At 72.4% G+C, this 111860-nt stretch carries 114 protein-coding genes and 1 riboswitch (2 of these 115 running past the window's edge); of the genes, 83 read left to right on the top strand and 31 right to left on the bottom strand.

Going from position 1 to position 111860, the window contains the following annotated elements; translation table 11 throughout:
* The 35 genes from fusA to truA form a co-directional block, all read left to right on the top strand.
* A protein-coding gene (fusA, locus tag ACQP1S_RS28080) for an elongation factor G (protein WP_091242039.1) crosses the window boundary here: on the top strand, positions 1-1734 show its 3' portion. It extends 363 nt beyond the left edge of the window; only the last 1734 of its 2097 coding nucleotides appear in the window; the start codon falls outside the window, past its left edge; its stop codon occupies positions 1732-1734.
* A 217-nt stretch (positions 1735-1951) separates the two neighbouring features.
* The gene (gene tuf / locus ACQP1S_RS28075) at positions 1952-3145 is read left to right on the top strand and encodes an elongation factor Tu (RefSeq protein WP_091242035.1); all 1194 of its coding nucleotides are present in this window, start codon (positions 1952-1954) and stop codon (positions 3143-3145) included.
* Positions 3146-3498: 353 nt separating this feature from the next.
* Entirely contained in the window at positions 3499-3807 is a 309-nt protein-coding gene (gene rpsJ, locus ACQP1S_RS28070; protein ID WP_007073037.1) for a 30S ribosomal protein S10, read from the top strand.
* Between the two features lie 11 nt (positions 3808-3818).
* A complete protein-coding gene (rplC, locus tag ACQP1S_RS28065) occupies positions 3819-4484 on the top strand; it encodes a 50S ribosomal protein L3 (RefSeq protein ID WP_091242032.1) in 666 nt (221 codons plus the stop codon).
* A complete protein-coding gene (gene rplD, locus ACQP1S_RS28060; RefSeq protein WP_432900687.1) occupies positions 4481-5161 on the top strand; it encodes a 50S ribosomal protein L4 in 681 nt (226 codons plus the stop codon). Before rplC ends, rplD begins: the two co-directional genes overlap by 4 nt.
* On the top strand, positions 5158-5460 hold the full coding sequence (gene rplW, locus ACQP1S_RS28055) for a 50S ribosomal protein L23 (protein ID WP_007465304.1): 303 nt from the start codon (positions 5158-5160) through the stop codon (positions 5458-5460). Before rplD ends, rplW begins: the two co-directional genes overlap by 4 nt.
* Before the next feature lie 12 nt (positions 5461-5472).
* Positions 5473-6312 (top strand): 50S ribosomal protein L2, encoded by an 840-nt coding sequence (gene rplB / locus ACQP1S_RS28050; protein ID WP_074314603.1) that lies wholly within the window; start codon positions 5473-5475, stop codon positions 6310-6312.
* 12 nt (positions 6313-6324) lie between these two features.
* On the top strand, positions 6325-6606 hold the full coding sequence (gene rpsS / locus ACQP1S_RS28045) for a 30S ribosomal protein S19 (protein WP_088647003.1): 282 nt from the start codon (positions 6325-6327) through the stop codon (positions 6604-6606).
* Between the two features lie 39 nt (positions 6607-6645).
* Complete coding sequence (rplV, locus tag ACQP1S_RS28040; protein WP_091242021.1) at positions 6646-7104, top strand: 50S ribosomal protein L22; 459 nt, start codon at positions 6646-6648, stop codon at positions 7102-7104.
* The gene (gene rpsC / locus ACQP1S_RS28035) at positions 7104-7976 is read left to right on the top strand and encodes a 30S ribosomal protein S3 (RefSeq protein ID WP_091242018.1); all 873 of its coding nucleotides are present in this window, start codon (positions 7104-7106) and stop codon (positions 7974-7976) included. The genes rplV and rpsC overlap by 1 nt, the downstream gene beginning before the upstream one ends.
* 3 nt (positions 7977-7979) lie before the next feature.
* Positions 7980-8405, top strand: a complete 426-nt coding sequence (gene rplP, locus ACQP1S_RS28030) for a 50S ribosomal protein L16 (protein WP_073834927.1) — start codon at positions 7980-7982, stop codon at positions 8403-8405.
* Complete coding sequence (rpmC, locus tag ACQP1S_RS28025; RefSeq protein ID WP_013288628.1) at positions 8405-8641, top strand: 50S ribosomal protein L29; 237 nt, start codon at positions 8405-8407, stop codon at positions 8639-8641. Before rplP ends, rpmC begins: the two co-directional genes overlap by 1 nt.
* Positions 8638-8919 (top strand): 30S ribosomal protein S17, encoded by a 282-nt coding sequence (gene rpsQ, locus ACQP1S_RS28020; RefSeq protein ID WP_091242012.1) that lies wholly within the window; start codon positions 8638-8640, stop codon positions 8917-8919. The genes rpmC and rpsQ overlap by 4 nt, the downstream gene beginning before the upstream one ends.
* 100 nt (positions 8920-9019) lie before the next feature.
* Entirely contained in the window at positions 9020-9388 is a 369-nt protein-coding gene (gene rplN / locus ACQP1S_RS28015) for a 50S ribosomal protein L14 (protein WP_007465279.1), read from the top strand.
* Entirely contained in the window at positions 9385-9705 is a 321-nt protein-coding gene (gene rplX / locus ACQP1S_RS28010) for a 50S ribosomal protein L24 (RefSeq protein WP_357778838.1), read from the top strand. Before rplN ends, rplX begins: the two co-directional genes overlap by 4 nt.
* Positions 9705-10274, top strand: a complete 570-nt coding sequence (gene rplE / locus ACQP1S_RS28005) for a 50S ribosomal protein L5 (RefSeq protein WP_091242008.1) — start codon at positions 9705-9707, stop codon at positions 10272-10274. Before rplX ends, rplE begins: the two co-directional genes overlap by 1 nt.
* A 1-nt stretch (position 10275) precedes the next feature.
* Positions 10276-10461: a type Z 30S ribosomal protein S14 gene (locus ACQP1S_RS28000; RefSeq protein WP_007465272.1), complete on the top strand. Its 186-nt coding sequence runs from the start codon at positions 10276-10278 to the stop codon at positions 10459-10461.
* 96 nt (positions 10462-10557) lie between these two features.
* Entirely contained in the window at positions 10558-10965 is a 408-nt protein-coding gene (gene rpsH / locus ACQP1S_RS27995; RefSeq protein WP_091242005.1) for a 30S ribosomal protein S8, read from the top strand.
* A 16-nt stretch (positions 10966-10981) separates the two neighbouring features.
* Positions 10982-11524 (top strand): 50S ribosomal protein L6, encoded by a 543-nt coding sequence (rplF, locus tag ACQP1S_RS27990; RefSeq protein WP_091242002.1) that lies wholly within the window; start codon positions 10982-10984, stop codon positions 11522-11524.
* Positions 11521-11910 carry a 50S ribosomal protein L18 gene (rplR, locus tag ACQP1S_RS27985; protein ID WP_091241997.1) on the top strand — a complete coding sequence of 130 codons (390 nt, stop codon included), beginning with the start codon at positions 11521-11523 and terminating at the stop codon, positions 11908-11910. Before rplF ends, rplR begins: the two co-directional genes overlap by 4 nt.
* A 33-nt stretch (positions 11911-11943) precedes the next feature.
* Positions 11944-12558, top strand: coding sequence for a 30S ribosomal protein S5 (gene rpsE, locus ACQP1S_RS27980; protein ID WP_088646996.1), 615 nt, complete (start codon positions 11944-11946; stop codon positions 12556-12558).
* Positions 12558-12740: a 50S ribosomal protein L30 gene (gene rpmD / locus ACQP1S_RS27975; protein WP_091241994.1), complete on the top strand. Its 183-nt coding sequence runs from the start codon at positions 12558-12560 to the stop codon at positions 12738-12740. Before rpsE ends, rpmD begins: the two co-directional genes overlap by 1 nt.
* Positions 12740-13183, top strand: coding sequence for a 50S ribosomal protein L15 (gene rplO, locus ACQP1S_RS27970; RefSeq protein WP_067301456.1), 444 nt, complete (start codon positions 12740-12742; stop codon positions 13181-13183). Before rpmD ends, rplO begins: the two co-directional genes overlap by 1 nt.
* Before the next feature lie 235 nt (positions 13184-13418).
* Complete coding sequence (gene secY / locus ACQP1S_RS27965; protein WP_091241990.1) at positions 13419-14747, top strand: preprotein translocase subunit SecY; 1329 nt, start codon at positions 13419-13421, stop codon at positions 14745-14747.
* A 1-nt stretch (position 14748) separates the two neighbouring features.
* Positions 14749-15402, top strand: coding sequence for an adenylate kinase (locus ACQP1S_RS27960; RefSeq protein ID WP_091241987.1), 654 nt, complete (start codon positions 14749-14751; stop codon positions 15400-15402).
* Positions 15403-15499: 97 nt separating this feature from the next.
* Positions 15500-16351 carry a type I methionyl aminopeptidase gene (map, locus tag ACQP1S_RS27955; RefSeq protein ID WP_091241984.1) on the top strand — a complete coding sequence of 284 codons (852 nt, stop codon included), beginning with the start codon at positions 15500-15502 and terminating at the stop codon, positions 16349-16351.
* Positions 16352-16599: 248 nt separating this feature from the next.
* Positions 16600-17235 (top strand): DUF1707 domain-containing protein, encoded by a 636-nt coding sequence (locus ACQP1S_RS27950; RefSeq protein WP_432900677.1) that lies wholly within the window; start codon positions 16600-16602, stop codon positions 17233-17235.
* Between the two features lie 350 nt (positions 17236-17585).
* On the top strand, positions 17586-17807 hold the full coding sequence (infA, locus tag ACQP1S_RS27945) for a translation initiation factor IF-1 (protein WP_007073013.1): 222 nt from the start codon (positions 17586-17588) through the stop codon (positions 17805-17807).
* 92 nt (positions 17808-17899) lie between these two features.
* Complete coding sequence (gene rpmJ, locus ACQP1S_RS27940; protein ID WP_012184307.1) at positions 17900-18013, top strand: 50S ribosomal protein L36; 114 nt, start codon at positions 17900-17902, stop codon at positions 18011-18013.
* A gap of 264 nt (positions 18014-18277) precedes the next feature.
* Positions 18278-18658 carry a 30S ribosomal protein S13 gene (gene rpsM, locus ACQP1S_RS27935; protein WP_091241981.1) on the top strand — a complete coding sequence of 127 codons (381 nt, stop codon included), beginning with the start codon at positions 18278-18280 and terminating at the stop codon, positions 18656-18658.
* Between the two features lie 128 nt (positions 18659-18786).
* Positions 18787-19194, top strand: a complete 408-nt coding sequence (gene rpsK, locus ACQP1S_RS27930; RefSeq protein ID WP_030329919.1) for a 30S ribosomal protein S11 — start codon at positions 18787-18789, stop codon at positions 19192-19194.
* Positions 19195-19208: 14 nt separating this feature from the next.
* Entirely contained in the window at positions 19209-19835 is a 627-nt protein-coding gene (gene rpsD / locus ACQP1S_RS27925) for a 30S ribosomal protein S4 (RefSeq protein WP_067301470.1), read from the top strand.
* Between the two features lie 95 nt (positions 19836-19930).
* Complete coding sequence (locus tag ACQP1S_RS27920; RefSeq protein ID WP_007073009.1) at positions 19931-20953, top strand: DNA-directed RNA polymerase subunit alpha; 1023 nt, start codon at positions 19931-19933, stop codon at positions 20951-20953.
* Positions 20954-20987: 34 nt separating this feature from the next.
* Positions 20988-21560, top strand: a complete 573-nt coding sequence (rplQ, locus tag ACQP1S_RS27915; protein ID WP_091241978.1) for a 50S ribosomal protein L17 — start codon at positions 20988-20990, stop codon at positions 21558-21560.
* Positions 21561-21634: 74 nt separating this feature from the next.
* Complete coding sequence (gene truA / locus ACQP1S_RS27910; protein WP_432900673.1) at positions 21635-22465, top strand: tRNA pseudouridine(38-40) synthase TruA; 831 nt, start codon at positions 21635-21637, stop codon at positions 22463-22465.
* A 101-nt stretch (positions 22466-22566) separates the two neighbouring features.
* On the opposite strand, the gene ACQP1S_RS27905 is transcribed toward truA, so the two are convergent.
* The gene (locus ACQP1S_RS27905; RefSeq protein WP_245722398.1) at positions 22567-23385 is read right to left on the bottom strand and encodes a TrmH family RNA methyltransferase; all 819 of its coding nucleotides are present in this window, start codon (positions 23383-23385) and stop codon (positions 22567-22569) included.
* Positions 23386-23387: 2 nt separating this feature from the next.
* Entirely contained in the window at positions 23388-24197 is an 810-nt protein-coding gene (locus tag ACQP1S_RS27900; protein WP_432900671.1) for a phytanoyl-CoA dioxygenase family protein, read from the bottom strand.
* Between the two features lie 154 nt (positions 24198-24351).
* Between ACQP1S_RS27900 and ACQP1S_RS27895 the strand changes: the two genes are divergently transcribed.
* Complete coding sequence (locus tag ACQP1S_RS27895; RefSeq protein WP_432900669.1) at positions 24352-24846, top strand: GyrI-like domain-containing protein; 495 nt, start codon at positions 24352-24354, stop codon at positions 24844-24846.
* 158 nt (positions 24847-25004) lie between these two features.
* Here ACQP1S_RS27895 and ACQP1S_RS27890 read toward each other — a convergent pair whose 3' ends face one another.
* Positions 25005-26126, bottom strand: a complete 1122-nt coding sequence (locus ACQP1S_RS27890) for a hypothetical protein (protein ID WP_432900667.1) — start codon at positions 26124-26126, stop codon at positions 25005-25007.
* Between the two features lie 123 nt (positions 26127-26249).
* Between ACQP1S_RS27890 and ACQP1S_RS27885 the strand changes: the two genes are divergently transcribed.
* The 3 genes from ACQP1S_RS27885 (at position 26250) to ACQP1S_RS27875 (ending at position 29628) form a co-directional block, all read left to right on the top strand.
* Positions 26250-26855, top strand: a complete 606-nt coding sequence (locus ACQP1S_RS27885; RefSeq protein WP_432900665.1) for a class I SAM-dependent methyltransferase — start codon at positions 26250-26252, stop codon at positions 26853-26855.
* 41 nt (positions 26856-26896) lie between these two features.
* Entirely contained in the window at positions 26897-28576 is a 1680-nt protein-coding gene (locus tag ACQP1S_RS27880) for an ABC-F family ATP-binding cassette domain-containing protein (protein ID WP_091241961.1), read from the top strand.
* A gap of 89 nt (positions 28577-28665) precedes the next feature.
* Complete coding sequence (locus ACQP1S_RS27875) at positions 28666-29628, top strand: aldo/keto reductase (RefSeq protein ID WP_432900663.1); 963 nt, start codon at positions 28666-28668, stop codon at positions 29626-29628.
* Positions 29629-29781: 153 nt separating this feature from the next.
* Here the strand turns inward: ACQP1S_RS27875 and ACQP1S_RS27870 are convergent, their stop codons facing one another.
* Together ACQP1S_RS27870 and ACQP1S_RS27865 are read right to left on the bottom strand one after the other, a co-directional pair.
* Positions 29782-30333, bottom strand: a complete 552-nt coding sequence (locus tag ACQP1S_RS27870) for a hypothetical protein (RefSeq protein WP_432900661.1) — start codon at positions 30331-30333, stop codon at positions 29782-29784.
* A 75-nt stretch (positions 30334-30408) separates the two neighbouring features.
* Complete coding sequence (locus ACQP1S_RS27865) at positions 30409-36237, bottom strand: ThuA domain-containing protein (protein WP_432900659.1); 5829 nt, start codon at positions 36235-36237, stop codon at positions 30409-30411.
* Positions 36238-36574: 337 nt separating this feature from the next.
* Positions 36575-36684: riboswitch (TPP riboswitch) on the top strand.
* On the opposite strand from ACQP1S_RS27865, the gene ACQP1S_RS27860 reads away from it, so the two are divergent.
* The 7 genes from ACQP1S_RS27860 (at position 36679) to thiC (ending at position 42566) form a co-directional block, all read left to right on the top strand.
* Positions 36679-37305, top strand: a complete 627-nt coding sequence (locus ACQP1S_RS27860; protein WP_432900657.1) for a thiamine phosphate synthase — start codon at positions 36679-36681, stop codon at positions 37303-37305. It overlaps the preceding riboswitch by 6 nt.
* The gene (gene thiO, locus ACQP1S_RS27855) at positions 37299-38369 is read left to right on the top strand and encodes a glycine oxidase ThiO (RefSeq protein WP_432900655.1); all 1071 of its coding nucleotides are present in this window, start codon (positions 37299-37301) and stop codon (positions 38367-38369) included. The genes ACQP1S_RS27860 and thiO overlap by 7 nt, the downstream gene beginning before the upstream one ends.
* Before the next feature lie 10 nt (positions 38370-38379).
* Positions 38380-38580 (top strand): sulfur carrier protein ThiS, encoded by a 201-nt coding sequence (gene thiS, locus ACQP1S_RS27850; protein ID WP_091241940.1) that lies wholly within the window; start codon positions 38380-38382, stop codon positions 38578-38580.
* A 5-nt stretch (positions 38581-38585) separates the two neighbouring features.
* Complete coding sequence (locus tag ACQP1S_RS27845; protein WP_091241936.1) at positions 38586-39356, top strand: thiazole synthase; 771 nt, start codon at positions 38586-38588, stop codon at positions 39354-39356.
* Complete coding sequence (locus ACQP1S_RS27840; RefSeq protein ID WP_432900652.1) at positions 39353-40171, top strand: thiamine phosphate synthase; 819 nt, start codon at positions 39353-39355, stop codon at positions 40169-40171. The genes ACQP1S_RS27845 and ACQP1S_RS27840 overlap by 4 nt, the downstream gene beginning before the upstream one ends.
* Entirely contained in the window at positions 40168-40956 is a 789-nt protein-coding gene (gene thiD, locus ACQP1S_RS27835; RefSeq protein WP_432900650.1) for a bifunctional hydroxymethylpyrimidine kinase/phosphomethylpyrimidine kinase, read from the top strand. The genes ACQP1S_RS27840 and thiD overlap by 4 nt, the downstream gene beginning before the upstream one ends.
* A 17-nt stretch (positions 40957-40973) precedes the next feature.
* Complete coding sequence (thiC, locus tag ACQP1S_RS27830) at positions 40974-42566, top strand: phosphomethylpyrimidine synthase ThiC (RefSeq protein ID WP_432900648.1); 1593 nt, start codon at positions 40974-40976, stop codon at positions 42564-42566.
* A gap of 181 nt (positions 42567-42747) precedes the next feature.
* Here thiC and ACQP1S_RS27825 read toward each other — a convergent pair whose 3' ends face one another.
* From ACQP1S_RS27825 to ACQP1S_RS27810, 4 genes are all read right to left on the bottom strand, one after another.
* Positions 42748-45039: a hypothetical protein gene (locus ACQP1S_RS27825; protein WP_432900646.1), complete on the bottom strand. Its 2292-nt coding sequence runs from the start codon at positions 45037-45039 to the stop codon at positions 42748-42750.
* Between the two features lie 86 nt (positions 45040-45125).
* Positions 45126-45434 (bottom strand): cupin, encoded by a 309-nt coding sequence (locus ACQP1S_RS27820; RefSeq protein ID WP_432900644.1) that lies wholly within the window; start codon positions 45432-45434, stop codon positions 45126-45128.
* Complete coding sequence (locus ACQP1S_RS27815) at positions 45431-46381, bottom strand: LLM class F420-dependent oxidoreductase (protein WP_432908391.1); 951 nt, start codon at positions 46379-46381, stop codon at positions 45431-45433. The genes ACQP1S_RS27820 and ACQP1S_RS27815 overlap by 4 nt, the downstream gene beginning before the upstream one ends.
* 2 nt (positions 46382-46383) lie before the next feature.
* Entirely contained in the window at positions 46384-47169 is a 786-nt protein-coding gene (locus ACQP1S_RS27810; RefSeq protein ID WP_091241911.1) for an ABC transporter ATP-binding protein, read from the bottom strand.
* A gap of 263 nt (positions 47170-47432) precedes the next feature.
* Here ACQP1S_RS27810 and ACQP1S_RS27805 point away from each other — a divergent pair, with 263 nt between their 5' ends.
* Positions 47433-48461, top strand: a complete 1029-nt coding sequence (locus ACQP1S_RS27805; protein ID WP_432900641.1) for an ABC transporter substrate-binding protein — start codon at positions 47433-47435, stop codon at positions 48459-48461.
* A gap of 169 nt (positions 48462-48630) precedes the next feature.
* On the top strand, positions 48631-49440 hold the full coding sequence (locus tag ACQP1S_RS27800; RefSeq protein WP_432908389.1) for an ABC transporter permease: 810 nt from the start codon (positions 48631-48633) through the stop codon (positions 49438-49440).
* Between the two features lie 76 nt (positions 49441-49516).
* Here ACQP1S_RS27800 and ACQP1S_RS27795 read toward each other — a convergent pair whose 3' ends face one another.
* The gene (locus tag ACQP1S_RS27795; RefSeq protein ID WP_432900639.1) at positions 49517-50698 is read right to left on the bottom strand and encodes an ABC transporter substrate-binding protein; all 1182 of its coding nucleotides are present in this window, start codon (positions 50696-50698) and stop codon (positions 49517-49519) included.
* A 280-nt stretch (positions 50699-50978) separates the two neighbouring features.
* On the opposite strand from ACQP1S_RS27795, the gene ACQP1S_RS27790 reads away from it, so the two are divergent.
* The 5 genes from ACQP1S_RS27790 (at position 50979) to ACQP1S_RS27770 (ending at position 55915) form a co-directional block, all read left to right on the top strand.
* Positions 50979-51140, top strand: a complete 162-nt coding sequence (locus ACQP1S_RS27790; protein WP_176738881.1) for a hypothetical protein — start codon at positions 50979-50981, stop codon at positions 51138-51140.
* Complete coding sequence (locus ACQP1S_RS27785; RefSeq protein WP_432900637.1) at positions 51137-54460, top strand: nitrate- and nitrite sensing domain-containing protein; 3324 nt, start codon at positions 51137-51139, stop codon at positions 54458-54460. Before ACQP1S_RS27790 ends, ACQP1S_RS27785 begins: the two co-directional genes overlap by 4 nt.
* Positions 54457-54864, top strand: coding sequence for a roadblock/LC7 domain-containing protein (locus ACQP1S_RS27780; RefSeq protein WP_067313320.1), 408 nt, complete (start codon positions 54457-54459; stop codon positions 54862-54864). Before ACQP1S_RS27785 ends, ACQP1S_RS27780 begins: the two co-directional genes overlap by 4 nt.
* Before the next feature lie 84 nt (positions 54865-54948).
* Positions 54949-55311, top strand: coding sequence for a DUF742 domain-containing protein (locus tag ACQP1S_RS27775; RefSeq protein ID WP_432900635.1), 363 nt, complete (start codon positions 54949-54951; stop codon positions 55309-55311).
* Complete coding sequence (locus tag ACQP1S_RS27770) at positions 55292-55915, top strand: GTP-binding protein (protein WP_091241891.1); 624 nt, start codon at positions 55292-55294, stop codon at positions 55913-55915. The genes ACQP1S_RS27775 and ACQP1S_RS27770 overlap by 20 nt, the downstream gene beginning before the upstream one ends.
* A gap of 78 nt (positions 55916-55993) precedes the next feature.
* Here the strand turns inward: ACQP1S_RS27770 and ACQP1S_RS27765 are convergent, their stop codons facing one another.
* The 5 genes from ACQP1S_RS27765 to ACQP1S_RS27745 are packed head-to-tail and all read right to left on the bottom strand — an operon-like array spanning position 55994 to position 63585.
* A complete protein-coding gene (locus ACQP1S_RS27765; RefSeq protein WP_432900633.1) occupies positions 55994-57082 on the bottom strand; it encodes a uroporphyrinogen-III synthase in 1089 nt (362 codons plus the stop codon).
* Entirely contained in the window at positions 57082-57429 is a 348-nt protein-coding gene (nirD, locus tag ACQP1S_RS27760; RefSeq protein WP_091241885.1) for a nitrite reductase small subunit NirD, read from the bottom strand. The genes ACQP1S_RS27765 and nirD overlap by 1 nt, the downstream gene beginning before the upstream one ends.
* Complete coding sequence (gene nirB / locus ACQP1S_RS27755) at positions 57426-59984, bottom strand: nitrite reductase large subunit NirB (RefSeq protein ID WP_432900631.1); 2559 nt, start codon at positions 59982-59984, stop codon at positions 57426-57428. Before nirB ends, nirD begins: the two co-directional genes overlap by 4 nt.
* Before the next feature lie 29 nt (positions 59985-60013).
* The gene (locus ACQP1S_RS27750; RefSeq protein WP_432900629.1) at positions 60014-61447 is read right to left on the bottom strand and encodes an FAD-dependent oxidoreductase; all 1434 of its coding nucleotides are present in this window, start codon (positions 61445-61447) and stop codon (positions 60014-60016) included.
* Positions 61444-63585 carry a molybdopterin oxidoreductase family protein gene (locus tag ACQP1S_RS27745; protein ID WP_432900627.1) on the bottom strand — a complete coding sequence of 714 codons (2142 nt, stop codon included), beginning with the start codon at positions 63583-63585 and terminating at the stop codon, positions 61444-61446. The genes ACQP1S_RS27750 and ACQP1S_RS27745 overlap by 4 nt, the downstream gene beginning before the upstream one ends.
* A 240-nt stretch (positions 63586-63825) precedes the next feature.
* On the opposite strand from ACQP1S_RS27745, the gene ACQP1S_RS27740 reads away from it, so the two are divergent.
* The 7 genes from ACQP1S_RS27740 (at position 63826) to glmM (ending at position 69319) form a co-directional block, all read left to right on the top strand.
* Positions 63826-64524, top strand: coding sequence for a class I SAM-dependent methyltransferase (locus tag ACQP1S_RS27740; RefSeq protein ID WP_432900625.1), 699 nt, complete (start codon positions 63826-63828; stop codon positions 64522-64524).
* 32 nt (positions 64525-64556) lie between these two features.
* Positions 64557-64814: a DUF6364 family protein gene (locus tag ACQP1S_RS27735; RefSeq protein WP_091241872.1), complete on the top strand. Its 258-nt coding sequence runs from the start codon at positions 64557-64559 to the stop codon at positions 64812-64814.
* Positions 64804-65097, top strand: a complete 294-nt coding sequence (locus ACQP1S_RS27730; RefSeq protein WP_091241869.1) for a type II toxin-antitoxin system PemK/MazF family toxin — start codon at positions 64804-64806, stop codon at positions 65095-65097. Before ACQP1S_RS27735 ends, ACQP1S_RS27730 begins: the two co-directional genes overlap by 11 nt.
* A gap of 290 nt (positions 65098-65387) precedes the next feature.
* Positions 65388-66701 carry an MFS transporter gene (locus ACQP1S_RS27725; protein WP_432908386.1) on the top strand — a complete coding sequence of 438 codons (1314 nt, stop codon included), beginning with the start codon at positions 65388-65390 and terminating at the stop codon, positions 66699-66701.
* Positions 66702-66912: 211 nt separating this feature from the next.
* Positions 66913-67356, top strand: coding sequence for a 50S ribosomal protein L13 (gene rplM, locus ACQP1S_RS27720; protein ID WP_030489638.1), 444 nt, complete (start codon positions 66913-66915; stop codon positions 67354-67356).
* A 20-nt stretch (positions 67357-67376) separates the two neighbouring features.
* Positions 67377-67850, top strand: coding sequence for a 30S ribosomal protein S9 (gene rpsI, locus ACQP1S_RS27715; protein WP_432900622.1), 474 nt, complete (start codon positions 67377-67379; stop codon positions 67848-67850).
* A 113-nt stretch (positions 67851-67963) separates the two neighbouring features.
* On the top strand, positions 67964-69319 hold the full coding sequence (gene glmM / locus ACQP1S_RS27710) for a phosphoglucosamine mutase (RefSeq protein ID WP_432900620.1): 1356 nt from the start codon (positions 67964-67966) through the stop codon (positions 69317-69319).
* Between the two features lie 84 nt (positions 69320-69403).
* Here the strand turns inward: glmM and ACQP1S_RS27705 are convergent, their stop codons facing one another.
* Together ACQP1S_RS27705 and ACQP1S_RS27700 are read right to left on the bottom strand one after the other, a co-directional pair.
* Positions 69404-70636: a pyridoxal phosphate-dependent aminotransferase gene (locus ACQP1S_RS27705; protein WP_432908384.1), complete on the bottom strand. Its 1233-nt coding sequence runs from the start codon at positions 70634-70636 to the stop codon at positions 69404-69406.
* A gap of 89 nt (positions 70637-70725) precedes the next feature.
* On the bottom strand, positions 70726-71208 hold the full coding sequence (locus tag ACQP1S_RS27700) for a hypothetical protein (RefSeq protein ID WP_432900618.1): 483 nt from the start codon (positions 71206-71208) through the stop codon (positions 70726-70728).
* Positions 71209-72078: 870 nt separating this feature from the next.
* On the opposite strand from ACQP1S_RS27700, the gene glmS reads away from it, so the two are divergent.
* Positions 72079-73992 carry a glutamine--fructose-6-phosphate transaminase (isomerizing) gene (glmS, locus tag ACQP1S_RS27695; RefSeq protein ID WP_432900616.1) on the top strand — a complete coding sequence of 638 codons (1914 nt, stop codon included), beginning with the start codon at positions 72079-72081 and terminating at the stop codon, positions 73990-73992.
* A gap of 29 nt (positions 73993-74021) precedes the next feature.
* Here the strand turns inward: glmS and ACQP1S_RS27690 are convergent, their stop codons facing one another.
* Positions 74022-75212, bottom strand: coding sequence for an alpha/beta hydrolase (locus ACQP1S_RS27690; protein WP_432900614.1), 1191 nt, complete (start codon positions 75210-75212; stop codon positions 74022-74024).
* A 171-nt stretch (positions 75213-75383) separates the two neighbouring features.
* On the opposite strand from ACQP1S_RS27690, the gene ACQP1S_RS27685 reads away from it, so the two are divergent.
* Positions 75384-75560, top strand: a complete 177-nt coding sequence (locus ACQP1S_RS27685) for a hypothetical protein (RefSeq protein ID WP_432900612.1) — start codon at positions 75384-75386, stop codon at positions 75558-75560.
* Positions 75561-75786: 226 nt separating this feature from the next.
* Here ACQP1S_RS27685 and ACQP1S_RS27680 read toward each other — a convergent pair whose 3' ends face one another.
* Positions 75787-76083, bottom strand: a complete 297-nt coding sequence (locus ACQP1S_RS27680) for a hypothetical protein (RefSeq protein ID WP_432900611.1) — start codon at positions 76081-76083, stop codon at positions 75787-75789.
* Between the two features lie 215 nt (positions 76084-76298).
* Between ACQP1S_RS27680 and ACQP1S_RS27675 the strand changes: the two genes are divergently transcribed.
* The 5 genes from ACQP1S_RS27675 (at position 76299) to ung (ending at position 81360) form a co-directional block, all read left to right on the top strand.
* Positions 76299-77768 carry an NAD(P)H-hydrate dehydratase gene (locus tag ACQP1S_RS27675; protein ID WP_432900609.1) on the top strand — a complete coding sequence of 490 codons (1470 nt, stop codon included), beginning with the start codon at positions 76299-76301 and terminating at the stop codon, positions 77766-77768.
* Between the two features lie 69 nt (positions 77769-77837).
* The gene (gene alr / locus ACQP1S_RS27670; RefSeq protein WP_432900607.1) at positions 77838-78956 is read left to right on the top strand and encodes an alanine racemase; all 1119 of its coding nucleotides are present in this window, start codon (positions 77838-77840) and stop codon (positions 78954-78956) included.
* Between the two features lie 74 nt (positions 78957-79030).
* Positions 79031-80050, top strand: a complete 1020-nt coding sequence (locus tag ACQP1S_RS27665; protein ID WP_432908381.1) for an alpha/beta fold hydrolase — start codon at positions 79031-79033, stop codon at positions 80048-80050.
* Between the two features lie 70 nt (positions 80051-80120).
* Positions 80121-80603, top strand: coding sequence for a tRNA (adenosine(37)-N6)-threonylcarbamoyltransferase complex ATPase subunit type 1 TsaE (tsaE, locus tag ACQP1S_RS27660; protein WP_432900605.1), 483 nt, complete (start codon positions 80121-80123; stop codon positions 80601-80603).
* A gap of 55 nt (positions 80604-80658) precedes the next feature.
* Entirely contained in the window at positions 80659-81360 is a 702-nt protein-coding gene (ung, locus tag ACQP1S_RS27655; RefSeq protein ID WP_432900603.1) for a uracil-DNA glycosylase, read from the top strand.
* Positions 81361-81486: 126 nt separating this feature from the next.
* On the opposite strand, the gene ACQP1S_RS27650 is transcribed toward ung, so the two are convergent.
* Positions 81487-82227: a helix-turn-helix domain-containing protein gene (locus tag ACQP1S_RS27650; RefSeq protein ID WP_432900601.1), complete on the bottom strand. Its 741-nt coding sequence runs from the start codon at positions 82225-82227 to the stop codon at positions 81487-81489.
* A gap of 337 nt (positions 82228-82564) precedes the next feature.
* On the opposite strand from ACQP1S_RS27650, the gene tsaB reads away from it, so the two are divergent.
* From tsaB to ACQP1S_RS27630, 4 genes are read left to right on the top strand one after another with little or no spacing between them, the layout of a single operon-like run.
* A complete protein-coding gene (gene tsaB, locus ACQP1S_RS27645; RefSeq protein WP_432900599.1) occupies positions 82565-83311 on the top strand; it encodes a tRNA (adenosine(37)-N6)-threonylcarbamoyltransferase complex dimerization subunit type 1 TsaB in 747 nt (248 codons plus the stop codon).
* Positions 83308-83784, top strand: a complete 477-nt coding sequence (gene rimI, locus ACQP1S_RS27640) for a ribosomal protein S18-alanine N-acetyltransferase (RefSeq protein ID WP_432900597.1) — start codon at positions 83308-83310, stop codon at positions 83782-83784. Before tsaB ends, rimI begins: the two co-directional genes overlap by 4 nt.
* On the top strand, positions 83777-84823 hold the full coding sequence (tsaD, locus tag ACQP1S_RS27635; RefSeq protein ID WP_091241820.1) for a tRNA (adenosine(37)-N6)-threonylcarbamoyltransferase complex transferase subunit TsaD: 1047 nt from the start codon (positions 83777-83779) through the stop codon (positions 84821-84823). Before rimI ends, tsaD begins: the two co-directional genes overlap by 8 nt.
* A 16-nt stretch (positions 84824-84839) precedes the next feature.
* Entirely contained in the window at positions 84840-85094 is a 255-nt protein-coding gene (locus tag ACQP1S_RS27630) for a hypothetical protein (protein ID WP_091241817.1), read from the top strand.
* 160 nt (positions 85095-85254) lie between these two features.
* Here the strand turns inward: ACQP1S_RS27630 and ACQP1S_RS27625 are convergent, their stop codons facing one another.
* The 7 genes from ACQP1S_RS27625 to ACQP1S_RS27595 form a co-directional block, all read right to left on the bottom strand.
* Entirely contained in the window at positions 85255-85992 is a 738-nt protein-coding gene (locus ACQP1S_RS27625) for a DUF4142 domain-containing protein (RefSeq protein WP_091241813.1), read from the bottom strand.
* A 229-nt stretch (positions 85993-86221) separates the two neighbouring features.
* Entirely contained in the window at positions 86222-87403 is a 1182-nt protein-coding gene (locus ACQP1S_RS27620) for an ROK family protein (RefSeq protein ID WP_091241810.1), read from the bottom strand.
* 40 nt (positions 87404-87443) lie between these two features.
* Positions 87444-88703 (bottom strand): sugar ABC transporter permease, encoded by a 1260-nt coding sequence (locus tag ACQP1S_RS27615; RefSeq protein ID WP_363665656.1) that lies wholly within the window; start codon positions 88701-88703, stop codon positions 87444-87446.
* The gene (locus tag ACQP1S_RS27610) at positions 88700-89524 is read right to left on the bottom strand and encodes an ATP-binding cassette domain-containing protein (protein ID WP_432900594.1); all 825 of its coding nucleotides are present in this window, start codon (positions 89522-89524) and stop codon (positions 88700-88702) included. The genes ACQP1S_RS27615 and ACQP1S_RS27610 overlap by 4 nt, the downstream gene beginning before the upstream one ends.
* A gap of 119 nt (positions 89525-89643) precedes the next feature.
* Positions 89644-90744: a sugar ABC transporter substrate-binding protein gene (locus tag ACQP1S_RS27605; protein WP_091241801.1), complete on the bottom strand. Its 1101-nt coding sequence runs from the start codon at positions 90742-90744 to the stop codon at positions 89644-89646.
* A 211-nt stretch (positions 90745-90955) separates the two neighbouring features.
* Positions 90956-91435: a Cys-tRNA(Pro) deacylase gene (gene ybaK, locus ACQP1S_RS27600; protein WP_432900592.1), complete on the bottom strand. Its 480-nt coding sequence runs from the start codon at positions 91433-91435 to the stop codon at positions 90956-90958.
* Positions 91436-91444: 9 nt separating this feature from the next.
* Positions 91445-92734, bottom strand: coding sequence for a THUMP-like domain-containing protein (locus ACQP1S_RS27595; protein WP_432900590.1), 1290 nt, complete (start codon positions 92732-92734; stop codon positions 91445-91447).
* A gap of 487 nt (positions 92735-93221) precedes the next feature.
* Between ACQP1S_RS27595 and groES the strand changes: the two genes are divergently transcribed.
* The 4 genes from groES (at position 93222) to ACQP1S_RS27575 (ending at position 98725) form a co-directional block, all read left to right on the top strand.
* On the top strand, positions 93222-93536 hold the full coding sequence (gene groES / locus ACQP1S_RS27590; RefSeq protein WP_084261531.1) for a co-chaperone GroES: 315 nt from the start codon (positions 93222-93224) through the stop codon (positions 93534-93536).
* 72 nt (positions 93537-93608) lie between these two features.
* Positions 93609-95249 (top strand): chaperonin GroEL, encoded by a 1641-nt coding sequence (gene groL / locus ACQP1S_RS27585; RefSeq protein ID WP_432900587.1) that lies wholly within the window; start codon positions 93609-93611, stop codon positions 95247-95249.
* Between the two features lie 128 nt (positions 95250-95377).
* Entirely contained in the window at positions 95378-97090 is a 1713-nt protein-coding gene (locus ACQP1S_RS27580; protein ID WP_432900585.1) for a molybdopterin-dependent oxidoreductase, read from the top strand.
* A gap of 180 nt (positions 97091-97270) precedes the next feature.
* Positions 97271-98725, top strand: a complete 1455-nt coding sequence (locus ACQP1S_RS27575) for a non-reducing end alpha-L-arabinofuranosidase family hydrolase (protein WP_432900583.1) — start codon at positions 97271-97273, stop codon at positions 98723-98725.
* Between the two features lie 246 nt (positions 98726-98971).
* Here the strand turns inward: ACQP1S_RS27575 and ACQP1S_RS27570 are convergent, their stop codons facing one another.
* Positions 98972-99355, bottom strand: a complete 384-nt coding sequence (locus tag ACQP1S_RS27570) for a WhiB family transcriptional regulator (RefSeq protein ID WP_091242671.1) — start codon at positions 99353-99355, stop codon at positions 98972-98974.
* A 255-nt stretch (positions 99356-99610) separates the two neighbouring features.
* Between ACQP1S_RS27570 and ACQP1S_RS27565 the strand changes: the two genes are divergently transcribed.
* Complete coding sequence (locus ACQP1S_RS27565) at positions 99611-100435, top strand: LuxR C-terminal-related transcriptional regulator (RefSeq protein WP_432900581.1); 825 nt, start codon at positions 99611-99613, stop codon at positions 100433-100435.
* Between the two features lie 12 nt (positions 100436-100447).
* Here ACQP1S_RS27565 and ACQP1S_RS27560 read toward each other — a convergent pair whose 3' ends face one another.
* A complete protein-coding gene (locus ACQP1S_RS27560) occupies positions 100448-100858 on the bottom strand; it encodes a DUF5319 domain-containing protein (RefSeq protein WP_091241784.1) in 411 nt (136 codons plus the stop codon).
* 195 nt (positions 100859-101053) lie between these two features.
* Between ACQP1S_RS27560 and guaB the strand changes: the two genes are divergently transcribed.
* The 3 genes from guaB to ACQP1S_RS27545 all read left to right on the top strand — a co-directional run bounded on the left by guaB (position 101054) and on the right by ACQP1S_RS27545 (position 105348).
* On the top strand, positions 101054-102616 hold the full coding sequence (guaB, locus tag ACQP1S_RS27555; protein WP_432900578.1) for an IMP dehydrogenase: 1563 nt from the start codon (positions 101054-101056) through the stop codon (positions 102614-102616).
* Between the two features lie 30 nt (positions 102617-102646).
* Positions 102647-103765: a GuaB3 family IMP dehydrogenase-related protein gene (locus tag ACQP1S_RS27550; RefSeq protein ID WP_432900576.1), complete on the top strand. Its 1119-nt coding sequence runs from the start codon at positions 102647-102649 to the stop codon at positions 103763-103765.
* A 122-nt stretch (positions 103766-103887) separates the two neighbouring features.
* Positions 103888-105348: a M1 family metallopeptidase gene (locus tag ACQP1S_RS27545; protein WP_432900574.1), complete on the top strand. Its 1461-nt coding sequence runs from the start codon at positions 103888-103890 to the stop codon at positions 105346-105348.
* A gap of 43 nt (positions 105349-105391) precedes the next feature.
* On the opposite strand, the gene ACQP1S_RS27540 is transcribed toward ACQP1S_RS27545, so the two are convergent.
* Positions 105392-106510 carry an LCP family protein gene (locus ACQP1S_RS27540; RefSeq protein ID WP_091241771.1) on the bottom strand — a complete coding sequence of 373 codons (1119 nt, stop codon included), beginning with the start codon at positions 106508-106510 and terminating at the stop codon, positions 105392-105394.
* A 130-nt stretch (positions 106511-106640) separates the two neighbouring features.
* On the opposite strand from ACQP1S_RS27540, the gene ACQP1S_RS27535 reads away from it, so the two are divergent.
* A complete protein-coding gene (locus ACQP1S_RS27535) occupies positions 106641-108350 on the top strand; it encodes an FAD-dependent oxidoreductase (RefSeq protein WP_432900572.1) in 1710 nt (569 codons plus the stop codon).
* A gap of 68 nt (positions 108351-108418) precedes the next feature.
* Positions 108419-109975 carry a glutamine-hydrolyzing GMP synthase gene (gene guaA, locus ACQP1S_RS27530; protein ID WP_432900570.1) on the top strand — a complete coding sequence of 519 codons (1557 nt, stop codon included), beginning with the start codon at positions 108419-108421 and terminating at the stop codon, positions 109973-109975.
* Positions 109976-109982: 7 nt separating this feature from the next.
* Here guaA and ACQP1S_RS27525 read toward each other — a convergent pair whose 3' ends face one another.
* On the bottom strand, positions 109983-110360 hold the full coding sequence (locus tag ACQP1S_RS27525; RefSeq protein WP_432900568.1) for a PspC domain-containing protein: 378 nt from the start codon (positions 110358-110360) through the stop codon (positions 109983-109985).
* 144 nt (positions 110361-110504) lie between these two features.
* On the opposite strand from ACQP1S_RS27525, the gene ACQP1S_RS27520 reads away from it, so the two are divergent.
* Both ACQP1S_RS27520 and ACQP1S_RS27515 read left to right on the top strand, forming a co-directional pair.
* Entirely contained in the window at positions 110505-111455 is a 951-nt protein-coding gene (locus ACQP1S_RS27520; RefSeq protein ID WP_363665627.1) for an NUDIX hydrolase, read from the top strand.
* Between the two features lie 134 nt (positions 111456-111589).
* A protein-coding gene (locus tag ACQP1S_RS27515; protein WP_432900566.1) for an NUDIX domain-containing protein crosses the window boundary here: on the top strand, positions 111590-111860 show its start. The gene runs 713 nt beyond the window's last position; only the first 271 of its 984 coding nucleotides appear in the window; the start codon lies at positions 111590-111592; its stop codon lies beyond the right edge, outside the window.

Genomic DNA, 111860 nt, shown 5'->3' with positions numbered 1-111860 from the left:
CAGGCCGACAAGTACCACGTCCCGCGGATGTGCTTCGTCAACAAGCTCGACCGCACGGGCGCGGACTTCTTCCGCTGCGTGCAGATGATGATCGACCGGCTCAACGCCACCCCGCTGGTGCTCCAGATCCCGATCGGGCTCGAGGGCGACCACATCGGTGTCGTCGACCTGATCGGCATGCGCGCCCTCACCTGGCGCGGGGAGACCCAGAAGGGTGAGGACTACGCGATCGAGGAGATCCCGGCCGACCTGGCCGACTCCGCGGCCGAGTGGCGCGAGAAGCTGATGGAGACCCTGGCCGACGTCGACGACGCGGTGATGGAGAAGTACCTGGAGGGCGAGGAGATCTCCGTCGAGGAGATCAAGGCCGCCATCCGGCGGGCCACCATCGCCAGCAAGGCCAACCCGGTGCTGTGCGGCTCGGCGTTCAAGAACAAGGGCGTGCAGCCCATGCTCGACGCCGTGGTCGACTTCCTGCCGTCGCCGCTGGACGTTCCCGCCATCGAGGGTACGGCCACCGACGGGGAGACCCCGCTGCTGCGCAAGCCGTCGAAGAACGAGCCGTTCTCGGGCCTCGCCTTCAAGATCCAGACGGACAAGCACCTCGGCAAGCTCACCTACGTCCGGGTCTACTCCGGCCTGCTCGAATCCGGTTCCCAGGTGGTCAACTCCACCAAGGACCGCAAGGAGCGGATCGGCAAGATCTACCAGATGCACGCCAACAAGCGGGAAGAGCGTCCATCGGCGCAGGCCGGCGACATCATCGCGGTGCAGGGTCTCAAGCAGACCACCACCGGCGACACGCTCTCCGACCCGGCGAACCCGGTGATCCTGGAGTCGATGACCTTCCCGGAGCCGGTCATCTCGGTGGCGATCGAGCCGAAGACCAAGTCCGACCAGGAGAAGCTCGGCACCGCGATCCAGCGGCTGGCCGAGGAGGACCCGACCTTCCGGGTCCGGCTCGACGAGGAGACCGGTCAGACGGTCATCTCCGGCATGGGCGAGCTGCACCTGGACATCCTGGTCGACCGGATGCGCCGCGAGTTCAACGTCGAGGCCAACGTCGGCAAGCCGCAGGTGGCGTACCGCGAGACCATCCGCCGCAAGGTGGACAAGGTCGAGTACACGCACAAGAAGCAGACCGGTGGCTCCGGCCAGTACGCCCGCGTCATCGTGAGCATCGAGCCGCTGCCGCTGGACAACGAGTCGCCGACCTACGAGTTCGTCAACGCGGTCAGCGGCGGTCGTATCCCGCGGGAGTTCATCCCGTCGGTCGACGCCGGCGCGCAGGACGCCATGCAGTACGGCATCCTGGCGGGCTTCCCGCTGGTCGGCGTCAAGCTGAGCCTGCTGGACGGTCAGTACCACGAGGTCGACTCGTCGGAAATGGCATTCAAGATCGCCGGCTCCATGGTGATGAAGGACGCGGCCCGCAAGGCCGACCCGGCATTGCTCGAGCCGATGATGGCCGTTGAGGTCACCACTCCTGAGGAGAACATGGGTGACGTCATCGGCGACCTCAACTCCCGCCGCGGCATCATCCAGGCGATGGAGGAGCGCAGCGGCGCCCGCATCGTGAGGGCTCTGGTGCCGTTGTCGGAGATGTTCGGCTACGTCGGCGACCTGCGGTCGAAGACCCAGGGCCGGGCTAGCTACAGCATGCAGTTCGACTCCTACGCCGAGGTTCCGCAGAGCGTGGCGAAGGAGATCATCGCCAAGGCGACGGGTGAGTGACGCTCACCCGCTGCTGATCCGGTGAGCCGGGGCAGGTCGCGGGCGGGAATCCCACCCGCGACCACCTCGGTCGGGTTGTATGAATCCGGGCCTGTAGGCTTCATCGCCGCAGAACCCACCAAGCTCTCCGGCCGAAGGCCGGAAAGGCTGTCGACAGAGTCCTAAGCGCCGTCCGGCGCGCCGGGGCGCGAACCAAGAAGTCCACAGGAGGACACCAGTGGCGAAGGCTAAGTTCGAGCGGACTAAGCCGCACGTCAACATCGGCACCATTGGTCACATTGACCACGGTAAGACGACGCTGACGGCGGCCATCACCAAGGTCCTGCACGACCAGTACCCGGACCTCAACCCGTACACGCCGTTCGACCAGATCGACAAGGCGCCGGAGGAGAAGGCCCGCGGCATCACGATCTCGATCGCACACGTCGAGTACCAGACCGAGTCGCGGCACTACGCGCACGTCGACTGCCCCGGGCACGCCGACTACATCAAGAACATGATCACCGGTGCCGCCCAGATGGACGGCGCGATCCTGGTGGTCGCGGCGACCGACGGTCCGATGCCGCAGACCCGCGAGCACGTGCTGCTGGCCCGTCAGGTCGGTGTGCCGTACATCGTCGTGGCGCTCAACAAGAGCGACATGGTCGACGACGAGGAGCTCCTGGAGCTCGTCGAGCTCGAGGTCCGTGAGCTGCTGTCGGCGCAGGAGTACCCGGGTGACGACCTGCCGGTCGTCCGGGTCTCGGCGCTGAAGGCCCTCGAGGGTGACCCCGAGTGGACCGGTCGCCTGCTGGAGCTGATGAACGCGGTCGACACCGCGATCCCGCAGCCCGAGCGCGAGACCGAGAAGCCGTTCCTGATGCCGATCGAGGACGTCTTCACGATCACCGGTCGTGGCACGGTCGTCACGGGTCGCGCCGAGCGCGGCATCCTCAAGCCGAACGAGGAGGTGGAGATCGTCGGCATCCGCGAGAAGTCGCAGAAGACGGTCTGCACCGGCATCGAGATGTTCCGCAAGCTGCTCGACGAGGCCCGCGCGGGCGAGAACGTCGGGCTGCTGCTGCGTGGCATCAAGCGCGAGGACGTCGAGCGCGGCATGGTGGTCGTCAAGCCGGGCACCAGCACCCCGCACACGGAGTTCGAGGCGACGGTCTACATCCTCTCCAAGGAGGAGGGCGGCCGGCACACCCCGTTCTTCCAGAACTACCGCCCGCAGTTCTACTTCCGGACCACGGACGTCACCGGTGTCGTCACCCTCCCCGAGGGCACCGAGATGGTCATGCCGGGCGACAACACCACGATGGCCGTGAAGCTCATCCAGCCCATCGCGATGGAGGACAACCTCAAGTTCGCGATCCGCGAGGGTGGTCGTACGGTCGGCGCTGGTCGCGTCACCAAGATCATCAAGTGAACTAGGTAACCCCGATTAGCGTTGCCGCCGGTCGTGCGGCATACTAGTCAGGTTGCGTAACGACGGTTAGTCGCCCGTGTCCGGCGTAAGTTGGACCTCCGGGACACTGACAATCGCGCGTAGGGTGGTTGATCGCCCCTGGCGGTCAACCACCCTCGCACGGCGTCCAGATCGCTGTGATGCGATCGGCGCCTTGACCCACCGTGTGGTCAGAGAGCCGCTCCGGAGACTCGGGGTGGAGTCTGGTCCGAGGGCGCGACACGCCCGACCGCGGGGGTCGGCGAAGCGGGCCTGTGCCAGCCGGTACAGGCGCCCGCAACACAGCGGCATCGAGAGAAGGAACAGAAGCCACCATGGCGGGACAGAAGATCCGCATCCGGCTCAAGGCCTATGACCACGAGGTCGTCGACTCCTCGGCGCGGAAGATCGTCGAGACGGTGACGCGCACCGGGGCGCAGGTCGCGGGCCCGGTGCCGCTGCCCACGGAGATCAACCGTTTCTGCGTCATCCGCTCGCCGCACAAGTACAAGGACTCGCGCGAGCACTTCGAGATGCGTACGCACAAGCGGCTGATCGACATCATCGACCCGACCCCGAAGACGGTCGACTCGCTCATGCGCCTCGACCTGCCGGCTGGCGTCGACATCGAGATCAAGCTGTAGGGACCGGACAAATGGACAGGCAAGTCAAGGGGATCCTGGGCGCCAAGCTCGGTATGACCCAGGTCTGGGACAACAACAAGGTTGTGCCCGTGACCGTGGTTCAGGCCGGCCCGTGCGTCGTCAGCCAGGTGCGTAGCGCCGAGAAGGACGGTTACTCCGCGGTCCAGCTCGCCTACGGCACGATCGACCCGCGCAAGGCCAAGAAGCCGCTCAGCGGGCACTACGCCAAGGCGGACGTGGCGCCGCGCCGGCACATCGTCGAGCTGCGCACCTCGAACGCCGCGGACTACTCGCTGGGGCAGGAGGTCACGGTCGAGGAGTTCCCGGTCGGCGTGACCATCGACGTCACCGGCAAGACCAAGGGCAAGGGCTACGCCGGCCCGATGAAGCGGCACGGCTTCCACGGCCTGCGCGCCAGCCACGGTGTCGAGCGCAAGCACCGCTCGCCGGGCTCCATCGGCGCCTGCGCGACCCCGGGTCGCGTCTTCAAGGGCACCCGGATGGCGGGCCGGATGGGTGGCGTGCGCTACACCGTCCAGAACCTGACCGTCCAGGCGGTCGACACCGAGAACAACCTCCTGCTCGTCCGTGGTGCCATCCCCGGCCCCAAGGGCGCGCTGGTCCTGGTCCGCACCGCGGCCAAGACGAAGGCGAAGAAGGGCGGTGTGGCCAAGTGACCACCGTTGACGTCCGCAACGCCGAAGGCGCCACGAGCGGCTCCGTCGAGCTGCCGGCCGACATCTTCGACGTCCAGGCCAACATCGCGCTGATGCACCAGGTCGTGGTGGCTCAGCTCGCGGCGGCCCGGCAGGGCACCCACAAGGTCAAGACCCGCGGCGAGGTCGCCGGTGGCGGCAAGAAGCCGTACAAGCAGAAGGGCACCGGTCGGGCCCGGCAGGGCTCGATCCGCGCGCCGCAGTTCGCCGGCGGTGGCGTGGTCCACGGCCCGGTGCCGCGCGACTACAGCCAGCGGACCCCGAAGAAGATGAAGGCCGCCGCCCTGCGTGGCGCCCTCTCCGACCGGGCCCGCGCCGGCCAGGTGCACGTCGTCGAGGCGTTCGTCTCGGGCGAGAAGCCGTCGACCAAGACGGCGCTGGCCACGCTGGGCAAGCTGACCGAGGCCCGTCGGGTCCTGGTCGTGCTGAGCAGCACCGACGAGCTGAACTGGGTGTCGCTGCGCAACGAGCCGCGGGTGCACCTGATCGAGTCCGGCCAGCTCAACACGTACGACGTGCTGGTGGCCGACGACGTGGTCTTCACCAAGGACGCCCTGGACGAGTTCCTGGGCGTGCCCGCGGAGGCCGGCCCTGCGGCCGAGTCCGCCGCCGAGACCACCGAGGAGGGTGGCAAGTGAGCACGATCGCCGACCCGCGGGACATCATCGTCGCGCCGGTCGTCTCGGAGAAGAGCTACAGCGAGCTGAACCGGAACTGGTACACCTTCCTGGTGCACCCGGACGCGAACAAGACCGAGATCAAGATCGCTATCCAGCAGATCTTCAACGTCCGCGTCCTGACGGTCAACACGCTCAACCGCCAGGGCAAGCGCAAGCGCACCAAGACCGGCTTCGGTCAGCGCAAGGCGACCAAGCGGGCGATCGTGAAGCTGGCTGACGGTGACCGTATCGAGGCCTTCGGCGGCCCGGTCAGCTGAGGGGTGTAGACAATGGCTATCCGTAAGTACAAGCCGACGACGCCGGGCCGACGCGGCTCCAGCGTCGCCGACTTCGCCGAGATCACCCGGTCCACGCCGGAGAAGTCCCTGCTGGCTCCGCTGCCCAAGAAGGGTGGTCGCAACGCCCACGGCCGGATCACCACCCGGCACCACGGCGGCGGCCACAAGCGGCAGTACCGCCTGATCGACTTCAAGCGGGTCGACAAGGACGGCGTGCCGGCGAAGGTCGCGCACATCGAGTACGACCCGAACCGCACCGCGCGCATCGCGCTGCTGCACTACGCCGACGGCGAGAAGCGCTACATCCTCGCGCCGAAGGACATGAAGCAGGGCGACCGGGTCGAGTCCGGTCCGGGCGCCGACATCAAGCCGGGCAACAACCTGCCGCTGCGCAACATCCCGGTAGGTACCACCATCCACAACGTGGAGCTGCGTCCGGGCGGCGGCGCCAAGCTGGCCCGTTCGGCCGGCGTCGGCATCCAGCTGCTCGGCCGGGAGGGCGTCTACGCGACCCTCCGGATGCCGTCCGGTGAGATCCGGCGGGTCGACGTGCGCTGCCGCGCCAGCGTCGGCGAGATCGGCAACGCCGACCAGTCGAACATCAACTGGGGCAAGGCCGGCCGGATGCGGTGGAAGGGCAAGCGCCCGACCGTCCGTGGTGTCGCGATGAACCCGGTCGACCACCCGCACGGTGGTGGTGAGGGTAAGACCTCCGGTGGTCGTCACCCGGTGAACCCGCAGGGTAAGCCCGAGGGCCGCACCCGTCGTAAGGGCCAGCCGAGCGACCGGCTGATCGTCCGCCGCCGCTACGCCACGCGTAAGCGCGGCTGAGGGAGATAGAGCATGCCTCGCAGCCTGAAGAAGGGCCCGTTCATCGACGACCACCTTCTCAAGAAGGTGGAGACGCAGAACGACAAGGGCTCCAAGAACGTCATCAAGACCTGGTCGCGCCGCTCGACGATCATCCCCGAGATGCTCGGGCACACGATCGCCGTGCACGACGGACGCAAGCACGTCCCGGTGTTCGTGACCGAGGCCATGGTCGGGCACAAGCTCGGCGAGTTCGCGCTGACCCGCACGTTCAAGGGTCACGAGAAGGACGACCGGAAGAGCCGCCGGCGCTGAGCCGCGGGCATACGGATAGAGGAACAAGGGGTTACAGCGATGCCAGGAAAGGGCGACGCTCCGGTGCTTCCGGGCGCGCGGGCGGTTGCGCGACACGTGCGCATCTCGCCGATGAAGGCGCGCCGGGTGGTCAACCTCGTCCGCGGCCTGCCCGCGAAGGAGGCGCTCACGGTGCTGCAGTTCGCGCCGCAGGCGGCGAGCGAGCAGGTGTACAAGGTGCTCGCGAGCGCGATTGCCAACGCGGAGAACAACGAGCGGCTGGACCCCGGCGCGCTGCTCGTCAGCGAGGCGTTCGTCGACGAGGGCCCGACCATGAAGCGGTTCCGGCCGCGGGCGCAGGGCCGGGCGTACCGGATCCGCAAGCGCACCTGCCACATCACCGTGGCGGTCGAGGCGGTCGCGCCGGCTGCGGCGAAGAAGTCCGCAGCGAAGAAGGCGGCGCCGGCGCAGCAGGCCGAGCCCGCGGCGACCGAGAGTAAGACGGAGGGTGCCGAGTAATGGGTCAGAAGGTTCACCCCACTGGATTCCGGCTCGGCATCTCGACCGACTGGAAGTCCCGCTGGTTCGCGGACAAGCTCTACAAGGACTACATCGGCGAGGACGTCAAGATCCGCCGGATGATGTCCAAGGGGCTCGAGCGCGCCGGCATCTCCAAGGTCGACATCGAGCGCACCCGGGACCGCGTCCGGGTCGACATCCACACCGCCCGGCCGGGCATCGTCATCGGCCGTAAGGGTGCGGAGGCCGACCGGATCCGCGGCGAGCTGGAGAAGCTCACCGGCAAGCAGGTGCAGCTGAACATCATCGAGGTGAAGAACCCCGAGTCGGACGCGCAGCTGGTCGCCCAGGGCGTCGCCGAGCAGCTCTCCAGCCGGGTCAGCTTCCGTCGGGCCATGCGCAAGTCCATGCAGTCGGCGATGAAGAACCCCGTCTGCAAGGGCATCCGGGTGCAGGTCTCGGGCCGTCTCGGCGGCGCCGAGATGAGCCGGACGGAGTTCTACCGCGAGGGTCGGGTCCCGCTGCACACGCTGCGGGCCAACATCGAGTACGGCTTCTTCGAGGCCCGTACCACCTTCGGCCGGATCGGCGTGAAGGTCTGGATCTACAAGGGCGACGCCGTCCCGGGCCGGGAGGCTCCGGCCGAGGCCGGTCCGTCCCGCCCGCGTCGTGGTGAGCGTGGCGACCGCCCCGAGCGGCCGCGTCGTGGCCGGTCGGGTTCGTCCGGTACGACCGCCGGCGGTACCGAGGCCGGCCGGGCTGCCGCGACCACCATCGCGCAGCAGGCCGAGACGCCGAGTGGTGAGCCGGTCGACAGCTCCGCTGTCGCCGCGGCCGTCACCCAGCCGGCAGAAACGCAGCAGGAGGGCTGACAGATGCTGATGCCGCGCAAGCCCCCGAAGGGCTTCCGCAAGCCGCACCACCCGGACCGCCACGGCGCGTCCAAGGGTGGTAACCGGGTGGTGTTCGGCGAGTTCGGGATCCAGGCTCTCGAGCCGGCGTACGTGACCAACCGGCAGATCGAGTCGGCTCGTATCGCCATGACCCGGCACATCAAGCGTGGTGGCAAGGTCTGGATCACGATCTTCCCGGACCAGGCCCTCACCAAGAAGCCGGCCGAAACCCGGATGGGTTCCGGTAAGGGCTCGCCCGAGTGGTGGGTCGCGAACGTCAAGCCGGGGCGGGTTCTCTTCGAGATGTCCTTCCCCAACGAGCAGATCGCGCGAGAGGCGATGCGTCGCGCGATCCACAAGCTCCCGATGAAGTGCCGCATTGTTACGCGCGAAGTGGGTGAATCCTGATGGCAGCGGGCGTCAAGCCTTCCGAGCTGCGTGAGCTCTCCGAGGAGGAGCTGGTCACGAAGCTGCGCGAGGCCAAGGCGGAGCTGTTCAACCTCCGCGTGCAGGCCGCGACCGGTCAGCTGGACAACAACCGGCGGTTGCAGGTCATCCGTCGGGAGATCGCCCGGATCTACACGATCATGCGTGAGCGCGAGCTGGGTCTCTCGGCCGCGCCGACTGAGGTGACTGCATCATGAGCGAGACCGAGAACACCACCGCTGCCGTGCGGGCCCGCCGTAAGGTTCGTGAGGGCCTGGTGGTCAGCGACAAGATGGACAAGACCGTCGTGGTCGAGGTCGAGGACCGGGTCAAGCACGCGTTGTACGGCAAGATCATGCGCCGTACCCGCAAGCTGAAGGTGCACGACGAGCCGAACGCCGCCGGCATCGGCGACCGGGTCCTCATCATGGAGACCCGGCCGCTGTCCGCCACCAAGCGTTGGCGGATCGTGGAGATCCTCGAGAAGGCCAAGTAGCGAAGGCTCGAGCTCGGCCGGTTTCGGTCGGGCGCAGGTTCCGCCAGGCTCCGGCCGCCCGTGAGGGCGGCCGGAGAACCGGCAGACATAGGAGATAGACGTGATTCAGCAGGAGTCGCGACTGCGCGTCGCCGACAACACGGGTGCCCGGGAGATCCTGTGCATCCGGGTTCTCGGTGGCTCCGGTCGGCGCTACGCGAGCATCGGCGACGTCATCGTGGCCACCGTCAAGGACGCGATCCCGGGTGCCGGGGTGAAGAAGGGCGACGTCGTCAAGGCGGTCGTCGTCCGCACCGCCAAGGAGCGGCGGCGGCCGGACGGCTCGTACATCCGTTTCGACGAGAACGCCGCCGTCATCATCAAGGACGGCGGGGACCCGCGCGGTACCCGCATCTTCGGCCCGGTGGGCCGGGAGCTGCGGGACAAGCGGTTCATGAAGATCATTTCCCTCGCGCCGGAGGTGTTGTGACCGTGAAGGTCAAGAAGGGCGACACGGTCATCGTCATCGCCGGCAAGGACAAGGGTGCCAAGGGTAAGGTCATCGCGTCCTACCCGCGGCAGGACAAGGTCCTCGTCGAAGGCGTGAACCGGGTCAAGAAGCACACCCGTATCAGCACCACCCAGCGTGGCGCCAAGACCGGTGGCATCGTCACCCAGGAGGCCCCGATCCACGTCTCGAACGTGCAGGTCCTGGACTCCGACGGGAACCCGACCCGGGTCGGTTACCGGTTCGACGACAACGGCCAGAAGGTCCGCATCGCGCGTAGCACCGGTAAGGACCTGTGATGACCACGGCTACCGAAACCAAGACCCTGCCGCGCCTCAAGGAGCGGTACCGCAACGAGATCGTGGCCAAGCTGCAGGAGCAGCACAGCTTCGGCAACCCCATGCAGGTGCCGCGGCTGGTCAAGATCGTCGTCAACATGGGCGTCGGCGAGGCCGCTCGCGACGCCAAGCTGATCGACGGCGCCGTCCGCGATCTGGCCACGATCACCGGCCAGAAGCCGCAGGTGCGGCGGGCCACCAAGTCGATCGCGCAGTTCAAGCTGCGTGAGGGCATGCCGATCGGCGCGAAGGTGACCCTGCGCGGCGACCGGATGTGGGAGTTCCTGGACCGGCTGCTGTCGATCGCGCTGCCGCGTATCCGTGACTTCCGCGGCCTGGACGGGCGCAAGCTCGACGGGCACGGCAACTACACGTTCGGCCTGACCGAGCAGTCGGTGTTCCACGAGATCGACCAGGACCGGATCGATCGCCAGCGGGGCATGGACATCACGGTGGTCACGACCGCCACGACCGACGACGAGGGCCGGGCGCTGCTCAAGCTCCTGGGCTTCCCGTTCAAGGAGAACTGAGATGGCCAAGAAGGCGCTGATCATCAAGGCGGCTGCGAAGCCGAAGTTCTCGGTTCGCGCGTACACCCGCTGCCAGCGGTGCGGGCGTCCGAAGGCGGTCTACCGCAAGTTCGGTCTCTGCCGGGTGTGCATCCGGGAGATGGCCCACCGCGGTGAGCTGCCCGGCGTGTCCAAGGCTTCCTGGTAATAGCCCGGCGCGCTTCGGCGTGTCAGCTGAACTGTCTCTTCGCCGTAGGCCCCGGGCCGTGCCCGGGGAACCCCGGCGAGAAAGGTTGACGAATTCATGACGATGACCGACCCGATCGCAGACATGCTCACGCGTCTGCGTAACGCCAACCAGGCGTACCACGACCGGGTGACGATGCCCTACTCGAAGATCAAGGCGAACATCGCCGAGGTCCTCAAGGCCGAGGGTTACATCGCCACCTGGTCGGTCGAGGAGCCCGAAGAGGGTGCCGTCGGCAAGCGACTGGTCGTCGAGCTGAAGTACGGCCAGAGCCGCGAGCGTAGCCTGGCCGGCATCAAGCGAGTGTCCAAGCCCGGTCTCCGGGTGTACGCCAAGTCGGACGGGCTCCCGCGGGTGCTCGGCGGGCTGGGCGTGGCGATCATTTCGACGTCCCAGGGGCTGCTCACCGACCGGCAGGCCCGCAAGCGGAGCGTTGGCGGGGAAGTCCTCGCCTTCGTCTGGTAACGGGAGACAGGTAGAAATGTCGCGTATTGGACGTAAGTCGATCCCGGTGCCTTCCGGCGTCGACATCAAGATCGAGGGCCAGACCGTCAAGGTCAAGGGCCCGAAGGGCGAGCTGTCGCACACGCTCGCCGAGCCGATCAAGGCGGAGCGGGGCGAGGACGGCCAGTTGCACGTCAACCGGCCGAACGACGAGCGCAAGGCCAAGGAACTGCACGGCCTGAGCCGTACCCTGGTCGCCAACATGATCGTCGGGGTGACCGAGGGCTACCGCAAGAGCCTGGAGATCGCCGGCACCGGTTACCGGGTCACGGCCAAGGGCAAGGACCTGGAGTTCGCGCTCGGGTTCTCGCACCCGGTGCTGGTCCCCGCGCCGGACGGCATCACCTTCACGGTGGAGCGGCCGACCCTGTTCCACGTGGCCGGCATCGACAAGCAGCAGGTCGGTGAGGTCGCCGCCAACATCCGGAAGATCCGCCCGCCGGAGCCCTACAAGGGCAAGGGCGTCAAGTACCAGGGCGAGGTCATCCGCCGCAAGGCCGGAAAGGCAGGTAAGAAGTGAGCGCCACGCTGCTCAAGCGCCGCCGCGGCGTCGCCGCCAAGCGCGCCGTCGGCCGTGCGCGTCGACACTTCCGGGTCCGCAAGAACGTCAGCGGCACCGCCGAGCGTCCCCGCCTGGTGGTCACCCGCTCCCTGCGGCACATCGTCGCCCAGATCGTCGACGACACCAAGGGTCACACCCTGGCGTCGGCCTCGACCCTGGACGCGTCGCTGCGCGGTGCGGAGGGCGACAAGAGCGCCCTCGCCGGCAAGGTCGGCGGCCTGCTCGCCGAGCGGGCCAAGGCCGCCGGTGTGTCCAAGGTCGTCTTCGACCGCGGTGGCAACCGGTACGCGGGGCGGGTCGCCGCGCTTGCCGATGCCGCCCGCGAAGCCGGGCTCGAGTTCTAGAAACCCCGTCACGAGAGATAAGGAAGGCTGCTGATGCCAGGTCAACAGCGCCGTGGCGGCGGGTCCGGTGGCAACGAGGGTGGTCGCCGCGACAACCGCCGTGAGGGCGGCCGCGGAAACGCGCCCGTCGAGAAGACCCCGCACCTTGAGCGGGTCGTCGCGATCAACCGCGTCGCCAAGGTCGTGAAGGGCGGTCGTCGCTTCAGCTTCACCGCCCTGGTGATCGTGGGCGACGGCGACGGCACGGTCGGCGTGGGCTACGGAAAGGCCAAGGAGGTGCCCGCGGCGATCGCCAAGGGCGTCGAGGAGGCCAAGAAGCACTTCTTCAAGGTGCCGCGGATCGGTCAGTCGATCCCGCACCCGATCCAGGGTGAGGCCGCTGCCGGCGTCGTGCTGCTCAAGCCGGCGTCCGCCGGTACCGGCGTCATCGCCGGTGGCCCGGTGCGTGCCGTCCTGGAGTGCGCGGGCATTCACGACGTGCTCTCCAAGAGCCTCGGCTCGTCCAACCCCATCAACATCGTGCACGCCACGGTGGCGGCGCTGAAGGGGCTGGAGTCCCCGGAGGCTGTCGCGGCCCGTCGTGGCCTGCCGGTCGAGGACGTCGCGCCGGCCGCCATGCTGGCGTCGCGGGCGGGGGTGGCGTCCTGATGGCACGCCTGAAGGTCACCCAGCTCCGGTCCGCGATCGGGAAGAAGCAGAACCAGCGGCACTCGCTGCGTTCGCTCGGCCTGAAGCGGATCAATGACGTGGTGGTCAAGGAGGACCGTCCCGAGATTCGGGGCATGATCTTCACGGTCAGCCACCTCGTGAAGGTCGAGGAGGTCGAGTAATGACGATCAAGGTTCACCACCTGCGTCCGGCCCCGGGCGCCAAGACCGCGAAGACCCGGGTGGGTCGCGGTGAGGGCTCCAAGGGCAAGACCGCCGGTCGCGGCACCAAGGGCTCCAAGGCCCGCAAGAACATCTCGGCGGCGTTCGAGGGTGGGCAGATGCCCATCCACATGCGCCTGCCGAAGATGAAGGGCTTCAAGAACAAGTTCAAGGTCGTCTTCCAGGTGGTCAACCTGGACCGGCTCGCCGAACTGTTCCCCAACGGCGGCCAGGTCGGCCCGCTGGAGCTGGTCGAGGCCGGTGCGGTCCGTAAGGGCCACCCGGTCAAGGTCCTCGGCACCGGCGATCTCGGCGGGGTGACCCTCCAGGTGTCGGCGCAGGCGTTCAGCGCGTCGGCCAAGGAGAAGATCACCGCCGCCGGCGGCTCGGTCACCGAGCTGTAGGTCAGGCAAACCACGGCGCCCGCTCAGTTCTCCGTAACTGGGCGGGCGCCGTGGTCTCCCCGGAGCGTGTGCGCCGGGTAACATCGGATTTGGTTTATGTAGCCGGGCACACCTGCCCGGAGCGGGATCGGACTGTTAGAGTCCCTTCCCAGCCATGGATATCGGGCACTCGCCCGGCACCCACCCCGACCCGCCAGGGACCACCACCGGGCGGCCCGCGCGCAGGAGGAAGAAGTTGCTGTCCGCCTTTCTCAGTGCGTTCCGTACGCCTGACCTGCGCAAGAAGCTGCTGTTCACAGTAGGCATCATCGCGGTCTACCGGCTCGGCGCCACTCTGCCCAGCCCCGGCGTCTCGTACGGCAACGTGCAGAAGTGTCTCGACAGTCTGCAGGGCCAGAACACGGGCGTGCTCAACCTGCTCGACCTGTTCTCCGGCGGCGCGCTGTTGCAGCTCTCGGTCTTCGCGCTGGGCATCATGCCCTACATCACCGCGTCGATCATCCTGCAGCTGCTGACAGTGGTCATCCCCCGGCTGGAGCAGCTCCGCAAGGAGGGCCAGGCCGGCCAGGCGAAGATCACCCAGTACACCCGCTACCTGACCCTCGGCCTGGGCATCCTCCAGTCGTCGGCCTTCGTGGCGCTGGCCCGTTCCGGCCAGCTCTTCCAGAACCGCTGCGACCAGTTCCCGATCGTGCCCGAGGGCACCGGCATCCCGAACTGGCTGACGCTCGGCATCCTGGTCATGACGATGACCGCCGGCACCGGCATGGTGATGTGGCTCGGTGAGCTGATCACCGACCGCGGCGTCGGCAACGGCATGTCCGTGCTGATCTTCACCTCGATCGCGGCCCGGCTCCCCAGCGAGGGCTGGAAGATCAAGACCAACGAGGGCTGGGGCAAGTTCGCCCTGGTGCTCGCCCTGGTCCTGGTGGTCATCACCGCGGTCTGCTTCATCGAGCAGGCGCAGCGCCGCATCCCGGTGCAGTACGCCAAGCGGATGATCGGCCGGCGGATGTACGGCGGCACCTCCACCTACATCCCGCTGAAGGTGAACCAGGCCGGTGTCATCCCGGTCATCTTCGCCTCGTCGCTGCTCTACCTGCCGCAGCTGGCGCTCCAGTTCTTCGACCAGACCGACCCGGGCAAGACCCAGGCCTGGATCCAGAACAACATCGTGCAGGCCGACGCGCCGCTGCACATCGTGATCTACTTCCTGTTGATCATCTTCTTCACGTACTTCTACGTGTCGATCACGTTCAACCCGACCGAGGTCGCGGACAACATGAAGAAGTACGGCGGCTTCGTGCCGGGCATCCGCCCCGGCAAGCCGACCGCCGACTACCTCGACTTCATCCTCAGCCGGATCACCCTGCCGGGCGCGCTCTACCTGGGCATCGTGGCGGTCCTGCCGAACTTCTTCTTCATCTGGCTGAACAGCCAGCAGTTCCAGAACTTCCCGTTCGGCGGCACCGCTGTGCTCATCATGGTCGGCGTCGGTCTGGAGACCGTGAAGCAGATCGAGAGCCAACTCATGCAGCGGAACTACGAAGGGTTCCTGCGGTAGGATGCGACTCGTTCTGGTTGGCCCGCCGGGCGCGGGCAAGGGCACACAGGCGGAGTTCATCGCCGCACACCTCTCGGTGCCGAAGATCTCCACCGGTGACATCTTCCGGGCCAACGTCTCCCAGGGGACGCCCCTGGGGGTCGAGGCGAAGCGGTACATGGACGCGGGCAAGCTGGTTCCGGACGAGGTGACCATCAACATGGTCCGGGACCGGCTCGCCGAGCCGGACGCCTCCGAGGGCTTCCTGCTCGACGGCTTCCCGCGGACCACGCCGCAGGCCGCCGCGCTGGACAAGCTCCTCGCCGATCTGGGCACCGCCCTGGATCTGGTGCTGGAGCTGGTGGTCGACGACGACGAGGTGATCCGGCGGCTCTCCGGCCGGCGTACCTGCCGGGGCTGCGGCAAGATCTGGCACGTCGAGTTCGACGCCACCACCAAGGACGGCATCTGCGACCGGTGTGGCGCCGAACTGTTCCAGCGCGACGACGACAAGCCGGAGACCATCGCGGCCCGCCTCCGGGAGTACGCCGACAAGACCGCGCCGCTGGTCGACTACTACGGCGCCCAGAACAAGCTGGTCGGGATCGACGCCACCGGTCCGGTGGAGGACGTCACCGTCCGCGCCATCGACGCGCTGCGCTCGTACGGCGGCTGACCTCCCGCCGGAGCCCGGCGGATAGAGTGCGAAACAGCGGGGTGCGCGACGTGCCCCGCTGTTTCGCTGTGCATCGGCAACGAAAGGTGAATGCTCCATGCGCCGTGCCCAGCTGGACATCCAGCTGAAGACCCCTGACCAGATCCAGAAGATGCGCGCCGCCGGCCTGGTGGTCGCCGAGGCCCTGCGTCGGATGAGCGCGGCGGTCGCCCCCGGGGTCAGTACGGCCGACCTCGACGCGATCGCTGAGGCGACCATCCGGGAGGCCGGCGCGGTGCCGTCGTTCAAGGGCTACCACGGCTTCCCCGCCTCGATCTGCTCGTCGGTCAACGAGCAGGTGGTGCACGCGATCCCGGCGGCCGACCAGGTGCTCCGGGACGGCGACGTGATCTCGATCGACTGCGGCGCGGTGCTGGACGGCTGGCACGGCGACGCGGCGGTCACCGTCGGGGTGGGCGAGGTCGACCCGGCGCTGCTGAAGATGGCCTCGGTCGCCGAGGACGCCATGTGGGCCGGGATCGCCGCCGCCGCCCGGGGCGCCGCGAGTGGGCGGGGCCGGCTCACCGACATCTCCCACGCGGTCGAGACGGCAGTGCGCAGGGGTGGCCGGTACGGCATCGTCGACGGCTACGGTGGCCACGGCATCGGCACCGAGATGCACCAGGACCCGCACGTGCTCAACCACGGCCGTCCCGGCAAGGGCCCCCGGCTGGTGCCGGGTATGGCGCTGGCGATCGAGCCGATGATCACGATGGGTTCTCCGCGTACCGTCGAACTGTCCGACGGGTGGACCGTGGTCACCCGGGACCGGTCGATGGCGGTGCACGTCGAGCACTCGATGGCGTTGCTGGCGGACGGGGTCTGGGTGCTGACGGCCTTCGACGGTGGTCGGGCCCGGCTCGGCGATCTGGTGACCGCCCGGCAGCCGGCCGTCTCTCCGGCCGGCTGACCCCACCTCTCCGGCCGCCTGCCTCCCCGGCAGCCACCGCGCACAGCAGACGCCGCCGGCCCCCACCACACCTCTTCGCCGGCTGCTGCCCACAGGGACAGGGGACAGGGCGGACCACAGGGGCAGGGCGGACGACAGGGCGGGGGAGGCGGAGCCGGCCGGCACGGACGTGACCACGGAGCGACCGGGTGGCGGGCGGCGGTGGTGGGGGTCGGCGGGGGTGGACCGGCGGTGTCATGCTTGCCGGCATGGAGGGGCGGGACGGGATGAGGGCGGCGGACACCGACCGGGAGGCGACGGCGGAGCGGCTCCGGGTCGCCCTGGAGGAGGGCCGCCTGGACCTGCACGAGTACGACGAGCGCCTGCAGCAGACGTACGGGGCGAAGACCTACGCGGAGCTGGACACGGTGCTGGCGGATCTGCCGGGACCGGCGTCCGTGCAGCGGTCCGCCCTCGCGCCGGTCGGCACCGACACGGCCCCGTCGCCGCCGGCACCGGTCGGCCCGGACGCCGCGACGGTGCCCGGACGGGAGCCGATGCCGGGGCAGCCGGGGACCGGCGTGCCCGTGGGCGGGGAGCCGGTGGCCGGGGTGCCGACCGGTGCCGTCTCCGGTCGCTGGCTGGCCGAGGTGTGGGGACCCTGGCTGCGGGCGGCGGCGGTCCTCACCGCGATCTGGGCGATCTCCTCGGTCGGCAGCCGGGACCTGCTGTTCTACTGGCCGGTGTGGGCCCTCGGCCCGTGGGGGGCGCTGTTGCTCTTCCGCTCCGCGAGCGGGTTTGCGAGCGGCGCGCCCAGGCGGGACGTCGACCACGGGGACCGGCGGCGGGCGGCCCGCGCGGTCCGTCGCGGGGAACGCCGGGAGCAGCGCCGGCGCGATCGCTGACGCTGATCCGACCGGCTGCCGGCGAGGCGTGCCGAAGCCCGGACCACACGGGTCCGGTGGGCACGGCCGGTGGGTTCGGGCCTCGGTCGGCCCGGCGTCGCCGAGTGGGACTGGTGGGTTCGGTGCCCCTTTTTGTCCGGATGGGTGACACTCCGGGTGGCCGGTTTGGCGGCCGCCCGGGGGCGGGCGTACACTTTCAGATCGGCGCACAGCGTCCACTCCGGCATGCCCACCCCGCGCTTCGGTGGGAGCCGGAGCCGCGGCTGGCGCGGGTCCCCGATGACCATCGGAAGGCCCGTGTAAGGCGTTGTGGGCCGTCCGGAGCAACCGACGTCAGGACAGCGGAGTACATGCCGAAAAAAGACGGAGCCATCGAGATCGAGGGTCGGGTCATCGAGCCTCTGCCGAACGCAATGTTCCGGGTGGAGCTCGCGAACGGCCATAAGGTGCTGGCTCACATCAGCGGCAAGATGCGGCAGCACTACATCCGCATCCTGCCGGAGGACCGGGTCGTCGTCGAACTCTCGCCGTACGACCTGACCCGCGGGCGCATCGTCTACCGCTACAAGTAAGCCTGACGGCGGCCGGGAAGTCCCCGTGTCCGTCTTCGACGTCCGGAGTCGTGGTCATCGCGTCGCCGGGCCAGATGGGAAGTAAGGCAACCGTGAAGGTCAAGCCGAGCGTCAAGAGGATCTGCAACAAGTGCCGGGTTATCCGCCGGCACGGCCGGGTCATGGTGATCTGCACCGACCCGCGCCACAAGCAGCGCCAGGGCTGATCCGATCCCGCCTTCCGTGACGAACGGAGGGCGGCGGACCGGTCCGGGTCGCGCAGATCCGACGACAACACGTCACCAGCTCGTCCCAGCCGCGGAACGTACGCATGCGTACCTTCTCGTGGCCAACCCCCGGTCGGAGGCCGGGGCCCGCTCGGGCAGCGGCCGTTCGGTCGCCGACGCACACCGCGTCGGAGACGGACAGGTCGGTAGCGGGATGGGACGGGTCCACACCTCCGCCACACATCACGAGGAGTACGCCCGCACATGGCACGTCTAGTCGGCGTGGATCTCCCCCGCGAGAAGCGGATGGAGATCGCGCTCACCTACATCTTCGGGGTCGGTCGCACCCGTGCCCAGGAGACGCTCGCCGCTACCGGCATCTCGCCGGACAAGCGCGCTCGGGACCTCACGGACGAGGAGCTGGTCCAGCTCCGCGACCACATCGAGTCGAACTACAAGGTTGAAGGCGACCTGCGCCGCGAGGTCGCCGCTGACATCCGCCGCAAGGTCGAGATCGGCTGCTACGCCGGCATCCGGCACCGCCGGGGTCTGCCCGTGCGCGGCCAGCGGACGCGGACCAACGCCCGCACCCGCAAGGGCCCGAAGCGGACCGTCGCCGGCAAGAAGAAGCCCGGCAAGAAGTAATTCTTCCACCGGAATTCTGGCCGTCCCCCGTCGAGTAGGCCCGGCTCCCACCGGAACCGGTGTCCACGTGATCGACGGGCGAAGAGCCAACAGCCGATCGAGAACCCATACAGGAGCGCAGAAGACTTATGCCACCGAAGGCTCGTGCCGGAGCCGCTGTCAAGAAGGTCCGGCGCAAGGAACGCAAGAACGTCGCCCACGGGCAGGCGCACATCAAGAGCACGTTCAACAACACCATCGTGTCCATCACGGACCCGACCGGTGCGGTCATCTCCTGGGCCTCCGCGGGCCAGGTGGGCTTCAAGGGCTCCCGCAAGTCGACCCCGTTCGCCGCGCAGCTGGCCGCCGAGGCCGCCGCACGTCGGGCGATGGAGCACGGCATGCGCAAGGTCGACGTGTTCGTCAAGGGTCCCGGCTCCGGCCGGGAAACCGCCATCCGTTCGCTGCAGGCCGTCGGGCTGGAGGTCGGCCAGATCGCCGACGTCACCCCGCAGCCGCACAACGGGTGCCGTCCGCCGAAGCGTCGCCGGGTCTGAGAGGTTAGAGAGAGATGGCTCGTTACACCGGTGCTGACTGCCGCCGTTGCCGGCGGGAGAAGATGAAGCTGTTCCTCAAGGGCAGCAAGTGCGATGGCCCGAAGTGCCCGTTCGAGTCCCGGCCGTTCCCGCCCGGGCAGCACGGTCGTGGCCGCACGAAGGAGACGGAGTACCTGCTCCAGCTCCGCGAGAAGCAGAAGGCGCGTCGGGTCTACGGCGTGCTGGAGAAGCAGTTCCGCGGTTACTACGAGGAGGCCGTGGCCAAGCAGGCCAAGACCGGTGAGGTCCTCCTGCAGATCCTCGAGTCGCGGCTGGACAACGTCGTTTACCGGGCCGGCTATGCGCACTCGCGGGACATGGCCCGCCAGCTTGTCAAGCACGGTCACTTCACCGTGAACGGCAAGAAGGTCGACATCCCGTCGTACCGCGTCAAGGAGCACGACATCATCGAGGTCCGGGGCAAGAGCAAGGAACTCACCCCGTTCATCGTGGCGCAGGCCCAGGCCGGCTCGAAGACCGTTCCGGCGTGGCTGGAGGCGATCCCGAGCCAGATGAAGGTCCTGGTGCACTCGCTCCCGGCCCGTCAGGTGATCGACACCCAGGTCCAGGAGCAGCTGATCGTCGAGCTTTACTCCAAGTAGGGCCCGTTGCGGTGGCCCGTCCTGCGGGGCGGGCCACCGGAACAGTTTGTGTCGTGGACGTCATATAGCGGGCGTCCCGGAAGAGAAGAGAAGAAATGCTCATCAGCCAGCGACCGTCTCTCTCCGAAGAGTCGATCAACGAGACCCGCTCCCGGTTCACCATCGAGCCGCTGGAGCCCGGCTTCGGCTACACCCTGGGCAACTCGCTGCGGCGTACGCTGCTGTCGTCCATCCCGGGTGCCGCGGTCACCTCGATCAAGATCGACGGTGTGCTGCACGAGTTCACCACGATCCCCGGGGTCAAGGAGGACGTGGTCGAGCTCGTCATGAACATCAAGGAGCTCTGCGTCAGCTCCGAGCACGACGAGCCGGTCAGTATGTACCTGCGCAAGCAGGGTCCGGGCGACGTCACCGCGGGCGACATCCAGCCCCCGGCCGGCGTCTCGGTGCACAACCCCGACCTCAAGCTCGCCACCCTCAACGGCAAGGGCCGGCTCGACATGGAGCTGACCGTCGAGCGGGGTCGCGGCTACGTGACGGCGGCGCAGAACAAGCAGGCCGGCGCCGAGATCGGCCGGATCCCGGTCGACTCGATCTACTCGCCGGTGCTGAAGGTGACGTACCGCGTCGAGGCGACCCGCGTCGAGCAGCGGACCGACTTCGACCGGCTGATCATCGACGTCGAGACCAAGCCGTCGATGGGCCCGCGCACCGCGCTGGCCTCCGCCGGTTCGACGCTGGTGGAGCTCTTCGGGCTGGCCCGGGAGCTGGACGAGACCGCCGAGGGCATCGACATCGGGCCGTCCCCGCAGGACGCCCAGCTGGCGGCGGATCTGGCCCTGCCGATCGAGGAGCTGGACCTCACCGTCCGCTCCTACAACTGCCTCAAGCGCGAGGGCATCAACTCCGTTGGTGAGCTGATCGGGCGTACCGAGGCCGACCTCCTCGACATCCGGAACTTCGGTCAGAAGTCGATCGACGAGGTCAAGATGAAGCTCGCCGGGATGGGTCTGGGGCTGAAGGACTCGGCCCCGAACTTCGACCCGGCACACGTCGTGGACGCCTTCGGTGAGGCCGACTACGACACCGACGACTATCGCGAGACCGAGCAGCTCTAGTCCGCGCTGCCGCCACACCTGAGGAGCACCAAGCATGCCCACGCCCACCAAGGGCCCCCGCCTCGGCGGCAGCCCCGCGCACGAGCGGCTGATGCTGGCCAACCTGGCCACCGCGCTGTTCCAGCACGGCAAGATCAAGACCACCGAGACGAAGGCCCGGCGGCTGCGTCCGCTGGCCGAGCAGCTCATCACCAAGGCCAAGCGGGGCGACCTCTCCGCGCGGCGTCGGGTGCTGGGCGTCGTCAAGGACAAGGACGTGGTCTACGCCCTGTTCGACCAGATCGCGCCCCGGTACGCCAACCGCAACGGTGGCTACACCCGGATCGTGAAGACCGGTCCGCGTAAGGGTGACGCCGCTCCGATGGCGATCATCGAGCTGGTCGAGGAGCTTCAGGTCGCCGAGCCCAAGGCGAACAAGAAGACCGCTGCCCGCAAGAGCGCCCAGCAGGACAAGGTCGAGGCGCTCGCCCCGGCCGAGGAGACCCCGGCGGCCTCGGCCGACCAGGACTCCGAGGCGCCGGTCTCGGCGTCCGGGGACACCGCCGCCGCCCGTGAGGACAGCGACGAGGCCACCGAGACCGACGAGGCCACCGAGAAGAAGGCCTGAGCACCAGCAGCATCGTCGGGCCCGGCACCCCTTCCTGGGGTGCCGGGCCCGACGCCGTGAACGGGAGGTACGAGGTGGACGAGCGGATCCGGCTGCGGCTGGACGTCTCGTACGACGGCACGGATTTCTCCGGCTGGGCGGTCCAGCCGACCCGGCGCACCGTGGCCGGGGTGCTGGTCGAGACGCTGGACCTGGTGCTCGGGGCGGGTGCGGTGACCGGGTTGACCGTGGCCGGTCGGACCGATGCCGGGGTGCACGCCACCGGTCAGGTCTGTCACCTCGACCTGCCCACCCTCGCCTGGCGGGAGCACCAGGGGCGGCTGCTGCGCCGGGTGGCCCGGCTGCTCCCCGGGGACGTACGGGTCCGGGCGATGACCGAGGTGCCCGCCGACTTCGACGCCCGCTTCTCGGCGACCTTCCGCCGGTACGAGTACCGGGTGACCGACGCGCCGTGGGGTGCCGAGCCGTTGCGGCGGCGGGACATCCTCGCCTGGTCCCGACCGCTGGACCTGGCCGCCCTGAACGTCGCGGCGGCCGGCCTGGTGGGGGAGCACGACTTCGCCGCGTACTGCCGGCGCAAGGAGAACGCCACCACGGTGCGCGAGGTGACCCGGTTGGACTGGCGGCGGGACCCGGACGGCATCCTGGTCGCCACCGTGCAGGCCGACGCGTTCTGCCAGGCGATGGTGCGCAGCCTGGTGGGGGCGATGCTGACCGCCGGGGACGGTCGACGCCCGGCGGCCTGGCCGTCCGGGTTGCTCGCCCGGCGGGAACGGTCCAGCGAGGTGACCGTCGCCCCGGCGCACGGGTTGACCCTGGTGGCCGTCGGCTATCCGGACGACCCGGCCGAGTACGCCCACCGCGCCGACCGCACCCGCCGGCTGCGGCTCCCGGTGGAGTCCTAGTGTTCTGAGTCGTCGGTTCATCGTCAGGTTGCCGGGTATGGGTGATGCCGCCAGCAGATCCGTGCCGGCAGGTGATCAGCCCCACCCGGGTGGCCAGTGCGCTACCGGCGGGCGGCGGCGCTGCGCTGGCGTGCCGATTCGTAGAGCACGACGGTCCCGGCGGCCGCCGCGTTCAGGGAGCTGGCGGCCCCGGACATCGGGACCCGGACGAGTTGGTCGCAGGCCGCACGCCAGCCGACGCTGAGCCCGGTGGTCTCGTTGCCGATCAGGGTCAGCGTGGGTTGCGTGAAGTCGTACTCGGCGGCGTCGAGTGCGCCGTGCTCGTCGGCACCCACGATGCCGATGCCGACGCCGTCGGCGCGCACGTCGGCGACCCAGGACAGCACGGCCTGGTGTGCGGGTGCCCGGACCACGGGCAGCGCGAACAGCGAGCCGGTGCTCGCCCGCACCGCCTTCGGGTCGTACACATCGGCAGCATGGCCGGTGACGATGACGCCGGACGCGCCGAAGGCGTCTGCGGACCGGATGAGTGTCCCGATGTTGCCAGGGCTGGTGGGCCGGTCGAACACGACGGTGAGCATGGTCGGCCCGGCCGGAATGCGGCACAGGTCGTCCTCCGGTAGCGCGACCACGGCCAGCAGCTCCGGAACCGTGTCCGCCTTACCTCCCAGCTCGTGCATCAGCTCACGGGATACGGCGAACTTCTCGGCCCGGACCGTGTCCAGGGCCTCGCGTGCCCAACCGGACAGCGGACCGTCGGCGTCGTGGAGCAGCTCTCGGACCTGCCAGCCGTGTGCGATGGCCATGGCGATCGGGCGCACGCCCTGCACGAGGAATTCGCCGCGACGCTGCCGCTTGGTCCGATTGCGGAGCAGCGCCTCCCACTGTTGGAACCGCGCGTTGCGGCCACTCACCCGCACCTTCACCCTCGTCCCCGCGTCCCTCGCCCGTCGGGGCCGGGGGTGTCCTGCCCGAGGCCCCGGCGAATCGCGATCTCCACGGGCGAGTACGCACCGTCGGCCCGATCCAGTTCGTACGGCGCGGCCGGCATCAGTGGCGGCTGGGCCATGAAGCGCGGCCGCGTCCCGTGGTGTGGTTGCGCAGTGTGCACGAGGAACGGATGGCAGAGGAAGACATCACCCGGGGACCCGGTGGCGAGGGCGACCGGCCGGTGGTCGGACGCCGCCACCAACTCGGGCGCGAGGTCCAGCCCGCTCGCCCCGTCCTCCCCGTACTTCTCCAACACCTTCGGCACGTCGAGGTGTGAGCCGACCCGGATCCGGGTCGGGGCGTCCTCCGCACCGACCTCGCTGAACAGGAACAGCATCAGCAGCGCGCGCCCCTGGGAGCGAACATTCGTGAAGTACCAGCTCGCACCCTCCGGCAGGTAGCTGCCCTCGATGTGCCAGCCCGCGTCGTTCGGCTCATCCTCGTGCGGGAAGCGCAACGGGAACGTGCCCAGTGAGTAGCGCGGCTCCCAGCGTCCCGCGCCGACGAGCAGGTCGTACGCGTGATGGAGGAACGGCGAATTGGGTGCGGCGGCGAACGGCCCCTGCGCCATGCCGGGCACCCAGTGCACGGGCTGCGTCCAGGTGGCGGGGTCGTCCGGGTCACAGCCGGTCTCCCGCCACAGCAGCCGCGCGCAGTCCGCGGCCACGCGCGGTGCGACGGCGCCCGCCAACTTCACGAAGCCGTCGCGAAGGAACCGGGATACCAGTGTCGTGTCGTCCATGACCCCATCGTGTGGCGGCACCGATCCCGATCGCCCGACACTTTCCGCTCCGCATCCGTCGGGTGTGCCCGCCACAGCGCCGGTCACGCTACGGAGACCCTGTCGCACCACAGCACAGCTCAGACTCCGCCCAACCGTCGAAGGGAGCGAACGCATGCTGACCCGCATCGTCGACCGTCCCGCGTTCCGGCTCGTGGGGCACGCTGCCCGGGTTCCACTGATCCACCGAGGCGTCAACCCGTACATCGAGCAGCACGTCGCCGCGCTGCCGGCAGAGGAGCATCTGCGCTTGAAGACGCTCGGCGACGTTGAGCCGGGTGGCCTGCTCGCGGTCTGCGACGATCTCGACGCGGACTACGACGAGGGCAGCGAGCTGACCTACCTGCACGGGGTCGCCGTGTCCCCGAGCACGCCGGTCCCGGGCGACCTCGACGTCATCGAGGTCCCGGCGGGCCACTGGGTGGTCATCCGGGCCGTGGGGCCGTCTCCGCAGGCCCTGCGGAAGACCTGGGCCACGGCCGCAACCGAGTGGTTTCCCTTCAACCCGTGGCGGCTGCGGCCGGGCCCGGAGATCGTCGCGGTGCCCGAGCCGACGGTCGACCTCAGCACCGCGACCCGCGAGCTCTGGCTGCCCGTCGAGCCGGCGTAGCGACCGGGTGGAACATCCGGTGCCCGGCTCCGACGGCGGCAGGCCGCGTACCCGTGCGGATCGGAAGGCCTACGGCTCGCGCCGGGACCGGCCCTGACGGCGGGCCCACCGGCCCCGACGGAGGCCGGCCGGGACGACCGAGCCCCGGTCTGTGGTCGTCAGTCGCCGGGCAGTTCGCCGGTGTCCGGGTCGTCGCGGTTCGCAGTGGCGGACGGGGTGGGGGTCTTCCGGTCCCCGGCGCGCGGGGTGGCCGAGGGGCTGGTGGCCTTCACGGTGGGCTGGTCCACGCTGACGCCGGCCGCCCGGCGGTCCAGCACCCCCTTGTCGAGGTGCAGTTCGATCAGGTCGTAGATGATCTCGCGGACGGTCTTGTCGCCGGCCGGCACGGCACCGGCGTCGTCCCTGGTCACCAGGCAGTAGGCGACATAGTGGCCGCGTACCTGCCAGGCGACGCGGGCGGCGGCGGTGGCGACCGACTCGGTGTCGTCCCCCGCGGGCATGCCCCGGAACCGGCCGCGCCGGTCGTCGAGCAGCGGTCGGATCCGCTCCCGCACCCGTTGCGCGGTGGCCAGGTCGGTCAGGTTGAACAGGCCGACGGTGACCAGGTGGTCGTCGTCGGGGGAGCGCAGGGTGGCCCGGACCACCTGGCTGCACCCGAGGGTGACCAGCAGGTCGGCGATCTCGCCGGTGGCCGCGACGGCGCAACTGCTGCCGGACTGGGTCTTGAGCACCTGGTACTCGTGCCGGTCGACGCCGACGACCAGCTTCTTGCCGGGGAAGACCTCCTTGACGGTCAACGGCTGCCGGTCGACGTCCCGGGAGTCCAGTGGGCCGCCGGCGGCCTGCTCGTCCGGGGCGGTGGCACCCGGCGCCGTCGGTGCGGCCTGTCCGTTCGGCGACGAGTCGTCGGTCGGGGTGCGGTCGATGAGCAGGACGGCCCCGCCGAGCCCGCAGAGGCCGAGCAGCATCAGCACGGCGGCCCCACCGACGACGATCTGCCAGCCCCGGCCACCCCGGCTGCTCCGGCCGTCGCCGGAGCGGCGGGACCGGGACCGGTCCGGTGCGGACGTCGGGGCGGGCACCTGGACGGCGGAGCGGATCGGGACGGGGTCGGCCGCCGGTGGGACCGGCTGGCTGACCCGGGGCAGTGAAGGGGCCGGGAAGCGGGACGGGGAGGGCCCGGCCGCCGTGGTCGGCACGGGCTGGAACAGCGGCAGGTCCGTGCCGGGCTGCGGGTTCTCCTCAAACGCGTCCTCAGCGGACTCGTACCGATATACCATGTCGCCCAGAGTAGGGTCCATTGCCCCTTTAGGGGCTAATAACGGGAAATACTGCCTGCGGCGCGTCGGGCAACGACGCCGGCCGACGACGCACCCGGTGCGGGCCGATGGAAGAATGCCCCGGTGACCGGCGACCACTACTTCACCGCGGAGCCCAGCGCCCCGGCCCGTCCCCGCGAGGTGGAGTTCCACGTCGCCGGGCGCGACTACGCGCTCGCCTCCGCCAGCGGGGTCTTCTCCGCCACCCGACTCGACCCCGGCACCGCCGTCCTGCTGCGCAAGGCCGACCTGCCGACCGCCGCCACCGGTGGCCACCTGCTCGACATCGGCTCCGGGTTCGGCCCGATCAGCTGCGTGCTGGCCGACCTCGCGCCGACCGCCACCGTCTGGGCGGTCGACGTCAACGAGCGGGCCCGCGCGCTGACCGCCGCGAACGCCGCCCGGATCGACACCGGCGACCGGGTCCACGCGGTCGCCCCCGACGAGGTGCCGGCCGACGTCACCTTCACCCAGATCTGGTCCAACCCGCCGATCCACATCGGCAAGCCCGAACTGCACGGGCTGCTGCGCCGCTGGTTGCCCCGGCTCACCCCGGACGGCGTCGGCTGGCTGGTGGTGGCCCGGCACCTCGGCGGCGACTCGCTGCACCGCTGGCTGCTCGACGAGGGCTTCACGGTGACCCGGCACGCCAGCCAGAAGGGCTACCGGGTGCTGCGGGTCACCCGGTAATCCGGTGTCGCCCGGCCCCGCGCCTCGGGCAGGATGCCGGCGTGGGATACGTGGACGTGGCAGCGGTAGGGCACATCCTCCCGGACGGTCGGGAGCTCTTCGCCGACGTGTCGTTCCGGGTCGGTGAGGGGGCCAAGGTCGCCCTGGTCGGGCCGAACGGCGCCGGCAAGACGACGCTGCTGAGGATGGTCGCCGGTGACCTGCCGGTGCGCACCGGCGCGGTCGCGCGGGCCGGTGGGCTCGGCGTGATGCGGCAGTTCATCGGCATGATCGGCGACGAGTCGACGCTGGCCGACCTGGCCCTGTCACTGGCCCCACCGGCGTTGCGTGACGCCGGCCGCCGGCTCGTCGACACCGAACAGGCCATGCGCGCCGCCGAACTGCGCGGCAAGTACAGCACCGCCGCCGGCAAGGCCCAGCTGGCGTACGCGGACGCGCTGGCCGCCTGGGGCGAGGCCGGCGGGTACGACGCCGAGGTGCTCTTCGACACCGTCACCACCACCGTGCTCGACCTGCCCTGGGACGCGTCCCGGGACCGACCGGTGCGGACCCTGTCCGGGGGGCAGCAGAAGCGCTTCGCCCTGGAGCTGCTGTTGCGTGGCACCGACGAGGTGCTGCTGCTGGACGAGCCGGACAACTTCCTCGACGTGCCCGGCAAACGCTGGCTGGAGCAGCGGCTGCGCGAGTCCACCAAGTCGGTGCTGTACGTCTCGCACGACCGGGAGCTGCTGGCCCGTACCGCCGACCGGGTGGTCGCCGTCGAGGGCGGCAGCGCCTGGGTGCACCCGGGCGGCTTCGCCAGCTGGCACGAGGCGCGCACGGCCCGGCACGCCCGGCTCGACGAACTGCGCCGCCGCTGGGACGAGGAGCACCAGAAGCTGCGGGAGCTGATGCTGATGTACAAGCAGAAGGCCGCGTACAACGACGGGCTCGCCTCCCGCTACCAGGCGGCGCAGACCCGGCTGCGCAAGTTCGAGGAGGCCGGGCCGCCGCCCGTACCGCCGAAGGACCAGGACATCCGGATGCAGCTCGCCGGCGGGCGGACCGGCAAGCGCGCGGTGATCTGCGAGCAGGTGGAGCTGGACGGCCTGACCTACCCCTTCGACCTGGAGCTGTGGTACGGCGACCGGGTGGCGGTGCTCGGTGCCAACGGCACCGGCAAGTCGCACTTCCTGCGCCTGCTGGCCCGGGGCGGCACCGATCCCGACCCGGCCAACGGCCCGGTCGACGGGGCCGCCGCGCTGGCCCCGGTGGCGCACGGCGGGGTGGTCCGGTTGGGCGCCCGGGTCCGCCCGGGGCACTTCTCGCAGACCCACGACCGGCCGGAGCTGATGGCGAAGACCCTGGTCGAGGCGCTGTGGCGGGGTGACGAGCACCGGGCCGGGATGGACCGGCACGCGGCGATGGCGGCGCTGAGCCGCTACGAGCTGGCCGGCCAGGGTGACCAACGCTTCGGCACCCTGTCCGGCGGTCAGCAGGCCCGGTTCCTGGTGCTGCTGCTGGAGCTGTCGGGGGCCACCCTGCTGCTGCTCGACGAGCCGACCGACAACCTCGACCTGGCCTCGGCCGAGGCGTTGGAGGCGGGGCTGACCGCGTTCGCCGGGACGGTGGTCGCCGTCACCCACGACCGCTGGTTCACCCGCTCGTTCGACCGGTTCGTGCTGTTCCGGGGCGACGGGGACGTGGTGGAGACCCCGGAGCCGGTCTGGGACGTGGGCTGACCGCCGACCTGCGCGAGCCGTGAGGTGCCGACCCCGCTCGGTCATCGGGCGGGGTCGTCGCCGGTCGGGGCCGGTCCGGGCGGCATAGGGTGGATCTCGTGACTGAGATGACCTACCGCCGGCTGGGCGACTCCGGGCTCGTGGTGTCCGTGGTCGGTGTCGGCTGCAACAACTTCGGCCGCAAGCTCGACATCGACGGCACCCGGGCGGTGGTCGACGCCGCGCTCGACGCCGGGATCACCTTCTTCGACACCGCCGACATCTACGGCGAACCCCCGGGCGGCTCCGAGGAACTGCTCGGGCAGGCCCTCAAGGGCCGCCGGGACGACGTGGTGCTGGCCACCAAGTTCGGCATGTCGATGGGCGGGCGCAACGGCCGCGACTTCGGGGTGCGCGGGTCCCGGCGGTACGTGATGCGGGCCGTCGAGGCGTCGCTGCGTCGGCTCGGCACCGACCACATCGACCTGTACCAGTTGCACGAACCCGACCCGGACACCCCGATCGACGAGACGCTCGCCGCGCTGGACGACCTGGTCCGCGCCGGCAAGGTGCGCTACCTGGGCAATTCCAACTTCTCGGGCTGGCAGATCGCCGACGCCGACTGGGCGGCGAAGACCCGGGGGCTGGCCCGGTTCGTCAGCGCGCAGAACCACTACAACCTGCTCCACCGGGACGCCGAGGTCGAGATCATTCCGGCCTGCGAGCGCTTCGGCCTGGGTCTGCTGCCGTTCTTCCCGCTGGCCAACGGGCTGCTCACCGGCAAGTACCAGCGGGACACCGCCCCGCCCGCCGGCAGCCGCCTCTCCGGCGGCGGCCGGTACGCCGAGCGGCTGGCCGCCGCCCGCTGGGACACCATCGAGGCGCTGGAGGGGTACGCGGCGCAGCGGGGCCTGACCCTGCTCCAGGTCGCCATCGGTGGGCTGGCCGCCCGACCGGCGGTGGCCTCCGTCATCGCCGGTGCCACCACGCCCGAGCAGGTACGCGCGAACGCCGTCGCCGGCACCTGGCAGCCCACCGACGACGACCTGGACGCCCTGGACGCCCTGCTCTGACCGGTCGGTCCGGCCCGACCTCACCCCGTCCGGGGCGGCGCAGACCCCGCCCCACCCGGGCGGACCCCGCGGCTACGTGATCGGGCCCGGCCACCGCAGAGGTGTCCGGGCCCGATTCGGTGACCCCCGGGGCGGGTGCCCCGGCCTGACCCGTCAGCCGCCCAGGCCGGCCGGGGGGTCCCCGGGTCCGCGGTGGGCCCGGCGGCGACGCCACCACAGCAGCGCCACCCCTGCGGCGGCGACCACCGCCAGCCCGCCGGCCAGCCACGACCACCGTCCGACCCCGGCCGCCTCCGCCCCGGTCTCAGTGCGGACGGCGGCAGCCGGTGGCGGCGACTGGGCCACCCGGGCCTGCACCTGCGCCGTCGCCGTGCTCTGGTACGGGGCGGGGGCGCTGACCGTCACCCGCCAGTCGCCGGGGGAGAGCAGCGGGCCACTGCTGTAGAAGCCCTGTCCCTCCCCGGCCGGGGCGATCTGCACCGGCCCGGCCGTCCGGCCACCCTCGCCCTCGGCGGTCAGGGTGAGCCGTACCGGTTGGTCCAGCCGGTGTCCGTCGGCGTACACGGCCATCACGGTGACCCCGCCGGCACCGTCACCGGCCACCGTCAGCTTGACCTTCCCGCCGTGCGCTGCCGCCGGGCTCGCCGGCAGCGCCACCAGGCCCGCCACGACCAGCGCGGCGGCGAGAACTCTGCAGGTACGCATCGACCTCTCCCTCCCTATGTGGAGGGGCCGCTCCCACCGTCGGTGTCGACGGTGGGAGCGGCCCCGGTGGTGGTGTTACAGCGAACCGCCCTCGGCGATCCGGGTGGGATCGGCACCGAGCCGGCCGGCCCCGTCGACCGACTTGTTGTTGTTCGCCTTGACGCCGGCCTTGGTGGCCGCGCCACCGAGTCGGACGATCATGGCGTCGGCGTCGCGGACCAGCACGTCCCGGACGTCGGTGTCAGTCACCAGTGCGGCATCGTTGGCCAACGCCTTGAAGGCGGTCAACTGCTGCACCGCCCGCTTGTCGTTGCCCGCCGCCTCGGACTCCCGCACCGCGTCCAGCTTGTTGGACAGCTGACGGTGCGCCTTGGTGGAGAGTCGTCCGGTCGCCTTGAACCGGTCCAGCAGGTTCTGCATGTCCCGGAACGAGGTGGTGACGAAGAACCGGACCGTCGAGGTGGTGGAGTTGCCCGCCTTGTCGGTCGCGGTCACCGTCAGCTCGTGCAGGCCGAGCGGCAGCTCGTACAGCGCCTGGAGGGTGCCGCTGGCGTACGCCCGACCGTCCAGCACGCCGGAGGTCGTCTTGATGCCGGAGGTCGGGTCGACCGCCTGCCACGAGATCCGGACGTCCTGGCTGTCACCGTAGAGCTGGCCGTCGGCGATGCCGGAGACCAGCAGCGTCGGCTTGGTGCCGTCGATCTTCACGACCGCCGACTTCAGCGACTCGACGTTGCCGGCGGCGTCGGTGGCCCGGTACAGCAGCTCGTGCGTGCCGTCCCCGGTCACCTCGACCGGCGTGGTGTACGCCGTCCAGGCGCCACCGTCGAGCGACCACTCCAGCTTCTTCACCCCGGAACCGGCGTCGGTGGAGGTGATCACCACCGGGACGGTGCCGTTGTGCCAGCCGTCGTCGTTCGCCGGGGCGAACGCCGCCGAGCTGACCGGCGCGGTGGCGTCGATCTTCACGGCGACCTTCTTCGTCGCCTCCACGTTGCCGGCCGCGTCCGTCGACCGGAACCGCACCTCGTGCGTGCCATCCCCGGTGACCTGCACCGGCTCGGTGTACGCGGTCCACGTGGTGGCCCCGTCGAGCTGGTACTCGGTGCTCGCCACCCCGCTACCGCCGGCCTCGTCGGCAGCCGCCAGCGTCACGGTGACCGGGCCGGTGTGCCAACCCTCGGTCGGGGTGCCGGAGACGGTGGCCGTGGTCACCGGGGCGGTCGTGTCGGCCGCCTTGGTGGAGAGCCGGAAGTAGTCGAACGAGGCCGTCTTCGAGGTGGCCGCGTTCGCACCGAGGGTGAACAGACCGATCTTCGGGGTGGCCCCGACGGCGGCGTTGGTCACCGTCTCGAACGTCGTCCACTCCTGCCCGTCGGCCGAGTAGGACGCGGTGAAGGTGTCACCGGCCCGGGCCAGCCGCAGGTGCCACACCCCCGAGGTCAGGTTCGAGACCTGGGGCTGCGGGTTCTGCGTCACCCCGGCGAGTTCGCCACGGAACTCGATCCGCCGGGAGGGCGTCTGCCCGGCCTGGTTGTCCACGATGAAGTCCAACTTGACGTAGTTGTCGTCGTCGGCGTGGACGATCAGACCGGCCTGCTGGTACTGCTCGGCCAGGGCACTGCCGTCGACCTTCGTCTCCAGGGTCCAGTCGCCGCTCGGCGCGGTCTGGAGGATGAAGTTCGTCGGCCCGGTGTTGCCGGTGCCGTAGATGTCACCCTTCGGCACGTCGATCTTCAGCGCGCCGTCGGTCACCCGGTAGGCGGCCGGGTCCTCCCGCAGCACCGCGTTCCACCGGCACTTGTCGAGCGTGGTGCCGGTGAACTCGTCCGACGGGCTGACCGGGCCGGCCGGAGCGTCCGGCGAGACCAGGAACGAGTCGAACACCGCGTCCACCACCGGTGCGGTGGTGCCGCCGTTGAGGGCGAGCAGGCCGATCCGCGGGTTGGTGATGCCGGCCAGCGCGGCGGACCGGCCGACCGGGGTGAACGTCGCACCGTCGGTGGAGAACTGTGCGGTCAGGTTGGTGCCGTCGCTGATCAGCCGCAGCCAGATGGTGTCACCGGCGGGTGCGGCCACGGCGTCGGCCGCGTCGTTGCGGGGCGTCGCCGCGGTCTCCCGGATGAACTCCACCTTGCGGGAACCGCCGTAGAGCAGATCCACCTTGGCGTAGTTGTCGTCGTCGCCGTAGATCAGCAGGCCGGCCTGCTGGTAGTCGGCGGTGACGGGCACGGTGACCTTGGTGGTGGCCTGCCAGGCCCCGCTGGGTGCGGGCTGGAGCACCAGGTTGGTCGCGTCGTTACGGGTGCCGTACAGGTCACCCGAGGCGGTGGGCAGTCGCAGCGCCCCGCCGGAGACCGAGTAGAGCTGGTTCTCCCGGACCACCGACCAGCGGTCCTTGTCGAGACTGTTGCCGAGGAACTCGTCCGACCGCGCGCCGAGGCACGAGTTGGTCGGCGCGTCCACCTTGACCGGAACGGTCGCGTAGGACTTGGCGCCCCGCTTGTCCGTCACCGTCAGGGTGGCGGTGAAGGTGCCCGGGGTGGTGTAGGTGTGGGTGGCGTTCAGGGTGGTCGCCGTCCCGCCGTCACCGAAGTCCCAGGCGTACGTCAGCGGGGTGTCGCCCTCGGTGTCGGTGGCCGTGCCGGTGAAGGCGACGGTGACCGGCGCGGTGCCGGTCGCCGGGGTGGCGGTGGCCGTCACCTGCGGCGGAGCGTTGTCGGTGACGCCCCGACCGATGAAGTCCATCCAGTTGACGTTGAACAGCGAACCGGTGCCACCGGCCGGGTCCTTGGCGACGAAGTACAGCACGCCCTCGGCCGCGGCGGTCACCGGTGCGGTCACGTCGACGAACTGCTGCCAGCCGCCCGTGGTGGGCACGGTGGCCGTGGCGACCACTGGGCCGTCGACGGCACCGGCGTGCACGTCGATCCGTCCACCCTGCACCTCGGAGGCCACCCGGAAGCGGATCTGCTCGATCCCGGTCAGGTTGGCCGGGTCGAGCGACCACCAGTCGCCGTCCTCGATGAAGCCGATGCTCTGGCCGCCCCCGGCGGGGTCGGTGGTGGTCTCCTTCTGCACGCCCGGGTCACCGCCGCCGGTGCTGCCCGGGGCACGACCGGTGGCCGTGAAGTACTCGGCCTGCTTGCGCTTGGGCTGGAGGATCTCGATCGCCCGACCGGTCAGCGGGCCGGCACCGCCGGTGCCGCCGTCGTCGGTGTAGGTGGCCTCGAAGACCGCGAAGACGTTCGCCTCCGCGCCGTGGCCGGACGCCAGCGAGGTCTGCACGGTGCCGGTGCAGCCGGTGTGCTGCTCCAGCGGGTGGGCGTGCTCGTCGTGGCCGAGCAGCACCTGCAGCTGCACCCGGTCACAGTCGACGGTGCCGTCCTCCGGGTCGGTCACCTTGATCGTGTACTTGACCTGGTCGCCCCACTCGAAGAAGCCGCCGCTGGGCGGGAACTCGATGGTCACCGTCGGGGCGGTGTTGCCGACCGTCACCGGCACGTTCGCCACCGCGGAACGACCCTTGGGGTTGGTCACGGTGAGCTGCGCGGTGTAGTCGCCGGCCGCGGTGTAGGTGTGGGTGGGGTTCGCCTCGGTGGAGGTCTGCCCGTCGCCGAACTTCCACGCGTAGGTCAGCGTGCCACCGTCCGGGTCACGGGAGCCGGCGCTGGAGAAGTTCACGGTCAGCGGTGCGGCCCCGGAGGTGGGGTCGGCGCTGGCCTCGGCGATCGGCGCGCGGTCACCGGCGGTGTAGTCGATCCGGTAGACCCCGGAGTCGTCGTTGTTACCGCCGAAGCCGGTGCCCCACTCGATCAGGTAGAGCGCGCCGTCCGGACCGAACTCGAAGTCCATCGGGCGGACCATGGACATGCCGGTGAGCAGCTGGTTGATGTCGATCAGCGACTTGCCGTCCGCGCTGACCTGCATCGTGTACATCTTCGACTGGTTCCACTCGCCGAGGAGCGCCTTGCCGTCGTAGTACGCCGGCCACTTGCGGCTCGACGTGCTGTCGGCGTCGTAGCGGTAGACCGGGCCGCCCATCGGGGCGCCGCCGCCGCCGATCTCGGGGAAGCGCGGGTCGCCCGCGTAGCCGTAGTCCACGGTCGCCGCGATGGCCGGCGGCAGGGTGGTCAGGCCGGTGTTGTTGGGCGAGTCGTTCACCGGCGCGGCGCAGTCGAACTTCGCCCCGCTCGGCCCGGACGGGAAGGTGTAGTCGTTGTACGCCTTGTTGTTGCCGGTGCAGTACGGCCAGCCGTAGTTGCCGGCGGTGGCGACGATGTTCCACTCCACCAGGCCCTCGGGGCCGCGGTTCGGGTTGGCCGCCGAGGCGTCCGGCCCGTAGTCCGCGACGTAGAGGGTGTCGGTCTTCTGGTCGACGCCGATCCGGAACGGGTTACGGAAGCCCATGCCGAAGATCTCGGGACGGGTCTTCGCGGTGCCCGGGGCGAACAGGTTCCCCGCCGGGACCGTGTAGGTGCCGTCGTCCTCGGGGTGGATCCGGATCACCTTGCCGCGCAGGTCGTTGGTGTTGCCGGCGCTGCGCTGCGCGTCGTAGTCCTGCCGGCCGGCCCGCTCGTCGATCGGGGTGAACGCGCTCGACTCGAACGGGTTGGTGTTGTCGCCGGTGGCCAGGTAGAGGTTGCCCTGCGAGTCGAAGGTCATGCTGCCGCCGGCGTGGCAACAGGTGTTGCGCTGGGTGTCGACCTGGAGGACGACCTTCTCGGTGGCCTTGTCGATGGTGTCACCGTTGACGGTGAACCGGGACAGGTAGTTGCGGGGGCCACCACCGGCCGGCGCGTAGTACAGGTAGATCCACTTGTTGGTGGCGAAGTCCGGGTCGAGGCGGAGACCGAGCAGGCCGTCCTCGTTGCCGGTGAAGACGTCCAGCCGGACGGCGGTGGCCGTGTTGCCGGTGTCCGGCTTCACGATCTGCACCCGGCCGTCCCGCTCGGCGTAGAACACCCGGCCGTCCGGAGCGATGTCCAGCTCCATCGGGTTGTTGGTGTTGCTGTCGAGGGTGACCTTCTCGAAGTTCGCGGTCTTCGAGGCGCCGCAGTCGGCGTTCTCGACCCCGGCCGCGGTACGGATGCCGCCGAGCAGGTGGGAGAGGAACTCCGGCTCGGTGTACGACGCCTGGGTGTGGCCGCCGCCGGTGTACCAGGACCGGCCGCCGTCGTAGTCCTGGCACCAGGCGGTGGGGTGGTCGGCGCCCATCGCGCCGGCGCCCGGGCTGTAGGACTTCTCGTCCAGGCTGGCCAGCACGTGCACCTTGGCGCGCGGGTTGGTGCGGAAGTTGTACCACTCGTCGAACCGGGACCACTTGTCCGGCAGGTCGGCGGTCGACGGGTGCGCGTGGTCCTCGACCTTGACGGTGGCCTGCTGGTTGGCCGGGTGGCCGGAGAAGTACGCGCCGACCAGGTTGCCGTACCAGGCCCAGTCGTATTCGGTGTCCGAGGCGGCGTGCACGCCGGCGTAGCCGCCGCCGGCCTTGATGTAACGCTCGAACGCGGCCTGTTGGGTGCTGTCGAGCACGTCACCGGTGGTGGAGAGCCAGATCACCGCCTGGTACTTGGCCAGGTTGGTGTCGTTGAAGGCGGCCCCGTCCTCGGTGGTGTCGACGGTGAACCCGTTGTCGGTGCCGAGCTTCTGGATCGCGGTGATGCCGGCCGGGATGGCGTCGTGCCGGAACCCGGCGGTCTTGGAGAAGACCAGGACCGAGAACGGTTCGGCGGCGGCAGCCGCCGCCGGTGCGGGTGCCGGTGCGGCCTGTGGCAGGGCTGCCGCCGCGGGAGCGGCCTGGGCGGCGGTGCCGCCGATCAGGCCGCTGGCGAGTAGGGAGAGGGCCAGTAGACCGGCACCCAGTGGGCCGCGACGGGCGCGGCGATGGCGGGATGGAGACACTCCATGCTCCTTTTGTCCGAGCTGGACAGTGGTGGGGGCATGGGGACGACTCGCCGCAGACCGTCCCCGGTCGGATGGGTGCGGGCCCGCCGAGGTCCGCATCGGTGGCGATCAGGTGTCGACCTCGTCGAGGCCGCGCACCGGAATAATGTCGATCGGTTGAACAAATTAGCGCCGCTGGATTGGTTTCCGGCAAGGCATGAGCATGTAACGATTCGGTATCGTCGACTCGCTTTTCCGGCTTATGTGGAGAGAGGGGGCAAAGGGCAGGGATTGACATGCTTGGATCAAGGTAACACCCCTTGGCGGATCAGCGGATCTGTCGTACGGTCACAGGCACGTGACCCACGGGAGCCCGGTACACCGGGCTGAGAGGGGGGCTGAGAGCCCCCGACCGTCGAACCTGATCCGGATAATGCCGGCGCAGGGAGGAGAGTTGACGTGCCGTCCCTCGGCCGACTGCATCTGATCACCGACACCCGACCCGGGTGCGACCCGCTCGCCGTCCTGCGGGCCGCCCTCCCGGTGGCCCGCGCCGAGCTGGTCGTCCAGGTCCGGGTCACCGACGGGACCACCGACCGGCAGGCGTACGACCTGGCCCGGCGGGTGCGCGCGCTCTGTGCGCCGTACGGGGCGACCTGCCTGGTCAACGACCGGCTGCACGTCGCCCTCGCGGTGCACGCCGACGGCGGCCACGTCGGCGCGGACGACCTGCCCGTCGCGGCGGCCCGTCGGGTCCTCGGCGTCGACGCCGTGCTCGGCGCGACCGCCCGGGAACCCGGGGCCGCCGGCAGGGCGGTCGCCGCCGGGGCCAGCTACCTGGGCGTCGGCCCGTGCCACCGCACCACCACCAAGGCCGGCCTGCCCGACCCGATCGGCCCGGCCGGGATCCGCGCCGTCGCCGAGGCCGTCGCCGTGCCGGTGATCGCCATCGGCGGGGTCACCGTCGCGACGGTGCCGGCGCTGCGGGCCGCCGGGGCGTACGGGGTGGCGGTGGTCGGGGCGCTCTCCACCGCCGCCGACCTGGGCCGGGCCACCGCCGAGCTGATCGCGGCGCTGACGTGCTGACCCGGCCCGACGTCGCCATCGTGGGCGCGGGGCCGGTCGGGTTGGCGATCGCCTGGCGCTGCGCCACCCGGGGCCTGCGGGTGGCCGTGCACGATCCGGCCCCCGGCTCCGGCGCGTCCCGGGTCGCCGCCGGGATGCTCGCCCCGGTCGCCGAGGCGTACTTCGGGGAGCGGGAGCTGACCGGGCTGCTCACCGCATCCGCCGCCCGCTGGCCGGGTTTCGCCGCCGCGCTGGCCGCCGCCACCGGCAGGGAGTTCGGCTACCGCACCGACGGCACCCTCGTCGTCGGGCTGACCGGGGACGACCTGGCCGAGGCGCGTCGGCTCTGGTCGTACCAGCAGGGGTTGGGGCTGCCGATCAGCGCGTTGCGCCCGTCGCAGTTGCGGGACCGCGAACCGGCGCTGACCCCCCGGCTGCGCGGCGGCGCGGTCGCCCCCGGCGACCACCAGGTCGACCCGCGCCGGCTGGTCGACGCGCTGCGGACCGCCGCCGAACGGGCCGGCGCGACCCTGGTCCCCGGCCCGGTGACCCGGCTGGCCGAGCTGGCCACGCCGGTCGTCGTGGTCGCCGCCGGCTGCGGCGCCGCCGCGCTGACCGGGCTGCCGGTCCGCCCGGTCAAGGGCCAGGTGCTGCGGCTGCGCGCGCCCGACCACGGCCCGCCCGGCTTCCGCCACGTCATCCGGGGCTACGCCGACGGCGAGTCGGTCTATCTGGTCCCCCGCGACAGCGGCGAGGTGGTGGTCGGGGCGACCGTCGAGGAGCGCGCCGACACCGAGGTGACCGCCGGGGCGGTGCTGCGCCTGCTCCGCGCCGCCGTCGACCTGGTCCCCGAACTCGCCGAGTACGCGCTGGTGGAGGCGACCGCCGGGCTGCGCCCCGGCACCCCGGACAACGCGCCGATCCTCGGGCCGCTGCCCGGCCGCCCCGGCGTGCTCGCCGCCACCGGCCACCACCGGCACGGCATCGTGCTCACCCCGGTCACCGCCGACCTGATCACCGACCTGATCGTCACCGGCGAGCCGGACCCGCTGCTCACCCCCTTCACCGCCGACCGGTTCCACTGAGGAGGAAGACGTGCGACTGATCGTCAACGGCGTCGGACGCGAGCTGGCCGGCGGCACGACCGTCGCGGACCTCGTCGCCGCGGTCACCGAGCAGCGGCGCGGCCTCGCGGTCGCGGTCAACGGCGAGGTGGTCCCCCGGGGCGGCTGGCCGGCCACCGTGCTGTGCGACGGCGACCGGGTCGAGGTGCTCAGCGCCGCCCAGGGCGGGTGACGGGCATGTCCCTCACCATCGCCGACCGGACCTTCACCTCCCGGCTCGTCCTCGGCACCGGCGGCGCGGCCAACCTGCACGTGCTGGAGCAGGCGATCCGGGCCTCCGGCACCGAACTGGTCACCCTCGCCCTGCGCCGGGTCGACACCGCCCCCGGCACCGCCGGGGGACTGCTCGACCTGCTCGACCGGTGCGCGGTGCGGCTGCTGCCCAACACCGCCGGCTGCTACACCGCCGGGGAGGCGGTCAAGGTGGCCCGGCTGGCCCGGGAGGCGTTCGACACCGACTGGGTCAAGCTGGAGGTGATCGGTGACGAACGCACCCTGCTCCCCGACGGGGTGGAGCTGCTGCGGGCGGCCGAGGAACTCGTCGCCGACGGCTTCGTCGTGCTGCCGTACACCTCGGACGACCCGGTGCTGGCCCGCCGGCTGGCCGACGTCGGCTGCGCGGCGGTGATGCCGGCCGGCGCGCCGATCGGCTCCGGCCTGGGTGTGAGCAACCCGCACCACATCCGGTTGATCCGGCAGAGCGTCGACGTGCCGGTGATCCTCGACGCCGGGATCGGCACCGCCTCCGACGCGGCGCTCGCCATGGAGCTGGGCTGCGACGGGGTGCTGCTGGCCAGCGCCGTCACCCGGGCCGCCGATCCGACGGCGATGGCCACCGCCATGCGGTACGGCGTGCAGGCCGGGCGGCTCGCGTACACCGCCGGTCGGATTCCCCGCCGCTTCCACGCCCTCGCCTCCACCCCCGACGACGGAAGACCCGAGCTGTGACCCGCCCCGCCGCCCCACCCCTCCTCCGGCCGGACGGGGTGGTGCTGCTGACGGACCGACGGGCGACGCGGGGGGAACTCGTCGACGTCGTCGCCGGGGCGGCCCGCGGTGGCGTGCGGTGGGTGGTGCTGCGGGAGAAGGACCTGCCCCGCGCCGAGCGGGCCGCACTCGCCGTCGCGCTGCGGGCCGCCCTGGCCGACACCGGCGGCAGCCTGATCGTCGCCGGCCCCGACCCGCTCGACGGGGACGCCGTCCACCTGCCCGCCGCCGGGCCGTACCCGCCGCCGGCCGTCGGGCTGGTCGGCCGGTCCTGCCACGACGCGGCGGAGCTGGCCCGACTGACCACCGAGGACTACGTGACGCTCTCGCCGGTCTGGCCCACCCGCAGCAAACCCGGCTACGGCCCACCCCTGCGCCCGGACGGGCTGCGCGACCTGATCCGGCGCAGCCCGGTGCCCGTGCTCGCCCTGGGCGGCGTCGAGACCCCCGACCAGGTGACGGCGTGTGCCGAGGCGGGCGCGGTCGGGGTGGCGGTGCTCGGCGCGATCATGCGGGCCGCCGACCCGACCGCCGTCGCGGCGGCCCTCACCAGCGCCTTCCCCCCACGCCGACCGGCCGGCCCGCCACCGACCGTCCCTGCCCCGGCAACCCCACCCGCCGGTACGGACGTCGCCGGCACGGAGCCGTGGCCGACCGTGCCCACGCAGGGATCAGGCCTGACCGCCCCGAGTGGGCGCGGTCGGCCGCAGCCTTCGACCCCCCGCACGACGGACCGCATCCCGGTCGGCGGGGCGTGGCCCGAGGAGACGACATGACGCCCACGACGGTGCTCACCATCGCCGGTTCCGACTCCGGCGGCGGCGCCGGCATCCAGGCCGACCTGAAGGTCTTCGCCGCCCTCGGCGCGTACGGCACGAGTGTGCTCACCGCCGTCACCGCGCAGAACACCCGGGGCGTGGACGCCGTGCTGCCGCTGCCCCCGCGCACCGTCACCGAACAGCTCGACAGCGTGCTCACCGACTTCGCGGTCCGCGCGGTGAAGACCGGGATGCTCGGCACCCCGGCGGTCGCCGACGCGGTGGCCGAGGCGGCGAAGGCGGGTCGACTGCCGCACCTCGTCGTCGACCCGGTGCTCGTCGCCACCAGCGGACACCGGCTCGGGGTGGTGGCGGCGGTCGAGCGGCTGCTGCCGTACGCCCGGGTGGCGACGCCGAACTGCGCGGAGGCCGCCGCCCTCACCGGACGCCCGGTGACCACGGTCGAGGAGATGGTCGCCGCGGCGCAGGCGCTGGCGGCCGGCGGCCCGGAGTTCGTGGTGGTCACCGGCGGCGACGTCGACGCGGCCGGCGAGTCGGTCGACGTGCTGGCCGGCGGCACGACGACCACCCTGCTCCGCGCGCCCCGGGTGGACACCCGGCACAGCCACGGCACCGGCTGCTCGTTCTCGGCGGCGATCGCCGTGCGGCTGGCGGCCGGCGACCCGGTGCCCGTCGCGGTCGCCGCCGCCAAGGAGTACGTGACCCGCGCGCTGACCGGCGCGCGGGGTTGGGAACTGGGCGCGGGACGCGGCCCGCTGGACCACTTCGGCTGGTCCCGTTGACCATCAGGGAGGCTGTCATGCAGGCACGTCGCAAGGTCTACGTCGAGGGGTCCCGGCCGGACGTCCGGGTGCCGTTCGCCGAGGTGGAGTTGAGCGGGGACAATCCGCCGGTCCGCCTCTACGACACGTCCGGCCCCGGCTCGGACCCGGAGGTGGGACTGCCGCCGCTACGCGGACCGTGGATCGCCGAGCGGGGCGACGTCGCTCCGGTCCGGGGCGCCGGCACCCCCCTGGCCGGCGTCGACTCCCAACGCCCCACCCAGCTCTGGTACGCCCGCGCCGGGGTGGTCACCCCGGAGATGGAGTTCGTGGCGATCCGGGAGGGCCTGCCGCCGGAGGTCGTCCGCGACGAGATCGCCGCCGGGCGCGCGGTGCTGCCGCTCAACGTCAACCACCCCGAGTGTGAGCCGGCGATCATCGGCAAGGCGTTCCTGGTGAAGGTGAACGCCAACATCGGCACCTCGGCGGTGACCTCGTCCGTCGCCGAGGAGGTGGAGAAGCTGACCTGGGCCACCCGGTGGGGCGCGGACACCGTGATGGACCTGTCGACCGGCAAGCGCATCCACGAGACCCGGGAGGCGATCGTGCGCAACTCGCCGGTGCCGATCGGCACCGTGCCGATCTACCAGGCGCTGGAGAAGGTGGGCGGCGACCCGGTGAAGCTGAGCTGGGAGGTGTTCCGGGAGACCGTCATCGAGCAGGCCGAGCAGGGCGTCGACTACATGACGGTGCACGCGGGGGTGCTGCTGCCGTACGTGCCGCTGGCGGTGGACCGGGTCACCGGGATCGTCTCCCGGGGCGGCTCGATCATGGCGGCCTGGTGCCTGGCGCACCACGAGGAGAACTTCCTCTACACCAACTTCCGCGAGCTGTGCGCGATCCTCGCCCGCTACGACGTGACGTTCTCCCTCGGCGACGGGCTGCGCCCCGGCTCGATCGCCGACGCCAACGACGAGGCGCAGTTCGCCGAGCTACGCACCCTCGGTGAACTGACCCGGATCGCCTGGGAGTACGACGTACAGGTGATGATCGAGGGCCCCGGCCACGTGCCGATGCACAAGATCAAGGAGAACGTGGACCTCCAGCAGGAGTGGTGCCACGAGGCCCCGTTCTACACCCTCGGCCCGCTGACCACCGACATCGCGCCCGCGTACGACCACATCACCTCGGCGATCGGGGCCGCGATGATCGGCATGTTCGGCACCGCGATGCTGTGTTACGTCACCCCGAAGGAGCACCTCGGGCTGCCCGACCGGGACGACGTGAAGGCCGGCGTGATCGCGTACAAGATCGCGGCGCACGCGGCCGACCTGGCCAAGGGGCACCCCGGTGCGCAGGCGTGGGACGACGCGCTGTCGAAGGCGCGGTTCGAGTTCCGCTGGGAGGATCAGTTCCACCTGTCGCTGGACCCGGAGACCGCCCGCGCCTACCACGACGCGACGCTCCCGGCGGAGCCGGCGAAGACCGCCCACTTCTGCTCCATGTGCGGCCCGAAGTTCTGCTCCATGAAGATCACCCAGGAACTCAAGGAGTACGCCGCCCAGGGCATGCAGAACAAGTCAGCCGAATTCCGCTCCACCGGCAACCGCGTCTACCTCCCCCTAGCCTGACCCCGCCCCCGCCCCGCTCCACTCCCGCTCCGGCTCTGCTCCACTCCCGCTCCGCCCCGGTGATCAAGAGGTTTGCGTCACGGGACGGCCGGAATCTGACGTGGACCTCTTGATCACCGGGGCGGACGACGGGTGGGGGACGGGCGGGGGTGGGAGGGGAGGGGTGGGGGAGGGGTGGGGGTTAGTCGCGGTGGTGGCGGCCGCTGGTGCGTAGGGAACGTCGGCCGCTCTCCTGTTCCGGTTCGTTGTCGGCCAGGGGCTTGCCCAGGCCGGCGACCCAGTCGACGTACTCGTCGTCGGCCGTCGCCGGCTCTGCGGTGGGAGCGGCTGCCGACTCACCCTCCGGCGGTCGGTTACGCCGGAACAACCCCCGCCGGCCCTTGGCCTTCCCGGACGGCTGCTGACCGTCGGCACCGGTCGACGCGGGGTCAGCGGAAGCAGGATCGGTGGAAGCCGGTTCGGCGGAAGCGCCGTCCACCGGTGCGGTGGTGGGGGAGTCATCCGCCTCCCAGCGGAGGCTGACTGCTCCCAGGGGTTCCGTTCGCTCGGCGGTGTCCGGTTCGGGAAACGGCAGGGAGGCCCGGGCCGGTACGGGACGGGGAGTGTCGGCCGGGACACCCGTACCGCTCAGGTCCGGCAGTTGGTGGCGAGGGCGTGGTGTGCGCTCGACACCGTCCGGCGAGACGTGCCGCAACCCGGCCACCGGTGGCAGCGCCCCGGCGGCCGCCGCATCGGGACGGGCAGTTCCCGGCCCGGTGGTGCCCGGACGGGTGGACTCGGTGGTGCCCGGTCCGGTGGTGACGGTCGGGGCGGGTTCGGTGACGGCCGGTTCGTTCCCCTCCGTGCTACCCACCCCGGTCGCTGGATCGGGCTCGGGTCGCCCGGTGTCGGCGACCGGAACGCCGGTGGCGGGACGGGTCCGGGTGGTCCGCTTCGCTCGCGGCTTGGGTGCGGCTACGGGGTCATCCCCCGGGGGCGGTGTGGCCGCCTTCCGCTGCTTCGCACCGATCGGTGCGCTCTCGGCCCGCGCCGACCTGGCCGGACTCGGTCCGCTCCGGCCCGGCCCGGTCGGAGCCGGGTCGGCCGAAGCCGGTTCATCCTGGGCCGGCCCGGCCAGATTCGGCCCGGCCAGATTCGGCCCGGCCAGATTCGGCCCGGCCAGATTCGGCCCGGCCAGATTCGGCCCGGCCAGATTCGGCCCGGCCAGATTCGGCCCGGCCAGATTCGGCCCGGTCGGGATCGGCCCGGTCGGGGCGGGCCAGGCGGGAGTGGGGTCGGTCGAGGTCGACCCGGTCCGGGACGGTCCGCTCGGGGGCGGGGTGACGGGGCGGGTCGTCGGCCGGTCGGTGACCGTGGCGGCGGGATCCGGCCAGTCCCAGTGGGCCGGGGTGCGCCCGGCGCCCGGCGGGTCGGGGTCGACGGTCCGGGCGGCAACGCTCAGCTCCACGGTGGCCGGCTCGTCCGAGGCGGTTCCGGTGGAGGCGGTTCCGGCGGAGACGGCTTCGGCGGAGACGGCTTCGGTCGGGTCGGGTCGGGTCGAGGCGGGCACGGTGGGCAGCGGCGCGAGGATGTCGGTCGGCTCGATCGCCGTGTCGTCGTCGCCCGCACCGGCGGTGGTGGGGCGGGCGGGCAGCAGCGGCCACCGCAGCAGGGTGGCGGCGACCGAGCCGAGCGCGCCGGTGGCGACCGCGATCAGCGCGCCGTAGTAGGGGGCGAGCTGGTAACGGTCCACCGGGTCGCCCGGTCCGGCGGTGAGATAGGCGAAGGCGAGCAGCACCGGGCCGGCCGCCCCGGCGGCCCCGCCGATCAGTGGGACGTGCCCCCGCCGCCGGGCCAGCCCACCGGTCACCGCGCCGGCCACCAGCGCGACCACGGGCAGCAGCAGCATCGCCAGCTGCTGTGCCCGGTCCGCGCCGAGCCAGGCCGGCTCCAGCACGCCCAGGCGTACGGTGCGCAGCGGCCCGGTGGAGAGCACCCCCGGCGCGGCCGAGACGAGCGCGACCAGCCAGACCGCCCCGCCCAGCAGGGCGACGTTCCAGCCCAGCGGGGGGCGCAGCAGGACGGCCGACGCGGCAGCCGCGCCGACCACCGCCCCGGCGACCGCGCAGATGCCGACCGCCCAGACCGGGTCGACGGCGCTCAGCTCGACAGCCCGCGCGGGCTGCATGCACAGCGGGGCGACGACCAGCGCGCCGAGCGCGGCGGCCCCGGAGATCGCCAGTTGCACGGGGGTGTCCTGCGGCAACCCCTCGCGGCGGACGAGCCGGCCGGTGAGGACCGCGCCGACCACCGCGGCCGTCACCGCGAACCAACCGACCCAGGCGAGCTGGGCCGGCCACCGGTTGACGTCGGGGAAATCGCCGGTCAGTCGGACGATGCCGAAGCCGTACGCGATGCCCAGCTGGCCGGCCCCGGCCAACATGCTCACCCCGAGTGCGGTGAGCAGCAGTCTGCCCCACGTCCGAAAGGCCATGTCGCGCACGTTACGGCCCGGTGCGCCCGATCGCCACTGTGGCGCGGCGCGGCCGGGACCAGCTGTTACCCAAGCGCGACCAGCGACTACTTGAGTTCCACCAGGCGGGCCAGATAGTTCGTGTCCCCGACATTGGTGAGCATGTGGACGGCACCCGGGTCCCGGTAGACCACCCCGCCGGCGGGCTCGTCGGCGTCGATCCGGGTCCCGTCGATCGTCTGCACCACGTTCTTGGCACCCTCGATCGCCACCACCAGGTACGGGTGGTCGTGCCGGTGCAGCGGCTGCCGCTCGCCCGGGGCCAGTCGGATGTGCCAGACCCGGACCCGGTCGTTCTCGTAGACGATCTCCTGGCCGACCGGGCCGAGTTCGAGGTCGTGGGTCACGTCGGTCATCGGGTTCCGTCCAGTTGGGGGAGCACCTCGGCGGCGATGAGCTCCAGGTGGTCGAGGTCGTCGAGGTCGATCAGCCGCAGGTGGACCCGGGTGGCCCCGATCGCCGCGAATTCGCCGATCCGGTCGACCAGTTGGGCGGGGGAGCCGACCACCGGGTCCTCCGGCGGCAGGGCGCTCTTGACGTGCAACGGCGCGGCCCGGAGCTGCGCCTGCGCGTCGGTACGCCCGATCGCCACCACGATCCCGGCGGAGAGCACCAGTGGCGCCCGCCCCGCCTCGGCCCGGCCGGCCCGCTCGCACGCCTCCCGTACCCGGTCGTACGCCTCGGCGGTCTCCTCGACGGACTTGAACGGCATGTTGAACTCGTCGGCGTACCGGGCGGCGAGGTCGGGGGTGCGCTTCGGGCCCCGGCCGCCGACGATCACCGGCGGGCCGGGCTGCTGGACCGGCTTGGGCAGGGCCGGGGCGTCGACGAGCTGGTAGTGCTCCCCGGCCCAGCTGTAGGTCTCGCCCACCGGGGTACGCCACAGGCCGGTGACGATCTCCAACTGCTCGGCGAGCCGGTCGAAGCGCTCACCGACCGGCGGGAACGGGATGCCGTACGCGGTGTGCTCCCGCTCGTACCAGCCGGCGCCGATGCCCAGCTCGACCCGGCCGCCGCTCATCTGGTCGACCTGGGCGACCATCACGGCCAGCGGGCCGGGCAGCCGGAAGGTGGCCGAGGTGACCAGGGTTCCGAGCCGGATGCGGGAGGTCTCCCGGGCGAGCGCGGCCAGGGTCAGCCAGGCGTCGGTGGGGCCGGGCAGCCCGGGTTCGTCGCCCATCGCCCGGTAGTGGTCGGCCCGGAGGAACCCGTCGAAGCCGCCGGCCTCGCACAGTTGGGCGAACCGGAGCTGGTCGTCGTAGCTCGCGCCGCGGTGCGGCTCGGTGAAGATCGCCACCCGCATGGTCATCGTCCTTCCACCCCGGCCGCCGCCGGTGTCTCCCGCTCCATCAGCAGTTCGTGCAGGTCGGCGCTGACCCGGGCGACGTCCGCGAGGTGGGCGTTGCGGCCGAGGGTGCGGGGTCGGGGGATGTTCACCTCGACGATCTTGCGGATCCGCCCCGGGCGGGGGCTGAGCACGACCACCCGGTCGGCGAGCAGCACCGCCTCGTCGATGGAGTGGGTGACGAAGACGACGGTCGCCCCGGTCTCCATGTGCACCCGTTGCAGCTCGCCGGAGAGTTCCTCCCGGGTGAGCGCGTCCAGGGCGGAGAAGGGCTCGTCCATCAGCATCACCCGGGGCTCGCCGATCAGCGACCGGCACAGCGACACCCGCTGCTGCATGCCGCCGGAGAGTTCGTGGGGCAGGCGCTTCTCGAAGCCGCCCAGGCCGGAGAGTTCCAGCAGTTGGCGGGCCCGCTGGCGGTGCTTGGCGCGGCTCCAGCCGAAGATCTCGGCCGGCAGCAGTACGTTGTCGAGCACGGTGCGCCAGGGGAGCAGGGCGGGCTTCTGGAAGAGCATCGCGACGTCCCGGCGCGGCCGGGTGATCGGGCTGCCGGCTACGGTGATCTCGCCGCCGCTGACCGGCAGCAGCCCGGCGATCATCCGGAGCAGGGTCGACTTGCCACAGCCGGAGCGGCCGAGCACGGCGACGAACTCGCCTTCGGTCACGTCGAGGTTGATCCCGCGCAGCGCCTCGACCCGCCCGGAACGGCCGTCGAACGTGCGCGACACATCGGACAGTCGGATCATCGCCGTCGGTCTCCCCTGAGTCGGCGGTCAGGAATCCGACAAGGGTATCCCCAGCGTGTCGGCTGCTCACCGTCCGGGGTGGAGTGGAGTTGTTTCCGTTCCGCAACCCGATCCGCCTGGTGTGGTGACGGTCAGTGTCTCGTACTCTGTGCCAGCGAAGAGTCCCTTCACGACGGCGGCGTCGGTGCCCCCTCACGCCGGTGCCGCCGGACCGACAACCCCCTCCGGGTACACCGCCCGGTCGGAAAGGACATGGTGCACTGATGACAAGGCTGACCCGCACGGTCGCCGCGGCCACCCTGGCCACCGCCCTCGCCCTGGTCTCCGCCTGTAGTGGCGGTTCCGACTCGGCAGATGCAAAGACCGGCGACGGCAAGTCGCTGGAGAAGGTGACCTACCTCACCTCGTTCGGCAACTTCGGCCGCGACTCGTACGCCTGGGTGGCGAAGGACAAGGGCTTCTTCAAGGAGGCCGGCTTCGACGTGGAGATCAAGCCCGGCCAGGGTACCGGCGCGGTCATCCAGACCATCGTCGGCGGCCAGGCCGACTTCGGCCCGATCGACCTGACCGGTGGCCTGCTCCAGGTCGGCAACGGTCAGGCCAAGGACTTCGTGGCGGTTGCCGCGATCCAGCAGCGCACCATGGCCGCCATCGTCTCGGTCGAGGGCAAGAACATCGCCACGCCGAAGGACCTGGAAGGCAAGAAGCTCGCGGACACCCCCGGCTCCGTCGTGCGCAACCTCTTCCCGACGTACGCCCGGATGGCCGGGGTGGACTACAACAAGGTGACCTGGGTCAACGGTGAGGCGCAGACCCTGATGGGCACGCTGGCCTCCGGCCAGGTGGACGGCATCGGCCAGTTCGTCGTCGGTCAGCCGACCGTCGAGGCGGTCACCAAGAAGAAGCCCGTCGTGCTGCCGTACAGCAACGTGATGCAGGACCTCTACGGCAACGCGCTGATCACCTCCAGCAAGATCGCCAAGGAAAAGCCGGAGATGGTGAAGAAGTTCACCGCCGCGCTGCTCAAGGGGCTTGAGTACGCCCTGGCCAACCCGCAGGAGGCGGCCGAGATCCTGAAGAAGAACGTGGACACCACCAACCCGGCGGCTGCCGCCGCCGAGTTGCAGCTGATGGCCGGCTACGTGCGCTCCAGCAACTCCGGGACCGCCATCGGCACCCTGGACAGCGACCGGGTCGCCAAGAGCATCGCGATCCTCCAGGGCGCCGGCGCGCTCAAGTCGAACATCACCCCGGACCAGATCATCGACTTCAGTCTCGTGCCGAAGGCCTGACCGACGCCGTAGGTGCCACGGGGGTGCGACCCAGCGGGACGACCGGTGGGCGCACCCCCGTCGCGTGCCGGCCAGCGTGCCGGCAGGAGAGGAGGACCCTGTGACGGACTCGATCCGGACCCGTCCCGTACCCGGCTCGGCCGGCCCACCAGCGCCCACGGGTCAGACCGTGCCGACCGTCCCCCCGCCGCCCGGCCGGTCAGCCTGGTCCCGGGTACGCCCCGCAGCGGCCGGCCTGCCGCTGCTCGGCCTGCTGGTCGCGGTGGCGGTCTGGTGGTCGGTCACCTCCGGGCTGCACCTGGTGCACCCGGCGTCCCTGCCGCCGCCCCAGGCGGTCTGGACGTCGCTGACCGCGTCGGCGGACGTGCTCTTCCCGGCGCTGGGCGCCACCACCCTGATGACGTTGCTCGGCTTCCTGCTGTCGACGGTCGCCGGGGTGCTGATCGGGATGACGCTGGCCGCCTCCCGGCGGGCCGAGCGGATGTTCGCCCCGCTGCTGGTGGCGATCAACGCGGTGCCGAAGATCGCGCTGGGGCCGCTGCTGGTGGTCTCGGTCGGCTGGGGTGCGAAGCCGATCCTGACCATGGTGTTCCTGCTCTGCTTCTTTCCGATCGTGCTCTCCACCGCCACCGGCCTCACCACCACCCCGGCGGACCTGGCCGAGCTGGCCCGGTCGCTGAACGCCTCCTGGTGGCAGTCGTTCCGCAAGGTGCGGTTCCCGGCCGCGCTGCCGCAGATCTTCGTCGGGCTGAAGGTGGCGATGCCGCTGGCCGCGATCGGCGCGGTGATCGGGGAGTTCTATTCCGACAAGCCGGGTCTGGGTTACCAGATCCTCCAGTACAACGGGGTCGGCGACACCGCCACCGCGTGGGCGGCGATCGTGCTGATCGCGGCGATGAGCATCCTGCTCTACTCGGCGTTGTCGCTGGTCGAGCGGCTGGCCCTCCCCTGGGTCCGGGCCACCACCTCAGCCCGCTGACCCGTCCCGCTGCGCCCCTCGACGCCACCGACGGGCCGATCCCACCTGGGGATCGGCCCGTCGGTCCAGGGTCGCGTCAGCCCGCCAACCGCCACCGTCCGCCCCGGGCCACCAGCGTGGTCAGCGCCTGCGGCATCAGGCCGGAGTGGTTGTCCGGGGTCATCCGGATCGGCCCGGAGAGGCCGTCCAGCTGGGACGTCTCCAGCACGTCCCGCAGGCCGTCCCGGTTGACCCGGCCGGCCGGACCGCCGGCCCGTACCGCCGAGTCGGCGATCAGTTGCACGGCGTCGGCGGCGAACGACGAGAGGCCGTTGTAGCCGCCGAACCGGGCGGTGTAGTCCTGGAACCACTGCCGGCGGGCCGCCTTGGCCGGGGTGGTGGCGATGACGTCGTCGATCACCATGGTCTGGGTGAAGATCAGGGTGGCCCGCTCGGTGGCCCGGCCGGAGCTGCCCAGGAAGAGGTCGCCGGCTGCGGCGGCGTCGAGGAAGAGCGATCCGGTGTAACCGGACTGGTCGGCGGCGGTGGCGGCGAGAACGGCCTGCTCCGGCGGGGTCCAGATGACCAGGCCGGTGGGGTCGCGGTCGGTCAGCCGGCCGATCGGCGCGGCGAGTTCGGTGTCGGTGGTACGCACCGCCTCGGCGCGGACCCGCTTGATCTTGGCCTTGCCGAACTCGTTCTCCAGTGCGGTCAGACCCTCGCGGCCGTAGTCGTCGTCGCTGTGCAGGATGCTGACCTCGGTGATCCCGCGTCGACGCAGTTCGGCGGTGAGGGCGGCGGCACTGTCGGCGGCGTTCGGCGCGAGCTTGAACACGTACCGGCGTTCGGGGGCCGGGCTGGCGACCGCGCTGGACGGCGCGAGCGCGATCGTCGGGATCTTCCGTTCATTGATGGTGCGTACGGCACCGACGGCGCATTCGTTGCAGCCGCCCATGATGATGGCGTTGACCGTGGAGTCGTTGCTGAAGTCGCCGATGTTGCGCAGCGACTCGTTGGCGTCGGAGCGGTTGTCCTTGACCACCAGCTTGATCTTCCGGGCGCCCAGGGCGCCGGAGGCGTTCAACTGCTCGACCTTCAGATCCAGGGCGCGCTGGTACGCCTTGCCGACCGGCGCGGCGGCGCCGGAGAGTTCGAGATCGGCGCCGATGGTGATCGGGCTGCTGTCCTCCTCTGTCGCGCCGAACGAGCAGCCGGTGAGCGTGGTGGCCAGCACGGCCGATGCGAGCGCCACGATGGTCGCGGAGCGGATGGGGCTCAACTCAGTCCTCCAGGTGCGGCGCGGGACAGGCCCGGTCACCGCCGCTAGTCCGTCCTCAGTGGAGAAACGGGATTGTGTGCCGTACGGTGTGCGCGAAAGCCTGCAAAACCTTGCCAATGCCGGGGCGTGCGGTCAAGCGCGGATGCTGTCGGCGGTTTCGGGACGCGAATCTCACATTGTGGGGACATCAGATATTTACCCATGCTCACTCATCAGAGGCGTACGAACACTCTGGAGTGACATGCCCTGTTCAGGGGTGGCCTGCTAACCAGGGAAAACGGTGACCAGCGTGCTGGTCGACCGATTCCTGTCCGACTGCGGCTTCCCAAACAGGATCTTCTCTGATGAAATCGCGGCCGTGCCGCGCATGGCGCTGTCCGTCGCACCAGGCGCGGGTCGGCGGGTCAGGCGTGTGGAAGATACGACGGAGGCGATGTCGTGAGCACCGGACCGACGACCCTGCCCGAGCCAGGCGAAAGCGCCGGACACGAACGGGAGCGCCGCCTGCCCCGGCTGCGGGATGCGCGCATTCGTTCCAAACTCGCCCTCATTCTGGTCGTACCGGTTGCGGCGGTCATCGCGTTGGCAACAATCCGACTCGTCTCCACTACCGAGGGTGCGGTCGACGCCACCCAGATCCGGTCGCTGACCGCGCTCTCCATCGACGTTTCGGCGCTCGCGCAGGATCTGCACAAGGAGCGGATGGCGGCGGCCGGCTACCTGGCCAACCCGCAGCTGCGCCCGGACGACTACAACCTGCGGGTCCGGGCCACCGGCGAGCGGATCAACTCCTACCGGGCCGACCGGGCCGACCTCGGTGAGGTCCCGGCCGCCGTGCGGGACCGGCTCAAGGTGATCGACGACCACCTGCGGACGCTCGACGCGACCCGGCAGGAGGTGCTCGACCGCCGGCAGATGCCGGTCGCCGAGGCCACCCTGCGGTACGGGGTGATCCTCACCGACCTGGTCTCGTACGGCGACACCCTGGCCCAGCTGCCCGGCCAGGAGAGCCTGGCGGACGCCCGCCGCGCGGTGGCCGCGTTCGGCCGGGCCAAGTCCGCCGTCGCCGAGGAGGAGGCGGTCGCCTACACCGCGCTGGTCGGCGGACGCCTCGACGAGGAGCAGTTCTCCTCCTTCGTGGCGACTCTGACCAGCCAGCAGGAGGCGTTGCTCGGGTTCTCCCTCGCCGCCGATCCCACCCAGCGCGCGCTGGTCGACCGCGCGGTCTCCGGTGACGCCGTCGGGCTCGCCGACCGGGTGGCCGCCGACATCACCCGCTCGGTCGGTCAGCGCAGCCCGGTCAGCGCCAGCGACGCCAGCGCCGCGATCGGCGCGGTCAACGACCTGATGCGGTGGACCGAGATCCAGCTCCAGGACACCCTGCTCGCCCGCACCGAGCAGGCCCGCAGCGACGTCATCCAGCAGGCCGTCATCGAGACGGTGCTGGTGCTGCTGACCCTGATCATCGCGATCACCCTCGCCGTGGTGCTGGCCCGCTCGCTCAACCACTCGCTGCGCCGGCTGCGTGAGGGCGCCCTCTCGGTGGCCAACCACGACCTGCCGGACGCGGTCAAGCGGTTGCAGAACATGGGCAGCGTCGGCGACGGCGGGGTGGAGGAGATCGTCCGCCAGGTGCGCGACCCGATCAGGTTGACCAACCGGGACGAGGTCGGCCAGGTGGCCCTGGCCTTCAACGTGGTCCACCGGGAGGCCGTCCGGGTCGCCGCCGAGCAGGCGGCGCTGCGGACCAGCGTCTCGGCGATGTTCCTCAACCTGGCCCGGCGCAGTCAGACCCTGGTCGACCGGATGATCGGCGAGCTGGACGCGATCGAGCGCGGCGAGGAGGACCCGAAGCGGCTCGCCCAGCTCTTCGAGCTGGACCACCTCGCCACCCGGATGCGCCGCAACGACGAGAACCTGCTGGTCCTGGCCGGTGCCGACTCGGCCGTGCCGCGTCGCGACGACGCGCTGCTGGTCGACGTGCTGCGTGCCGCCCAGTCCGAGGTGGAGCTCTACAACCGGATCGAGTTCGGCACCGTCGACACCGACATCTCGGTCGCCGCCCACGCGGTCAACGACGTGGTACGCCTCGTCGCCGAGCTGCTGGACAACGCCACCCGCTTCTCGCCGCCGACCACCACCGTGGTCGCCGACGGCCGACGCATCCGCGACTACGTGCTGATCCAGATCGAGGACCGGGGACTCGGCCTCACCGACGAGCAGTTGGACTCGCTCAACCGCCGGCTCGCCGCGCCGCCGACCGTGGACGTGGCCGCCTTCCGGCTGATGGGTCTGGCCGTGGTCAGCCGGCTCGCCAGCCGGTACGGCGTCCGGGTGGAGCTGCGCCGCAACGTCGAGGGCGGCACCGTCGCCCAGGTGACGCTGCCCAACGCCACCGTGGTGCTGCCCGCCCACCGGGGCCGGGACCAGGCGATCAGCCGCCCGCGCCAGCCGCTCGCGGTCGAGCAGCCGCCGCCCGCGTCGGCCGGTATCGGCGGGGCCTTCAGCGGTGCCCGCAGCGCGGCGGCGACGCTGACCGACCAGTGGCGGACCACCCCGCCGGCGCCCGCGCCCTGGCACCCGCCGGTGGACGCCCGGGAGACCGCCCCCGCCGTGCAGTTCGGCGGCCCGGTCTCCGCCCCGCCGTTCGCGCCGCTCTCCGCCCCCTCGACCGACTCCGGATTCGCTGCCTTCTCGGCCGGCAGCCCGACGGTGGCGAACCCGACCATCGACCCGCTGCCGCGCCGGGCCATGCCGGGCGAGTCCGCCCCGGTGCTCCCGGCCGGTCCGGTCGCCGGTGCCGCCCCCGGCACGACGGAGTCGTACGGCGGTCCGGCCATGCCGTTCGCCGGTGCGCCCGCCGCGACCCCGTACGCCGGTGCCCAGGCGGCCACCCCGTACGCCGGTGCTCCGGCGGCGGCCCCGTACGCCGGTGCTCCGGCGGCCACCCCGTTCGCCCCGGCCGCGGCGGGGGCGTTCGCCCAGGCCGCTCCGCCAGCCGCGTACAGCGCCCCGGCAGCCCAGCCGTACGCCGCACCGGCCGCGTCGTACACCCCGCCGGCCCCGGCCGCGCCCGTGGTGGCCCGGCCGGACCGGCCGGCCGACTCGCCGATCTTCCGGGAGATGGAGGCGGTGTGGTTCCGGTCCCACGGGGACGACGCCACCGCGATCTTCACCCGGCCCCGCTTCGACGAGGAACCGCCCGCCGCACCACCCCGGTCGAACGGCACCACCAAGACGTCCCGCCCGCCGCTACCCACCCGGGTGCCGACCGCACCCACCGCCGCCGGTACGCCGACCGTCACGTCCGCCCCGACCGCGCCGGAGATGCCCGCCGCGACCGGCCCCGTCCCACCCGCCGCGACCGGCCCCGTCCCGCCGGCTGCGACGGGCCCCGTCCCGCCGGCAGCCACCGCGTCGCCGACCTACGACACACCCCCGCCGGTTGCCCCCGAGGCCCCGGCGGGCCCGCCGGCCGGCGACGCCGACGCCTGGCGGACGGCGGCCGACGAGGGCTGGTCCCGGGCCACCCAGGCGGCCGATCCGGCCAACGCCGGCACCACCCGTTCCGGTCTGCCGAAGCGGGTGCCGCAGGCCCAGCTCGTCCCCGGCGGGATCGAGCCGAAGGGAGGCCGGGACCGCAGCCGTCGCACCCCCGACGAAGTACGCGGCCTGCTCTCGGCCTACCACCGCGGCGTGCAGCGCGGTCGCACCGCAGGCGCGGACCTCAACAGCACCTCGACCAAGGAGACGAACCGATGAACAGGCCAGCTGCCATGCAGGACATGGGTTGGCTGCTCACCAACTTCGCCGACAGCGTGGCGGGCATCGCCCACGTGGTGGCGGTGTCCGCGGACGGGCTGCTGCTCGCCTCCTCGCGGGACCTGCCCACCGACCGGGCCGACCAGCTCGCCGCGATCACCTCCGGCGTGGTGAGTCTGACCGAGGGTGCCGCCAGGATGTTCAGCGCGGGCGGGGTGCTGCAGACAGTGATCGAGATGGACAGCGGATACCTGTTCCTCATGTCGATCAGTGACGGCTCGTCGATGGCGGTGCTCGCCGCCCGTAGTTGCGACGTGGGTCAGGTCGGCTACGAGATGGCGTTGCTGGTCGAGCGGGTGGGCGCGGCGTTGGTGCCGCTGCCCCGGGACGCGGTGCGCTCGTAGCGGGGACGGGGCCGGGCGCGACCGCGTCCGGCCAGAGGGACGACGCATCCGGGCCGGACCCGGGCGGGAGGAGGTGATCGCGGCATGGACCCCCGGCGGGACCCACGTGGGGCGCTGGTGCGTCCGTACGCGGTCACCCGAGGCCGTACCGAACCGAGCCGGGACATCGCGCTGGAGGCGGTGCTCACCTCCAGCGCGACCCAGGTGGCCGAGTCCCGCTTCGCCGGGCACGACAAGTATCGAATCGCCACCATCTGCGAGGGTCGGGCGCAGTCGCTGGCGGAGATCGCCGCGTACACCCGGATGCCTTTGGGCGTCGCCCGGGTGCTGGTCGCCGACCTGGTCGCCGACGGTCTGCTCACGCTACACACTGCCGCTCCCGCCGAGGGGTTCGAGGAGCGAATGGAAATCCTTGGAAGGGTGCTAAGTGGACTTCGCAGGCTATGACCCCGCCGGGTCGCGCCAGAGCCGGGGAATCGTCTCCGCGAAGATCGTGGTCGCGGGCGGCTTCGGCGTGGGCAAGACGACCCTGGTCGGAGCGATCTCCGAGATCACTCCGCTGACCACAGAGGCGCTGATGACCGCCGCCGGCGTCGGCATCGACGACCCGTCGAAGGTGCCGGGCAAGGAGACCACCACGGTCGCCATGGACTTCGGCCGGATCACCATGGCGCAGGACCTGATCCTGTACCTGTTCGGCACCCCCGGGCAGACCCGGTTCTGGTTCATGTGGGACGAGATCATCCGGGGTGCGGTGGGTGCCGCCGTCCTGGTGGACACCCGACGGATCACCGACGCCTTCGCCCCCCTGGACTACTTCGAGAACCGCAAACTGCCGTACGTGGTCGCGCTGAACCGGTTCGACGGCGCGGACCTGTACGAGCCGGACGAGATCCGCGAGGCGTTGGCCATCTCGGCGGACGTGCCGCTGGTGATGTGCGACGCCCGGGACCGGGAGTCGGTCAAGCAGGTGCTGGTGACGGTGGTCGAGCACGCCATGATCCGGCTGCAGGCCGAGCACGGCCGGGGCTTCCCGGCCCCGGTGGGCTGAGCGCGCACGGGTCACCGGTGGCGACGACGCAGCCCTCGGGCCGGGTCGTCGCCACCGGTGACCCGGCCCGCTGCCGGCTCACTCCACCCGGAGCCGGTAGCCGCGTTTGACGACGGTCTGTACCACCCGGGGTGCCCGCAGTCCCACCCGCAGCCGGGCCACCGCCATCTCCACCGCGTGCTCGTCGGCCCCCCGGGGCAGCGTGCGCAGCAGTTCGGTCCGGGACAGCACCCGACCGGGCCGGGCGGCGAGCGCCCGCAGCACCGCCATCGGCGCGGGCGCCAGGGGCCGCAGCTCCCCGTCGATGACGGCGGCGTGCCCGCGCAGGGTCAGCAGATGCCCGGCCGCCTTGACCGTGACGGTACGGCGGGGAAGTTCGTCCACGATGGTGCGGACCAGCGCGCCGAGCCGGGCCCGGGTCGGCGCGCTGACCGGCACCCCCCGCCGCACCAGCGGTTCGGCGGTGACCGCGCCGACGCAGCTGACCAGCACGTCCCCCCGCAACGCGGCCAGCACCGCCTCGGTACGGTCGCCGGCGGCGCGCAGCAGCGCCTCCGCCGCCGGGGCGGAGGTGAAGGTGACGGCGTCGACCAGTCGGCCGGCCACCAGGTCGATCAGCCGGTGCAGCGGGGCCGGGTCGGTCGGTGGGGCCCACCGGTAGACGGGCACCTCGATCACGGTGGCCCCGGCGGCCTCCAAAGCCTCGGTGCACTCCGGCTGCCGGTCGCCGTGCAGTTGCATGGCGATCACCTGCCCGGCCACCCCGCGCCGGCACAGGTGCTCGACCACCTCCTCGCAACTCTCCGAGGCGGGTGACCACTGGTCGTGCAGGCCGGCGGCCCGGATCGCGCCGCGCGCCTTGGGACCCCGGGCCACCACGTAGGCCCGGGACAGCATGCCCTTCAGCGGCTCGGCCAGCCCCCAGCCCTCGGCCGCCTCCAACCAGCCACGCATCCCGATGCCGGTGTTGGCCATCAGCACGTCCGGTGGCCGGTCCAGGCAGGCCCGGGTGGCGTCCCGCAGGTCGGTGTCGTCGGCCAGCGGCACGATCCGCAGGGCCGGGGCGAGCACCACCCGGGCGCCGCGCCGTTCCAGCAACGCGGCCAACTCGTCGCGTCGCCGGTCGGCGGTCACCCCGATGGTGAAGCCGGCCAGTTCGTCCCGCATCACTCCTCCTGTCGCAGCCGCACCTCGACCAGGCCGTCCCGGCAGCGGACGTCGTACCGGGGCAGGGTCACCCCGGGCAGGTCCAGGCAGAGCCCGGTTCGCAGGTCGTACACCTGCTTGTGCAGGGGTGAGGCGATGGTGGGCGCCCCGCCCCGGCTGCCGACGATGCCCCGCGACATCACGTACGCGCCGCTGAGCGGGTCGAGGTTGTCGACCGCGAACAGTTCGTCGTCGGTGCGGAAGATGGCCACCTGGACGCCGTCGACCAGGGCGGCGACGCCCCGCTCGGGCTCCAGCCGGTCCAGCGGGCAGACCGGGGTCCAGGTGAGGGTGACGGTGTCGCTCATCGCCGTACCTCCGGCAGTCCGAGGGCGACCGGCTGGCGGCGCCGGGTGGGGGCGTCGGCTCCGGTGGGTGGCGCGGCCCCGGTCGCGGTGAGGGGTTCCCGCGTCGGCACCGGCTGGCCGCGTTCCACCGCGAAGGTGATCGACGGGTCCGGCACGTCGGGGGCGTTGACGAACGAGGTGAACCGGCGCAGCCGTTCCGGGTCTTCGAGCACGTCGCGCCACTCGTCGGAGTAGGACGTGACGTGCCGGGCCATCGCCGCGTCGAGTTCGGCGCAGAGCCCGAGCGAGTCGTCGACGATCACCGACCGGAGGTGGTCCAGGCCGCCGTCCATCGCCTCGATCCAGGCGGCGGTGCGCTGCAACCGGTCGGCGGTGCGGACGTAGAACATCAGGAACCGGTCGATCAGCGTGATCAGCTCGTCGGTGGACAGGTCGGTGGCGAACAGGTCGGCGTGCCGGGGCCGGAAGCCGCCGTTGCCGCCGAGGTAGAGGTTCCATCCGGTGTCGGTGGCGATGATGCCGAAGTCCTTGCTGCGGGCCTCGGCGCACTCCCGGGCGCAACCGGAGACGGCGGACTTGAGCTTGTGCGGGGCGCGCAGCCCCCGATAGCGCAGCTCCAGGGCGACGGCCAGGCCGACCGAGTCCTGCACCCCGTACCGGCACCAGGTCTCGCCGACGCATGACTTCACCGTCCGCAGCGCCTTGCCGTACGCGTGGCCGGACTCGAAGCCGGCGTCGACCAGCCGACGCCAGATCTGCGGCAACTGCTCGACCCGTGCGCCGAACAGGTCGATCCGCTGCCCTCCGGTGATCTTGGTGTAGAGCTGGAAGTCGCGGGCCACCTCCCCGATCACGATCAGCTTGTCCGGGGTGATCTCGCCGCCCGGAATCCGGGGCACCACCGAGTAGCTGCCGTCGCGTTGCAGGTTGGCCAGGAAGTGGTCGTTGGTGTCCTGCAACGACGCCTGCTCGCCGTCGAGCACGTGCCCGGTGCCCAGCGAGGCGAGGATCGAGGCCACCACCGGCTTGCAGACGTCGCAGCCCCGGCCCCGGCCGTGCTCGGCGACGAGCTGCGAGAACGTCCGGATGCCGCGCACCCGGACGATGTCGAACAACTCCTGGCGGCTGACGTCGAAGTGCTCGCACAGGGCGGTGGACTGCTGCACCCCGGCCGCGTCCAGCAGTTGCTTGAGCATCGGCACGCAGGAGCCGCAGCTCGTCCCGGCCCGGGTGCACGCCTTCAGCGCCGGCACGTCGGTGGCCCCACCGGCGATCGCCGTGTCGATGTCGTCCCGGGTCACCGCGTTGCAGGAGCAGACCTGCGCCGCCCCGGGCAGCGTCGTCACCCCGGCTCCCGGCTCGCCCGCCGGGGCCAGCAGCGCCAGCGGGGGAGCGGGCAGCGGCCCGCCGACGCTGGCCCGCAGCGTCGGGTAGGCGGTCGCGTCCCCGACCAGCACCCCACCGAGCAGCGTCCGCGCGTCGTCGGAGAGGACCAGCTTCGCGTACGAGCGGGTGACCGGGTCGGTGAACGTGACGTCCAGGCAGCCCGGGGTGGTGCCGTGGGCGTCGCCGAACGAGGCCACGTCGACGCCGAGCAGCTTGAGCTTGGTGGCGCTGTCCGCGCCGGGGAAGGTGGCCGCGCCGCCGAGCAGCCGGTCGGCCACCACCTCGGCCATCGCGTACCCGGGGGCGACCAGGCCGTGGCAGGTGCCGTCGACGGCCGCGCACTCGCCGACCGCCCAGATCCGCGCGTCGTCGCTGCGGCAGCTCCCGTCGACCAGCACCCCGCCGCGCGGGCCGAGCCGCAGCCCGGCGGTGCGGGCCAGCTCGTCGCGGGGCCGGATGCCGGCGGCCACCACCACCAGGTCGGCGTCGACCGTGCCGCCGTCGGAGAGGTCCAACGCGGCGACCGCGCCGTCCGGGCCGGGCCGCAGCGCGGTGGTGCCCACCCCCAGGTGGGTGGTGACCCCCAACTCCTCCACGTAGCGCCGCAGCATCGCGCCGCCCGCCTCGTCGACCTGCACCGGCATCAGCCGGGGCGCGAACTCCACCACGTGGGTACGCAGCCCGAGCAGCCGCAGCGCGTTGGCGGCCTCCAGACCGAGCAGGCCGCCACCGATCACCGCCCCGGTCACCCGACCCCGGGCGTGTGCCCGGATCGCCTCCAGGTCGTCCAGGGTGCGGTAGACGAAGACGCCGGGCAGGTCCGTGCCGGCCACCGGCGGGACGAACGGGTACGACCCGGTGGCCAGCACCAGCGCGTCGTACGGGTGCTCGCCGGTCGCGGTGGTCACCACCCGCCGGTCCCGGTCGATCCCGGTGACCGGGTCGGCGAGGCGCAACTGCACCCCGTCGTCCGGGGTGTGCAGGTTCAGCTCCCCGGCGGACACGCCGTCGAAGAACGCGGACAGCCGCACCCGGTCGTACGCCGGGCGGGGTTCCTCGGCGAGCACCGTCACCTGCCAGCGCCGGTCGTGGTCGCGGGCGCGCAGCGCCTCGACGAACCGTTGACCGACCATGCCGTTGCCGACGACGACCAATCGTCCACCGGTCATCGGGTCACCTCCTCGTGGTGTCATCACGGTCATCGGGTCGTCCCCACCGAGTCCACCTCGGACAGCCAGTCGACGATGCCGCCGACGGCCTGCCGGCAGCCACCGCAGCCGGTCCCGGCCCGGGTGGCGGCGACCACCTCGTCGACCGTCCGGGCGCCCGAGCGCCAGCAGCGGACCAGGGTGCCCTTGTCGACGTCGTTGCACTGGCAGACGGTCGCCGTGTCCGGCATCAGCGCCGGGGACGCGGCGGGTGTCGCGGGGGCGTTGCCGAGCGACCGGCCGAGCAGCAGTGCCCGCCGGTCGGTGGGGACCGGGGCACCCCGGTCGAAGAGCTGCACGACCGTGCCGACCGCCGGGTTGTCACCGAGCAGGATCGCCCCGGTCAGCCGGTCGTCGTGGATCCGCAGTCGGGCGTACGTCCCCCGGGCCGGGTCGGCGAAGGTCAGCTCCTCGCCGGGGCCGCCGGTCGGGTCGCCCATCGCGGCCAGGTCGATCCCGGCGGCCTTGAGCCGGGTCACCACCGGCCGGGGCCGGTAGCGGGCCGTCGGCTCCTCGCCGGTGAGCAGCCGGGCCACCACCCGGGCCTGTGCCCAGGCGGGCGCGACCAGCCCGGTCGGGCCGCCGGTGCGGGCGCAGTCGCCGATCGCCGAGATCGCCTCGTCGTCGGTGCGCAGCCGGTCGTCGACCAGCACCCCCCGGTCGACGGCCAGTCCGGCGGCGGCGGCGAGGTCGGTGTCGGGGCGTACCCCGCAGGAGAGCACCAGCAGGTCGGCGGTCAACCGGGTGCCGTCGGCCAGCGCGAGGCGGACCCCGTCGGCGTCGGCGGCCAGCCCGGCCGCCGGCACCCCCAGCCGGGTGGCGACGCCGAGCCCGGCCAGCGTGCCGGCGAGCATCTCCCCGGCGGCCGGGTCGAGCTGCCGTTCCATCAGGTGCGGGTGGGGGTGGACGACGGTGACCGAGAGCCCCCGGGCGGCCAGGCCGCGCGCCGCCTCCAGGCCGAGCAGCCCGCCGCCGAGCACCAGCGCGGTACGGGCGGTGCGGGCGGCGGCGAGGATGCGGCGGCAGTCGGCCAGGGTGCGGAAGACGGCCACCCGGGGCGGCAGGGCGGCCGGGTCGAGGCCGGGTAGCGGAGGCACCACGGCCCGGCTGCCGGTGGCGAGGACCAGGTGGTCGTAGTCGATCCGGTCGCCGTCGGTGGTGCGCACCGTCCGGGCCGCCCGGTCGATCGCGGCGGCCACCACGCCGGTACGCACGTCGGTGCCCTGCCCGGCGACCTCGGCCAGCTCCACGTCGGGCTCGTCGACCTTGCCGGCCAGCAGCGTGCTGAGCATGATCCGGTTGTACGCCCGGTGCGGTTCCGCCCCGAGCACGGTGACCTTCCGGTCGCCGTTGCGGCTGTGCAGTTCGGTGGCGAGCCGGGCGCCGGCCATCCCGTACCCGACGATCACGATCTGCCCGGTCATGCCCGCTCCACCCGGACCGCGCAGATCTTGAACTCGGGCATCCCGGAGACCGGGTCGAGGGCGTCGTTGGTGACCGAGTTGGCGCGGGCCGCCCCGGGCCAGTGGAACGGGGCGAAGACGGTGTCCGGCCGGATGGTCGGGCTGAGCCGGGCCGGTGCCCGCAGCTCACCCCGGCGGGAGGCGACCCGGACCTCGTCGCCCTCGGTGATCCCCAGCCGGGCGGCCAGGTCGGGGTGCAGCTCGACGAAGCCGTGCGGGGCGGCCCGGTGCAGCGCGGCGACCCGCCGGGTCTGCGCGCCGGACTGGTACTGGGCCAGCACCCGCCCGGTGGTGAAGTGCAGCGGGTAGTCGGCGCAGACCTCCTCGGCCGCCGGCCGGTGCTGCACGGCGTGGAACCGGGCCCGGCCGCTGGGGGTGGGGAAGGTGTCGGCGAAGAGCCGGGGGGAGTCCGGCCCGTCCGGGTCGGGGCACGGCCAGAAGACGCCGTCGGTCGACTCGATCCGGTCCCAGGTGACCCCGGCGTAGTCGGCGACGCCACCGGCGGAGGCCCGCCGTAGCTCGGCGAAGACGGTCCTCGGATCGGTCGGGAAGCGGTCCGGAGCGGTGCGTGGGGCCGGGAAGTGGTCCGGGGCGGTGCGCGGGGCCGGGACGACGGTCCGGGCGGTCGTCGGGGTCGTCGGGGCCGGACCGTCCGACGTGGCCGCCGGGACCGGTGCGCCGGGGGTGTCGGCGAGGCGGTCGGCGAGGCCGGCGAGGACGGCCAGGTCGGTGCGGACGCCGGGGGGTGGTTCGCGCAGTGCCCGGCGGCGCAGCACCCGACCCTCCAGGTTGGTCATCGTGCCGTCCTCCTCGGCCCACTGGGCGACCGGCAGCACCACGTCGGCCAGCTCGGCGGTCTCGGAACGCAGGAAGTCGGCCACCACCAGCAGGTCCAGGTCGCGCAGCCGGGACTCGACCCGGGCCGCCCGGGGCGCGGAGACGACCGGGTTGGAGCCGAAGACCAGCAGCGCGCGGGGGCCGTCGGGGGTGCCGAGCGAGTCGAGCAGCTGGTAGGCCGGTACCCCGGGGCCGGGCAGCTCGGCGGGGTCGATCCCCCACACCCCGGCGACGTGGGCGCGGGCCACCGGATCGTCGATCTTCCGGTAGCCGGGGAGCTGGTCGGCCTTCTGGCCGTGCTCGCGGCCACCCTGGCCGTTGCCCTGGCCGGTGAGGCAGCCGTACCCGGAGTGTGGGCGGCCGGGCAGGCCGAGGGCGAGGGCGAGGTTGACGTACGCGCTGACCGTGTCGACGCCCTTGGCGTGCTGTTCGGCGCCCCGGGCGGTGAGGATGACGGCCGAGTCGGCGGTGCCGAGCGCGCGGGCGGTCTCCTCCAGGTCGGCCACCGGCACCCCGGAGAGCCGCTCCACCTCGGCCGGCCAGTACCCGGCGACGGTACGGCGTACCGCGTCGAAGCCCTCGGTGCGGGTGGCGACGTACTCCCGGTCGATCAGCCCCTCGGTGAGCGCGATGTGCAGCAGCGCATTGGCGACCGCCAGATCGGTGCCGGGCAGCGGTTGCAGGTGCAGATCGGCCTGGCGGGCGGTGGCGGTGAGCCGGGGGTCGACCACGATCAGCCGGCCGCCCCGGGCCCGCTGGTCGGTCAGGTGCCGCATCAGCGGTGGCATGGTCTCGGCCGGGTTCGCGCCGACCAGCAGCAGGGTCCCGGTCCGGCCCAGGTCGGTCAGCGGGAAGGGCAGCCCCCGGTCGATGCCGAAGGCGCGCAGGCCGGCCGCTGCGGCCGAGGACATGCACCACCGGCCGTTGTAGTCGATGTGCCGGGTCCGCAGCGCCACCCGGGCGAACTTGCCGAGCGCGTACGCCTTCTCGTTGGTGAGGCCGCCACCGCCGAAGACCGCGACCGCGTCCCGACCGTGGGCGCGTTGCACGGTGCGCAGTCCGTCGGCGATCCGGTCCAGGGCGACGTCCCAGCTGGCCGGGCGCAGCTCGCCCGCCGGGTCGCGGACCAGCGGGGTGGTCAACCGGTCGGGGTGGTCGAGCAGTTCGGCGGCGGTCCAGCCCTTCTGGCACAGCCCGCCCCGGTTGGTGGGGAAGTCCCGCGGCCGGACCTCGATCCGGCCGCCGGTGTCCCGCAGCACCATGCCGCACTGGAGTGCGCAGTACGGGCAGTGCGTTTCCGCCTCCGGGGGTGGGGGCCCCGTTCGTGTTGCGGCGCGTGCACCGTCTGTCATGTCCGCAAAGCGTGCCGCCGGGCGGTTTCCGACCGGGGTCCCTTCTGTTTCGGTCCTGTCAAGAGCGGTTCACACCGCACGGGGGCAGAGAAGCGGTCGGTGGGGTCTATAATATGAGACAACTTTCTTAGTATGTGAGAGGAGTGGATCGTGGACGTGACGGCGGCCTTCGATGCGGTGGCAGGTTCCTACGACGGGGCCCGCCGCCGGCTCATCCCCTGCTTCGACGACTTCTACGGCACCGCCGTCGAGGTGGCCGCCCCGCCGCTGCGGGCCGCCCTCGCCGCCGGTCGCACCCCGGAGGTGCTCGATCTCGGCGCCGGCACCGGGCTGCTGTCGCTGCTGCTCGGTGCGGCACTGCCCGAGGTCAGGGTGACCCTGGTCGACGGTGCGGCCCGGATGCTCGCGGTGGCCGCCGACGGGCTGGCCGCGCGGGGGGTGGCGCACCGGACCGTCGTCGCCGACCTGGCCGACCCGCTCCCCGCCGGCCGGTACGACGCGGTGGTCTCCGCCCTGGCCGTGCACCACCTCGACGACGACGGCAAGCGCGCGCTCTACCGCCGGGCGGCCGAGGTGCTCGTCCCCGGTGGGGTGTTCGTCAACGCCGAGCAGGTGGCCGGTCCCACCCCGACCCTGGACCGCCGGTACGACGACGTCTGGCTGGCGCAGACCGCCGCGCGCGGCGCGGACGCCGACGAGATCGCCGCCGCCCGCGAGCGGATGCGGCACGACCGTCCGGCGTCGGTGGCCGACCAGTGCCGCTGGCTGGCCGACGCCGGCCTGGTCGACGTGGACTGTTTCTACAAGGCGTGGCGGTTCGCCGTCTTCGGCGGCCGGCGGGCCGGATGACCCGGGGTCATACCGGGAGTAGGATCGACGGCATGACTGCCAAGGTGACCCTCTCGTTCTCCGACGAGACGATCGAGGAGGCCCGCCGGTTCGCCAAGCGGGAAGGGCTCTCCCTCTCCGCCTGGATGGACCAGGCCGCCCGGGAGAAGGCGCTGCGCGAGGTCTTCACCGCCCACGCCGAGGCGGTCGGCCGGGCCGGGCTCGACCTGGAGTCTGCCGCCCTCGCCGACGCCCGCGAGGTGGGGATGGTCGCCGACGTGCTCTTCGGCGGTCGCCCACGTGCTGCGTAGGGGAGAGGTCTGGCGCATCGAGGGCGCCCGGGAACGGCTCGGCCTGGTGATCAGCTCCGACGTCTACAACTCCACCGACGTGCCGATCGTGATCGTCGCCGAGGTGGTCGAGACCGCCCTGCTGCGCGACTCCCCGCTCGCCGTGCCGATGGGTGGCAACGTGGTGATGCCCGACCGGCTGTCGGCGCCGATGAAGAAGTGGTTCACCGAGTGCGTGGACGTCGCCGACACCGAGACCATGCAGCGGGTGGCCCGCGCGCTGCGCATCCTCCAGGAGCTCTGACCCTCACCGCTGCTCCCCGGTCGACGTGCGATCTCCGTTTCCGGAACGACCCACGTGGGGCACCGCCGGGAAACCGGCCCTGCCTAGCCTCCTGCTCACATCGATGAGGAGGAGTCGCCGTGAGCACGCCCGCCAGCAGCACCGCCGCCGATCCGTCGGCCGCCGCCACCACCACCGATCCGTCGGCCACCACCGCCGTCGGTCCGCCGGGCGACACCGCCGTCCCGCCGACCGCCGACGCGCAGGTCGCCGCCCCCGGACCCACCCGCCCCGCCGGACGTCGGCACCGGATCGACGACTGGCGGCCCGAGGACCCCACCTTCTGGCGGACGACCGGAGCGCCGATCGCCCGCCGCAACCTCTGGGTGTCGATCTTCGCCGAGCACGTGGGCTTCTCGGTGTGGAGCCTCTGGTCGGTCACCGTGCTCTTCCTCGGCCCGGCCTACGGCATCGACCCGGCGGGGAAGTTCCTGCTCACCGCCGTACCGGCCGCGCTGGGGGCGGTGCTGCGGCTGCCGTACACCCTGGCCGTGGCCCGGTTCGGCGGGCGGAACTGGACCATCGTCAGCGCGCTGCTGCTGCTGGTGCCGGCGGTGCCGATGGCGCTGCTGCTGGAGCCGGGGGTGTCGTACACCACGCTGATGGTGCTGGCCTGCCTGACCGGGGTCGGTGGCGGCAACTTCGCCTCGTCGATGGCGAACATCAACCTGTTCTTCCCGGACCGGCTCAAGGGCCGGGCGCTCGGGCTCAACGCCGGCGGCGGCAACCTCGGCGTGCCGGCGGTGCAGTTGGTCGGGCTGGCGGTGCTGGCCACCGCCGGGGCCGCGTACCCCCGGTTGGTGCCGGCGGTCTACCTGCCGCTGATCGTGCTGGCCGCGCTCGCCGCCGCCCGCTGGCTGGACAACATCCCGGACGCCCACAACGAGCCCGGCGCGCTGCGGGAGGCCGCCCGCGACCGGCACACCTGGGTGATGTCCCTGCTCTACGTGGGCACCTTCGGCTCCTTCATCGGTTTCGGCTTCGCCTTCGGCCAGGTGCTCCAGCTCCAGTTCGCCGAGCGGTTCCCCACCCCGGTCGACGCGGCCTGGCTGACCTTCCTCGGGCCGCTGATCGGCTCGTTGATCCGGCCGGTCGGCGGCCAGCTCGCCGACCGGCTGGGCGGGGCCCGGGTGACGTTCTGGAACTTCGTCGCGATGGCCGCCGGCGCCGGCCTGGTGCTGTACGCGGCCCGGGAGCGGTCGTTCCCGCTCTACCTGGCCGGGTTCCTGGCGCTGTTCGTCTTCTCCGGCATCGGCAACGGGTCGACGTACAAGATGATCCCGGCGATCTTCCGGGTCCGGGCGGCGGCCGAGGCGGAGCTGACCGGGGACCCGGTGGCGGCGCAACGCCGGGCCCGGCGGCGCTCCGGGGCCCTGATCGGCATCGCCGGGGCGGTCGGTGCCTCGGGCGGAGTGCTGGTGAACGTGGCCTTCCGGCAGTCGTTCCTCGCCTCGGGCAACGCGGACGCCGCCTATCTGGCCTTCATCGGCTGGTACGCGCTCTGCGTCGTGGTGACCTGGGTGGTCTACCTGCGGCCCGGTCCGGGTAAGCTGATCGGCGTGTGACGCTGGTCATCCGCCGAAACCGCAGGCCACGCCGGTCGAACCCCCGTTTTGACCAGCCGACGGGGCGCCGGGTATCGTTGCCTGCTGTTGTACGACATCCAGAGGCGTGCCGCTCAGGTACGCTTGGTCGTTCGTGCGCGCTGGTCCGGCCGGGAAGCCTCTGGTCACCTCGGCGCGCGACCCCAGACCGACGACGAGACAAGGTAGACCTGTGCGTACGTACAGCCCGAAGCCGGGTGAGATCGAGCGTCAGTGGCACGTTATCGACGCCTCTGATGTCGTGCTGGGCCGCCTGGCCACCCACGCCGCCACGCTGCTGCGCGGCAAGCACAAGCCGACTTTCGCGCCGCACGTCGACACGGGCGACTTCGTCGTCATCGTGAACGCGGGCAAGGTGGCGCTGACCGGCAACAAGCGGCAGACCAAGGTCGCCTACCGGCACTCCGGTTACCCGGGTGGCCTCAAGCAGATCGGCTACGAGGAGCTGCTGACCAAGCGGCCCGAGCGGGCCATCGAGCTGGCGGTCAAGGGGATGCTCCCGCACAACAAGCTCGGCCGTCAGCTGATCAAGAAGCTGAAGGTCTATGCCGGTGCCGAGCACCCGCACCTGGCGCAGCAGCCGGTGCCGTTCGAGATCAAGCAGATCGCGCAGTGAGCGAGGGCGAAGGAAACAGCATGACCGACATCACCGAGACCGAGGTTGCCCCGGAAGCCCCTGAGGCCACCGAGGCGCCCGCGCCCGTCGCCCGCGCGCCTCGTGGTGACCGGCCGATCCAGACCGTGGGACGCCGCAAGGAAGCCATCGTCCGGGTCCGTATCGTCCCCGGCACCGGCAAGATCACCTGCAACGGCCAGGAGCTCGAGGCGTACTTCCCGAGCAAGGTGCACCAGCAGCTCATCAAGGACCCGCTGGTCACCGCCGAGAAGCTTGAGCAGTTCGACGTCATCGCCAACCTGCGTGGCGGCGGCACCACCGGCCAGGCCGGTGCGCTGCGGCTGGGCATCGCCCGTGCGCTGATCGTCAACGAGCCGGACGACCGCCCGGCCCTGAAGAAGGCCGGCTTCCTGACCCGGGACGCCCGGGTCAAGGAGAGCAAGAAGTACGGTCTCAAGAAGGCCCGTAAGGCTCCTCAGTACTCGAAGCGCTGATCACCCACAGCGCGTTGTACTTCTGACGGACGGCCGGGTCCGCCTCCCCCACGGGAGGCGGCCCGGCCGTTCCGCTTTCTCCACTCATCGCAGGTGCACCGGAGGTTCGCGGTATGGGGCGGTTGTTCGGCACGGACGGCGTACGCGGGCGGGCGAACGTGGATCTCACCCCGGAGTTGGCGCTCGCGGTGGCGGTGGCCGCCGCGCACACGCTGGCCGAGTCGGACCGCAGCCACCCGCCGCTGGCGGTCGTCGGGCGGGACACCCGGGCCAGCGGCGAGATGCTGGAGGCCGCCGTGGTCGCCGGGCTCACCAGCGCCGGGGCCAGCGTGGTCCGGGTCGGCGTGCTGCCCACCCCCGCGGTGGCGTTCCTGACCGCCGAGGCCAAGGCCGACCTGGGCGTGATGCTCTCCGCCTCGCACAACCCGATGCCGGACAACGGGATCAAGCTGTTCGCCGCCGGTGGGCACAAGCTGCCCGACGAGATCGAGCTGCGGATCGAGGCGGCCGTCGAGGCGAACGCCACCACCGCCTGGGACCGCCCGGTCGGCGCGGGGGTCGGCCGGGTGCACGACCTGCTCGACGGCGCCGACCACTACGTGCAGCACCTCGTCGGGACCGTGCCGCACCGCCTCGACGGCATCAAGGTCGTGGTCGACTGCGCCAACGGCGCCGCCGCCGAGGTCGCCCCGGTGGCCTACCGGGAGGCCGGCGCCGAGGTGATCGCGATCCACGCCGAGCCGGACGGCCTCAACATCAACGACGAGTGCGGCTCCAACCACCTCGACAGCCTGCGGGCCGCCGTGGTCGAGCACGGCGCGCACCTGGGCCTCGCCCACGACGGCGATGCCGACCGCTGCGTGGCGGTCGACGCCACCGGCGAGGAGGTCGACGGCGACGAACTGATGGCGATCCTCGCGCTGGCCCTGCGGGACGCCGGCGAGCTGACCCAGGACACCCTGGTCGCCACCGTGATGAGCAACCTCGGCCTGCGGTTGGCCATGTCCGCGCAGGGCATCCGGCTGGTCGAGACCAAGGTCGGCGACCGGTACGTGCTGGAGGAGCTACGCGCCTCCGGCCTGGCCCTCGGCGGCGAGCAGAGCGGCCACCTCGTCATGCCCGCGCACGCCACCACCGGGGACGGGGTCCTCACCGGCCTGCACCTGATGGCCCGGATGGCCGCCACCGGCCGGTCGTTGGCCGAGCTGGCCTCGGTGGTCACCAAGCTGCCCCAGGTGCTGATCAACGTGCCGGTCGGCGACCGTACCGTCGGTGCCGCCGCGCCCGCCGTGCGGGCCGAGGTCGAGCGGGCCGAGGCCGAGCTGGGGGAGACCGGTCGGGTGCTGCTGCGCCCGTCGGGCACCGAACCGTTGGTGCGGGTGATGGTCGAGGCCGGCACCGAGGAGACCGCCCGGTCGGTGGCCGAGCGGATCGCCGAACACGTCCGCACCGCCAGCCCCGTCACCTGACGCCCGGCCGTGCCCGCCGGGGCGCTTACCCGACGGGCCGGTGATTGCCGACCGCCGGGCCGGGCGAGGTGCCGGCGGGTGCGGTCAGTGGGCCCCGGCCAGCGCACGCAGCCGGGTGACCGCCTCGGTCAGCACCTCGGGACGCTTGCAGAAGGCGAACCGGACCAGCCGGCGGCCGGCCTCGACGTCGTCGTAGAAGACCTGGGTGGGCACCGCCACCACGCCACAGCGCTCCGGCAGGGACCGGCAGAACTCCAGCCCGTCCCGACCGCCGAGGCCGGTGATGTCGGCGGTGACGAAGTATGTCCCCTCCGGGGTGAACACCTCGAAGCCGGCGTCGGTCAGGCCGCCGATCAGCAGGTCCCGCTGCCGTTGGAGGCTGTCGCGGAAACCGGTGTAGTAGGCGTCGGGCAGGGCCAGCGCCACGGCCACCGCCGGTTGCAGCGGGGCGGCGTTGACGAAGGTGAGGAACTGTTTCACCCGTAGCACCGCCGAGACCAGCGGGGCGGGGCCACTGACCCAGCCCACCTTCCAACCGGTGCAGGAGAACGTCTTGCCGGCCGACGAGATCCGCAGCGTGCGCTCCCGCATCCCGGGCAGGCCGGCCAGCGGCAGGTGCGCGGCGGCGGCGTCGGTGAAGACGAGGTGCTCGTACACCTCGTCGGTGACCGCGTAGACGTCGTGCACCTGGCAGAGTTCGGCGACCAGGGCCAGCTCCGACGCGGTGAAGACCTTGCCGGTCGGGTTGTGCGGAGAGTTCAGCAACACCAGCCGGGTCTTCGGCCCGAACGCGGCCCGCAGCTCGGCCGGATCGAAGGCGTACCGGCCGTCGTCGCCGGGGCGCAGGGTCACCGGCCGCCGCACCGCCCCGGCCAACGCGATCGACGCCGCGTACGAGTCGTAGTACGGCTCGAAGCAGATCACCTCGTCGCCCGCCTCGCAGAGCGCCAGGATGCTCGCGGCGACCGCCTCGGTGGCCCCGGCGGTGACGACGATCTCGTCGGCCGGGTCGTAGTCCAGCGCCCAGAACCGCCGTTGGTGTGCGGCGACGGCAGCGCGCAGGGCCGGGATGCCCGGACCGGGCGGGTACTGGTTGTGCCCGGAGCGCAGCGCCTCGGCGGCGGCGGCCAGCATCTCCGGTGGCCCGTCCGTGTCCGGGAAGCCCTGGCCCAGGTTGACCGCGCCGGTCCGGACGGCGAGCGCGGACATCTCCGCGAACACGGTCGTCCCGAACGCACGCATCCGGGCCACCAGCGGGTCCACATCGGTCGGCGTCGTCACGCCTGTCAGCCTACGGCCCGGGACCGCCCCTGCCATCAGCTCGTGGCCGCGTGTGCCACCCCGGTCGTGGTCGACCGGCAGGGCACAGGCCGGCTGCCGGCCGGTGCGCCGCGCGCAGTGACCGGTCAGCGGATCGGTCTGGCGTGGCACTGCACCCGCCAGCCGTCCGGACCCACCGCGTCGGTCACCCGGGGTCGGCCGGTGACCGTGGTGGCGCACCGGAACCCGCCCTCGTTGTCATCGGCGCGGGCGGCGCTGACCAGCACCCGGTCCGGGTCGTCGGTGCGCAGCTCCATCCGCCACGGCAGCCGCACCTTCTCCCGCTGGATGAAGTAGCCGTCACCGTCGTAGAACTGGAGGTCCACCGGCCCGGTGCCGGTCACCTCGTACGTCACGGCGTACCGGCCCGGACCGTCCGCCGGCCTGGTGGCGGGCGCGGACGGCTGGAACGGCTGTGGCGGGCTCCAACTGGGCTCGGGGTCTTCGTAGTAGCCGCGGTCGTAGGGGTCCTCGGTCGCCGAGTCCGGTGCGATGTCACCCAGCAGGGTGCTGCCCCCGCAGACGCAGGCGCAGAAGCCGAGGACGAGCACCACGACCACGGCGATCACGATCCCCACCACCTGACCGGCGCCGGTGGAGCTGCTTGCGCCCGACGGCGGATACCCGGGGTGGGCGAACGGCGGCGGGTAGCCCGGCGGCGGCCAGCCGTGACCGGGCGGACCGCCGGGCATTCCCGGTGCCGTGCCGGGCCAACCGGCGGGCGGGCCGCCGGGCATCCCGGGAACCCCACCGGGCCAACCGCCGGGTCCAGAGGCGGCACCGGGCCAGCCGGTGGGCCCCGCGATCGGACCGGGCCAGCCGGTGGGTCCCGGCGTCGGGCCGGGCCAGCCGGTGGGCGCGGGCTGGCCGGCGGGGTCGGTCGGCGGGCCGGGGAAACCGGGCCGGCCGTGCCGGCGGGCGGGCCGCCGGTCGTCGGACTGCCGGGCCACGGGTCGGGGGCGGCCCAGGGCTGCGGGACCGCGAACGGGTCGGGCGGGGTCCAGGGGGACGGGCCGGGCTTCGGGTCGGCCGTCGGGTCCACGCCGGCACCGCCCGGTGGCGCGGGGGCCTGACCGCCGGCGGGGACCTGACCATCGGCGGAGGCCGGGACGTCCGGCCCGCTGGGCGGGGGCGACGGGTCGCTGGACGCCGGCGGGGTCGGGTCGCTGGGCGGAGATGGGGGATCGCTGGGAGGTGGCGTGTCGGACATGGTCGCTCCGGGGACGGAAGGGAGGAAGGGGGCGAGCGGGCCGTCCCAGGGACGTTCCAGGGTCGCCGAGAGACTGTCGTACTGCCGGGCCCCTCGCAACCCCGTGCGGTCGGATGGGCCGGCCGGTCGTCCGATTGCCGCCCGTCACCGACCGATCGCTCAAATTCGGTGATTGTTTACCCGACTTCCGCGCACGCGAGGTGAGCGAAGCTGGGTTAGGCTGCAAGCCATGTGTGGAATCGTGGGTTACGCCGGAGCGCGCCCGGCGCTCGGCATCGTGCTCGACGGATTGCGGCGGCTGGAATACCGGGGCTACGACTCGGCCGGGGTCGCGATCGTCTGCGATGACGAGCTGCTCACCGAGAAGAAGGCCGGCAAGCTGGCCAACCTGGAGAAGGTCCTCTCGGAGCGGGCCGCCAACAACCCGGACGACTGCGCCGCCAGCCCGGTCGGTATCGGCGACGGCACCACCGGCATCGGCCACACCCGGTGGGCCACCCACGGCGGTCCGACCGACCGTAACGCCCACCCGCACCTGGCCCCCGACGGCAGGGTCGCCGTGATCCACAACGGCATCATCGAGAACTTCGCCAAGCTCCGCGCCGAGCTGGAGGACGACGGCGTCCAGTTCACCAGCGACACCGACACCGAGTGTGCCGCCCACCTGCTCTCCCACGCGCTCGCCGAGCTGCGGGCAGCCGGCGGGACCGACAGCCCGCAACTGCTCGCCGCCGCGATGCGGGTGGTGTGCCGGCGGTTGGAGGGCGCGTTCACCCTGCTCGCGGTCGACGCGGCCGTCCCCGGTGCGGTGGTCGGCGCCCGGCGCAACTCGCCCCTGGTGGTCGGCCGGGGCGACGGGGAGAACTACCTGGCCAGTGACGTGGCGGCGTTCATCGAGCACACCCGCGAGGCGGTCGAGCTGGGTCAGGACCAACTCGTCCTGATCACCGCCGACAGCATCGAGATCACCGACTTCGACGGTCAGCCGGCCACCGGCAAGGATTTCCACATCGACTGGGACTCCTCGGCCGCCGAGAAGGGTGGCTACGACTGGTTCATGCTCAAGGAGATCGAGGAGCAGCCGCAGGCCATCGCGGACACCCTGCTCGGCCGGCTCACCGAGGCCGGGGAGATCGCCCTCGACGAGGTCCGCCTCAGCGACCAGGACCTGCGCGACGTCGACAAGATCTTCATCGTCGCCTGCGGCACCGCGTACCACTCGGGCATGGTCGCCAAGTACGCGATCGAGCACTGGACCCGGATCCCCTGCGAGGTGGAGCTGGCCAGCGAGTTCCGCTACCGCGACCCGGTGCTCGACCGGTCCACCCTGATCGTGGTGATCTCGCAGTCCGGCGAGACGATGGACACCCTGATGGCGCTGCGGCACGCCAAGGAGCAGAAGGCCCGGGTGCTGGCCATCTGCAACACCAACGGATCCACCATCCCGCGCGAGTCCGACGCGGTGCTCTACACCCACGGTGGCCCCGAGATCGCGGTCGCCTCGACCAAGGCGTTCCTCACCCAACTGGTCGCCTGCTATCTGATCGGCCTGCACCTGGCCCAGGTACGCGGGATCAAGTTCGCCGACGAGGTCGGTGCGGTGGTGAGTCAGCTCCAGGAGATGCCGGACAAGCTGCGGGAGTTGCTGGACCGGATCGAGCCGGTGCGCGAGCTGGCCCGGGAGCTGAAGTCCGAGCCGACCGTGCTCTTCATCGGCCGGCACGTCGGCTACCCGGTGGCCCTGGAGGGCGCGCTCAAGCTCAAGGAGCTGGCGTACATGCACGCCGAGGGGTTCGCCGCCGGTGAGCTGAAGCACGGGCCGATCGCGCTCATCGACAAGGGCACCCCGGTGATCTGCGTGGTGCCGTCGCCGGTCGGCCGGGGCATGCTGCACGACAAGATCGTCTCCAACATCCAGGAGGTCCGGGCCCGGGGCGCCCGGACCATCGTGATCGCCGAGGAGGGCGACGAGGCGGTGGTCCGCTACGCCGACCACCTGATCTATGTGCCGCGTACGCCGACCCTGCTCGCCCCGCTGGTCACCACCGTGCCGTTGCAGGTGTTCGCGGCCGAGATCGCCGCCGCCCGGGGGCACGACGTCGACCAGCCGCGCAACCTGGCGAAGTCGGTCACCGTCGAGTAGGTGACCCCGCGCCACCGACGGCGGTCCGGTCATCGGCCGAGCACGATCCGGGCCATCCCGTCCAGGGCGGGGTTGCCGGGCTCCCAGTAGCCGGTGTGGCCGTACCGGCCGCTGGGGAAGGTCCGGCCGCCGAACCCCGGATCGCTCGGGTCGTGCCCGAACCACAGTTGGTGGTCGTCCGGGCGGAGCAGCCAGGCGGCGCTGGCCAGCGGCGAGGCGGCCAGCACCGCCCGGCCGGCCAGGTCGCGGGGCGGCTCGACCAGCCCGATCACGTCGTCACCGGCGGTGCTCGACCAGACCCGCTCCGGTGGCAGGCCGAGCGCACCGGCCCGGTCCACCCCGACACCGGGTGAGCCGACGAAGGCCAGCGCGTCGGCGGCCAACCCGTGGTCGCGGGCGGCGCTGCCCACCACCAGCGAGCCGTAGCTGTGCCCCAGCACGGTCTGCCGGGCCGCCGGCCCGTCGTGGGTGGCGCGCAGCCCCTCCTGGAAGCGGTGCAGCGCCGGCCCGGCGTCCCGGGCCTGGGCCGGCGAGGACGCCTCGGGCAGGAAGTCGGGGGCGTCGTAATCCAGCCAGAGCACCGCCGCCGTCTCCGCACCCGGGGCGAGGGCGGTGCACCTGGCCTGCACCCGGGCGGCCCGGCTCAGCTCACCGGGGACGTCGGCGAGGTCGCTGGTCATCCCCGGCACATAGGTCAGCACCCGGCCGGCCCGGTCCGGGTTGCCCAGCGCGACGATCGCCCGGCCGTCACCGCGCGGGTCGAGCCCGAGCAGGTACGCCCGGGGCGGCGACGTGGCGGCCAGCCGCCCGGCGAGCCCGTCCAGGACGGCCAACGCGCGGTCGATCCGCCGCCGACCGCGCTCGCCCGCCGCCGAACGGCGTGCCGCCAGCAGGGCCTCCCGGTGGCCGGCCAACAGCAGTCGGTTCGCCTGGTCCCGGGCCGCCGCCGGCCCCCCGTCACGCGAGCCGATCCGGGCCGGCTCGTGGAGCACCAGCCAGCGCCGCTGTGCCGGGGTGAGGCCGGCCCACCAGGCACGGACCACCGCCGGGGTGGCGTCGCCCGCCGGTCGGCCCGGCGGTGGCCGCTCGACCCAGCCGGTGCGGGCCGCCCCGGACAGCTCGGCCAGTCGGGAGGCGGCCTCCCGGTCGGCCGCGTCGGCCAGCGCGAGCGCCTCCCGCAGCGCCGCCGCCACCTGACCCACCGCCGCCGGCGAGCCCACCCCGCCGCCCGCGCCACCGGCCCCGCCACCACCTGCGCCTGCGGCAGCCGCCCCGCTTCCGCCCCCGGCACCTGCACCGCTGCCGACAGCGCCCCCACCGGCGCGGGGGCCGGGGGCGGGACCACGGGCGTCGACCGCGTCGGTACCGACGGCACCGCCCGCCGGAGAAGGGTGGGCACCCACCCCGACCGGGAGCGCACCCGCCTCGGGGCCGCGCCAGAGCAGGGGGCCGCCCGGACCCCGCCGCGCCGGTCCACCGCCACGCCGGTGCGGTCGGCCAGCGCCACCGCCTCGGCGAGCCGGGCCTTCGCCACCCGGAGCCGACCGGCGAACTCGGCCAGCACCTGATCGATCTCGACCAGCGCGGGCAGGATGGTGGCCAACTCCGACCGGAGCCCGTCGAGCCGGCCGCCAGCCGCTGTCGCCGCCCTGCCGGACCAGCCCGCCCGCAACGCCGCCGCCCGGTCGGCCAGCCCGGCCCGCCGCCGCCCGACCGGGGCGTCCAACCCGCGCCAGGCCACCCCCGCCGCGTCCCAGTCACCCGGGGAGGCGGACCAGAGTTGGGCGTACCCGATCATCGGGGTCGGCCGACCAGTCGCCCGGCGGCCCGGTCGTCGGCTGCGGTGTACGCCTCGGCGGCGGTGCGCAGGGCCGCACCCGCCTGCGCCACCCGGACGCCCAGCGCCCCGTGCCACGCGTGCACCGCCGACTCCAGCCCGGCCAGGGCGGGGCCGGCCCGCCAACCCGGCGCGGCCGGCACCAGGCCGGGCCGACCCGCCAACCCCTGGGCCAGCGCGTACGCCTCGTCGGCCAACCCGCCGGCCGCCACCCGCAGCACCGACAGGTCGACCTCCACCGGCTCGTTCGTCATCGGCTGCCTCCCGTGCCCCCGTCGCCGGCCCCCGCTGCCGACGTGGCACCGACGCTAGGGGACCGGACGGTGGCCGGGTCGGCCCTGTGGACGACGGGCGACGGTCGTACCCCCGGGGTTGTCCACAGGTCTTGCCGGCCGTGACGCCGATGGCTAATCTGCCGCCCCCGCCGCCGGTAGGGTGACGTTCTGTTGGCAGGAAAGACGGGGGCGGCATGAAACCGGTGTGGCGGGTGTCGGACGTACGCGCGGCGGAGGCCGGCCTGATGGCCACCGTGGCGCCCGGGACGCTGATGCAGCGGGCGGCGGCCGGGCTGGCCCGGCGCTGTGCCCTGCTGCTCGCCGACCGGGGCGGGGTCTACGGCGCGCGGGTGCTGGTGCTGGTCGGCACCGGTGACAACGGCGGCGACGCGCTGTACGCCGGCGAGCGGCTGGCCCGGCGCGGCGCGCAGGTCGCCGTGCTGCCGACCAGCCCCGGGCGGGCGCACGCCGGGGGACTGGCGGCGCTGCGGGCCGCCGGTGGCCGGCTGGTCGACACCCCGCCCGGCACCGTCGACCTGGTGCTCGACGGGATCGTCGGGATCGGGGGCAGCGGCGGGCTGCGGGAGGCCGCCGACGAACTCGTCGCCGGGCTGCCCGCGCTGCGGGGCCGCGACGGTGGCCGGGCCGCGGTCGTCGCGGTGGACGTGCCCAGCGGGGTGGCGGTGGACACCGGGGACGTGCCGGCGGGCGGGTCCGGCCGGCCCGCCGCCGTCCGGGCCGACGTGACGGTGGCGTTCGGCGCGCTCAAGCCGGCCCTGGTGGTCGGCCCGGCCGCCCCGCTCGCCGGCCAGGTCGAGCTGGTCGACATCGGGCTCGGGCCGTGGCTGCGCGGCACCCCCGCGCTGTGGGTGACCGAATGGTCGGACGTGCGGGACTGGTGGCCCCGCACCGAGGCGTCCTCGGAGAAGTACCGCCGGGGCGTGGTCGGGGTGGCCACCGGGTCGCGGACCTACCCGGGGGCGGGGGTGCTCTCGGTGGGTGGCGCGCTGGCCGGCCCCACCGGCCTGGTCCGGTACGCCGGTGGCGCCCGGGCCGAGGTGGTCCGGCAGCACCCGTCGGTGATCGCCACCGACCGGGTCGCCGGGGCCGGCCGGGTGCAGACCTGGGTCTGCGGTTCCGGCCTGGGCACCGACGACCAGGCCGGCGCGGAGCTGCGCGCGGTGCTGGCCGCGCCGGTGCCGGTGGTGCTCGACGCCGACGCGCTGACCCTGCTGGTGGACGGCTCGCTCGCCGACCGGCTGCGGCACCGGGACGCCCCGATCGTGGTCACCCCGCACGACCGGGAGTTCCGCCGGCTGTGCGGGGAGGAACCGGGTGCCGACCGGGTCGCCGCCGCGCTGCGGCTGGCCGCCTGGATGAACGCGACGGTGCTGCTCAAGGGGGACCGCACGGTGGTCGGCACGCCGGACGGCCGGGCGTACGTCAACCCGACCGGGAGCCCCGCCCTGGCCACCGGGGGAACCGGGGACGTGCTGGCCGGGCTGCTCGGCGCGCTGCTCGCCGCCGGGTTGGCCCCGGAACGGGCGGCGGTCGTCGCGGCGTACCTGCACGGGCTGGCCGGGCGGGAGGCGGCCCGGGGCGGCCCGGTGACCGCGCCGGACGTGGTGGCCGCGTTGCGCCCGGTGGTGGCCCCGCTGCTCTGACCGGGGCGGGTCGGCGGCCCGGGTCGGCGTCCACCGGCCGGTGATCACCGACGCCAGTAGGCTGGGCGCATGTGGCAGGCCGAGGTGCGCGTCGATCTGGACGCGATCCGTGCAAACGTGACCCGACTCCGGTCGGGCACCAGCGCCGAGCTGATGGCGGTGGTGAAGGGCGACGGGTACGGCCACGGCATGGTCCCGTCCGCGCGGGCCGCGCTCGACGCGGGGGCGGACTGGCTGGGGGTGTGCACCCTCGACGAGGCGTTGACCCTGCGCCGGGCCGGAATCACCGCGCCGGTGCTGGCCTGGCTGCTCGACCCGGGGCTGCCCCTGCACGAGGGGGTGGCCGCCGGGGTGGACCTGGCCGCCGCGAGCCTGTCCCAGCTCGCCGAGATGGTCGAGGCGGGCCGGGCCGCCGACCGGCCGGCCCGGCTGCACCTGAAGATCGACACCGGCCTGGCCCGGGGCGGGGCCACCGTCGCCGACTGGCCGACCCTGCTGGAGGCCGCCGCGAAGGCCCAGGCCGACGGCCTGGTCGAGGTGGTCGGCGTGTGGAGCCACTTCGTGTACGCCGACTCGCCCGGCCACCCCACCACGGACCGGCAGTTGGCGGTCTTCCACGAAGGGCTGGCCATGGTCGAGCGGGCCGGCCTGCGCCCCCGCTACCGGCACCTGGCGAACTCGGCGGCCACCCTGACCCGGCCCGACACCCACTTCGACCTGGTCCGGCCCGGGATCGCCGTGTACGGGCTGTCGCCGGTCGCCGGTCAGCAGTTCGGGCTGCGTCGGGCGATGACCGCGCGGGCCCGGGTGATGCTCACCAAGCGGGTCCCCGCCGGCACCGGCGTGTCGTACGGCCACACCTACGCCACCGAGGAGGAGGCGAACCTCGCGGTGGTGCCGCTCGGTTACGCCGACGGGGTGCCCCGGCACGCCTCCAACGTCGGCCCGGTGCAGCTCGGCGGGAAGCGCCGCACCATCTCCGGTCGGGTCTGCATGGACCAGTTCGTGCTCGACTGCGGCGACGACGAGGTGGCCGCCGGTGACGTGGCCACCCTCTTCGGCAGCGGCGACGACGGCATGCCCACCGCCGACGACTGGGCCGAGGCGGTCGGCACGATCAACTACGAGATCGTCACCCGGTTCGGCGGGGTCCGGGTGCCCCGGGTCTACGACGGTGAGCGGCCGTGAGCGCGGTCAACCGGTTCCGGGTGCCCCGGCCGAGGACCGCCGCCGGGAAGGTGGCCGGTGTGGTCGGGGCTGCGATGGGCGTGGCCGCCGCCGGGCTGGCCGCCGGGGTGGCCACCGAACGGGCCCTGGTCCGCCGGCTCAAGGCCGACCCCGCCGACCCGTACGCCGGGGAGGACTTCGGCGCGCAGCGTTACGACGAGGCGTACCGGCTGGAGTTGCCGGACGGCACCGACATCCACGTCGAGGTGGTCGAGCCGACCCGGCCGGTGCCGGGGCGTCCGACGGTGGTGCTGGTGCACGGCTTCTGTCTGGACATGGGGACGTTCCACTTCCAGCGCCAACTGCTGGCCGAGCGGGGCGACTACCGGATCGTCGCGTACGACCAGCCGGGGCACGGCCGGTCGGGCCGACTGGAGACCGGCGAGTACGACCTCGCCGCGCTCGGGCGCACCCTGCGCCGGGTGATCGACCGGACCGCCCCGGAGGGGCCGTTGGTGCTGGTCGGGCACTCGATGGGCGGGATGACCATCATGGCGTTCGCCGAGGCGTACCCGGAGCTGTTCGGTGACCGGGTGGTCGGCACGGTGCTGATGGCCACGTCGGGCGGGTTGCTCGCCGAGACGAAGCTGGTCGCGCCGGCCCTGCTCGGCCGGGTCGGCTCGCCGGTGCTGTTCATGATGAGCACCACCACCCGGTACGGCGGGATCGTCATCGACCGGGCCCGGAAGTCCACCTCCAACGTGGCCTGGCTGCTGACCCGCCGGTACGGCTTCGGCACCTCGAAACCGAGCCCGGCCCTGGTGTCGTACGTGGAGCGGATGAACTCCCGGACGTCGGCCGACACGGTGACCCGCTACCTGCGGACCCTGGCCACCCACTCCCGGTTCCCGGCGCTGGCCGCGCTGAGCGGCACGCCGGTGCTGGTCGTGGTGGGCGACAAGGACATGATCACGCCGGTGGTGCACTCGGACGAGATCGTCCGTCGGCTGCCGCACGCCGAATACCTCAAGATCCATGACAGTGGGCACGTGGTGATGCTGGAACACGCCGACGAGGTCAACGCCGGGCTGGAACGCTTCCTGGAGGCGCTGTGAGCAGGCGCGTCGTGCCGGCGCGCGGCCCGGCGCAGGCCGCCGGCGGGCCGGACCGATCCGGGGCGGCACGGTGACCGTGCGCGTCACGCTGCCCACGGTCGAGGACACGCACGCCTTCGGTCGCCGGCTGGCCGGGGTGCTGCGCGCCGGCGACCTGCTGCTGCTCACCGGCCCGCTGGGGGCCGGCAAGACCGCGCTGACCCGGGGTCTCGGCGTCGGCCTGGGGGTACGCGGCGACGTCACCTCACCGACCTTCGTGATCGCCCGGGTGCACCGGCCCGACCCGGCGCGCGGCGGCACGGTGGCCCTGGTGCACGCCGACGCGTACCGGTTGGGTGACGCGACCGATCCCCGCGCCGAGATCGACGACCTGGACCTGGACGCCTCGGTGGACGCCTCGGTGACCGTGGTCGAGTGGGGTGAGGGGCTGGTCGAGCAGTTGGCCGACGCCCACCTGCGGGTCCGCATCGACCGGCGCGACGACGACAGCCGGGTGGTCGACCTGGAGCCGGTGGGCGGGGACTGGACGCAACGGTTGACCGCCCTGGGCTGAGGGTTGTCGCACCCGATGCCTAGAGTGCCGGGGACTTCGTTGTGAAAGGTTGCCGATGCCCGACGACACCCCCACCCTCGACCTGCTGGCGCTGCTGCCGCAGGCGTGGCGTGCCGTGCTCACCCCGCACCTGGACCCGGCCCGTACGGCCGCGCTGGCCGAATTCGTCGCCCACGAGTACGCCACCCAGACCGTCTTCCCACCGGTGGAGGATCTCTTCTCCGCCTACCGGTTGTGCGGCCCGGAGCAGTGCCGGGTGCTGATCCTCGGCCAGGACCCCTACCACAAGGCGGGGCAGGCGCACGGGCTGAGCTTCAGCGTGCGCGAGGGGGTGTCGGTGCCGCCGTCGCTGCGCAACGTCTTCAAGGAACTGGGTGAGGACCTGGGGGTGCCGAAGCCGCGCAGCGGCAACCTCGACGGTTGGGCGGCGCAGGGGGTGCTGCTGCTCAACGCGGTGCTCACCGTCCGGCAGGCCAGCCCCGGTTCGCACGCGAACAAGGGTTGGGAGGAGTTCACCGACGCCACCATCCGGGCCCTGGACGCCCGGGACGAACCGGTGGTCTTCCTGCTCTGGGGCGGCTACGCCCGCAAGAAGGCGGCCCTGGTCACCAACCCACGGCACGTGGTGCTGGAGGCCGGCCACCCGAGCCCGATGAACCCGCGGGGTTTCCTCGGCAGCCGCCCGTTCAGCGCCACCAACAAGGCCCTCGCCGACGCCGGTCTGCCCCCGATCGACTGGGAGCGCCCGGCCGGCTGACCCATCCGCCACGCCCGCGCGTCCGCACCGCGCACCGCCGGCTGACGTCGGCGGTGCGCGGTGGTGCTGCTTCGCGGTGGTGCTGCTTCGCGGTGGTGCTCTGTCCCGGCGCCGTGGGGGTGGCGCTCACTGCGGGGTTCGCGCGACGGGGCCGGCGGCTGAGGGGCTGTCCTCGGCTGAGCGTTGGCGGTGTCGGCGTAACAGGTCAGCGGCCTGCGGGTCGGTCAGCTCCACCGTGACCAGCGGGACCACCCGGTAGCTGCGGTTGCCGTGTCGCACCTCGATCGCCTCCGGAAGCTCGTCGCACATCTGGGCGCGGATCTTGCCGTACCGGGTCGACCAGTAGTGCTCGCCCGGCTCCTCCGGTGCCGGGTACAGGCCGCCGAACTCGCGCCACCTGGCGTTCCAGCGCTGCCCGTAGGCGGCCTCCAGCCAGGCGGTGAGCCGGGCGGAGTCGCCCCACCGGACGGCGATCTCGACGGCATCGGCCGGTACCGGGGCACCCTGGAGCAGTGCGGCGGTGCCGCCGGTCAACAGATGGGGCAGGTCGCCCAGCCGATTCAGCAGCTGGTCCAGCCCGAGTTCGTCGATCCGGTCGTCGAGCGACCGTGCGGCGAGGGCGTCCATCCGGGCATCGAGGTGGCTGTCGAGCTCCTCGGCGGTGACGGCGATTTGCAGACCGAGGGCGGCGAAGAGGCGCTCCACCAGCGGAATGCCCGGCACCCGATCCCCGCGCTCGATGCGGGCCACAGCGCTCTGACTCGTCCCAGCCCGATCGGCCAGTTGCTGCTGGGTGAGCTGTCGGGCGCCGCGCTCCCGGCGAAGGAGGGCGGCGATGTGCGTAGCGAGGCGACTACTCTGCGGCATCTCCCCATGATGGTGTGATGCGGGTGAGCCGTATGCCCAGCTGTCATATCCATGACCGGCAGGCATACCGCTATCCACCATGTACAACACCCTGCCGCCTGCCGCCTGCCGCCTGCCGCCTGCCGCCTGCTGCCTGCCGCCCCCGCCCGTCGCACTCCGCCGCCCGCTGCCGGGGGCAACGGGGAACCCGGCGGGTGCGGATCGGCAGGTGGGGTCGCTGGGAGTCGGCGGCCGTAGCCGGCAGCGGGGACCTGCGGCCGTGGGGCGACGGGTCGGGCCGAGAGAGACGGGCGGGCTGTGACCGGGCCGTACGGGTGGACGGCTAGGCTGGCTTACCGTGCTCGTACTGGTGGTGGACTCCTCGACCCCCGCGGTCACCGCGGCCCTGGTCGAGGTCACGGCGGACGGCGTCGCGGTGCGGGCGCACCGGTGTACGGTCGACGCCCGGGCCCACGGTGAACTGCTGGCCCCGCAGGTCGAGGCGGTGCTCGCCGAGGTCGGCGCACGGCCGGGCGACCTCGGCGCGATCGTCGCCGGGCTCGGCCCCGGCCCCTTCACCGGGCTCCGGGTCGGTCTGGTCACCGCCGCCGCCATGGGCCAGGTGCTCGGCATCCCCACGTACGGCGTCTGCTCCCTCGACGGCATCGGCCATCCCTCGGCCGCCGGCACGACCGGGAGCGCCCCGCTGCGGGAACAGAGCACCCCGCCGCGGGAGCAGGACACCCCGCCGCGGGATGAGCGGGTGCTGGTCGCTGCGGACGCCCGGCGCAAAGAGGTGTACTGGGCGGTCTACGACGACTCCGGCCAGCGGATCGCCGGCCCGGCGGTGGACGCCCCGGCGGCGGCGGCCGCCCGGGCCCGGGAGTTGGCCGTCACCGCCGCGGTCGGGGACGGCGCCCATCGGTACGCCGACGTGCTCGGTCTGCCACTACGCGGCGAACCCCGCTACCCGGCCGTGTTCGCGCTGGCCACCCTCGCCGCCGAGCGGATCCGGGCGGGTGCCCCCGGCGAGACGCTCACCCCGCTGTACCTGCGCCGGCCGGACGCGGTCGCGGCGACCAGCCGTAAGTCGGTGCTGCCGTGACGGTACGACTCGACCGGTTCCGCTGGTGGCACATCGACGAGGTGCTGCTGATCGAGGCGGACCTGTTCGGCCCCGAGCAGTGGTCGCCGGCGATGTTCTGGAACGAGCTGGCCAGCGGCCACCACTACCGGGTCGCCCTGGACACCGACGGGTCGTTGCTGGGCTACGCGGGCCTGACCGTCGATCCGGAGGGCGAGTCGTGGGTGCAGAACATCGCGGTCCGCCGGGACGCCCAGCGGCGCGGGATCGGCCGGACGCTGCTGGAGGACCTGCTCGCCGAGGCCGCCCGGCGCGGGATCGACAGTGTCCTGCTGGAGGTGGCCGTCGACAACGCCCCCGCCCAGCGGCTCTACGCGACGTACGGGTTCGAGCCGATCGGCGTACGGCGGGGCTACTACCAACCGAGCAACACCGACGCGCTGGTCATGCGGCGTGACGCGGAGCCGGCCGCAGACGGGACGGACCATGGCTGACGAACCGCTGATCCTCGGCATCGAGACCTCCTGCGACGAGACCGGGGTGGGCATCGTGCGCGGGCACACCCTGCTCGCCGACGCGCTCGCCTCCAGTGTGGACGAACACGCCCGGTTCGGTGGGGTGGTGCCCGAGGTGGCCAGCCGGGCACATCTGGAGGCCATCGTGCCGACCATGGACCGGGCGCTGCGCGAGGCGGGGGTGACCATCGCCGACATCGACGCGATCGCGGTCACCTCCGGCCCCGGCCTGGCCGGCGCCCTGCTGGTCGGGGTGGCCGCCGCGAAGGGCTACGCGCTGGCCGCCGAGAAGCCGGTGTACGGGGTGAACCACCTGGCCGCGCACGTCGCCGTGGACACCCTGGAGCACGGCCCGCTGCCCGCGCCGGCGATCGCGATGCTGGTCTCCGGCGGGCACTCCTCGTTGCTGCTCGTCGACGACCTGGCCCGGGGGGTGACCCCGCTGGGCGCGACCATCGACGATGCGGCCGGAGAGGCGTTCGACAAGGTGGCCCGGCTGCTCGGCCTGCCGTTCCCGGGCGGCCCGTACATCGACCGGGAGGCGCGGGCCGGTGACCCGGCGTCGATCGGCTTCCCGCGTGGCCTCACCGCTGCCAAGGATCTCGCCGCCCACCGGTACGACTTCTCCTTCTCCGGGCTGAAGACGGCGGTGGCCCGTTGGGTGGAGGGGCGGCGACGCTCCGGTGAGCCGGTGCCGGTGGCCGACGTGGCCGCGTCCTTCCAGGAGGCGGTCTGCGACGTGCTCACCGGCAAGGCGCTGGCCGCCTGCCGGGCGCACGGGGTGGATACCCTGGTGATCGGCGGGGGAGTGGCGGCGAATTCGCGGCTGCGGGCGATGGCCGAGCAGCGGGCCCAGCGGTACGGCATCCGGGTCCGGGTGCCCCGGCCGGGTCTGTGCACCGACAACGGGGCGATGGTCGCCGCGCTCGGCGCGCACCTGGTGGCCGCCGGGGTGGCACCGAGCCGGCTGGATCTGCCCGCCGACTCGGCGCTGCCACTGACCACGGTCAGCGTGTGACGGGAGGGAGGCCGACGTGATCGTACGGATGTGGGAGGCGCGGGCGGAGTCGTACGGCTTCGCCGACCTGATCACCTGGGTGTGTGAGACCGCGCTGCCCGAGTTCGCGCACGACCCACTGCACGTGTCCAGTGAGGTCTTCTCGTCCACCGACCACCGGGTGGTGGTCATCTCGAAGTGGCGCAGCAGCCCCCGCCCGCTGCCGGAGCCGCCGGCAACGCTGGTCGCCCGCCCTCCGCACTCCTGGGACTTCACCCAGGTCGACCGCTGACCACAGTGGGCCACGGCCGGCCGCCGAACGAGCCGGCCGCCGAGTAGCGGGCCGCCGAACATCGGGCCGCCGAACAGTCAGCCGCCGAACGAGCCGGCCGCCGAACAGCCGGACGGCCCGCAGGCGTACCGCCAACGGGCCGTCGGTCGAACGGGTGGGGTCAACTGCGTCGCGTGATCCGCCAGGTGGCGTAGCCGCCCGCGCCGAGCGCGAGCAGGAACACCGCCCAGACGACGGTGGTGCTGATCGCCACCGACGGGCCGGCGGCTCCGGCCTGGGCGGCGGCGACCAGCGAGTCGTTCTGCGCGGCCGGGATCGCGGCCGGCGGCATCTGCTGCCAGCGGACCAGGCCGGTGCTCTCCAGCATGGCCATGTGGTCGCCCACGAACTTGTTGGCCTCGTCGGCGAGCTTGCGGACGGTATTGTCCCGGGTGCTGGCCCGGACCGCGCCGATCACCGGGAAGATCTTGCCGTGGGCCACCCGGAGCCGGGTCACGAAGATCTGGTCGAACTGAGCACCGGAGGCGTTCTGCATCTCGGTCAGCCACCCCTTCTGCTCGGTGGTGGGGTCGCTCGGCAGCGTCGCGCCCAGCTTGTTGGCGGCCTGCACCGCCAACTCGTCGAGGACGCCGTGCTGGCGGGCGATCTCCGCGCCGACCTCCCGCACCCGCGCGGACTGGCCCTTCTCGGCGGCCATCGTGCCGGCCGGTATCTCCCACAGGCCGGCCAGTCGGACACCGTTGAGCAGCGCCGTGTCGGCGGCGTTCATCTGGACGCCGGGTGCGGCGACGGCCATGCCGGGTAGGACGACCAGGCCGGCCAGGAAGGTGACGAGCAGCACCGCCACCCGGTAGGTCCGGTGCCCTCGCCGACGACGTACGGAATCCAGCGGTGCCATGCTGCGGTGCCTCCTCGATCCGGGCCGATCTGTCCTGCCGGGCAGCGACCCGCAGGCTGCCCGTCCGTCCACTGGTACGGAACACCGGGCCGATCAGTTCATCGGTCCGGTCAACTCGCCGATCGGCGCAGGCCAGGGCGGGACGGCGCAGCGGGAGCAGGACGGCGTAAGCAGCGCAGCCTCGACCGGCCAGCCGCGACACGGCGGCGGGAAACGGTGCGGCAACGGCTCAGGTGACGTCGAGCGGGTCGGCGAGGAGCCGTTCGAAGGCCAACTCGGCCGCGCCGATCAGCGCCGCGTCGTCACCGAGCTTGGGGGTACGCAGCCGGACGTGTTCCAGGCAGGCAGGCAGCCCGGTCTCGTTGAGACGGCTGCGGACCTGGGCGGCGGCGGCCAGGTAGAGGTCCCGCATGGTGCCGCCGAAGATGACCATCTCGGGGTTGAAGATGTTGACCAGGTTCGCCACCCCGAAGCCGAGCCAGTCCCCGGCGTGCCGTACCGCGGTCTGGGCGCGGGCGTCACCCCGGTCGGCGGCGTCGAAGACGGCCAGCAGCGCCTCCCGGCCCCGGGCGTCGGACCGGCCGGCGGCCCGGAGCAGCCCGTACTCGCCGATCTGGGTTTCCCAACAGCCCCGGGAGCCGCACTCGCAGGGAGTGCCGTCGCGCACCACCACCATGTGCCCGACCTCGCCGCCGTACCCGCCGTGGCCGGTGAGCCGGCGGCCTCCGGCGATGATGCCGGCGCCCACGCCGACGTCGCCGTAGAGGTAGATGACGTTGTCGCAGCCGGCGGCGACACCCCGGGCGTGCTCGGCGAAGGCGGCGACGTCGGCCACGTTGCCGACCGTGATCGGCAGGTCCGCGCCGAGTTCGGCGGCGAGCGCCGCGCCGATCGGCTCGTCCACCCAACCGGTGGTGGGGCCGAGCCGGACCAGCCCGTCGGCCTTGCGGACCATGCCGCAGACGGCGACCCCCGCGCCGACGCAGATGGAGCCCGGCGGCACCCGTTCCCGCATCTGCTTGAGGGCACCGGCCAGCATCGGGGCGGTCTCGGCGGCGTCCAGGTCGCGCGGCCGGTCCAGCTCGCGGCGGTCCAGCACCTCGCCGCCGAGCCCGACCCGCGCGGCCCGCAGCCGGTCCACCTCGATCGAGTACGCGTACGCGTAGACCCGGGCCGACTCGGGCCGGACGACCAGTGACGGTCGTCCGGCCCGGCCGGTCTCCTTGGGCGTGCCCTCGCTGACCAGCCCGGCGCCGGCCAGGTCGGCGGTGAGCGCGCCGATGGTGCTGCGGTTGAGCCCGAGGGCGGTGGTGAGTTCCGCGCGGGAGGTGGCGCCGTGCACGTGGACGTGCCGGAGCAGCGCGCCGAGGTTCTGCCGCCGGATCTCGTCCTGGCTCGGTCCTACCCGCATCGTTGATGGCACCCCATGTCCCGCCGGTGGCGTACGCGGATCAGCGGGTGCCGGAGGCGGAGGCGCGGCGGCGCGACAGCGCGTCCACGCTGGCCGCGAGGAGCAGCACCACGCCGGTGACCACGTACTTCACCCCGGCGCTGTAGCCCATCAGGCCCATCCCGTTGTCGATGACGGCGACCACCGCGCCACCGAGCACAGCGTCGAGGACCCGGCCCTTGCCGCCGAAGAGGCTGGTGCCGCCGATCACCGCCGCGCCGACAGCGTAGAGCAGCACGTTGCTGCCGCCGGTGTTCGGGTCCACCGAGTTGGCCCGGCTCGCCGCGACGATGCCGCCGACCGCCGCCATGGACGAGCAGATCACGAAGACCGAGATGCGGATCTTGTCGACGTTGATGCCGGCCCGGCGGGCGGCTTCCTTGTTGCCGCCGACGGCGTAGACGTGCCGGCCGTAGCTGGTGCGCTGGAGCACGAAGGTCCAGACGATCAGCAGCACCGCGATGACCGGCACCACGATCGGCACGCCCTTGAGCGAGTTGATCAGGACGTTGCGGCTGCGCTCCTGGTTGAGGATGTAGACCGCGATGCCGAGGATCAGGGTCAGCCCGCCGATCCGGGCCAGCACCACCGCCATCGGGTCGGTGGTCAGGCCCCGGGCCAGCCGCTTGCGGTGGCGTAGCAGCTGCACGGCCGCGTACCCGCCGATCGCGATGGCGGCCAGCGCCCAGCCGAGGGTGGGCGGCAGGTTGCGGTTGGCGATCGCCACCAGCACCTCGTCGTTGACCGAGATGTTGGCGCCACCGCTGATCAGCATCAGCACGATGCCCTGGAAGGCGAGGAAACCGGCCAGGGTCACCACGAAGGACGGGATGCCGATCTTCGCGACCAGGAAGCCGAGCACGGTGCCGATGACCACGCCGGTGAGGATCGCGGCGAGCACGGCCACGTACCAGGGATAGCCGGCCTTGGTGGCGACGTTGGCCAGGATGGCCGCGCAGACCCCGCTGGCGAAGCCGGCGGAGAGGTCGATCTCGCCGAGCAGCAGGACGAAGACCAGCCCCATGGCGATCAGGGTGACCGCCGCGCCCTGGGTGAACAGGTTGGCGAAGTTGCCGGCGGTGAGGAACGACGGCCGCATGATCGAGAAGACGGTGCAGAGCACGATCAGCCCGAGTACGGCGGGCAGCGCGCCGATGTCGCCGCCGCGTACCCGGCCCCAGTAGCCGCGGAGGTGGCTGCCGACGGTCGGTCTCGGCGTGACCGCCGCCGGGCCTTCCTTGTGCACGGCGGTGGTGGTCATCGAACGCCTCCTGGAGTGGTGTCGGCGGGTCCTGCGCCGGTGCCGTTGCCGGCCGGGACCGGCTCGCCGGTGAGGCCGAGGTTGCCGGAGCGGCCGGCGGTGATCAGCTCGACGACCTGCGAGTGGGTGATGTCGGTGGTCTTCACCTGGGCGACCATCTGGCCGAGGTAGAGCGCGGCGACCCGGTCGGAGACGGCGAAGACGTCGTTCATGTTGTGTGAGATCAGCACCACGGCCAGGCCGTTGTCGGCCAGCCGGCGGACCAGTTCGAGCACCTGGGCGGTCTGGGCGACGCCGAGCGCGGCGGTCGGCTCGTCCAGGATGACCAGCCTGCTGTTCCAGAGCACCGCCTTGGCGATGGCGACGGTCTGCCGCTGGCCGCCGGAGAGGCTGGAGACGTGCTGGCGCAGCGACTTCACGGTCCGCACCGAGAGCCCGGCCAGGGTCTCCGCCGCCATCTGCTCCATGGTCGGCTCGTCGAGCACCAGCCCGCTGTGCTTCTCCCGGCCGAGGAACATGTTCTGCACGATGTCGAGGTTGTCGCAGAGCGCGAGGTCCTGGTAGACGACCTCGATGCCGAGCGTGGCGGCGTCCCGGGGGCTGTTGATGCTCACCGGCCGGCCGTCGAAGAGGAACTCGCCGGCGTCGGCCGGGTAGATGCCGCTGATGCACTTGACCAGGGTGGACTTGCCGGCGCCGTTGTCGCCGACCAGTGCGGTCACCTCGCCGGCGTGGGCGGCGAGGGCGACGTCGCGCAGGACCTGGACGGGACCGAAGCTCTTGTCGATCCCGCGCAGTTCCAGCAGGGGGGTCGCGGACACGGGGGTCTCCTTCAGACGGAGGGAAGATCTCGGAGCCCGTCCGGCGGCGAGCGCCGCCCGGCACGAGGTTCCGTGCCGGGCGGCGTCGCGTCGACGGGGTACGACGCTCGTCGTACGGGTCAGCTGATGCCGTTCGCGGCGCAGAGCGCGGCGTACGCACCGGTGCAGAGCTTGGCCTTGTCGACGTAGCCGTCGGCCACCACGTCCTTGACGGTCGACTTGTCGATCGCCTTCGGCTCCAGCAGCACGGACGGGACGTCCCGGCCGCTCTCCGGGTCCTTGACGGTCTGCCCGGTGTCCTTCCGCTCGCCCTTCGCCACGGCGATGGCCAGCTCGGCGGCCGCGTCGGCCTCCTTCTTGACGGCCTTGTAGACGGTCATGCACTGGTCACCGGCGAGGATGTTCTGCAGGCCGGTCACGTCGGCGTCCTGGCCGGTCACCGGGACCTTGCCGTTGAGCTTGTTCTTCTTCAGCACCGAGATCGCCGCGTTGCCGAGGCCGTCGTTGGCGGAGAGCACACCGTCGATCTTGCCGCCGGTCTGGGTGAGCATCTGCTCGAAGATGGTGGCGCCCTGCGCCGGGTCCCAGTCCGGGACGGCCTGGTCCGGGCCCTTGGTGTATTCCTTCGAGTCGAACTTCGGCTTGAGCACCGAGTCGTAGCCGTTCTTGAACAGGGTGGCGTTGTTGTCGGTCGGCGAGCCGTTGAGGTAGGCGACCGTCGGGTTCTTGACGCCCTTCTCGGTCAGGCACTTGGCCAGGCCCTCGCCCTGGAGCTTGCCGACGGCCTCGTTGTCGAAGCTGACGTAGTACTGGGCGGAGCCGCCCAGGGTGAGCCGGTCGTAGTCGATCGTCGCGACACCCTGCGACTTCGCCTTGTCCAGCACGGCCTTGCCGGTGCCGGAGTCCAGGTTGACGATCATCAGGGTGGTGACGCCCCCGGTGATCATCTGGTCGGCGATGGTCTGGAAGGCGTTCTTGTCGTTCTGCGCGTTCTGGATGTCGGACTCGACACCGGCTTTGTCGAACGCCTCCTTGAGGAACCGGCGGTCGGCGGTCTCCCAGCGGGCGGAGGACTTGCTGTCGGGCAGGATCACGCCGATCTTCGGCTTCTTGGCGGCGCTGCCGCCGGTGTCGTCGCTCGTGGAGTTGTCGCCACAGGCGGCCATGCTGCCGGTGGCCAGCAGGCCGACGGCGGCGAAGGTGAGGAAGCCCTTGCGCATGTCTGCACGGGTCCTTTCGAGGGTGGGGGAAGGAGTGGTCGGTGTTTGTTGTGTCCGGCAACGTATTCCCGCTCACCTTCGGGGCGCAAGACTGCCGAGGTCAGAAGTTTGTTGGCGGCGGTAACAATTCAGCAACGTGGCTGTCACCCCGGGGACACCCGTCCCGCGATCACGCTGCGTGTCTGGTTCGCAACCGCCCTGGTCCGGGCGGTCAGCGGGCGGCGATCCGCGCGGTGCCGGCCCCGCTCAGGGCGACCAGGTCGGCCGGGGCGAGCTGGAGCTGCCACCCCCGGCGGCCGGCCGAGACATAGACGGTCTCGTGGTCCAGCGCGGAGGCGTCCACCACCGTCGGCAGCCGTCGCCGCTGACCCAGCGGGCTGATCCCGCCCCGCACGTAACCGGTGCTCCGCTCGGCGGCGGCGCGGTCGGCCAGCACGGCCCGCTTGCCACCCAGCGCCGCCGCCAGCGCCTTGAGGTCCAGCTCACCGGTGACCGGGACGACCGCCACCGCCAGCGCCCCGTCCACCTCGGCGACCAGCGTCTTGAACACCCGCTCCGGTGGCACCCCGAGCGCCGCCGCGACCAGCGCGCCGTAGTGCGGCGCGTCCGGGGACACGTCGTACGGATGGGTGCGGTACGCGATCTTCCGCTTGGTCAGCAGCGCCGTCGCCGCGGTGGCCGGTCCCGCCATGCGGTCACGCTAGCCCGGCGTGCCCGTACCCGCGACCGGTCGACCGATCAGCACCGTCGGCGCCCCGGCCACCCGGGTCAGCACCAGGCTGGCCGGGTGCTCCCCGGCCAGCCTCAGGTCCCGGCGCAGTTGTTCGGGCACCAGCGCCGAGCCCCGCTTGAGGATCTCCACCCGGCCGACCCGACGCTCCCGCAGCAGCGCGCGCAGCCGCTTCAGCGAGAACGGCAGCACGTCGACGATCTCCAGGCACCTGCCGAACGGGGTCGGCTGCGGGGTGTCCGCGTACAGGTAGGCGATGCTCGGGTCGGCCAGCGTCGCGTCGAGCGTGTCGGCCAGCTCGGCGACCAGGTGCGCCCGGACCACCGCCGGGTCCGGGTCGTACAGGTAGCGCCGGACCGGTCCGACCTTCGCCTCCACGTCGCCCGTACCGGTCAACTGGTGGCCGCGCGTCGCCGGGCCGCCGGGGCCGTCCGGGCCGTCCGCCGGACGGCCCGGTTCGCCTGAGTCGTCTGTCGGGCGCTGGCGGGCGGTGGGTCCCGGTCGCAGCACGGTCGCCCGGCGGGGCACCTCGGCGAGCGGGCCGCCCCAGAGGGCCGCCTCGACCAGGTCGCCGTCGACGCTGACCCACTCCGCCTCGGCCCCGGCCGGGATCAGCGCGTGGTCGAGCCCGGGGGCCACCTTCACCACCGTGTGCGGCACCCGCCCGGCCAGCCCGGTGACGAAGTCCCACGGTGGCGAGTAGGCGTTCGGGTCGAAGATCCGTCGTCCGGTGCCGCCCTGCCGCCGGGCCGGATCGCAGAAGACCGCGTCGACCCGGCTCACGTCGAACGCCGTCGCGTCGCCGCACTCGACGGTGAATCTCCCGGCCAGCCCGGCGGCCTCGGCGTTCGCGGCGGCCAGCGCGGCGGTGACCGGGTCGGCCTCCACCCCGTACACCCGGATGCCGGCGCGGGCGGCGGCGAGCGCGTCGGCACCGAGGCCGCAGCCCAGGTCGGCGAGGGTGCGCACCCCGGCGGCGGCGAGTCGGGCGGCCCGCCGGTCGGCGACCACCCGCCGGGTGGCCTGCTCCAGGCCTGGGCGGGTGAGGAACATCCCGGCCGCCTCCGGGCCGAACTTGCCGACCGCCCGGCGGCGCAGCTCGGCCTGGGTCAGCGCGGCGGCGGCCAACCCGGGCGGCACCCCGCGTGACCGCAGCGCCGCCGCCGCGACCAGCGGATCGCCGCCGGCCACCTCGGTCGCCGCGGCGAGCACGGCCGACCCCTCGGGGGTACGCAGCGCGGCGAACTGGTCGAGATCCACGCCCCCATTGTCCGGCCCGGCCGGTCCGGGGTTTCCGCCGGTGCCGACCCGCGACCGCTCCCCGCACGATCCGGCACGATCCGCCTCCCCGCAAGATCGACTCAGTGGGGCCGATGTTGCGGTGTCCGGGCGGTGTTGTCACCGCAACATCGCCACCATTGAGTTGATCACCACCCGGGCGGGCCGGATGCGGCGGCGGACAGGGATGTGGCGGCGGGTCGGGGGGTGGTGGGTGATCATGCTTGGCGGTGGAACGGTGACGACACGGCGGGTGGCACGTTGGCACTCTCCTTGACGGAGTGCTAGCCGAGGAATAACCTGCGATTAGCACTCTCACCCTGAGGGTGCCAGCGTCCGGGCCACCTGGCCCGGGTGCTGAACGCCAGGCGGACCGGCACCCGCGACGACGGCCCCGCCCGGTGGCATGTGGCAGATTGACGCTGGTCGGACTCTCGGCCGGCAACGAAACCAAGTACCCCAGGAGGGTATGCCCGTGACTACCGCGACCAAGGTTGCGATCAAGCCGCTCGAGGACCGCATCGTGGTCCAGGCGAACGAGGCTGAGACCACCACGGCGTCGGGCATCGTGATCCCCGACACCGCCAAGGAGAAGCCGCAGGAGGGCACTGTCCTCGCCGTCGGCCCGGGCCGGATCGACGACAAGGGCAACCGCGTGCCGCTCGACGTCAAGGTCGGCGACACCGTTCTCTACTCGAAGTACGGCGGCACCGAGATCAAGTACGCCGGCGAGGAGTACCTGGTGCTCTCCGCCCGCGACGTTCTCGCGGTCATCGAGAAGTAACCAACCGATTCCAGTGTCGTCGCCCCGGTCCGGCTCGCCGGGCCGGGGCGACGACGCTTCGAAGGGACATTCATGGCGAAGATCCTGAGCTTCTCGGACGACGCCCGGCACCTGCTGGAGCACGGTGTCAACGCCCTCGCGGACACGGTCAAGGTCACCCTCGGCCCGCGCGGGCGCAACGTCGTCCTGGACAAGAAATTCGGTGCGCCGACGATCACCAACGATGGTGTGACCATCGCCAAGGAGATCGAGCTCACCAACCCGTACGAGAACCTCGGCGCGCAGCTGGTCAAGGAGGTGGCGACGAAGACCAACGACGTCGCCGGCGACGGGACCACCACCGCGACCGTGCTGGCCCAGGCGATGGTGCGCGAGGGCCTGCGCAACGTGACCGCCGGGGCCAACCCGGCCGGCCTCAAGCGGGGTGTCGACGCGGCGGCCGCCAAGGTCTCCGAGGCGCTGCTCGGCCGGGCCGCCGAGGTGGCCGACAAGGAGTCGATCGCGCACGTCGCGACGATCTCCGCGCAGGACGCCACCATCGGCGAGCTGATCGCCGAGGCGATGGAGCGGGTCGGCCGCGACGGTGTCATCACCGTCGAGGAGGGCTCCACCCTCACCACCGAGCTGGAGGTGACCGAGGGTCTCCAGTTCGACAAGGGCTTCATCTCGCCGAACTTCGTCACGGACTCCGAGTCGCAGGAGTCGGTGCTGGACGACCCGTACATCCTCATCACCACGCAGAAGATCTCGGCGATCGAGGAGCTGCTGCCGCTGCTGGAGAAGGTCCTCCAGAACAGCAAGCCGCTGCTGATCGTCGCCGAGGACGTCGACGGCCAGGCGCTGTCGACCCTGGTGGTCAACGCGATCCGCAAGACCATCAAGGTCTGCGCGGTCAAGGCCCCCGGCTTCGGCGACCGCCGCAAGGCGATGCTCCAGGACATGGCGATCCTGACCGGCGCCGAGCTGGTCGCCCCGGAGCTGGGCTACCGGCTCGACCAGGTCGGCCTGGAGGCGCTCGGCACCGCCCGGCGCGTCGTGGTCGACAAGGAGAACACCACCGTCATCGACGGCGGCGGCCAGTCCGCCGAGGTCGCCGACCGGGTCGCCCAGATCCGCAAGGAGATCGAGGCGTCCGACTCCGACTGGGACCGGGAGAAGCTGGCCGAGCGGCTGGCGAAGCTCTCCGGCGGCATCGCGGTCATCAAGGCGGGCGCGGCGACCGAGGTCGAGATGAAGGAGCGCAAGCACCGCATCGAGGACGCGATCGCCGCGACCAAGGCAGCGGTCGAGGAGGGCACGGTTCCCGGCGGCGGCGCCGCGCTGGCCCAGATCCGTTCGGTGCTCGACGACGACCTCGGCTTCACCGGTGACGAGAAGGTCGGTGTCTCGATCGTGCGCAAGTCGCTGGTCGAGCCGCTGCGCTGGATCGCCCAGAACGCCGGCCACGACGGTTACGTGGTGGTCGAGAAGGTCGCCGGCAAGGAGTGGGGCCACGGCCTCGACGCCGCCAAGGGCGAGTACGTCGACCTGGTGAAGTCCGGCATCATCGACCCGGTGAAGGTGACCCGTAACGCGGTCACCAACGCCGCGTCGATCGCCGGTCTGCTGCTGACCACCGAGAGCCTCGTGGTGGAGAAGCCGGAGCAGCCGGAGCCGGCTGCCGCCGGTGGGCACGGCCACGGTCACGGCCACCAGCACGGCCCGGGGTTCTGACCCGGTAGCACGCCTGTTCAGGGCGCATCGTCGTACGTCGGCGGTGCGCCCTGACGCGTCCGGGGGCAGCTGCTTACGGAACGGTGACGTGCTGGCAACCGGGGCGGGCGATCGACGACACTGGCCGGATGAGCACCACCCCCCGCGGCTTCGCCGCCCTGGCCGGGGTCACCGCCGCCGTGGTGGCCATCGGTGTCGCCGAGCCGGTCGCCGTCCTCACCGGTCCCCGTTCCGCCCCGCTGATCGCCGTCGGCGGGGTGGTGGTCGACGTGGTTCCCGAGCCGCTCAAGCAGTTCGCCATCGACGTCTTCGGCACGTACGACAAGATCGCCCTGCTGGTCGGGACGGCGGTGCTGCTGGCGGCGTTCGCCGCCGGGATCGGCGCGCTGGCCGCACGCCGGCTCTCCGTCGGACTGGTGGGCATCGCGGCGTTCGCCGGCCTCGGTGCCGCCGCCGCGCTCACCCGGGCCGGCGCGGATGCCGCCGATGCGCTTCCCGCCCTGGTCGGCGGGGGGCTGGGCGCGCTGGTGCTCTGGGCTTTCGTGGCCGGCCCGTGGCAGCTCGACCCCTGGCCCTGGCGGCCACCCACCCCCCTGCCCGCCGCCCCCTCGGCCCCGACCCCCGAGCCGTCCCCATCGCCGAAGTCCGGGTCGTCGTCGGTCGAGCCGTCACTGAAGGCCGGGACGACCGGGCCGCCCCCGACTCCGCCGCCCCCGACGCCCGGATCGCCGGTTGTGCCGCCGGCCGGGTGGGAGCCGTTGGAGCCGACCGACCCGGAGTCCCGGCGGCGGTTCCTGCGCGGTGCGGGCCTGCTGGCGGGCGCGGCGACCGTGGTGGGGCTGGGCGGGCACTGGCTCGCCGGTCGACGGGGGGTCTCGGCGGCCCGGGAGGCGGTCGCGTTGCCCACCCCGTCGGCGGTGGCGCCGGCGGTGCCGCCCGGTGCGGATCTGTCGCTGGCCCAGCTCGCCCCCTACACCACCCCGAACAGCGGCTTCTACCGGATCGACACGGCGCTGGTGGTGCCGCAGGTCGATCCGGCGACCTGGCGGTTGCGCATCCACGGCCGGGTACGCAATCCGATCGAGTTGACCTTCGCCGAGTTGCTCGCCCGCCCGATGGTGGAGCGCTACGTCACGCTGGCCTGCGTCTCCAACGAGGTGGGCGGGGACCTGATCGGCAACGCCCGCTGGCTGGGCGTACCGATCCGGGAACTGCTCGACGAGGCGGAGCCGGAGGAGGGGGCCGACCAGGTGGTCGGCCGCTCGGTCGACGGTTGGACCTGCGGCACCCCCACGGCGGCGCTGCGCGACGGCCGGGACGCCCTGCTGGCGGTGGGGATGAACGGCGAGCCGCTGCCGGTCGAGCACGGCTTCCCGGTGCGGATGGTGGTGCCCGGCCTCTACGGGTACGTGTCGGCCTGCAAGTGGGTCACCGAGCTGGAGCTGACCAGCTTCGCCGACTTCGACGCGTACTGGGTGCCGCGTGGCTGGTCGGCGCAGGGGCCGGTGAAGACCCAGTCGAGGATCGACACCCCGCGCCCGCGCAACCGGCTGACCGCCGGTGAGGTGGTGGTGGCCGGGGTGGCCTGGGCGCAGCACCGGGGGATCAGCCGGGTCGAGGTACGGGTGGACGGCGGTGGGTGGCAGGAGGCGACCCTCGCCCCGGCGGTGTCGGTGGACACCTGGGTGCAGTGGTCGTGGCGCTGGCCGGCGACCGCCGGTGAGCACACCCTCCAGGTGCGGGCGACCGACCGGGACGGCGAGACCCAGACTCCGCTGGCCGCCCCGGTGGCCCCGGACGGCGCCACCGGTTGGCACAGCGTCACAGTCACCGTCCGCTGATTTCACAGCACCCTGGGTCATCAGTCATGATCGATATGTTGATTACCGGAAATTCCCCGGTGGTGTCGAGGGTTGAGGCTGTGGGAGCGCTCCCGTAACATACCTGACGCGACTGTTAACGTTCACCTAACAACGACCACCACCAATGTGCAGGTCGCCATCCCGTCAGGAGGGTGTTTTATGTCCAGATCCAGATCGGCCAATGTCGGCCTGGTCTCGGCCGGTGTCGCGTTGCTGGCCTCGGCGGGGATCGTCACCGCGTTGCCGGCGGGTGCCGCCGCGGCGGGCTGTTCGGTGAACTACACCGTCTCCTCGGAGTGGGGCGGCGGCTTCGGTGCCAACGTCGCGATCACCAACCTGGGCGACGCGCTGAGCAGTTGGACGCTGACCTGGGCCTTCGGTTCCGGGCAGTCGGTGACGCAGGCGTGGAACGCCACCGTGACGCAGAGCGGTTCGGCGGTGACCGCCAAGAACATGAGCTACAACGGTGCGATCCCGACCAACGGCTCGGTGTCGTTCGGCTTCAACGGGGCCTGGACGTCCAGCAACCCGGTCCCGACGAGCTTCGCGCTCAACGGGGTGGCCTGCAACGGTGACCCGAACCCGACCACCCCGCCGCCGACCACCCCGCCCCCCACGACCCCGCCGCCGACCACCCCGCCGCCGACCACGCCCCCGCCGACCACGCCGCCGCCGACCACCCCGCCGCCGGGCAACTGCTCCCTGCCGACGTCCTACCGCTGGTCGTCGACCGGCCCGCTGGCGCAGCCGAAGGCCGGCTGGGCGTCACTCAAGGACTTCACCATCGCCCCCTACCAGGGCAAGCAGTTGGTGTACGCCACCACCCACAGCAGCAGCGCCACCGGCGGCTGGGGTTCGATGAACTTCAGCCTGGTCGACAACCTCAACCAGCTCGGCTCGGCCACCCAGAACACCATGAGCCAGGGCACCGTCGCGCCGTCGCTGTTCTACTTCGCGCCGAAGAACATCTGGGTTCTCGCCCACCAGTGGGGCGGGACGTCGTTCTCGTACCGCACGTCGACCAACCCGGCCAACGCCAACGGCTGGTCGGCCGCGCAGACCCTGTCGACCGCGAAGATCACCGACTCCGGCACCGGGGTGATCGACCAGACGATCATCGGCGACGACCAGAACATGTACCTGTTCTTCGCTGGCGACAACGGCAGGATCTACCGCCAGATCATGCCGATCGGGAACTTCCCGGGCAGCTTCGGTGCCAACTACACGACCATCATGAGCGACACCTCGGAAAACATCTTCGAGGCGCCGCAGGTCTACAAGGTGCAGGGCCGCAACCAGTACCTGATGATCATCGAGGCCAGGACCAGCTCCTGGGAGCGCTACTTCCGCTCGTTCACGGCGACCAGCCTGGGCGGCACCTGGACGCCGAACGCGACGACCTACAACAACCCGTTCGCGGGCAAGGCCAACAGCGGTGCCACCTGGACCAACGACATCAGCCACGGTGAGCTGCTGCGCACCAGCGCGGATCAGACGAACACGATCGACCCGTGCAACTTGCAGCTGCTCTACCAGGGTCGTTCCCCCAGCTCCGACGGCGTCGACTACGGCCTGCTGCCGTACCGGCCGGGTCTGCTGACCCTGCGGCGCTGACGGCGTGACGCAGGTGGGACCCCGCTGTTCCCGCCTCCCGCGACCGGCGGCGTACGCCGCACCGGGTGAGCCGTAGGACGGCTCGGGAGCAGGATCGGGTGGAATGAGGGGCGGGTCCGGCGATGCCGGGCCCGCCCCGCTCTTCGTGTGTGTCGGCCGGCCCGGTGTCGGGACCAGGGGCCGGGGAAACGACGAGGCCGCGCTCCGGAGATCGGAGTGCGGCCTCGTCGAGGTGTGCTGGGTCGGTCAGGCGATCTTGCGCTGGGCCGGCATGGCGGTCTTGTGCGGAGCGCCGAGGCGGGCCTCCATGCGGGCGATGTCCACCCGGGTCTGCCGGCGGTCGGCCAGGTCCTCCCAGCCGAGGGCGAGCAGCCGCAGCCGCTCCGACTCACTGAGGCCACCCCAGACGCCGTACGGCTCGCGGACCGCGAGGGCGTGCGCCGCGCACTCGGCGCGCACCGGGCAGGCCTGGCAGACGGACTTGGCGCCGGACTCCCGGCGCAGCCGGGACGAGCCGCGCTCGCCGTCCGGGTGGAAGAACTGGGCGCTGTCCCGGCCCCGGCAGGCACCGAGACGCTGCCAGTCCCACAGGTCGACGATGGGTCCGGGCAGTCTACGTACGTTCGACATCAGCACCCCTCCTCCCGCGCGGCACCGCGGAGATCCTCGTTGAACCGGCGTCCGGGCTGTGGTCCGCGCTGGCGTACCGCCTTCCGGCCTGGAGCCTCGGTACCCGAACCCGCGCCGACTCACACGTGTTGAGATCGAAAACCCGAGCAGCCTGCGGCTTATGACCTAAATGTCGGAAAAGTTCGGAGGATTGCCCGGAACCTCCTCCCCGGTGGACCCCGTCATGGTCTGCTCGTGTCCGGAGAGGAGACCACCTTGCGTACCGTTCTCGTATGCGTTCGGACACCGGCCGCCGCGCAGCAGTTGACCAATGCGGCGGCGCGACTCGGCCTGGCCGCGGTCATCCGGACGGCCGTCTCCGATCCCGAGGTGATGCTGCGGCTCGCCGAGCGCCCGGTCGACGTGGTGCTCGCCGACACGGCGCTCACCCGGCCGGACAGCGCCGGCTTCGTCCGCCGGGTGCTGGCCCGCGCGCCGCAGGCCGCGGTGCTGCTGCTCGGCACCGAGGAGTCGGAGGCGGCGGCGGCCACCATCAGCGCCGGGGCGCGGGGCCTGATCCAGGGCGCCGACCACGACCTGACCAGCGCGGTGGCGAAGGCGCTGCTGCTGCTCTCCGCACCCGGTCGGCCCGCCCGGCACCGGGTCGCCGACCCCGCCCGGGACACCGCCTCGGTCGGTGCGCCACCCCGACCCGCCACCGGTCGTACGCCGGGAGCGGGCTGGTCGCCGGCGGCGGCCGAGGGGCCGCCCGGAGCGCCGTCGGTGGTGCCCGTGCAGCGTGGTGACGACGAGGTCGACGGCGAGCCGGAGGCCGGACCGGCCGAGTCGCACCCGGCCGGCGCGTCGCCGCGACCGGCTCCCGGCGCGCGCAGCGGTCGGACCTCGGTCGGGTTGACCGAGCGCGAACTCCAGGTGCTGCTCGGTATGGCCGAGGGCAAGAGCAACGCGGAGATCGGCCGGGAGCTGTTCGTCTCGGAGGACACCGTCAAGACGCACGCCCGGCGGCTGTTCCGCAAGCTCGGTGCCCGGGACCGGGCGCATGCGGTGGCCGCCGGCTTCCGTGCCGGCCTGGTCGCCTGAGCGTCCCGGCGGTCAGTCCTCCGGGTCGGGGTCGTCCGCGGTGGATTCGGTCAGGGTGTCGTGCACCCCGTCGGCATAGCCGCGGGCGTAGTCCCAGGTGACGTAGTGGTCCGGGTCGGGGTCGTAGGCCGGCTCGTGCACCCGGGGACGGCCCGAGCTGAGCAGGTGACGCAGGTTGCCCCGGAGCAGGTCCCAGTCGAAGTAGTGCGGCTCGCGGCAGTCCTCGCACTCGATGACCAGCCCGCGTACCCCGATCGGGGCCAGCAGGGCCTGGTAGATCTCCAGATCGGCGAGGTCTTCCAGCACGTCCTGCCGCTCGACCTCGGTCAGCGGGTCGAGTGGGGCGTCGTCGCCCGGATCGTCCAGCCCCGCAGCCGGATCGGCCGGGTCGCCGTTGAACGGGTCGATGGGCTCGTCGTGCACCCCCTCACCGTAGACCCAACCCTCGCGGCACGCGCCCCCCGGCGGTCGCTGTGGCGTCGCCGACGCCGGCCGGTCGCCGGCGAGGGCCGCCCAGCTCAGTGGGTACGATGAGACGACTCGCCGTCACCCCGGCGTGCGCCGGTGCCGCGCGCGCCGCCTCGCTGAATCCCATCCGAGCAGCTCAGGGGAGCAATCGTGGAGAATTCGCCCAGCACCGATCTTCCGGCCGGCGTCGACAGCGGCGAGTGGGGCGGCCACCTGCCGGAGCTGCCCGCCGGGTCGGCGCGGGTGGTGCCGCTCGGGCTGACCTTCGACGACGTGCTGCTCCAGCCGGGCGAGTCGGACGTGGTGCCGAGCCGGGTGAACACCCGCACCCGGCTCACCCGCAACGTCGAGTTGACCATCCCGCTGCTGTCCAGCGCGATGGACACCGTCACCGAGGCCCGGATGGCGATCGCGATGGCCCGCCAGGGTGGCATCGGCGTGCTGCACCGCAATCTCTCCCTGGAGGACCAGGCGCTCCAGGTCGACCTGGTCAAGCGCTCCGAGTCCGGCATGATCACCAATCCGGTGACGGCCAGCCCCGAGGACACCCTGCGCGAGGTCGACGAGCTGTGCGGTCGCTACCGCATCTCCGGCGTCCCGGTGGTCGACGGCGAGGGCCAACTGGTCGGCATCGTCACCAACCGGGACATGCGCTTCGTCTCCGACCCGGCCACCCCGGTCCACTCGATCATGACGCGGACGCCGCTGGTCACCGCCCCGGTCGGGGTGAGCAAGGACGACGCCCTCGCGCTGCTGCGCCAGCACAAGGTCGAGAAGCTGCCGATCGTGGACGACGCCGGTCGGCTGCGTGGCCTGATCACCGTCAAGGACTTCACCAAGAGCGAGCAGTACCCGGAGGCCACCAAGGACGACGCCGGCCGGCTCCGGGTCGCCGCCGCCATCGGGGTGGGTGAGGACGCCTACAAGCGGGCCCGCACCCTGGTCGACGCCGGCGTCGACGTGCTGATCGTGGACACCGCGCACGGCCACCAGCGGGCTGTGCTGGACATGGTCCGCCGGCTCAAGGCCGACGTCACGGTTGACGTCGTGGGCGGCAACGTGGCCACCTACGCCGGGGCGAAGGCCCTGGTCGACGCCGGTGCCGACGGCGTCAAGGTCGGTGTCGGCCCGGGTGCCATCTGCACCACCCGGATCGTCGCCGGGGTCGGCGTGCCGCAGGTGACCGCGATCATGGAGGCGGCCCGCGCCGCCCGCCCGGCCGGTGTCCCGGTGATCGGCGACGGTGGCATCCAGTACTCGGGCGACATCGCCAAGGCCCTGGTGGCCGGTGCCGACACGGTGATGCTCGGCAGCCTGCTGGCCGGCTGCGAGGAGAGCCCCGGCGAGCTGATCTTCGTCAACGGCAAGCAGTTCAAGGCCTACCGGGGGATGGGGTCGCTGGGCGCGATGCAGTCCCGGGGCCAGGCCAAGTCGTACAGCAAGGACCGCTACTTCCAGCAGGACGTGCTCAGCGACGACAAGCTGGTCCCGGAGGGCGTGGAGGGTCAGGTGCCCTACCGGGGGCCGCTGTCCCGGGTGGCCCACCAGCTCGTCGGCGGGCTGCGGCTGGCGATGGGGTACGCCGGCGCGGAGAACATCCCCGACCTGCACCACCGGGGCCAGCTCATCCGGATCACCGCGGCCGGCCTCAAGGAGAGCCACCCGCACGACATCCAGATGACCGTCGAAGCGCCCAACTACCACACCCGCTGACCCACCACCCTCAACCATCTGGAGTCCCTCATGCGTGACGTGGTCGAGATCGGGCTGGGCAAGACCGCGCAGCGCGGTTACCACCTGGACGACATCGCCATCGTGCCCAGCCGCCGGACCAGGGACGTCGACGACGTCTCCACCGGCTGGCAGCTCGACGCCTACCAGTTCGACATCCCCTGCGTCGGCCACCCGTCGGACGCCACCATGAGCCCCGCCTCGGCGGTGCGGCTCGGCCAGCTCGGCGGCTTGGGCGTGCTCAACGTCGAGGGCCTGTGGACCCGGTACGAGAACCCGGCCAAGGTCCTGGAGGAGCTGGCCGGTCTGGACGAGGACGCCCGTGCCACCAAACGGCTCCAGGAGGTCTACGCCGAGCCGATCCGCCCCGACCTGATCGCCGAGCGGGTCCGCGAGCTGCGGGCGGGCGGCAGCACCGTGGCCGTCCGGGTGTCCCCGCAGCACACCCTGGCGCTGGCCCCGGTGATCCTGGACGCGGGCGTCGACATCCTGGTCATCCAGGGCACCATCGTCTCGGCCGAGCACGTCTCGACCACCGACGAACCGCTGAACCTCAAGGAGTTCATCGCCGACCTCGACCTCCCGGTGGTCGTCGGCGGCTGCACCGACTACAAGACGGCGCTGCACCTGATGCGTACCGGTGCGGCCGGGGTGATCGTCGGCATCGGTGGCGACGACTGGTCGACCAGCGAGTCGGTGCTCGGCATCCGGGTGCCGATGGCCACCGCGATCGCCGACGCCGCCGCCGCCCGGCGCGACTACCTCGACGAGACGGGCGGACGCTACGTCCACCTCATCGCCGACGGTGACATGCAGACCTCCGGCGACATCGCCAAGGCGCTCGGCTGCGGGGCGGACGCGGTGATGCTCGGCGAGCCGTTGTCGCTCTGCGCGGAGGCCCCGGCCGGCGGGGCCTGGTGGCACTCGGCGGCCAGCCACCCGTCGCTGCCGCGTGGCGCGTTCGAGGTGGCCGGTGAGCCGCTCGGCTCGATGGAGCGGTTGCTCTTCGGCCCGGCCGACGAGCCGGACGGCCAGCTCAACCTCTTCGGCGGGCTGCGCCGGGCGATGGCCAAGTGCGGCTACCGCGACCTGAAGGAGTTCCAGAAGGTCGGCCTGGTCCTCGACCGCTGACCCGCCCGGCACGACGGCCGGCCGGCCCCAGCAGCGTGGGCCCGGCCGGCCGTCCGTCGTTCGGCGCACACGGGGTCGGCCCTCTCGGTAGGCTGCGCGCACGGCGGGGCGGCGAACGGGGGATGAAGGTGGCCATGAGCCGGAACCGGCGCGGTCTCGCACTGCTGGTGACCGTGGCGCTGGCCCTGGCCGGCTGCACGGCCGACCCGAAGCCCCCGGAGTCCCGGTCCGTCCCGACCCCCGGTGCGACCCCGAGCGTGACCCCCGGCCCGGCCGGTGTCGGCGACTCCTACTTCCCGACCGCCGGCAACAGCGGCTACGACGTCGAGCGGTACACCCTCAAGGTCCGTTACGACCCGGCCCGCGACGAGCTGCGCGGCACCGCCACGGTGCGGGCCACCGCCACCGCCGAGCTGCCCCTGTTCCACCTCGACCTGGCCGGCCTGACGGTCCGTCGGGTCACCGTGGACGGCAGCCCGGCCCGGCACGCCCGGGAGGGCACCGAGCTGGTGGTCACCCCGGCCGCGCCGGTCCGGTCCGGGACGGCGTTCACCGTCGAGGTCGGCTACGACGGACAGCCGGTGCCGCTGCCCAACGAGGCGATCGGCGAGGGCGGTTGGCTGCACACCGCCGACGGGGCGATCGCGCTCGGCCAGCCCGAGTCGGCGAGCACCTGGTTCCCGGTCAACGACCACCCCTCCGACAAGGCCGCCTACGACTTCGAGATCACCGTGCCCAAGGGGCTGGTCGCGGTCGCCAACGGGGTGCCGCAGGGGCAGCGCCCCGCAGCGGGTGGCTGGACCACGTGGCGCTGGTCCGAGGCGACCCCGATGGCCAGTTACCTGAGCACGGTGGTGATCGGGAAATACCGCACCAGCACCGGCGAACACCGGGGCCGGCCGGTGTTCAGCGCGGTCGCCAGCAGCCTGCCCCGGGGGGCCGCCGACGAGTCGATCGCCGGCACCCTGGCGGTCGCCGACTACCTGGAGACCGTGTTCGGGCCGTACCCGTTCGGGGCGTACGGCGGGGTGGTGGTCGACGAGCCCCGGATCAGGTACGCGCTGGAGACGCAGAGCCGGCCGGTCTACTCGGCCAACTTCTTCCGGACCGGCGTGAACACCGGGGTGGTCGCCCACGAGATCGCCCACCAGTGGTTCGGCGACAGCGTCTCGGTGGCCCGCTGGGAGGACATCTGGCTCAACGAGGGGCTGGCCACGTACGCCGAGTGGCTCTGGGCCGAACACCAGGGCCGGGACACCGCACAGGCCACCTTCGACCAGCAGTACACCGCGTCCGACGACCAGGTCTGGCGGGTGCCGCCGGCCGCGCCCGGGGTGGCGAACCTGTTCAGCGAATCGGTCTACCAGCGGGGCGGGATGACCGTGCACGCGTTGCGGGTGGCGGTCGGCGACGACGCGTTCTTCCGGCTCCTGAAGGCATGGGCGACCGAGAAGCGCAACGGCAACGCCACCACCGCGGAGTTCGTGGCGACCGCCGAGCGGGTCAGCGGGCAGCAACTCGACGACCTCTTCGCCGCCTGGTTGTACGGCACCGAACGCCCGCCGCCCCCGACCCGCCGCTGACCCGCCCCGCCGGGTCGGATGCCGTCGGGCGGGGCTGCGCCGTTCAGTTCTTCACCCGCAGCTCGGGGTGGGCGTCCAGATAGGTCTCGGCCTTGCCGGCCTTGAGTGCGGGCAGAAAGCCCTTGCCGACCGGGGTGAGCTGCTCACCCCGGTAGCTGCTGCCTTTGCCCACCCCGTCGCCGGGCAGGCCGACCAGGGTGATCCGGTCGGCGCTCATGCCACCCAGGGCGTACGCCAGGTCGACGATGCGCGGCCCGCCCGCATAGACCAGGGTGTCGCCGAGCGCGGCCACCACCTGCTCCACCCGGTCCGGTTCACGGGCCAGGTTCTCGCCGAGGATCTTGGCGGCCAACGCCCGGAGGAGCTGCTGCTGGTGCCGCTGCCGGGCGTAGTCACCGCCGGTGATGTAGCGCTGCCGGGAGTAGTCCAGCGCCTGCCAGCCGTTGAGGTGCCGCTCGCCCTTCTCGTAGACCATCTGCGGGCCGGTGTAGCCGCCGCCACCGGGGGCCGGGTCGCGGTACTTGCCGTCCGGCCGACGGTGCAGCGAGGGGACCCGCTGGTCGACGTAGAGGTCCACCCCGCCGAGGGTGTCGACCAGCCGGTCGAAGCCGTTGAAGGTGATCACCGCACCGGCGTCGAAGCGCAGCCCGGTGTACCCGGCGACCGTGCTGCGCAGCAGCTCGTACCCCTGGGCGGCGCTGGGGTTCTTCGGCTTGCCCGGCACCCGGCTGCCGTAGCTCATCGCGTGGGTGAGCTTGGTCCGGCCGCCCTTGTACCCCGACTTCGGGAACGCCGGGATGTCGACCACCAGGTCGCGGGGGAGCGAGAAGAGGTACGCCCGGTCCAGCCCGGCCGGCACGTGCAGCACCAGCACCGAGTCGCCGTGCGGTTCCCAACCGGGCACGCTGACCCGGGTGTCCACCCCGACCAGGAGCAGGTTGAGCGGGCCGGTGATGGCCGCGCCGGGTGGCGGGGTCGGGCTGGGGGTGGGGCTCGGCGTCGGGCTGGCGGTCGTGGCGACCGGCCCGGCCGTACGCCGTGGCCCGTCGTCGCGGACCTGCCGGGTCACCACCAGGGCGACCACCGCCACCAGCACGACACCGACCAGGGTGGCCAGCACCCACACCCATCGTGGGCGTCCTGTTCCGGTTTCCTGAGTCATCGCTCGCCACCCCCGTCTGCACAACGCGTCGACCGGCCCCCTTGGTTGCGGCTGCCGATCGGCGACGGTGAGCATGATCGCGCGAAATCCCGCACTGGCGCGATGGCTACCCGCCGGTAATGATGCGTCCATGCGGTACGACGTGCTCGTCATCGGGTCCGGCTTCGGCGGTAGCGTCACCGCGCTGCGGCTGGCCGAGAAGGGCTACACCGTCGGGGTGCTGGAGGCGGGCCGGCGGTTCGCCGACGACGAGTTCCCGCAGACCTCCTGGCGGCTGCGCCGGTTCCTCTGGGCTCCCCGGCTCGGCTGTTACGGGCTGCAACGGATCACCCTGCTCCGCCCGGCCGACCGGAAGGCCGGCGGCGGTGTGCTGGTGCTCTCCGGCGCCGGGGTGGGCGGCGGCTCCCTGGTCTATGCGAACACCCTCTACGAGCCGCCGGCCGCCTTCTACGCCGACCCGCAGTGGCGCGACGTCACCGACTGGCGGGCCGAACTCGCCCCCCACTACGACCAGGCCAGCCGAATGCTCGGGGTCACCACGTACCCCCGGCACACCGGCGCGGACCGGGCGATGCGGGCGGTGGCCGAGCGGATGGGGGTGGGGCACACCTTCGGGCCCACCCCGGTGGGGGTGCATCTCGGTCGCCCCGGCCAACGGGTGGCGGACCCGTACTTCGGCGGGGCGGGGCCGGAGCGCACCGGCTGCACGCACTGCGGGTCGTGCATGACCGGCTGCCGGCACGGTGCCAAGAACACCCTGGTCAAGAACTACCTGTGGCTGGCCGAACGGCTCGGCGCGCGGGTCCACCCGCTGACCACGGTCACCGCCGTCCACCCGGCCGCCGACGGCGGCTACCGGGTGCACACCGCGCGGACCGGAGCCTGGCTGCGCCGCCGTCGCCAGGTGTTCCGGGCCGACCAGGTGGTCTTCGCGGCCGGCGCGCTCGGCACCCAGCGGCTGCTGCACGAGATGAAGCAGACCGGGGTGCTGCCCCACCTGTCGGACCGCCTCGGCGAGCTGACCCGCACCAACTCGGAGGCGATCCTCGGCGCGTCGGTCGGCCGTCGGCAGGCCCGGCAACGGGGGCTCGACTTCACCGACGGGGTGGCGATCACCAGCTCGTTCCACCCCGACCCGCAGACCCACGTCGAGCCGGTCCGCTACGGCCGGGGCGCCAACGCGATGGGGCTGCTCCAGTCGCTGCTGGTCGACGGCGGCCCGCACCGGCTCCGGCGCTGGCTGGGCGGCCTGGTCCGGCAGCCCCGGCAGGCCGTCCGGATGCTCTCGGTGCGGCACTGGTCCGAGCGGACCGTGATCGCGCTGGTGATGCAGTCGCTCGACAACTCGTTGACCACCCGCTGGCGGCGGGGGTGGCTGGGTCGGCGGCGGCTGGTCTCCGGCCCGGGGCACGGGACGCCGAACCCGACCTGGATCCCGGCCGGCAACCGGGCCGCCCGGCTGCTCGCCGAGGAGATCGACGGCACCCCGGGCGGGGCGCTGACCGAACCGTTCGACATTCCGATGACCGCGCACCTCCTCGGCGGGGCGGTGATCGGCATCAGCCCGGCCGACGGGGTGATCGACCCGTGGCACCGGGTGCACGGCCATCCGGGGCTGCACGTGGTCGACGGGGCGGCGGTCTCGGCGAACCTCGGGGTGAACCCGTCGCTGACGATCACCGCGCAGGCGGAACGGGCGATGTCGTACTGGCCGAACAAGGGCGATCCGGACCCCCGGCCGCCGCTCGGGTCGGCGTACACCCGGGTGGGTGCGGTGCCACCGCGGCACCCGGCGGTCCCGGCGGACGCCCCCGGCGCGCTGCGTCGTGGGCCGCACTGACCGGGTGCGGCACGCCCGGGGGCGGCCCGTGCCCGGGGCGGGTGTGACTGTCGGTAGGCTTTGCGCACATGAGCACGCCTCGCCCAGTCCTCGTGGTGGACTTCGGAGCCCAGTACGCCCAGCTCATCGCGCGCCGGGTGCGCGAGGCGAAGGTCTACTCGGAGATCGTCCCGCACTCCATGCCGGTCGCCGAGATGCTGGCCAAGGACCCGGCCGCGATCATCCTGTCCGGCGGCCCGTCCAGTGTCTACGCCCCGGACGCCCCGCAGATCGACGCCGGGCTGTTCGACGCGGGCGTGCCGGTCTTCGGCATCTGCTACGGCTTCCAGGCGATGGCCCAGGCGCTCGGCGGCACGGTCGCCCGGACCGGCAACCGGGAGTACGGCGGCACCCCGCTGCGTCCCCGGCTGCTCGACCCGGGTGTGCTGTTGCGTGACCTGCCGGCGGACCTGCCGGTCTGGATGAGCCACGGTGACGCGGTGACCGAGGCCCCCGCCGGGTTCACGGTGACCGCCGAGTCGGCGGGCGCGCCGGTCGCCGCCTTCGAGGACCTGGCCGGTCGCCGGGCCGGCGTGCAGTTCCACCCCGAGGTGGGGCACACCGCGCAGGGGCAGGAGATGCTCCGGCGCTTTCTCTACGACATCGCCGGCATCGCGCCCACCTGGACGCCGCAGAACATCATCGACGAGCAGGTGGCCCGGATCCGGGCCCAGGTCGGCGAGAAGGAGGTCATCTGCGGCCTGTCCGGCGGGGTGGACTCGGCGGTCGCCGCCGCGCTGGTCCACGAGGCGGTGGGGGACCAGCTCACCTGCGTCTTCGTCGACCACGGCCTGCTGCGTGCCGGTGAGGCCGAGCAGGTCGAGAAGGACTACGTGGCGGCCACCGGCATCAAGCTGAAGGTGGTCGACGCCCAGGAGCGGTTCCTCGGCGCGCTGGCCGGGGTGACCGACCCGGAGCAGAAGCGGAAGATCATCGGCCGCGAGTTCATCCGGGTCTTCGAGGCCGCCGCCCGGGAGATCGCCGCCCACGGTGACGTCGAGTTCCTGGTGCAGGGCACCCTCTACCCGGACGTGGTCGAGTCGGGCGGCGGCACCGGCACCGCCAACATCAAGAGCCACCACAACGTCGGCGGCCTGCCCGACGATCTGAAGTTCGCCCTGGTCGAGCCGCTGCGCACGCTGTTCAAGGACGAGGTCCGGGCGCTCGGGCTCCAGTTGGGCCTGCCCGAGGCGATGGTGTGGCGGCACCCGTTCCCGGGGCCTGGCCTGGCCATCCGGATCATCGGCGCGGTCGACCGGGAACGGTTGGCGCTGCTGCGCCAGGCCGACCTGATCGCCCGGGAGGAGCTGACGGCGGCCGGCCTGGACCGGGGCGTCTGGCAGTTCCCGGTGGTGCTCCTGGCCGACGTGCGCAGCGTCGGCGTGCAGGGTGACGGGCGCAGCTACGGGCATCCCGTGGTGCTGCGCCCGGTCTCCAGCGAGGACGCGATGACCGCCGACTGGTCCCGGCTGCCCTACGAGGTGGTGGCCCGGATCTCCACCCGGATCACCAACGAGGTCGCCGAGGTCAACCGGGTGGTCCTGGACGTGACCAGCAAGCCGCCGGGCACCATCGAGTGGGAGTGAGCGGGGCTCAGCCGGCCGTCGGCGGCGTCGTCGGCGGCTGAGGCTCCGGTCGGGGCTGCGCCACCGGCACGCCCGGCTGCGGCGGGGTCGCCGGCTCCGTCGGGTGCGGCCAGGCCGGTGGTTGCGGCCGGGCGGCCGGGTCCGTCGGGTGCGGCCAGGCCGGTGCGCCGGCCGGCTCCTCCGGCATCAGGAACCACATGATCGGGTACGCCAGCGCGGCCAGGCCGCCGGTGACCAGGGTCGCCACCGCGAACAACACCCGGACCAGGGTGGGGTCGACGGCGAAGTAGCGGCCGAGGCCGCTGGCGACGCCGGCCACCATCCGGTCGGTGGTCGGCCGGCGGAGTTGCTTGTACGGGGCGTGGGGGGTGCTCGTCGAGGTCATGTCTCCACGGTCCGCGCGGACCGCCCCGACTGCCTCGGTGACTGCCCCGATCCCTACCCTGATCGATCCCCGAGAGGCCAGCTCTGAGTCAGGAATCCGACTCTTTTCCGCGCTGGTAACGCGATCCGGGGAGAATTTAGCTCCGTGACCACCTTGCTGGAGCCGCTCCGCAGGATCGCGGCATATGCAGTCTGTGCAGATTCAGTCGGCCGAGTGTTACTGGTCCGCGCATCGGAGCGCTCCGGCACCCCCGGCGTATGGTCCCTGCCCGGTGGGGCGGTCGACCACGGCGAGGACCCGAACCACACCGTCGTCCGGGAGACCGCCGCCGAGACGGGGCTCTCGGTCGCCGTCGCCGGCCTGGCGGACGTCCTGGCCGACATGCGCGCCCTGCCCGAGCGACGCATCACCATCCACACCGACCGCCTGATCTACCAGGTGGCAGTGCGCGGCGGCACCCTCACCGACCGGGTCGACCGCTCCACCGACCTGGCCCGCTGGCACACCCTCGACGAGGCGCGGGAGCTGCCGCTGCGGGCCTTCACCGCCCGTGCCCTGGGGCTGCCGGCCTCCTCCGCCGACGTGGTCCCCGACGAGGCCCCCGAGTTCCCCTCCTTCTACGCCGTGCCCGGCCCCGACGGGCTGCACCGGGCACAGCGCTTCGCCGCGTACGCGGTGGCCACCGACCCGGCGGGCCGGGTGCTGCTCACCCGGGTCTCCGACGGCTACCCGGGCGCGGGCTGCTGGCACCTGCCGGGCGGCGGCACCGACTACGGCGAGCAGCCGGGCGCGGCGCTGATCCGGGAGCTGGTCGAGGAGACCGGGCAGACGGGTCGTCTCGTCGAGTTGCTCGGGGTGGCCAGTCACCGGGACGCCGCCTCACTCGGCCCCGAGGGTTACCCGATCGACTGGCACGGTGTCCGGGCCTTCTACCGGGTGATGGTCGACCAGCCCGCCCCGCCCACCGTCACCGACGTGGGCGGCTCCACCTGTGAGGCCCGCTGGTTCGCCCGCGAGGAGCTGGGCGCCCTGCCCACCGACCGGCTCACCGAGGTCACCGCCGAGGCGGTCCAGGCCGCCCGGCTCACCGCCTGACAGTCGCCCCTGGACTGCCGCCGGTTCCGTGACCGCCGCCGGCAGACGAGAGCCGGTGCGACGGCACCCGCCCCGCTCGGGCGGCCGCTAGCCTCATGATCGACGGGGCGGATCGCGGGGCGGGAGGGTGCGACGTGCAGGAGCGACGACGGATCGCGGCGTACGGCTGGTGTGCGGACGACGCCGGTCGGGTGCTGCTGGCACGCGGGGCGGCGTCCGGCCCGGTGCCGGGGCCCTGGCGACTGCCCGGTGGGAGCGTGCCGCACGCCGAGCATCCGGCCGACACCGTGGTCCGGGAGTTCGGTGACGAGACCGGGCTGGCCGTCGCGGTCGCCGGGTTGCGCGCCGCCGTCGCCGATCTGTCCGCCCTCCGCCTCGGGGCGACCGAGGTGTCGGTGCACACCG

Origin of the sequence: Micromonospora matsumotoense, assembly GCF_050951065.1 — a bacterium.
Lineage (GTDB): Bacteria > Actinomycetota > Actinomycetes > Mycobacteriales > Micromonosporaceae > Micromonospora > Micromonospora matsumotoensis.
This window is presented reverse-complemented; position numbering and strand designations above follow the sequence as displayed.

What these genes read in the sequence shown, in the direction of transcription:
- glmS (WP_432900616.1), top strand. Translation starts at nt 72,079, where the DNA reads ATGTGTGGAATCGTGGGTTACGCCGGAGCGCGCCCGGCGCTCGGCATC.
- rplE (WP_091242008.1), top strand. Translation starts at nt 9,705, where the DNA reads ATGACCACGGCTACCGAAACCAAGACCCTGCCGCGCCTCAAGGAGCGG.
- ACQP1S_RS27750 (WP_432900629.1), bottom strand. Translation starts at nt 61,447, where the DNA reads ATGACCGGGCAGATCGTGATCGTCGGGTACGGGATGGCCGGCGCCCGG.
- ACQP1S_RS27680 (WP_432900611.1), bottom strand. Translation starts at nt 76,083, where the DNA reads ATGACGAACGAGCCGGTGGAGGTCGACCTGTCGGTGCTGCGGGTGGCG.
- ACQP1S_RS27580 (WP_432900585.1), top strand. Translation starts at nt 95,378, where the DNA reads ATGAGCACCACCCCCCGCGGCTTCGCCGCCCTGGCCGGGGTCACCGCC.
- guaA (WP_432900570.1), top strand. Translation starts at nt 108,419, where the DNA reads ATGAGCACGCCTCGCCCAGTCCTCGTGGTGGACTTCGGAGCCCAGTAC.
- rpsQ (WP_091242012.1), top strand. Translation starts at nt 8,638, where the DNA reads ATGAGCGAGACCGAGAACACCACCGCTGCCGTGCGGGCCCGCCGTAAG.
- rpsJ (WP_007073037.1), top strand. Translation starts at nt 3,499, where the DNA reads ATGGCGGGACAGAAGATCCGCATCCGGCTCAAGGCCTATGACCACGAG.
- ACQP1S_RS27870 (WP_432900661.1), bottom strand. Translation starts at nt 30,333, where the DNA reads ATGCGTACCTGCAGAGTTCTCGCCGCCGCGCTGGTCGTGGCGGGCCTG.
- ACQP1S_RS27550 (WP_432900576.1), top strand. Translation starts at nt 102,647, where the DNA reads ATGCGTGACGTGGTCGAGATCGGGCTGGGCAAGACCGCGCAGCGCGGT.
- ung (WP_432900603.1), top strand. Translation starts at nt 80,659, where the DNA reads ATGCCCGACGACACCCCCACCCTCGACCTGCTGGCGCTGCTGCCGCAG.
- infA (WP_007073013.1), top strand. Translation starts at nt 17,586, where the DNA reads ATGCCGAAAAAAGACGGAGCCATCGAGATCGAGGGTCGGGTCATCGAG.
- map (WP_091241984.1), top strand. Translation starts at nt 15,500, where the DNA reads ATGCGCCGTGCCCAGCTGGACATCCAGCTGAAGACCCCTGACCAGATC.
- nirB (WP_432900631.1), bottom strand. Translation starts at nt 59,984, where the DNA reads ATGACCGGTGGACGATTGGTCGTCGTCGGCAACGGCATGGTCGGTCAA.
- nirD (WP_091241885.1), bottom strand. Translation starts at nt 57,429, where the DNA reads ATGAGCGACACCGTCACCCTCACCTGGACCCCGGTCTGCCCGCTGGAC.
- ACQP1S_RS27535 (WP_432900572.1), top strand. Translation starts at nt 106,641, where the DNA reads ATGCGGTACGACGTGCTCGTCATCGGGTCCGGCTTCGGCGGTAGCGTC.
- rpsM (WP_091241981.1), top strand. Translation starts at nt 18,278, where the DNA reads ATGGCACGTCTAGTCGGCGTGGATCTCCCCCGCGAGAAGCGGATGGAG.
- groL (WP_432900587.1), top strand. Translation starts at nt 93,609, where the DNA reads ATGGCGAAGATCCTGAGCTTCTCGGACGACGCCCGGCACCTGCTGGAG.
- rpsI (WP_432900622.1), top strand. Translation starts at nt 67,377, where the DNA reads ATGACCGACATCACCGAGACCGAGGTTGCCCCGGAAGCCCCTGAGGCC.
- ACQP1S_RS27605 (WP_091241801.1), bottom strand. Translation starts at nt 90,744, where the DNA reads ATGCGCAAGGGCTTCCTCACCTTCGCCGCCGTCGGCCTGCTGGCCACC.
- rpsK (WP_030329919.1), top strand. Translation starts at nt 18,787, where the DNA reads ATGCCACCGAAGGCTCGTGCCGGAGCCGCTGTCAAGAAGGTCCGGCGC.
- rplV (WP_091242021.1), top strand. Translation starts at nt 6,646, where the DNA reads ATGCCAGGAAAGGGCGACGCTCCGGTGCTTCCGGGCGCGCGGGCGGTT.
- ACQP1S_RS27820 (WP_432900644.1), bottom strand. Translation starts at nt 45,434, where the DNA reads ATGACCGACGTGACCCACGACCTCGAACTCGGCCCGGTCGGCCAGGAG.
- rpsD (WP_067301470.1), top strand. Translation starts at nt 19,209, where the DNA reads ATGGCTCGTTACACCGGTGCTGACTGCCGCCGTTGCCGGCGGGAGAAG.
- rplP (WP_073834927.1), top strand. Translation starts at nt 7,980, where the DNA reads ATGCTGATGCCGCGCAAGCCCCCGAAGGGCTTCCGCAAGCCGCACCAC.
- ybaK (WP_432900592.1), bottom strand. Translation starts at nt 91,435, where the DNA reads ATGGCGGGACCGGCCACCGCGGCGACGGCGCTGCTGACCAAGCGGAAG.
- ACQP1S_RS27675 (WP_432900609.1), top strand. Translation starts at nt 76,299, where the DNA reads ATGAAACCGGTGTGGCGGGTGTCGGACGTACGCGCGGCGGAGGCCGGC.
- ACQP1S_RS27615 (WP_363665656.1), bottom strand. Translation starts at nt 88,703, where the DNA reads ATGACCACCACCGCCGTGCACAAGGAAGGCCCGGCGGCGGTCACGCCG.
- ACQP1S_RS27705 (WP_432908384.1), bottom strand. Translation starts at nt 70,636, where the DNA reads ATGGCAGGGGCGGTCCCGGGCCGTAGGCTGACAGGCGTGACGACGCCG.
- ACQP1S_RS27920 (WP_007073009.1), top strand. Translation starts at nt 19,931, where the DNA reads ATGCTCATCAGCCAGCGACCGTCTCTCTCCGAAGAGTCGATCAACGAG.
- ACQP1S_RS27810 (WP_091241911.1), bottom strand. Translation starts at nt 47,169, where the DNA reads ATGATCCGACTGTCCGATGTGTCGCGCACGTTCGACGGCCGTTCCGGG.
- thiD (WP_432900650.1), top strand. Translation starts at nt 40,168, where the DNA reads ATGACGCCCACGACGGTGCTCACCATCGCCGGTTCCGACTCCGGCGGC.
- ACQP1S_RS27775 (WP_432900635.1), top strand. Translation starts at nt 54,949, where the DNA reads ATGGACCCCCGGCGGGACCCACGTGGGGCGCTGGTGCGTCCGTACGCG.
- ACQP1S_RS27900 (WP_432900671.1), bottom strand. Translation starts at nt 24,197, where the DNA reads ATGGACGACACGACACTGGTATCCCGGTTCCTTCGCGACGGCTTCGTG.
- rplO (WP_067301456.1), top strand. Translation starts at nt 12,740, where the DNA reads ATGACGATCAAGGTTCACCACCTGCGTCCGGCCCCGGGCGCCAAGACC.
- rpsH (WP_091242005.1), top strand. Translation starts at nt 10,558, where the DNA reads ATGACGATGACCGACCCGATCGCAGACATGCTCACGCGTCTGCGTAAC.
- rplQ (WP_091241978.1), top strand. Translation starts at nt 20,988, where the DNA reads ATGCCCACGCCCACCAAGGGCCCCCGCCTCGGCGGCAGCCCCGCGCAC.
- rplF (WP_091242002.1), top strand. Translation starts at nt 10,982, where the DNA reads ATGTCGCGTATTGGACGTAAGTCGATCCCGGTGCCTTCCGGCGTCGAC.
- ACQP1S_RS27620 (WP_091241810.1), bottom strand. Translation starts at nt 87,403, where the DNA reads ATGCGGGTAGGACCGAGCCAGGACGAGATCCGGCGGCAGAACCTCGGC.
- ACQP1S_RS27745 (WP_432900627.1), bottom strand. Translation starts at nt 63,585, where the DNA reads ATGGTGCTGCGGGACACCGGCGGCCGGATCGAGGTCCGGCCGCGGGAC.
- ACQP1S_RS27890 (WP_432900667.1), bottom strand. Translation starts at nt 26,126, where the DNA reads ATGGTATATCGGTACGAGTCCGCTGAGGACGCGTTTGAGGAGAACCCG.
- ACQP1S_RS27950 (WP_432900677.1), top strand. Translation starts at nt 16,600, where the DNA reads ATGGAGGGGCGGGACGGGATGAGGGCGGCGGACACCGACCGGGAGGCG.
- groES (WP_084261531.1), top strand. Translation starts at nt 93,222, where the DNA reads ATGCCCGTGACTACCGCGACCAAGGTTGCGATCAAGCCGCTCGAGGAC.
- ACQP1S_RS27540 (WP_091241771.1), bottom strand. Translation starts at nt 106,510, where the DNA reads ATGACTCAGGAAACCGGAACAGGACGCCCACGATGGGTGTGGGTGCTG.
- tsaD (WP_091241820.1), top strand. Translation starts at nt 83,777, where the DNA reads ATGGCTGACGAACCGCTGATCCTCGGCATCGAGACCTCCTGCGACGAG.
- rpmD (WP_091241994.1), top strand. Translation starts at nt 12,558, where the DNA reads ATGGCACGCCTGAAGGTCACCCAGCTCCGGTCCGCGATCGGGAAGAAG.
- rpsE (WP_088646996.1), top strand. Translation starts at nt 11,944, where the DNA reads ATGCCAGGTCAACAGCGCCGTGGCGGCGGGTCCGGTGGCAACGAGGGT.
- rpmC (WP_013288628.1), top strand. Translation starts at nt 8,405, where the DNA reads ATGGCAGCGGGCGTCAAGCCTTCCGAGCTGCGTGAGCTCTCCGAGGAG.
- ACQP1S_RS27665 (WP_432908381.1), top strand. Translation starts at nt 79,031, where the DNA reads ATGGGCGTGGCCGCCGCCGGGCTGGCCGCCGGGGTGGCCACCGAACGG.
- ACQP1S_RS27625 (WP_091241813.1), bottom strand. Translation starts at nt 85,992, where the DNA reads ATGGCACCGCTGGATTCCGTACGTCGTCGGCGAGGGCACCGGACCTAC.
- ACQP1S_RS27575 (WP_432900583.1), top strand. Translation starts at nt 97,271, where the DNA reads ATGTCCAGATCCAGATCGGCCAATGTCGGCCTGGTCTCGGCCGGTGTC.
- ACQP1S_RS27570 (WP_091242671.1), bottom strand. Translation starts at nt 99,355, where the DNA reads ATGTCGAACGTACGTAGACTGCCCGGACCCATCGTCGACCTGTGGGAC.
- ACQP1S_RS28000 (WP_007465272.1), top strand. Translation starts at nt 10,276, where the DNA reads ATGGCCAAGAAGGCGCTGATCATCAAGGCGGCTGCGAAGCCGAAGTTC.
- rpsS (WP_088647003.1), top strand. Translation starts at nt 6,325, where the DNA reads ATGCCTCGCAGCCTGAAGAAGGGCCCGTTCATCGACGACCACCTTCTC.
- ACQP1S_RS27960 (WP_091241987.1), top strand. Translation starts at nt 14,749, where the DNA reads ATGCGACTCGTTCTGGTTGGCCCGCCGGGCGCGGGCAAGGGCACACAG.
- thiC (WP_432900648.1), top strand. Translation starts at nt 40,974, where the DNA reads ATGCAGGCACGTCGCAAGGTCTACGTCGAGGGGTCCCGGCCGGACGTC.
- ACQP1S_RS27825 (WP_432900646.1), bottom strand. Translation starts at nt 45,039, where the DNA reads ATGGCCTTTCGGACGTGGGGCAGACTGCTGCTCACCGCACTCGGGGTG.
- ACQP1S_RS27895 (WP_432900669.1), top strand. Translation starts at nt 24,352, where the DNA reads ATGCTGACCCGCATCGTCGACCGTCCCGCGTTCCGGCTCGTGGGGCAC.
- ACQP1S_RS27545 (WP_432900574.1), top strand. Translation starts at nt 103,888, where the DNA reads ATGAAGGTGGCCATGAGCCGGAACCGGCGCGGTCTCGCACTGCTGGTG.
- rplB (WP_074314603.1), top strand. Translation starts at nt 5,473, where the DNA reads ATGGCTATCCGTAAGTACAAGCCGACGACGCCGGGCCGACGCGGCTCC.
- alr (WP_432900607.1), top strand. Translation starts at nt 77,838, where the DNA reads ATGTGGCAGGCCGAGGTGCGCGTCGATCTGGACGCGATCCGTGCAAAC.
- ACQP1S_RS27765 (WP_432900633.1), bottom strand. Translation starts at nt 57,082, where the DNA reads ATGCGGGACGAACTGGCCGGCTTCACCATCGGGGTGACCGCCGACCGG.
- rplC (WP_091242032.1), top strand. Translation starts at nt 3,819, where the DNA reads ATGGACAGGCAAGTCAAGGGGATCCTGGGCGCCAAGCTCGGTATGACC.
- ACQP1S_RS27805 (WP_432900641.1), top strand. Translation starts at nt 47,433, where the DNA reads ATGACAAGGCTGACCCGCACGGTCGCCGCGGCCACCCTGGCCACCGCC.
- rpsC (WP_091242018.1), top strand. Translation starts at nt 7,104, where the DNA reads ATGGGTCAGAAGGTTCACCCCACTGGATTCCGGCTCGGCATCTCGACC.
- ACQP1S_RS27735 (WP_091241872.1), top strand. Translation starts at nt 64,557, where the DNA reads ATGACTGCCAAGGTGACCCTCTCGTTCTCCGACGAGACGATCGAGGAG.
- ACQP1S_RS27815 (WP_432908391.1), bottom strand. Translation starts at nt 46,381, where the DNA reads ATGCGGGTGGCGATCTTCACCGAGCCGCACCGCGGCGCGAGCTACGAC.
- ACQP1S_RS27650 (WP_432900601.1), bottom strand. Translation starts at nt 82,227, where the DNA reads ATGCCGCAGAGTAGTCGCCTCGCTACGCACATCGCCGCCCTCCTTCGC.
- ACQP1S_RS27525 (WP_432900568.1), bottom strand. Translation starts at nt 110,360, where the DNA reads ATGACCTCGACGAGCACCCCCCACGCCCCGTACAAGCAACTCCGCCGG.
- ACQP1S_RS27780 (WP_067313320.1), top strand. Translation starts at nt 54,457, where the DNA reads ATGAACAGGCCAGCTGCCATGCAGGACATGGGTTGGCTGCTCACCAAC.
- ACQP1S_RS27845 (WP_091241936.1), top strand. Translation starts at nt 38,586, where the DNA reads ATGTCCCTCACCATCGCCGACCGGACCTTCACCTCCCGGCTCGTCCTC.
- glmM (WP_432900620.1), top strand. Translation starts at nt 67,964, where the DNA reads ATGGGGCGGTTGTTCGGCACGGACGGCGTACGCGGGCGGGCGAACGTG.